Raw genomic sequence first — 111,822 nt, forward strand, 5'->3', positions numbered from 1 at the left:
CGTTCGGCGGGAACCCGCCGTTCCAGGACGAGGTGGCGGACGACCGCGTCGGTCATCACCGGCGGTCCCGCCACGTAGATCTCGTGCTCGGCCAGGGTCGGCAGGTCGTAGGCCGCGACGAGTTCGTGGACGAAGCCCCGCGACCCCGACCAGCCCGCGGTGGGCTCCTCGGAGATCGCCTCCGCCAGCGCGGCATGCCGCAGTCGCGCGGCCACCTCGTCGACGAATTCCCGGGCGCACAGGTCGATTTCCCGACGCCCGCCGTAGAAGAAGTGCAGGCGGCGATCGGCGGCGTCCGGGCGGGCGGCCAGCCCCCGCGCGATCGACACCATCGGCGCCAGCCCCGATCCGCCGGCGATGCAGACCACGTCGCGCTCGGTCGGCTGCAGGTGCGCGTGCCCGTACGGCCCGTCCAGGCTGATGCGGTCGCCCACGCCGAGCCGGTCCACCAGCTGCGGCGAGACCCGCCCGCCCGGCACCCGCTTGATCTGGAACTGCCAGAGCCCGTGCGGATTCGGCAGATTCGACATCGAGTAGGCCCGTTCCCGAGGTGCCCCCGCGCCGGCACCGGTCTCCGGGGCCAGCATGGCGAACTGCCCCGGCAGGAAATCGGCGGGATCGTCGGCCAGGAAGGTGATCTCGCGCAGGTCGTGGGTCAGCTCCCGCACCGCGGTCACCACGACGGTGCGCCGGCGCGGCCGCGCGTGCCCGGCGGGCCAGTCGCCGCGAGCGGGCAGGTCGACCACGCAGTCGGTGCGCGGCACGGACCGGCAGGCGAGCAACTTGCCCTTGCGGCGGTCGCGTTCGCTCAATCCGGGCGGGTTCGGGTCCAGCTGCTCGACCTCTCCGTCGCGGAGCACGAACTTGCAGGTGCCGCAGCCACCGCTGTTGCACTCGTAGCCGGCCGCGACGCCCGCCCGGAGCGCGGCACGCAGCACGGTGTCGCCCTCCGGGCACGGGAACTCCGCACCCGCGGCGGTACGCACGGTGACGGGCAGGCCGTCACCGGGCACGGCCGCCACGCCCGCGGTCTGCTCCGAACAGCGCATCTCAGCCCCCGAGCGGCAGCTGGTTGCGGAAGGCGCGGCAGGCGGCGATCGCGGTCGCGGTGGCCTCCGGGTTGTCCGGCAGCTCGCTGCAGAAGGCGTCGATGGCGGCATCGCCCAGCGGCACCCACCGGTCCAGCCACTTGTGCAGCACCGGAACGTTGTCCGGGTTCTCGGCCATGTGCCGGACCAGTTCGATCGACCAGCGCCGGGACCGCTCGCTGTCGCGCAGCGCCGCCTCGGCCAGCAGCGCGAACAGGGTGTCGCCGTGGCGGCGGGCGCTGATCGCCTGCTGCCGGTAGAACGCCTCGTCGATGGCGGGCTTGGTGACCAGGTTGAGCGCGACGAACGACTCCGCCCAGTCCCGGGTGGCGAGCACGCACTCGGTCAGCTCCCGGAACCGCTGCCAGGCGGGCAACTCCTCCCAGTGCGCCCGTTCGGCGGCGCCGAGCCCGAGCGAGGGATGCGACTGGGCCAGTTCGGCGGTGCGGTAGGCGGTGTGCGAGAGCCAGCGCAGCTGGTCGGCGGCCTGAAACGCCGCGCAGTTGCTGATCGTGCTGGCCGGGGCCATGTGCACCAGGTACGCGCTGGCCATCTGGACCGTGTGCAGCAGATACCGGCCCGGCGCGTACAGCTTGGCCAGGCACATCACCCACTCGGTGTCGAGGCTCTTGTCGTGTTCCTCCTTGTTGTGCTGGTCCAGCAGACCCTCGACGTAGTTCTCCTGGCCGTCCTGCAGGATGTTGTAGGAGCGGTAGACGAGCTCGTCCGGATCGCGGAAGGCGTCCCAGTCCGAGTGCTGGATCGGGCTGCCGTTGCGGTAGCGCCGGTACCACTCGGCCATGTGCCCTTCGTGCGCGACGTCCCAGGGCTGTTCCTTGTCGCGCAGGTGCCAGTGCAGCTTGGTGGAGACGATCTCGTATTCGCTGGGGCGCCGCCTGCGCGCGGCCAGATGGCTCCAGGTCTTCAGCGGGCGCATCGAGGTGGTCATGCGGATTCCTCCTTGCGGGCGGTGGCGTGGGTGGCGAGATAGAACCGGACCCGCTCGGTGCCGGTTTCGATACGTCCGACGAAGGACGGCATGCTCACTTCGAGCTCACGCATCTGGAACGGCCGCCCGAGCTGTTCCTCGATCGTGGCCCGGTGCAGCACGCACTCGCCGCCGTCGACCTCGACCCGCACATACGAGCCGCGGTTGCGGATGTCGACGCGTTTGCCCTCGTTGTCGATGCGGGCGGCCTCGGCGACGGCCTCGGCGATCTCGCCCGCCTGCACGACCGGGCCGACCGGGTCGGCGATGGGGCCCGCGGCGGTGGATTCGGTGGTCATCTAAACCTCGCTGAAGTAGAACTCGACGGTGTCGGTCGGTTCGAGCCCGGTCTCGGACAGCTTCATGTCCCGGGGAAACGGCTCGGTGGCGCCTTCGGCGCGGGCGCGGATGACCTTGCCCGGCTGGTCGGCGACGTGGATGCCCACCGAATGCTCGGCAGCGGCCGCGGCGACTTCGTCGATGGTGTTCTCGCTGTCCACGGCGACGAGCTTCAGCACGAAATCGCCGTCGAACTTCGAGGAAATGGGAAACAGGGCCATGGGTTCTCCTTGGGCGATCGGTCTGCTCAGCCGGCCGCGGGCAGGCTGGTGCGGTAGTGGTCGAGCCAGGCGTAGCCGTGGGCGTCCTCGCCGCCCTCGCTCACCACCCCGAGGCCCATGTACTCCAGGACGCCCTCGAGCGTGGCGGGCTGGATCTCGCCGCCGAGGAACCGGTCGATGAGGCTCTTGTGGTGCTTGTAGCGATTCGGGTCCTGCTCGAAGATCCACTTGTCCACCTCGGAGGCGAAGTGGTACTTGCGGCCCTCGTACACGATGCTGTGGTCGCGCAGGCTCTTGCCCGGGGTGCCCACGATCGGCAGCTGCGAGACGTTGCAGGTGATCGGCAACGTGCCGGGAATCGTCTTGTCCGTGCGGCCGCTGACGAAGTTGTCGATCATGACGTCCCAGACCTTGCCGAACGTGTCGTTCCAGCCGGGGTACTTCTCCTCCAGCCAGTCCCGCTCTTCCGGGCTCACCCCGGCGGCCGGATGCCACCACAGCGTGGGCCGCCACGAGTAGGTGCCCAGGTGCTGTCCGTGGTGGTGCTCGTCGAGATCGCGCAGGAAGATGTCCCAGTACCACGGCTTGCGCAGGCCGAGATCCTCGATCGACTTGATGAACTGGGTGACGATCCACTCCTGCATGAACTCCTTGAAGGAGCTCTCGCGCACGTCCAGCGGCACGTAGTAGTCCATCGGGATGCCCGACAGGATGGTGAACAGCCGGTAGGACCGCCAGAACGAGACGTCGATGTGGTTCTGCGCCTTCTCCACCTGGCCGTGCTCGATCAGCATCTGCAACAGCGGCGTGCCCAGCTGGGCATGCCTGGCCTCGTCGGACTGGATGCTCTGGATCAGCTTGGAGAAGGTGTAGTCGCCCGCGTTGGCCGCGTCACCGGACAGGCCGATGAACTGCAGGTTGGTGAAACCGGTCTCGAACGCGAAGTTGGCGTAGATCGAGGTCTCCACCGCGTCGCGGGTCATCATGATGTCGTCGAAGTAGTGCCGGGCGCCCAGGGCCACCCAGTTGTTGGTCCACATCGTCTGGTGCGACCAGTCGAACTGGCGATCCTTGTTGATGTACTCGTGCGGGAAGTACAGCTGGATCTGGCCGTGCCGCATCTCGTCCAACATCCCGAAGGTGGCCATGTTGCGCATGCCGGGCGCCTTCGACCAGCGCACGAACCGCGATTCCTGGAGTGCGGCACCGTATTCCACGAGCGCGACCGCCGCGTAATGCTCTTTGAGGATGGAGATCCAGCCCGCGTCGGCCTTGTTGTACAGGTCGTTGCGCTCGAGCGCCGCCTTCACCGAGTACGCCCCGGCGTCCTTCTGCCGCTGGACGTCGACGTACTCGCGGTAGGAGACCTTGTAGGGCTCGTCGTAGGTGGCCCAGGCCTCGTCCGGAATCCCCGCACCGCCGCTCATCTCCGGCGGGAACAGCTCCTCGGCCGAGATGTAGGTCGGGGTCCATTCCGTGGTCCTGGCCAGGTCGTACCAGGCGCTGCGATCGAGTAGTGCCATCGGGTTGTCCTCTCGAAATACTCGGGGGTGGAAACGGATTCGCGGTCTCAGCGGCCGTGCCTGCTACCCAGCGGACCTTCCCCGCCCGGGTAGCAGAAGGTGATGTCGGGCGAGTAGAAGCCGAATGTCACGGTCAGCGGATCAGCCGGACGCAACGCGTAGACGTCGTGGGTGGGGTCGAGGAACTCGAGCGATTCGACGGTGAAACCGGGCATCATCTCCGCGACGAACGGATACCGCCCGCTGACGAACCCCTCCGCATCGCGGGTGACGTAGCGCAACTGCCCCGTCGACCGGACCGTCGGACCCGCGTCGAACCGCGCGGTCGTGCGAATGGTCGGCGTGCCGTCCAGGAAGGTGGTGGCCACGACCCCCGTCTCGGTCACCGTCAGCTCGGTGTGCCCACCCGAGGCCGGCACGCCGCGTTCGGCGGCATAGCGGTTCATCGCCTCGGAGCTGTTGAAGTAGTGCGTCCACCAGCGCGCGGGCACACCCGCCTCGGTGTCGAGATCGGCCAGGTCGACCCCGAGATAGGTGAGCGAATAGGCCCCGAAGGAGTCGACCGCGGCCGCGCCGTTGGAGGTCTGCATCGGGTCGTCGACGACGTACTGGTTGAGATAGCAGGCCCGGTCCTCGCGCGGCGTCAGCCCGGCGGGCACCAGCTTCGCCACGGCCTCCGGGTCGGCCGGCAGCCACACCAGGTAGAGCATCCGGCTGTTCGCGATGAGCTGAGGAGCGTGCAGAGCACTGGTCGAACCAGCAGGTGAAGCGCTGTTCATGAACATTCCTGCCTGTGCGGTGGATCACGGTGGGCAAAGAATGTGTCACGAGCCACTGCGCCGTATGTGCGCATCGTGGACAACTTCACTGCACGACTTGGACAAGTCGGCGAAAGGGCAGGTCACGAGGCCCGCGAGGGATGGTGCGACGGCGGTTCCGGCCGCGTCGGTGCTCGGCTTGACCGCGGTGGCGTACGCCGGATACCGCCTGCTCGGCGGAGCCACGGAAGCCGCGGCGCACATCGCCGCGGGGTCGCGAGTTCCGCTGCGACCCGTACCGGTGGGTCGCACGGGAGCCCGTCCGTACCGGGGCGCGGATCGACGCCCCCGTCCGTCGGATCAGTGCAGAAGGAGCGGCGTTCGGATCGGCGCCGACGGGGAGTTCCGGGGGTCGGCTGCGGGGCGCTGGACGAACGCCCCGCAGCCACCGGGGAAGGAGGACCCCGCGATCGCGGGGGGAACCTACAGCGGATAGACCAGGTATCGCGCCGGCATACTGTCCAGGCGAACCGACCGCTCGGCGAAGAGCGGCCGGCCGGCCGACAGATCGATGACGTCCTCGTAATAGCCGGCGGCGAGCAGCCCCGCGAGAGCGTCGTTTTCGGTATAGCTCACCTGGAAGTTCGCCCGGACGCTCCACCTGTCGGCGTCGAGGCGGATCGCCCGGGTCCGCTGGGTGACGTGGCGGGTACGGTACGGCTCGATCGTCCCGGCCCAGACCTCGGTGATGAACTTCACCCGGTCGAGCACGCGAGCGCGGTTGTCGTCGTACATATACGCCAGTGGTAGTCCGCGACGCAGATTGTCGAGAGTGTGCACGGTGTAGGAGCATTCGGTGGCGAACAGGTCCGGCCACTGCTCCCAGTCCTGTTCGTCCAGCACGTCGTTGTACCGGCCGAGCAACTCGTCGACGGCCCGGATCTCCTGGTCGGTCTCAGTGATCAAAACCCATCACCTTCCGGTAGTAGGCCCAGCCGACGGTGTTGCCGATCTCGTCGTTCTGGGTGGCGTCCTCGGGGCGGCCGTCCACGCCTTTGACGAAACGCGCCAGCGTGCCGTCACGTGCCGTCCGCTGCTGTCGGTTGAAGACCGCGGCATCCTCGATGGTGATGAATCCGCTGGGCCCCAGGAGGTTCGAAGCCTGGCGAACCCGGTGCTCGCGATACTCCTCGGTGTCGTCGACATGGCCGAAGAACGCGTAGTCGACCTCGGTCCGATCGACGCCGCGTGGCCGCGCGAAACGCACATTGATGGTGTCGACGTGCTTGGTCATCACCGTGACCGGTCGTAGCGCGACGACTCTGGCGCGGTCGTCGTCGCCGCGGAACTGCACGACGCTGGGATCCGCGAGGTAGCCGTTGTCGACGTACGGCGTGCTCTGATACCCCACCGAGAAGTGTCCGACCGGCTGGGTGATCCGCACATCGCCTTTACCGCCCTGCCATCCGAGGATGCGGAACCCGGTGTGCAACAACGGCGCGTGGTAGAAGTCATTGTCGAAGTAGGTCTTCCAGTTCGCCTGGTAGACGACCTTCTGGTACCCCAGCAGGGTGAGGTTGCCGTCGTCGAGCAGGCAGTCGCGGACCGGCTCGGCGCACTCACCGAGGAATGCCTCCAGCAGCGGGGTGTCCGGGTGCCGGGTCACGAAGATCAGCCCCGCCAGTTCGGCGACCCGCAGTTCCGGCAGCCCGTAGTCCTTCCGGTCGAAATCCGACCGGAACTCCCGCTCGCCGGGCGCGCCGCAGAACTCGCCGTCGCTGTTGAACAGCCACCGGTGGTACGGGCACTGGAACTCGGTCGCCACGCCGGTCGCACGCTGCTCGAGCAGCGTGCCACGGTGGGTGCACGTGTTCACGAACGCCCTGATCCGGTCCTGAGCCCCGCGGCTGACGATCACGGGTATCTCACCGAGCCAGGTCGTCTTGAAGCTGTTGGCCTCGGGCAGTTCGGCGCGGTGGGCGACCGGGTGCCAGTAGGGACCGTAGAAGATCCGCTCCAACTCCTGCCGATAGACGAGTTCGTCGGAGAATATCTCTTTCGGCAGATCGAGCGGATTGGTGAATTTCGCGGCGATCGCCGCACGCACCCTTTCGTACTCGACTGCTTCTGCCATTTCGGTGACGTGCGCCATGCGTGGCCTCCACATCGATGTGCTGACGGGCGCCGCAGGTCGGGTGCGGAGACCACGAACGAAGCCGCCCTGATGATTCCGGCACACGGAACATTTCGGTGCCGATGCCGGAAATTCTATGGTTCTATTCCGTCCGGGTCAACCCCGAATGGTCCGAAATATATTGTGCCGCATGCCGGAAAGGTTCGATTGACATGAAATCCACGACTACTGGTTCACCCTTGGCGGGGCGCACCGCATTGATCACGGCCGCGGGCGCGGGAATCGGCAGCGCGATCGCCCTCGAATGGGCGGGCCGGGGCGGCACGGTGGTGGCGGTGGACCTCGACCCGGCGGCCGCCGAGGCGACGGCTCGGCGAGTCGGCCTGCTCGGTGGCCGAGCAGCCGCGGTCGGCGTCGACGTCACCGATCCGGATGCGATTCCCGCGATGCTCAGCACCGCCCTCGACGCGTTCGGGCGGGTGGATGCGCTGTTCAACGTGGCGGGCGGCAGTCTGCCCCGGCGCGTGGACGAGATGACCGACAGCGATTGGTACCGGATGATCGACCTCAACATGACCTCGGTGTATCGCTGTTCCAAGCTGGTCGTTCCCGAGCTCCGCCGGGCCGGCGGCGGCAGCATCGTCAACATCTCCTCCACCGCGGGCCTGCTCGCCGAGAACCGCTGCGCGGCCTACAGCGCGGCGAAAGGAGGGGTGCTGCTGCTCACGAAGAACATGGCGATGGACTACGCGGCGGACCGTATCCGCGTCAACGCCGTATGCCCCGGGAGCACGATGACGCCCCGCATACGCGACTACCTCGAACGGGTCCCCGGCCACGAGGCGATGATCGACGAACTCTGCCCCATGCGACGTTTCGCCGAACCCGAGGAAATCGCACGACCGGCGGTTTTCCTGGCCTCCGACGACGCGAGTTATATCACCGGCGCGGTTCTCGCAGTCGACGGCGGGCTCACCGCGGGAAAACACTTCGCGATATTCGAGGATGCCTGACAGCAGAATTCGCCTCGGCATCCGATTTCTCGGAGGCCGAGGCGATCTTCCGGGCCGGACCGCTATTCCGGATTCCCGATCGTGCCGGCTTCGGCGGTCGAATACGCGGCGCTCATGGCGCATACCTCTCGGCCGACCGTGCGCAGTTGGAAGGCGACAGGCTCCGCAGGCGGCTGCCCGTAGGTGATCCGGGTCGCCGCGGAATTGATCGCGGCACCCAATGGTGTGGGCCAGCCGCGCAGGGCATGCACGATGCTGCGCAACGTCTGGAGTGTGGTCACCGCCGCCTGCCAGCCGTACGCCGTGCTGACACAGCCGACCGCGCGACCCGACAGATACGGTTTACCGTCGTCCCGCAGTTCCTCGACGTAGTCCAGTGCGTTCTTCACGAGACCGGAGACCGAGCCGTGGTATCCGGGCGAGGCGATGATCACTCCGTCCGCCCTGCGCAACGCCTCGATCAACTGTCGCGCCTCGTCACCCGGCGGCCGGTCCGGGTCGTACATCGGCAGGCGCGCGAGCGCTCCGCCGCCGAACACGGCGGTGCGGGCGCCGTTGGCCTGCGCCGCGTCGAGAGCCAGGCGTAGCGCGGTTTCGGTCGACGACGCCGGCCGCAACGTTCCGCCGAGTCCGACGACGAACGGTGAGGTGGTCGGCATCGTCCTCACACCATCTTCATCAGGCCGTGATGACCCCAGGCGAAACCCGATCCGAGAACGTAGTTCTCGGTCGTCCACGTCTCGGGGTCGACCATCCGCGGTCCCCAGCCGTACTCGAAATGCCACCCCGAGGGGTTGCCGAAGTAGAACGAGAAGACGTGGTCGTTCTGATGACGCCCGGTCGAGGTCGAGGTGATGCCACGCTCGGCGCACAGGTCGTAGCTGACCCCGACGTCGTCGATGCTGACCGTCTCGAACATCACGTGCTGGATGCGGCGGGTAGCCGTGGGGATGTTCATGAACGCCAGCGAGTGGTGCCGCGCGTTGCAGTGCAGGAACACCGCGAACGGCCCGACCTCGGGAATGTGCGCGAAGTCGCTGACACCGAAACCCAGTACGTGCGAATAGAATTCGGCTGCACCAGCGATGTCGGAGGCATAGAGGACGACGTGCCCCATTCCCATGTCACCGGTGTTGAACCCGGCGATGTCGCGCGTGGGCCGGAATTTCGGCAGGAACAGTTTCTCGTGCCCGAGCACCAGCTCCATCCGCACCCCGGAATAGGGGCAGATGAAGTAGACGAACTCCATCACCCGACGGTCGGCCGCCTCAGCGGCCGAGCCCGCGGTGACCGCGACGCCCGCGGCATCCAGTCGTGCCGCCGCAGCGTCGAGAGCGCTCTTGGAAGCCACGTCCCAGCCCACGTAGGCGACATCGTCGTCATGGCCGGCCCGAACACCGAGTCGGTGGTGCCGGTCATCGGCTCGGATGTAGAGCAGGCTGTCAGAACTGTCGCGCGAAACCTCCAGTCCGAGCACCTCCGTCGCATATTGTTTCCATGCCGAGACATCGCTGGACGTCCCGACGACATAACTGAGTTGGCTGACAGCCGCCATGGATCCACTACTTTCCGGGAGACAAGGGTGATTCGAGGACGTGCCCGTCCTCAGTAGACGACCAGCTTCGGGTCGCGCTCCAGACCGAGCGCGATCCTGCCGTAGTGCTGGAAGTTCGCGCGGGTGAAGGAAACGTGGCTGGCCATCATGTGGATGTCGCGCCACTTCTGCTGCATCGGGCTGCTGTCCTTGAACCCGGACGTCCCGCTCAGCGCGAAGAGCCGGTCGACCGAGGCCGTCAGCAGTTCCGCGGCGCGGTTGTAGTCGCGCAGGATCTGGGCTCGGTCGGCCAGTTCCAACCGTCCGGGTGCCCGAGCGGCGTCCAAGACCTGCTGGATGGCAAGCTCAGCCAGTTCCAGGTCCGCGGAGGACCGCGCGACGGCCTCTTGGACGACCTCCGAACCGGCGGTCTGCGCCCGGCCGCGGGCCCAGGCCACGAAATGCTCGTAGGCGTCGCAGGCGGTGCCCATCATCGGGCCGAGGAAGGTGAGCCCGGCGTGCAGCGCCAGCGGCTGACTGTAGAGCGGACCCTGATTGATCTCGCTGCCCGGCCCTTCCCCGGCGACCAGGGCCGCGGCGGGCACTACAAATCCGTCGGGCACGAAGATGTCCTCGACGACGATCGTCTTGCTGCCCGTTCCCCGCATACCTGCCGCGTACCAGTCGTCCTCCACGAGGTAGTCGCCCGGGCGCACCAGGAAATGATGGTTCGACGCGCGCCCGCCGTCCTTGATGAGCCCGCTGACGATCACCCACGAGGCGTGATCGACACCGCTGGCGAAGCCGTGCCTGCCCGTGAGCCGGTACCCGCCGTCCACCTTCTGGACCTGAGCCGCGGGCGCGAGCGAGGCGGCGATACAGGTATCGGGCCCGTCCGCCCACACCGCTTCCTGGGCGACCCTGGGGAAGAAACCGACCATATGCGCGTCGTGCGGTAGCAACGCCGCACACCAGGCGGTCGAGGCGCACGCCCGCCCGATCTCGACGGCCACCGCGTACATGGTGTCGAGCGACAGTTCGTCCCCGCCGTAGCGGCGTGGTGCCAGGATGCGACCACCCAGCCCGGCCGTGATGATCTCCTCGATCGATTCGCGGGGGACCGCACGTTCGGCTTCGGTGCGAGCGGCCCGCTCACGGATCCTCGGTGCCAATTCGCGAGCGCGGTCGATCAGTACGTCATGCAGCGCCAGGTCGGCGGAGCGATCCGTATCGGTTGCTACCATGGCAATCCATCTCCCTCTCCGACGCGCTAGAACAGCACGCTCAGGTTCTTCGACTGCACGACGTTCTGATCCAGCAGGATCGTGCGCTTGGCAATCTTGAAACTCGTTCCGTCGACGCGTAGGACGTCACGCCGCTCGCCCGCCCAGATGTCGGTCTCGGTCTCGAGCCGGTTGCGGTAGAGCACGAAGTTGCACGAGACGTCGAGCTCCGCGGCCGACCGCGCCCCGTCGTCGGTGCGGGGGGTGACGATCACGTTGGTCACCAGGTGCCGGCATCGCGAGGGCGGATCCTCGGCCCAGTGGGTTCCCGAGTGCATCTGGTTCACCCGCATCCGCAGCGACTCGAAATCATCGTAGAAATGCGCCATTTCAATGCCTTCGGGCACCTCGTCCTGATCGCGCTGGCGGCGCAACCGGTTCTTGCGCACCGGCATCCAGTACAGGACGTCTTCGGTGAACAGTTCCAGCCAGCTGCTCCATCGCCACCGGTCCAGCAGCAGCGCCTCGTGGTAGAGGAACTGCTCGACGCGGTGTTGCAACAGCACCTTCTCGAGTTCCACGGCGGCGTCCGGCGCGAGGATCTGATCGACGGTCACCGTGCCACCCCCGCCTCGTTCACCGCGGCGGTGGCGGGCGTCTCGCCACTTCGCTCCTCCGGTGGAATCTCGGGCCACGCCTCGGTGGTCATGAATTCCAACCACCGCCGATAGAAGCCACGCTGGCCCGCTTCACCGAAGAACGAGTCGTAGTACTCGCCGGGGAAATCCGGGTGCTCGCGCCCGGTACCCAGTCCCATCTCGTAGTTCCACGCCATCTTGCGTGCCTGGTAACCCTGCTCGAGGACGCCACCGATCATGCCCCAGTTCTCCCCGTCGTCGGTCTCGACGACTCCGGCGGCGCCTTCGGTGAACGATGCCGAGATCTGTTGCGCGCGTTTCGCTTCCTCCGGCGCGTCCTTCTCGACCACCGTGAACGACCAGATCTCGAATTTGGTCGGCCCCTTCGGATGCCACACCCGCAGGTTGGCCGAGCCGGGCAGCCCGGCGAAGTTCGGGAAGGCGTTGAAATTGGCGACCATGTCGGCTCGGTCACCCACCCGCTCGCGTGCGATCCGGCGCTTTCGCTCGTTGTACTGGCCGAGGGGATCGTCGGCGAAACGGGTGTGCCGCTCGAACAGGAAGCTCTCACCGTGGCCCTCACGCAGGGACACGTGCGCGCCGTCCTTGGCGTCGAAGCCGGGACCGAACGACAACAGCGACGACAGGTGGCTCGTGGTGGCGTGGTAGGTGTCGCCCGCGAACTGCTCGGCGGCCAGCTTCCAGTTCGCGTTGATCGTCCACTTGATGGCGCCGGGCAGCACTTCGATTCCACCTTCGGCGTGATCGACCCACCCGTCGATGTAGAACTTCAGGGCTCCGAGATATTCGTGCAGCGGCGGTGCGGTCGGATCGAAGTTCCCGAAGATCAGGCCCTTGTAGGAGTCGACCTGCGCGACCTGGATCAGCCCGTTGTCGGCCAGCGACAGCTTGTCGTAGTAGGCGTCCTCCAGGTTCGGGACGCCCACCAGCCTGCCCGCGCTGTCGTAGGTCCAGCCGTGGTAGGTACACATGAACGAGCGGGTGTTGCCCTCCTCGGCCCGGCACACACGCATGCCCCGATGCCTGCAGACATTCAGGAAGGCGCGCACGCTGCCGTCGGGCTGCCGGACCACCAGGACCGGGTCGCCGCCCATGTAGGTCGCAAAGAAGTCGTGTGGGTCGGGAATCATGCTGTCGTGGGCGAGGAACAGCCAGCTGCGACCGAAGATTCGCTCCTGCTCCACCTTGTAGATCTCGTCGCTGACGAAGATCTCGGGACCGATTCTGCCTTCCTCCCAATTCACCAATGATCGCAGATAATCAGCGTCGACGGACACGATCATCTCCCTCCGTTTTTGCTCGAATTCTCGAAAGTTTTTGTGTATCCAGCTAAGCAGCGGGTCCGCGCACTGTCGACGCGGATGTTCTGTGCGTCGGAACGTGGATCAGCCGGTGACGGCGACGAACACCGCGCCGTCGACCACCCGCACAGCGTATTTGGCAAGCGGCTCGGTTGCCGGCGGCGCCGTCACCGCACCGGTCTTGATACAGAATTTCGCGAAATGCCAGCCGCATTCGATCTGGCCGTTCTCGATGAAACCTTCGTCCGCCAACGATGATTTGTCGTGCGAGCACCAGTCCGCTGTCGCGTAGAACTCGCCGTCGATGTTGTAGACCGCGATCGGCGGATTGGTGTCGACCCGGGTGACATTCCCCGGGGCCAGCTCGTCGACCGCACACACGCGGACCAGATTCTCCGACTGCTCTGTCGTTGTCATTCGTCTTTCCTCTCGATCGCTACGTGCCGTGCGCACGCGCCGCGGCCGCGCCGACGCCGCGCAGGTCCACCGACGTGTCGGCGAGCAACGCCGGATCGGCGCGTACCTGTTGGTCGATCAGGGTCATGGCCATGCGCACCTCGCGACGGCGATTCACGCCGATCACGCCGGTGAGCACGCCGTCGCGTAGGTGGAACGCCGTGAACTCCATCGATTCCGGGTCACCGCGCCACACCACCTCGTCGCCCGGGTCGGTGTGCCCGGCGACTTGGATGTTCGTCTCGCCCTGGTCGGACCAGAACCACGGCACCTCGTGATAGGGCTCCCGGTTGCCGAGCATCGCGCGGGCGGCGGCCATGCCCTGGTTCTGGGCGTTCTGCCAATGCTCGACCCGGACCGGACGACCGGCACGCTCGCCGACCCGACAGGCGACATCGCCCGCGGCGTAGACCTCGGGGATCGATGTCCGGCAGTACCCGTCGACGACGATTCCGTTGTCGATCCGGAGGCCGGAGTCGGCGACCGCGGCGACGGCGGGCACCACCCCGATGCCGATGACGACGAGATCGGCGGCGATGCTGTCACCGTCGGACGTGTGAACCCGGCGCACCCGGTCCCGGCCGGACAACTCGACCACCTCGGCGCCGGCGCGGATGTGCACCCCCCGTTCGGAGTGCCAGCGTGCCAGGCGATCTCCGATCCGCACACCGAGCACTCGGCGCAGCAGGCCGGACTCCCGTTCCAGCACCGTCACCTCGTTGCCCATCGCCACGGCGGACGCGGCGAGCTCCATGCCGATCAGGCCACCCCCGATGACGACGACCGATCCACCCACGCGCAGCCCCTCGCGGATGGCGAGCGCATCTCCGACGGTGCGCAGGAAATGGACGCCGTCGAGTTCGAGCCCAGGGATGTCCGGCCGGCGCGGTGTCGTGCCGGTGCACAGCAGCACCTTGTCGGCACGGATCGCGGCTCCGCCGTCCAACTCGACGCGGCGCTCCCCCGGGTCGAGTCGTGTCATCCGGACACCGAGCAGCAGCTCGATGTCGTTCTCGGAGTAGAACCCCGCGGGGTGAATGCGCGTGTCGTCCGCTTCCTTCCGGCCCAACAGCACCTCCTTCGACAGCGGCGGGCGGTCGTAGGGCAGGTGATGCTCACCGCCGACGAGGACGATCCGTCCGTCGAAGCCCTCGGACCGCAGCGTCTCGGCGGCGCGGGCGCCGGCCAGGCTCGCGCCGACCACCACATAGGTTTCGGTCATCGGACCGCCTCCGAGGGCGTGGCGAGCGGGATGCGGCGGGGCGGGTGGCGATCAATCACGATGGTGGCCCCACAGACTGGTCGCGTCGTAATTGGACACACGCCAGGTGGCGTCGTCGACGAGCCTGCCGTCGTATCCGTACTCGACCTCGGAACCGGACGGGTTCTTCATGAAGAACGAGATCGCCAGGTCGTTGGTGTGCCGACCGAGCGTCTCGGTCAGCGTGACCTCGTGGGCGTGCACCTCGTCCAGCGCCCGACCGACGTCGTCGATGTCGTCCACCTCGAGCATGAAATGCCCCAGGGCTGGGGCGAGGTCCGGGTTCTCCACGAAGGCGAGGCTGTGGTGACGGGGGTTGACGTGCAGGAAATGGACCTTCCTGCCGTGGAATTCGATGGTGTCGCTGAGACGGAACCCCAGCACGTCGAGATAGAACCGTTTGGCCGCGGCCAGATCGGTGACGAAGAAGAACACATGCCCCAGGCCGAGATCACCGGTGACGAAGCGGACTCCGCGCGGCGAGAGGAACGGGCGCTTCGGCACGCGCGCGCCGTAGAAGAACTCTAGCCGGTGGCCGTCGGGATCCGTACCGCGCAGCAGCCCCTCGACCCCACGCGCGGCGGCGCACCGGCTGTCCTCCTCGACGGCGACACCCGCCGCGGCCAATCGCGCCGCCAAGGCATCCAGCGCCCTTCGATCGGGAACCTCCCACCCGATGTAGGCCGCCCCGCCCGACTCCCCGCGGTGGATGGCGAACCGCCAACCGCGCTCGTCGGCCCGCAGCAGCACTGTCTCCTCATCGGCTCCCTCGACGCCGGAGACGTCCTGCAGGCCGAGGATCTCGGTGCCGTAGGTGCGCCACGCGTCCAGGTCCGTCGCGCGTAGGCCCACGTAGCCGAGCCCGACAACTTCAGTCATGTTCGGTGTTGCCTTCCTGGTGAATCGACCGGAGATCGAGATGCCGATTCCGGCAATGGTGTGAGCAGCTTGGCGGTCGTTCACGGCCCGGACAACGACGCCGATCCATCTGCCGGAACGTTGCCGGCCTCGTCGCCCAGGAACGCGCGCACCGCGGCGACGAACGCTCCCGGGCGCTCGAACGGCGGCCAATGTCCGCAGTTGTTCAGCACGACGAGGTCGGCGTCGGACAGCCGGCCCAACAACATCAGCGCCCCTTCGAGCGGAACCATCCGGTCGGAACGTCCATGCACGATCAACGTCGGAACGGTGATCGCGGCCAGCGCGGCGAGGTTGCTGCGCGGCACGATTGTCGACCGCGCCCACGTGTCCGCGTGCACGGGTTCGCGCAGCCGCCACCGGTACATCCGCTCGACGAGTGCCGCGTCGATGTGTCCGGGGTCGTGGACGATGGCGCGCAACAGCCGCGCGATGCGGTCCGGGTCGGCCGGTCCCGTCTGACATTCGTCGAACAGTCGACCGACCTCTGTCGGCGCCGGGGTGAGCAGGAACGGATCGCCGCCCGTCGACGCGCTGCATCCACCGACCACGAGCCGCTCGACGCGGTCGGGCGCGGTGATCGCCAGATCCAGTGCCACCGTGCCTCCGGTGGACACACCGACCACCGTCACCGCATCCAGCGCCAGCTCGTCCAGCAACGCAAGGGTGTTGCGGACGTAGAGGTCGTGCACCGGCTCGTGGAACTCCCGCGGCGCGCTCCGGCCGAAATTCGGATAGTCCACCAGGATGCAGCGGTGCCGGGCGGCAAGTGCCGGGAGCACCCGGTGGTAGGTGAGCCACGCCGTCGTACCGGGCAGTGGCCCGAACGCCGGCTGAAGGACCAGCGGCGGGCCGGACCCGAGGTCGTGGTAGTGGACAGTGGCCCCGTCTACCTCCACTGTCCGGCCGGTGGATTGCTCTGTCGGGATGGTCATATCGGTGTCCTCGGGATCAACTGATGGCACCACCGGCGACCGGGAGATCCGGCCCGCGATGGCCGACCGTGATCGCGATCGCCAGCCGCACCGCCTCCTCGAGATCGGCCGGTGACATCGACGGCGGCGGAGGCGTGCCGGCGACGGCCGCCCGCGCCGGGGTCGCGGGGATGTGCACCATGCCCGCGCGGGCGGCACACAGATGCCTGGCGAGGTAGAAGGTCTGGTTGCACAGGTAGGTGCCCGCCGTGTTCGAGACGTAGGAGGGGATGCCCGCCGCGCGCCAGCCGTCCACAATCGCCTTGATCGGCAGGGTGCTCAGGTACGCCTCCGGCCCGCCGGGTTCGACAGGCAGGTCGATCGGGGTGTGTCCGTTGATGTCCGGCACCGGGAAGTCGCGCACGTTGATCGCCACCCGCTCGACCGCGGGGCTCGGGCGCCCCGGCGCGACGCCGGTCACGAGCACGATCTCCGGCCCCACCTCGTCGATCGCCGCGACCAGCGCGGACCGAACACCTTCGGTATCGACCGGAAGCACACGTCCGGCGACCCGCGCGCCGTCCACCCGGATGCCATCGAGCCGCCGTGCGATCCAGCCGCTCGGGTTGTCGCGCTCCTCGCCGTACGCGCCGAAGCCGGTGAGCAGCACCCGGCTCATGCCGCGGCATCCACGGCGCACCGCTGTTGGAACGCCACGAACTCGGTGACAAACTGTTCGGCACGCTCGAGCATGACCGACGACTGTGTCAGCCCGGGCGCGATGAACAGCTGGGTGTGCGGCGCCTGCTTGTGCCAGACGAAGGCGTCATCCACGGGATGGATCTCGTCGTCGAGATCACCACGGCACACCAAGGTGGGCACGGTGATCTCGGACAACCGGGGGCGCAACGTGTAGAAATCCTGGAAGGCCGGGGTGCGGCGGGTCTCGGCATAGAAGTCCACGGCCGCCCGCCAATCCTCGCCGTGCAGTTCCCGCCATTCCCTCGCTTGCGCGCTCTCGGGGTCGACCGCGGTGAAAACCGTGTTGAGAGAAGCGTTCCCGCTACTGCTCAACCCGACGATGGGGGCATCCACGGTCAGGGTTCGGACCCGGGCCGGATGATCGAGTGCCAGGCGACCGGCGATACGCGACCCGAGTGAGACACCGCAGACGTGGACGCGGTCGAGCCCCAGCTCGTCGAGCAGCCGCCACATGTCCTCCACCCACACCTGCGGGCGTTCCAGTGGCGCGACCCGCTGACTACGCCCCAGTCCCCGGAGATCGGGCACGATCACACGGTATTCCGCGGCCAGTCGCGGGATCAGATCGCCGAACCAGCGCCCGGACGCCGCGGCGCCGTGGACCAGCAACACCTCCTCCCCCGTCCCGTGCTGCTCGTAGTAGACCTCGACACCATCGATCGTGAGTGTGGCCATGAACGGATTCCCTTTCCCTCGAGCTGTTCTCGGGAGAGCACATTCGGCGCTGCGACGCGAACACGGCAATCTCGTCGTTCCACTGGTCGGCAAACCGCCGCCCGGCACACGAGCGAACGGCCGGGCCGTTCCGCAGGCCGGACCGCGAACGTTCCTCCCGCGCCATGGGCGCGGTCAGGGTGAACACGACCGAGAACACAGGCGTGAGGAGCCGACAATGACCGGACAACCCGCGGTCGCCGACCGCAGCGACGACACCGCGTCGACGGTGGACACACTGGCGAGCCGACTGCTGCGCGCACAGGCCGAACGCACCGCGCTCAGTCCACTCGTCGACGAGTACCCGGCGCTGGACACCGCGATGGCCTACCGCGTCCAGGACGAGGCGCTCAGTCGACGGATCGAGCGCGGCGAATCCATCGTCGGCATCAAACTCGGACTCACCTCCGCGGCCAAACAACGTCAGATGGGGGTCTCCGCGCCGCTGACCGCCTGGCTCACCGACGCCATGGTGTTACCGACCGGCACGCCGCTCCCCCAGGACCTCTTGATCCACCCCCGCGTAGAACCCGAGATCACCTTCGTCATGGGCCGCAGGCTCGCCGGGCCGGGGGTCACGGCGGCCACGGCGCTGGCGGCCGTCGACCGTGTGTTCGCCAGTGTCGAGATCATCGACAGCAGGTACCGCGATTTCCGATTCACACTGCCGGAGGTGATCGCCGACAACGCGTCGGCCGCGTACTTCGTCACGGGGGCGGTCGGCGCGGACCCGACGGCGCTGAATCTGCCGCTGGAGGCGTGCCTGCTCGAGGTCGACGGCGGTGTGGTGGCGACCGGAGTCGGTGCGGCTGTCCAGGGGCACCCGGCCGAGGCGCTGGCCATGGCCGCGAACGTCCTGGCCGAGCGGGGTCACGCCATCGAGGCGGGCTGGATCGTGATGACCGGCGGGATGACCGACGCCGTCGCGGCGCCACGGGGATCCACCCTCGGCGCCCACTTCACCCATCTCGGCTCGGTCGGCCTGACGTGCTGACGCCGGGCCGACGTGCCGCGCGGTGTTCATCTGTTCGTGAATAGGTAGTCACTCGGTAGTTCTCCCGTGGTGACCCGGCACATACGGCCGATAGCGTCGTGCACGGGTCGCGATCCGCACCCCGCACACCCGGAGCACCGGTCTCCCGTGAACTGTCAGCCCAGTTCAGCCCCGCGGGACTCCGGAGTGGGTCGTGTTCCGCCGGGCGGCGCCCCCGGCGGGCACGGCGGTCTCCCGTGCGGCGACGACCCCGGTCCCCCTTCCGCCCACCGCGGGCCGCGTCGTGGCCCGCGTCGGTCATCGAGAGGTAACCATGACCATGAGCACCACGGGCGTATCGGCCCGCACCGGAGGCGCCGCCCACACCGGAACCCGCGTGCCCTCGATCGCAGTCCGTCACCAGCCCGAGCCGGACTCGTCCAGCTCGGCAGCCAAAGCACTGGCGCTGTTGAGCTGCTTCTCCCCACACCACCCCGCCATGGGGGTCTCGGAGATCGCACGGCGCGCCCAGCTGCTCAAATCCACCGCTCACCGCTTGCTGGCGGTGCTGGTCGACTGGGAAATGGTCACCAAACGCGGCACCGAGTACTCACCGGGTGCCCGGTTGACGGAACTCGCCGCGCTCACCGCCCAGCCCGACAGTCAAGATCTGCGCCGCATCGCGCTGCCCCATCTGCTGGATCTGTACGAGATGACCCACGAAACCGTGAACCTGTGCGTGCTCGTCGGCAACGACGTGCGGTATGTCGACCAGATCCACGGTCACCAGGCCGTCAGCTCGCCGGCCTGTGTGGGCGCCCGGCTGCCCGCGGCCAACACCGCGGTCGGCAAGGCGCTGCTGGCGTTCAGCGGGGACGAGGTGGTGGCCAGGGCCTCCGACCGGTTGCGCCCCGCCACCTCCTCCAGCGTCGCCTCGCCGACCCAGTTGGCCCGGGAACTCGCCGCGATCCGCCACACCGGCATCGCCTACGACCGGCAGGAGACCAAGCCCGGGCTCACCTGCGTCGCGGCCCCGATCCGGAGTTGGTCGGGAGGCGTGGTCGCGGCCCTGTCGATCTCCGGTCCTGTCCACCGTTTCCGGCCTGCCGATGCCGCTCCCGCCATCCGCGCGGTCGCCGCGAGCGTGGCCAAGCTGACCCAGGAAGCCCGGTGGCAACGGCATCTGCCCCGCTGACCGCCGGCATCGTCCACCAGAGTAAGGAACCTCAAACCCCATGTCTTCTTTGATCTTCGAGCTGCCCGACGGGCGACAGCGCACCGTCCCGGTTCGGACCCTGCTCAACGCCGGCTATGCCGGACGCAGCCAGGCCGACGTCGCCGCGCACATCGCCGAGCTCGCCGAACTCGGTGTGCCGGGCCCCAGCCGTACCCCCTGCTTCTTCCCCCTGGCCCCGTATCTGGCGATGCAGATCGATGAGGTGCCCGTGCAGCACGAGCGCACGTCCGGCGAGGCCGAATGGGCGCTGGTGGTGGCAGGCGACGAACCCGGTGACCTGCTGATCACCGCGGCCTGCGATCACACCGACCGGCTCCTGGAACAGCATGGCGTGGGCTGGAGCAAGCAGGCGGCGCCCGATGTACTCGCCCGCACGGCCTGGCATCTCGACGACGTCGCCGACCACATCGATGAGCTCACGCTCACGGGGTCGGTGCTGGTCGACGGGGAGCCGACCGTCATTCAACAGGGGACCCTCGCCGAGTTGCTGACGCCCCAGTACTGGATCGAGGACCTGCGTTCGCGTGGCTTGTTCGAACCCGGGACCGTGCTGATGTCCGGCACCATCCCGATGCGGCCCGAGGTCGACCAGTTCAGCGCCGGCTGGAGCGTGGAACTGGGCGATCCGCGGACAGGTCGATCGATCGCCCTGTCCTACGCGGTCCGCCCGACGCCAGCGCCGCTGGCCTGACCATCGTCTCGTCCCCCTACCCACAGGAGCTGTCACCGTGCGCGATCACCCAGACCCCTGGGCGCCCCTCCGCCTCCGATCCGGCGCGATACTGCGAAACAGATTCGTCCTCGCACCGATGACCACCAACGCCTCCAATCCCGACGGCTCGGTCACCGACGACGAATTGAGCTATCTGGCCCGGCGGGGCGCCACCGAGTTCGGTGCCGCCATCACCTCGTGCGCGTACATACACGAGGACGGCCGGGCGTGGCAGGGCATCGGCGCCACCGGCGCGGAACATCTCACCAGTCTCACCGCCGTCGCCCGCGCGATGCGGGGCACCGGCGGGCTCGGCATCCTGCAGATCTACGACGGCGGCCGCATCGCGATCCCGGATCTCGTCGGCTTCGCGGGAATCCGCGGCCCGTCGGCGGTTCCCTCCCTGCGCCCCGATGCCACGGTGCCGAGAGAACTGGCCGGCGACGAGATCCCCGAACTGCTCGAGGCATTCGGCCGCGCCGCAGCGCTCGGTGTGGCAGCAGGATTCGACGGCATCGAGATCCACGGCGCGAATCACTATCTGATCCACCAGTTCTTCTCCCCGCGCGCCAACCGGCGCACCGATCGGTGGGGCGGCGGGCTCGACGAGCGCATGCGCTTTCCGCTCGCGGTGGCTCGAACGGTGCGCGCGGCGATCGGGCGCGAAATCACCCTGGGTTTTCGGGTCACGCCGTTCGAGTCCGAACCCGGCGGGTACACGCTGGACGACGCCGCGCACCTGGCCCACCGCCTGGCCGAGGATGTGGACTACGTGCACATCTCCATGGACGACTTTCGCAGGAACTCCCCACAGCCGGAGGACCGGGACTGGACGAAGCCCCGAGCGGCGGTGGAATCCCGCAACCCGATTCCCGCCATCGCGGCGGCCGTCGGCGGACGGAGCGCCGTGGTCGCCAGCGGGGGGATACGGACTCTCGACGACGCCGAGGACGCGATGGCGGCGGGTGCGGATCTGGTCGCCGTCGGACGCGCCGCGCTCATCGACCCCGAATGGGTCGACAAGGTGAAATCCGGTGCACACCACAGCATCCGGACGCAGTTGCCGGCCGATCACGACGAGATCGCGGCTGCCTTGACGATTCCACCCCGCATGGTCCGCTACCTGCTCAGCCGGCCGGGCTGGATCCCACGCGCGGGCCAGGACGTCCGGTCGTGAGCGCCCGCCCGGACGTCGCACCGGCGTCCGGGCGGGAATGCTCCCGGGTCACCAGGGTGCCTCACCCTGCCCGCCGCAGCACGGCCTGCGCCGTCGTCGTCACCGTCCACGCTCTGACAGCAACAACGCCGCCTGCGTGCGCGAGTTCACCCCCAGCTTCGCGAAGATGTGTTCGACGTGGCTGTCCACGGTCCGCAGCGCGACCACCAACGCCTGCGCGATCTGCTTGTTGGTCATTCCCTCGGCGAGCAGCCTGCCGACTTCCAACTCGCGCGGAGTCAGCAGGGCCGTCACCGGATCCGCGGCGCGCGGCGCCCCGGGCTCGTCGCCCCGCGGCGGCACACCCAGGGCGAAATCGACCGCTCGCTCGGTTCCGAGCCGACGGCCGTCGGCGAAAGCCGCCTCGAATACCCTGTCCCCCAGCACCGCCCGGCATTCCCGCGCGGTGCGATCACTCCAGTTGCGCAACTCGAAACCTCCGGGGTACTCACCGAGCGGCTCCCACACCTGTCGGACCGCACCCATCAGCCCGGCCGCATGCTCTGCCCGTCCTTCGGCCGCGGCCACCCACGCCAGCACCTCCATCACCACCGCGATTCCCAACGCGTCGTGGAAGGCGCGCTTGTCGGTCAACGCCTCCCGCAGGTGGCTGTCGGCGAGCCCATACTCCCCGCGCATCCAGTGCGCCAGCCCGAGGAACGCGTTGATCCACGACAGCAGCCAGCGTTCACCACGCGCGGTCAAGGCCCGGCGACACTGCTCGAGCACTTCCAGCGCACGCTCGGGTTCGTGACGCAGGCAGTACGCCCAGCCCAATTGCTCCAACGCCAGAATGTGGAGCAGGCCGGGACCGCCCGCCTCCTCCATGGCCGAACCCTCCTCGATCAGCTTCATGCCCAAGGCGGTGTTCCCGAGGTTGTGTTCGGCGACGCCACGGAAATGCGTCGCGTGCGCGAGGTTCACGGTGTCGCCCAATTCGATCGCCAACTCCTGGCTCGCTCGCAGCAGGTCGAGCGCGACGACGGCCTTCCCCTCGGCCACCGCCAGGTATCCGTTGGACCAAAGCGCTGCCGCGCGTTCGGAACTGGGCGCCGTGTTCGAGGACAGCGCACGATCGAGCCAGTGCCTGCCCTCGCGCTGCTGTCCGCATCCCAGCCAGTACCAGAAGAGTGCGGCCGCCATGCCGAGACCGGCAGGCCCGCCCGCCGGGTCGGACAGCAGCGAATCGAGCACCGCCCGCAGGTTCGCGTGCTCGCCGCGCATCCGCTCCACCAGCCGCTCCTGGCCCGGCCCGAACCAGCTCGCGTCGAACTCCCGCGCCAGCCGCTGATAGTAGGCGCGATATCGCCCCACCACCGCGGCGTCGTCGGCGCGTGCGCGCAGCTTGCGCAGCCCGTATTCGCGCACTGTCTCCAACATCCGGTAGGTCGCGCGCCCGCCCGTCACATGTCGCACGACGATCGACTTGTCGACCAGGGCCGCCATCCCGTCCACGACGGCTTCGCACGGCAGCCCGGGGTCGCTGCACACCGATTCGGCGACCTGCAGGCACACGGGACCGTTGAAGACCGACAGCCGCTCCCAGAGCCGACGTTCCTGAGGTGAGCACAACCCGTAGCTCCAGTCCAGCGTGGCCCGTAGCGACTGGTGACGCGGGGATGCCGAACGGTCGCCGGCACTGAGCAGCCGGTGATGGTCGGCGAGCCGGTCGAGCAGTTCCCGGGGCGAGAGCGCCCGCATCCGTCCGGCAGCCAACTCGATCGCCAGCGGTAGGCCGTCCAGCCTGCGGCACAGTTCCTCGATCGTGGCGGCGTTCTCCGGGGTGATGCGGAAGCCCGGCGCCGCCGCGGCGGCTCTCTCGACGAACAACGTCACCGCGTCGGGCCTGATGTCGCCGGGCCCACCGGGACAGTGGGCCGGCAGCCCGACACCGAGCGGCCCGACTTCGAAGACGTGTTCACCAGCGACCCGCAACGGTTCGCGGCTGGTGACCAGAATCCGCAGCGCGGCGCAGGCCGACAGGAGATTCCGGACCAGCACCGCGCTCTCGTCGAGCAGGTGTTCGCAGTTGTCCAGCACCAGCAGCAGTTCGCGGCCGCGCAGGTAATCGATCAGCGTCGCCACCACATCCGGCAGGTGGGTCGACACACCGAGTCCCTGGGCGACCGTCAGCGGAACCAGTGCCGGGTCGGAGACCTCGGCCAGTTCCACCACGAGCGCGCCGTCGGCGAAACCGCGCCTGGCCTTCCGCGCCACCTGCAGCGCCAATCGCGTCTTGCCGACCCCGCCCATACCGGTGAGGGTGACCAGCCGCGCGTTCCCCAGCAGCCGCCGGATCTCCGCCGACTCCACCGTGCGGCCCACCAGGCTGGTCAGTTCCACCGGCAGGCCCGGCAGGGGCGCGGTATCGGCCATTACAGCACCTCGATCGTTCAGTGAATCCGCGGCTATCGACCATAGTCCGTCGGCGCGGCAGCCGACCGGAAATCGACTGTTCCAAGGCCGTTCCAGCATTCGGACCGATTCCGTTGCCGGGTGTTCGAGCCGCTCGTAGGTTACCCGAAAATACCGTGATTGCAGCGCGAGGAGAAAGCCACGTGTTCGACCGGAAAACCCTGCCCACGTCCGGTGGGCCCACCGAATCACCGAGCTCGACGGAAGAATTCTTCCGCCGGATGGACCGCGAGCTGGAACAGGGAATAGTCTCTCCACGGATATTCAGCGACCCCGACATCTACCGGTACGAGCTGGACCGGATATTCGCACGCTGCTGGTGCTTCGTCGCCCACGAGACGGAAATTCCGACACCGGGTGACTATGTGCTCCGGTACATCGGGCAGGACCAGTTCATCGTCGTTCGCGACGAGGACGGATGCATCAACGTCCTTTTCAACAAATGCACACACCGCGGCAGTCCGGTGTGCCGGGTGGAAAAAGGAAACAGCTCCCACTTCCGTTGTCCGTACCACTCGTGGGTCTTCAAGAACAACGGCGACTGGAGCGGAGCGCCGCACCGGAAGAAGGCATACCGAAAACTCGATGCCGAGCAGTGGGGCCTCGCCGCGGCGCCGCATGTCGATTCGGTCCACGGCCTGATCTTCGCCTCGCTCGATCCCGGTGCCCCCACCCTCGACGAATACCTCGGTGGGATGCGCTGGTACTTGGACGCGTTGCTCGGACTCAACGAGCAGGGCATGTCCGCTATCGGCGAGCCACACCGCTGGCGGGTACCAGCGAATTGGAAGTCAGGCGCAGAGAACTTCATGGCGGACGCCTACCACGTCCCCTCCCTGCATCGCTCTGCCGAGGAAGTCGGGATGTTCCCCGGCATCGAGACGGGTGGCGCAGGGCCGCAGGGCGTCTCGCGGCACGTGTTCTTCGACGAGGGCCACGGGATGATCGTCAACGACGGGTTCCTGCCCCCGCCCTGGCACCGCTCGGGGTTCCCGCCGGAGGTCGCCGAGACCTTCCAGTTGGACCGGCTCCCGGCCGACCAGCGACAATTCGTCGAAAACCACTCGGCGACCACATTTCTCATCTTCCCCAACCTCGGGCTGGTGCGGGTACCCGCAGCACCGCATCCGGACGCGCCGCCCGCGGTGTTCACCTATCTGCGCCAGTGGCAGCCGACCGGCCCGGACACGATCGTCAACTGGAACTGGACGTTGGGCTGGAACAGCGCACCCGCCGATTTCAACGAGGAGGCCTACGTCGCGGCGCTGAGCATGCACGGACCGGCCGGGATCCTGGAACAGGACGACACGGTGGTCTGGGGCGGCGCTCCGGTCGCGGGCAGGTCCGTCTTCGCCCGCAAGAACGGTATGCGATTCAACTTCCAGCTCGGTTTGAACGGTATGAGCGACTACGCCGAGGACCCCGAGTGGGCATTCCCCGGACGCGCGACGACGACCGCGCTGGGGGAAGCGCCACAGCGCGCCTTCTACCGGCGCTGGCTGCACGAGGTGTCCACCGCGGACGAGGTCGACGGCCAGGAGGTCCGACGATGACCGCCACCACGGTTTCCCGAGATATCACCGCGGCGTGCGCCGACTTCCTCTACCGCGAAGCGGAGTACCTCGACCATCGAGAGTTCGAACGCTGGCTGGATTGTCTGTCGGAGGATCTCGTCTACCGCATGCCCATCCGCGTCACGCGCGGGCCCGAGGCACGCAGCCTGGAATTCTCGCCCACCGGCTTCCACATGAAGGACACCTACGCCTCGATGAAGATGCGGGTCTCGCGGCTCGCCACCGAGCATGCGTACGCCGAGGATCCACCGTCGCGCACCCAGCGCCTGATCACCAACGTGCGCGTCGATGCACTCGACGCCGCGGACAAATACGACGTCCGCAGCAACTTCCTGTGCTTCCGGGCTCAGGGTGACGGCGTCGAGTCCGACCTGATCGTCGGCGAGCGGTTCGACATCCTGCACGACACCGCCGCCGGCTTCCGGCTGGCGGCACGGACGGTGCGCCTCGCTCACACCACGCTGATCACTCCCAACCTCGGGGTGTTCCTGTGACGACCCAACGACTGAGCAACGAGTTCGCCGACGTCGTCGTGCGGGTGGTGACGGAGGGCAACGGCGAGCGACTCGAGATCAGATCACCGCGGCGCGGCACGTGCGTGCGCCTGGATCCCGTCGAGCTCGAGGCCCTGACGTGGCAGCCGCCGGACGTGTTCACCCGAACGCTCGAGGGCTCGATCGGACCGACGGCATGACAAGAGACGTGAAAGGAACAACAGTGGCAGAAGGTTGGCTGGCCGGAAAGGTCGCGCTCATCACCGGAGGTGGCAGCGGAATCGGCCGTGCGGTGGTCGAGCGGTTCGTCGCCGAAGGCGCGCGAGTCGCCGTGCTCGATCGCGCCGCCGACGCCGTCGCGGAGCTGACGCGGACATACGGCGCGGACGTGGCCGCGATCCAGGGTGAGGTCCGCCGACTCGCGGACCACAAGCGAGCGGTGGCCGAGGCCGTCCAGCGGTTCGGCCGGCTGGACACGCTGGTGACCGTCGCGGGGATCTTCGACTACTTCGCCTCGCTGGACACCCTGCCGGAGGACCGGATCGATGCCGCCTTCACCGAGATGTTCGACATCAACGTCAAAGGCTCGCTGCTGGCGGTCAAGGCCGCGCTACCGGAGCTGGCCGCCGCGGAGGGCAACGTCGTGCTGACCATTTCGAACGCGGGTTACCTTCCCGGCGGTGGCGGTCCGCTCTACACCGGCTCGAAATTCGCGGTCCGCGGGTTGCTCTCTCAATTGTCGTTCGAACTCGCTCCGCACATCCGGGTGAATGCTGTCGCGCCAGGTGGCACCGTGACGCAGCTGCGCGGTGTGGAGGCGATGGACTTTGGCCGGCAACGCCTGATCGACCTGCCGGATCTGCCCGAGCTGATCCGCCGCACCAATCCGCTGCATGTCGCCTCCGAACCGGCTGATCACGCCTGGGCCTATCTCTTCCTGGCGTCGAAGGAGCGCACCAAGTCGGTGACCGGCTGCGTCATCCACTCCGACGGCGGCCTGCACAGCCGCGGCCTCGTTCCGCTGGGCGGTGAGCTGATCTCATGACCACGCCCACCCCCGAACCCGCCCGGATCGCGGTCTTCTCCGGGCCCACCGCCACCATCGGTAACAGCCCGGACCTCGTGACCTCAGGCAAGGCGCGCGTTCGCCACGGGCTGCCGCCGCTGACCACCCTCGACGGCACCGCACCGCGCTTCGATCTGCTCCGGCCGCAACGTCTCGCCGCACCGGTGACCGTTCTCGTCGAGGCATACTCCGCGCATCCGCTGGAGTACGACGCACGAGCACTCTACGCACCGCCGGACGGCTGGCTCGACGCCGAGGGCGTCCTCCACGCCACCGAAACAGCCGGCGCCACACCGGTGTACGAGGTCGAGCTGCGGCCCGAAGACGGGCTCTACCCACTTCCGTACATGGCTCGCCAAGCCGACGGCTCGGCCTGGGAAGCGGCGACCGCGTCGCCGCTGGCGCCCGCCACGCGCAGCAGACAGACCTTCTACCCCGACGCCGAGCGGCTCTACGAGGAGATCGAGCGGTTCGGGCTCGAAGACCACGGCCACCCGATCGGGCTGAGCGCGCACGCGGTCTTCGACTTCTTTCGGCCCGCGCCCAGCGCCGGCTACACCGGCGGCCAAGCCGACGGGGCGGCGGAGTCGCTGGGCGAGGACTACTTCGCCTACTACCCCTACCACCTGCACCGCGAACCGGATCTCCGCACGCTGGCGCGGGCCACCAACCTCGTCCAGCGGGTGCTCGGCTCCGGCGACTACATCGGTGCTCAGTGGCTCGAGGGCAGCCCCACCGCCGAGGAGACGCTGTACTGGCTCGGATTGCTCATCGATACGCCGGTGCCGATCGTCGGCCACACCGCGCAGCGCAGGCACCAGTCGGTCAGCGGCGACGGAGCGCGCAACATCGTCGACGGGGTCAAGTTCCTGCTGTCGTCAGCCGCGCTGGACGAGCAGGGCCGAAACCAGCTCGGCGCCACGCTGATCGTCGACGAGCTCGTGTACTCCGCGCGCGAGGTCACCAAGGTCGACGCGAGGCCGGGCGGGTACGCGACGACCGGTGGACACGGCGGCATCGTCGCCACCATGGGCGGATACGGACCGCCGCGGGTGACCTACACCCCCGCCTACCGCCACACCCACCGCTCCGACGTCCGTCTCGGGTGCCTGCCCGAGCAGGTGACCGGCGTGGCCGAGGCCGCCGACGGCCGCATCCGCACCGTCGATGTCACGGTGAAAGACGCAGCGGGCGAGTTGGTTCCGAGCGCGATGCCGTTGGTGACTATCGTCAAGTTCACCCGCTACGTGCCGGTCGCGGTCGGTCCGGACGCGCAACCGGACCACACCACCGCGGTCGAGGTATCGGCTCGCCGGCGCGCGAACCTGGCGGACGCGCCGCTGGCCGGTTTCGTCTGCGAGGGTATGTCGCCCTTCGGTTCCGCCGACCCGGCGACGAATTCCGCCCTCTCGCTCGCGATCTACTCGGGAATGCCGGTGGTGCGGGTGGGCCGGGGCAACACCGCCGGTCTCGCCTACCGCACCGATCCGACCGTGATCGCGGGCAGCAACCTCACGGCCACCAAGGCACGCATGCTGCTCATGGCGGCGTTGCTGAAACTGGGCGCGCTGCCGGTGGCCGCGGACCCCGAACACCCGACGGCGGACGAGCGGGCTGCCACCGAGCGCGCGGTAGCGGCCTACCAGCAGATATTCGACACGCATTGAGATGGAGCTGCGTCACCTGCACTATTTCCTCGCGGTCGCCGAGGAGGGGAACTTCACCCGCGCGGCCGAACGGGTCCACGTCGCGCAATCGGGGATCAGCACACACATCAAATCGCTGGAACGCGAACTGGGGCAGCAACTCTTCGTGCGCAAGCCGCGCGGCGTGACATTGACGGCCGCGGGTGCGGCGCTGCTGCCCCACGCGGTGCAGGTGCTCGACGCCGTCGCGGCGGGGCGCGCGTCCGTGGAGGCGCTGTCGGGCCTGCTGACCGGCCACGTCGCGATCGGCACCATCACCTCGATCTCGCCCCGCAGCATCGATCTGCCCGAACTCCTCGCGTCTTTCCATCGACGCCATCCGGGCGTGGGGATCTCCTTGGTCGAAGACACCGCGGCCATCCTGGCCCACCGCGTCTACGACAACGACCTCGACATCGCGTTCACCAGCCTGACCGACGAGCCGGTGGCCGGCATGCACAGCCGTCCGCTGCGCAGCGAACGCATGGTCGCGGCGTTGCCGCCCGGCGATCCGCTCGCGCGTCGGCGGCGGCTACCACTCTCCGCGTTGAGCGGTCGTTCGCTGATCGCCCTGCCGGAGGGATCGGGGCTTCGTCGTCGGCTCGACCAGACGCTGGCCCGCGAGGGAGTGCGAGCTCAGGTCGCCTTCGAAGCCAGCGACCCGGACGTACTGGTGGCACTGGCCGGGAAGGGGCTTGGCTTGGCCTTGGTCCCGGAGTCCGCGCTGGTCGGCGACGGCAGGGTGGTGGGCGTCGAGGTCGACGGGTTGCCCCGAGGGCACCTCGGCATGCTCTGGCGCGACGGCAGGGGCGGCGCCCCTGCCGCGCGGGCGTTCGTCGAGCACATCGCCCAGCTCGTCACACCGGCCGGCGCGGGGTAGCCGTCGGGACGCCCGACCCGGTCCGGCCATCCGATCGGTCCCGCCGCGTCGCGGCCAGGCCCGGCCACCGCCGCGCCTGCGGAGCATCGAGGTCGAACTGGTCCAGCACACGTGCCACGACGTGATCGATCAGGTCATCGATCGTCTCGGGGCGGTTGTAGAACGCGGGCATCGGCGGGACTATGCGCGCGCCCATCCGGCTCAACCTGAGCATGTTCTCCAGATGGAGATCACTCAGTGGTGTCTCCCGTGGCACGAGCACCAGCCGGCGCCGCTCCTTCAGAACGACGTCGGCGGCCCGGCAGAGGAGATTGTCCGCGATTCCGTGCCGGATCGCCGCGAGCGTGCGCATGCTGCACGGGACAACGATCATTCCGGCTGTCCGAAAGGACCCCGAGGATATGACGGCACCTTGATCACCCAGCTTGTAGGTGACGTCCGCCAACTCCGCCACCTCGCGCACGCTATAGGGCGTCTCGGTCTCGATGTTCGATCTCGCCCAACTGCTCATCACGAGATGTGTTTGCACACCTGGCATCTCGTGCAAGGTCTGTAGCAGCCGAACAGCGAACGGTGCGCCGCTGGCACCACTGATGCCGACGATAATGCGCTGCATGGGCGCCGTCATCGCAACGCCTCCTTCCGTAGCCTGGCGAACATCGCGGCACCGCGTCGCCAGTCCTCCACCTCGGCGAGCTCGCTCGTCGGGCGAAAGGACAGGGGCAGCATCGGAACACCGATGTCGTCACGTTTGTGCCCGGTGGTGATGAAGACGCCACCGAGCAGGTCCTTTTCGGTGACCGCGGCGACCAGTTCGAGCTTCAGGTGATGACAGACCGAGCCCGCCGTCGCCAGCAGCGCCGCCGTCCCGGTCCGGACCACGTTCGCCCGGGTGCGGGTACTCGCGATCACCGCGAGCAACGCGGCACCGTCCGGGGTCGGCTCGAGTTCTGCCCGGGACAGCAATGCGCTGTGCGGGAAGCCGTCGGCATCCACCGACAGGAACGGAAAAGCCTGCTCCCTCGCCCCGATCTCGGGCCGGCCGCGCACCAGCACGGCAACCTCCTCGGGAACACTCGACACGACACGACCGCTGCGTTCGATCCGGCTCGACAGTGCCATCGCGCGGCCTACAGCGGTAGCGTCGACTTCCATCGTTCCCGGATCTCGGCGCGGAATGCCTCGTCGAAGCGGTTGGCGCGCGGGTAGGAGTCCTTCCACGCGAAGGGCTTGCACGCGTCCACCAGAACGATTCCCATGGACATGTCGCCGGCCTCCCGCTTGGCCGGCGCCAACCGCGGGTCGATCGCCGTGGTCGGCGTCCGGAGCACATGAATGGACTCGGCGGGATCGACGCGGGTGAACATCGCCCACAGCACATGGTTGATATCGGTGATGTCGATGTCCTCGTCCACCACGACGAAGTACCGTTCCATGCCGCCGGTCCGTTTGCGGCCCGCCGCCGCCAGCAGCGCATGCATCGCATCACCCGCGCCGGTCTGCTCGATCGAGATCACCATCATCAACTGACGCGCGTAAGCCCAGACGCCGCGGATGTTCTGCACTCCCGACGCTTCGAGGTGATCCCAGGTCACCGATGCGGAGTACAGCGGTACCGCCTGGTCGCCGGCGGGGACGGTCGGAATCATCGGCGGAGCGCCCAGGATGATCGGATCGTCGCGGTGCATCACCCGCGTCACTCGCACGACGGTTTCGTGACCCGCGTGGGTGAAATAGCCCGTCCATTCCCCGAACGGCCCCTCGAGAACGGACTCCTCCTCCATCGGTGGCATCTCCCCCTGGATGACGATCTCGGCGTGCGCCGGAATCGGCAGATCGCTGCCGGGCGCGATGAGCACGTCGACCCCCTTGCCCCGCAGCCCGCCCGCGACGTCGTATTCGGAGACGCCTGCCGGTGCCGCGATCGCCGCCACGGTCGACAGAATCGGATCCGATCCGACCACGACAGCGATCGGGCACGAGAGGCCGCGCTGCCAGTACTTCTCCGCGATGGCCCGCGCGTGCCGGTTCCCCAGCATCCACAGCGACAGCCGGTCCCTGCCCTGGATGCAGCCGCGGTAAGTTCCGATATTCACCCAGCCCGTGTCGGGATCGCGGGTGATCACCATGCAGGCGGTCCCGATATACCGGCCGCCGTCCCCGTCGTGCCAACGCGGGGCCGGAAAGGCGGTCAGATCGACCTCATCGCCCTCCACCACGTTTTCGAGCACCGCACCCGTGGCGACTTCGACGGGCTGGATCGGTTCAATGCGCTTACCGATGTCTTTCCAGGCCCGGATGATGTCCATCTTCGGTGTGTCCGCGGGCAGCCCGAGTGCCACCGCACAACGTTCCGCAGTACCCATGAAATTCGTGAACACACGATACCCCGCCGGATAGCCCGGAATATTGTCGAACAGCAGCGCCGGGCCCTCCTTCTCGGCCGACAACTCCGTTATTCCGCCGATCTCGAGATCCCAGTGCGCGCCGTCGATCTGCCGTACCTCGTCCGGTCCCAGCTTCTCGGTCAGGTTGTCGATGTAGTGCCGCAGATCATGAAAAAGCGTCATGACGATATCGGGCCACGACCAGCAGGTCCGACCCTGTCCCCTTTCGGTGCCAGATTTGTGCGATCGGAAATTCGAGTTCGCGGCGAACCGTTTCTTCGCCGCCCTCTCGAGCCTGCGCCGCGCTCCCGCGAATGTCCAATATCGAATTCTGCTGCACGCCATCCGATTTCCGGATCGCTCGACCCTTCCAGAGCGCGTACGTCACCTCGGTGGTGACATCCGGAGGCGACGGCGTCCGCCTGGGAAATCACCGGTGCCGTCGGCGTGATGGTCCTGGGCAGCGCTTGAACTACCGATATGTCGCCGCCCGGTCGGCCCACGGACGATAAGGTCCACCCGGTGCCACGCGACCGTCGTGGGCAACGTCACACGACCTGAGCAGAGACTCGGCCCCGCGCGCCGACAACCACCCTCCCGCGTCACGGCGGCTGACGGGGCAATCGGATCCAGCTCGAACCCGGTCCGGCCACGAAAGAGGCCCTGACGAGGATTCTCCTGGTCAGGGCCTTCTCTTGATGGTGGTCCCAGCTGGGATCGAACCAGCGACCTTCCGCGTGTGAGGCGGACGCTCTCCCGCTGAGCTATGAGACCGAAGCGGGCGCTCGGGCGATTCGCACCGTCCGAACGAGATGGAACATTAGCACGGGTCACCCGCCGGTCACCAAATCGCCACTTGGACAGGGTCGCGGCGGGACGGAGGGGTGGAGCCGCGCCGTGCGTGAGCGGTGTACGACGCCCGGGATGCGGTCGCCGGACCGCCGCGGCAGTGTCGCCGCTGCGTCGCTCGCGTGCGCGGGCGACGCTTCGCCGCGTGCCGGGCCCCTCCCGCACCATCCATCACGTCCACCCCATGACACTTCGCGGTTTCCGGGCGTTCTACCAGCGGATTTGTACCTTTCACCGGGCGTCGGCTAATGTTCTGTCTCGCACCACGGAGGCCGGAAAGCCCCCGGAAGTGTGAATGCGGATGTAGCGCAGCTGGTAGCGCATCACCTTGCCAAGGTGAGGGTCGCGGGTTCGAATCCCGTCATCCGCTCGAGAGGTAGGGCCAGGCAGTAACAAGCCTTCCCCCTTTGCGCGGTGGAGTGGCCGAGTGGTGAGGCAACGGCCTGCAAAGCCGTGCACACGGGTTCGATTCCCGTCTCCACCTCGCGCGATTAGCTCAGCGGGAGAGCGCTTCCCTGACACGGAAGAGGTCACTGGTTCAATCCCAGTATCGCGCACCACCGAGAAAGACCCCGGGAAACCGGGGTCTTTCTGCTGTCCGGGCAGGTCACACACTCGCCGCATGATGGCAGGTCACACACTCGCCGCGATGATGGCGACGAGCGGCAGCACGCTGGAGCCGATCGTGCCGAGGACGCTGCCGCCGCGCGGGCGCCAGAAGCCGAGGAGGTCGGCCAGACCCATGGCCAGGCTGGCGAGCAGCATGTACCAGCAGGCGGTGAGGACGACGGCGTGACCGGCGGGCTCGTTGCCCGAGTGCAGGATGAGCAGGCCGATCAGGGCGCCCGCGCCGCCGAGCAGGTTGCGGACGCCGACGACGAACGCCCACATTCGCACGTCGGCGACGTCGGTGGTGTCGACGTGCAGCCAGCGGCGCACGGCGGGACGGTCGTAGAAGAACATCTCCAGCGGCGAGACCGCGACGTAGACGATGCCGCTGAGCAGCGCGGCGACCTGTGCGATGCCGTTCACCGGGCACCGCCGTGAGCGTGGTGGTCCATCGGGTCACCTCCGGAGCGGGATTCTCAGAATGATCCTGGTCGGGGCGGTTGTCCAGGGTGATCGTGCCCGGTGGTGTCGGCGGGCGTGGTTACGCTGCTTGCGTGACCGAGGTGGCGGTGTCGGGGGACGGGGTGGAGTCGGCGTTCGGCGACGACGTGGCCGGGGAGGTGGCGTTCGGGCTCGAAGAGGTCAACGAGGTGATCGCCGGGCTGGTGGCGGTGCATGCCGAGCGGCGGCGGCGCGACGCGGAGATCCTGGCCGCGCGGCTGGGGATCGGCGGGGAGCCACCGCAGACGCTGGCGGCAATCGGGGCGCGGTTCGATCTGGCGCGAGACCGGGTGCGGCAGTTGCACACCCGCACCGTCGGGTACATCCTGCGCGAGACGCACCTCGGCGGCGACGAGCGGGCGGCGTTCACCCGGCGCTACCCCCTCGAGGCCAGGGACTCCGCGCTGGTGCGGACGCTGCTCGCGGAGACCTACGCCACCGACAGCGACTTGGCGGCCAATGAACTCACCTATCTCAAGCTGCGGCTGGCCGGGCACGCGCCCGAGGACGCCAAACGGGTCGCCGGCTACGTGGTGCAGCGAATCATGGGGTGGCAGAAGAAGACCAACCGGCGGCTGGTGGCCTTGCGTGAGGAATCCGCGGCCGCCGCCGCGCTCACGGCGCTCTCGGACCAGATCGAGTGGCCGGCGCGGGCGAGCGACCCGGCGCCGCTGCCGAGCGCGTCGGCGCGCGTGGTCGACGGTGACGACGACCAGCGCGGCCGGTTCTACCTGGCGAAGGTGGGCCGCGACGTCGGCTTCGACTCCGCGTTGCGCGCCCGGCTGCTGCTCACCCTCAACGCCGCCGACCAGGTGCGCACCTTCCAGGAGGAACCGGCGGCGGTGCGCTACACCGTCGACGGGCAGACCGGGCTGCACCATCCCGACGTGGTCGCCCAGCTCGCCGACGGGCGGATCGTGCTCGTCGACGTGCAGCCGCTCGGGCAGGTCGGCATCCACGTCAATCGGGTGAAGGCCGCCGCGCTGCGCGAGCACGCGCACGCCAACGGGTGGGGCCTGCTGATCTGGACGGGCAGCCGAACCGGTGTCGCGCAGCTGCGCGACCGCCGGGTCGATGCCGAGCTGGAGCAGCGGCTCGGCGACTTGTTGGCCGCAGGCCCGGCGCCGATGACGGCGGTGCGCCGCCTGCACCGGGAGGCCGGGCTCGAGCTGCTTGACCTCGCGGCTCTCACCCTGCGCCACGGCTGGCGGTGGGACCGTGCCCCGTTCCGGCTGAGCGCGCCGCCGCCGACCGGGGACTGACCGAGCCGGTCAGCGGACGATCATCGCCGCGGCCAGGAACGTCACGATCAGCAGCATCGCGCAGATGGTGATCAGCTGCCAGTGTTCGATCGTGCGGTTGAGGCCCTTGATGGTGGCGCGCAGGCTGTCCTCGACCCGGTGCCGCTCGGCGAGGGTGCGATTGACCGCGGCGACCGCGTCGGCCTGTTCCTGGGCCTTCTGCTCGGCGCGGTCGAGCCGCCAGTGCAGTTTCGCGATCTGCTTCTGCTTGTCCCGCACCAGCGTGCGCGACACCGCCAGCGCCGTCCGCTGATTGACCAGCTCCTGACGTTGCCGGGCGATGATGGTTGCCTGCGACCTGGTGTGCTGCTCCCAGTCGATCACGCGCGCCCAACCTCCGGTGTTCTCGTCGCGATAACCCCAGACGATATCGCCGGACACCCACCCGCGCAGGAACTCCCGCAGCTCGAAGGGCGTGCGCCGGGGTGCGGCCAGCCCGCACTGGTCGGTGTCGAGCATGCCGGTGTCGATCAGGTAGTCGCAGGCGTCCGGGCCGAGGTCGGCGACACCGAGCGCGGGCAGATGCCGCACCCAGTAGCCCGGCGGGCACAACCACAGCACGCCCGCGCAGCCCGCGGCGCGCAACCGGTCGGTGTGCTCGCGGGCCAGGGTGCACTCCAGGGCGCCGCTGCGGACCTCGATGGCGTACCAGCGGTCGCCGCGCCGCCACCGGACGTCGACGAGGATGCCGCCGATGCGCTGATCCACCTCCGCCTCGTCGGCGCCGAACTCGACCAGCCGCGCGCACAGCCAGTATTTGAGCCGCTGCACATCCCATTGGGCGTCCGCGCATCCCGGGCAGCGGCAGCTGTACTGGGACCTGCCTATCGCGGTGCCGCGCGCCGCGTCGGCGGCCTCTCCGATGCCGAGTTCGGCGAGCACCGCCCGGCGCCCGCAACCCATCTCCGTCCGCTGCTTGGTCCGCACGCGATCACTCCCCTACCCGACACGCCGGTCTCGCGACCTACTCCATGGAATCCAGAGTGCTCCTAACTTTGCGCGCCCGCCAGCCCCCTTTACTCGCAGTCGGGGGCGTTACGGCGTGCCGCACGGCGCGTCTCGCGACACGCACTGCGTTCCAACGATTTCCGGTAGCGACACGCGAGATCTTCGGCACACCGGCGAGGGCGCCCGGGGTGGCCACTCGCGGCCGCGCGACGACGAGTAGCGTCGGCGGTTCCGCGGCGCCGGCACCGGTCCCGGTCGGTCCGGCTCGCGGTGCGCGCGCCTCGGTCAGCCCGTCAGGGCGGGGGCGCACGCCGGGCAACGGCAGGAACCGACGGATAGAATCGCCGGGCCACCCGCCCGGTTCGGGCACACGATCGCAGAAGAGGTAGCCACGGATGGAGCACGGCCAACAGGACGCCGAGCCGATCGGCGCGATCTTGTCGGGCATCGCGACGCTCCTTCGCGAGCTCGGTGACCAGCTCGATGCCGCCGCGACCAGACTGGACGACGAGACCGGTCTGGAGACCCGACTCAAGAAACTCGAATCGTGGGCTTTCCGCACCGGCCAGGACATTTCGAACCTGCAGGCCAGGATGGACAAGGTCGAGACGGGGACCGCCCGCCCGGCCGGGACGGCTCGGCCGACCCGCGCCGAACGGCGAGAAGCGGCCGAACGCGCCGAGCTGGCAGCCGCGGAACAGGGCGGGCCCTCGCACTCGGCGGCGACCGGTGACTCGTCGACCGCCGACGTGGTTCCGTTCATTGCGCGGCCCAATCTCGACGCCACGGGATCACCCGGCCGCCAGCCGTTCCCGCGCCCCGCGGGCGGGCAGGAGGCCGCGGACCTGTCACCCGACGAGAGTGACGGGGTTCGGCCCGGGCGAGGCGCGCAGGCGGGCCGGAACGGTCGCTCCTCGGCCACCGCGAGCGCGGCCTCGACGGAACTGCCCACGCGCGCGGCGACGAACTCCGGAGGCGCCGAGGCCGAAACGTCCCGGACCGAGACGCCACGACTCACCTCGTCCGGCGCAGCCGCGAGCGAGACGGATTCGACCGTGTCGCATGCCGATCCCGCACCCGAGAGCCGGCTGGATACGCCGCGGCAGCCCGGTCGCGCTGGTGCGCTCCCGCCGCGCCACGGAGACGGGGCAGCGGTGGAACCGGTCGCCGGGGTGAACGTTCACTCCGCGGCACCGGATGGCGCCGCCTCGACCGGACAGCGCGGCGGGGGCGCCACGGAAACGCACGGCGGTGATTCGGCCGGAGAACACGGCACCGGTTCGACCGGACAGCACAGCGCAGGCACTGCCGCACCACACGCCACCGGATCGACCGGCCAGCACAGCGCAGGCACCGCCGCACCACACGCCACCGATTCGGCCGCGCAGCACAGCGCAGGCACTGAGCCGCACGGCACCGGTTCGACCGGCCAGCACAGCGCGGCCTTCACCGGACAACACGGCATGGGTTCTCCCGGTGCGCGCTTCACCGCGGAACACGGCGGCGATCGGGCATCGCGACACGACGGGGATGCCGCCACACAGCTCGGGAGTCAGCCGACCGCACGCCACGGCGCCGACCCGTCCTCGCGGCACGGTCGAGCGACCGTCGAAGAGCAGGGCACCGACGGGGCGCGGCGCGACACCGATCCGGCCGGCACCGGCCCGGCGGCCCGGCAAGACCCGACCGTCGAGGTTCGGCAGGGCGCCGACTGGACAGCGCAGTCGGGCGCGGTCCCTTCGGCACAGCAGGGCGACACCCTCGCGGCCCGGCAAGGAATCGGCGCGGAGACGCAGCCGGGCGCAGGCACTACCGCACGGGACGGGGATGCGGCGCAACGGCAACGCATCGACCCGGCGGCCGACAGGGGAATGGGCCCGGCGCGCCGCCGCGCGGAATCGACGGGGCAGGGCGACGTCGACAGTGCCGGGCAGTCCGCGACGTGGGCAGGACCGGGCGGCTCGGAGCAGAACGAGCTGGACGCTGCCGGTCCGGCGGGCGGAGCCGGGCGCACCACGGACCGGTCGGCCGACCCCGGTCCCTGGACATCCGCGGACGCGGCGTCGGGCTTCCAACCGACCGGCCGCCGCGCCGCGGCCGAGAGCGCCGACGCACACGACACGGCAGCCGAAGGACACGCACGGACCGAGCCACCCCGGGGTGCGGTGACGGAACCCGCGCCGGGTGGCCGGCGCGCAGCAGGGCAGCGCGCTGACGCACACGGAACAGCGGGCGTGGCGCCCGGACACGGCGAGCCGTCCGAGGGCGGGTATTTTGCCGCCGAGGCGGAACTCTCGGCGGGCGGTCGGCGCGCAGCCGACAACACCCACGCGCCCGACGGAGAAGGACGCCCGCAGGCCGCGCACCCCGACAGTGGGCACCCGGCCGCGCCGACCACCCTCCCCTCGAGAGCCCGGCGCGCGGCGGGCCAGCACATCGAGGCACGGGAAGAGGCCGCCGCCGCACAGACCGAGCGGCCCGACGGCGCGGCGGTGGAGCTCCCGGCGCGCGGCCGGCGCGCGGGCGAGAGTGCCGACGGGCCAGGGGCGGCCGTGCCGCACGCCCAGGTCGAGCGCCCCGAGGGCGCGGCGGGGGCCCGGCCGCTGCCGCGGGCCGCGCGGGCACGCCAGGCCGACAGCGGGACCGCGTGGAGTGCGTCCGGAGGCGCGGGCGGTGCGGCCGAGAACCGCCCGCCCACACCGGAGTTCGGCGGCGCGGCGCCCTCGGGTGTCACACCGCGGCCGGACGCGGCGCTCGCTCCCCCGCCCGGCGGACCCGACCCGCACTCGGACGATGTTCGCCGTCCGGGACGGTTCCGTGCGGAATCGGCACCGCAGGCCGCCGCAGCGGCGCCGGACAGCGGCGCCACCCGGGCCGAATCGGCCGCACCGTCCGGCGAGGCAACCGGGTTCCCCGGCCCCTTCGCGCCGAGCGATGCCGTCACCGATGCGGGTTCCGTGCCCGCCGATACCGCGCACCCGGATGCGCCGGTGCGACTCCCGCAGCGCTCCCGCCCGGCCAGGGACACCGCCGCCGAGACCACCGGCCCGGACGTCGCGCGCGGTGGCCTGCCGCAGCGGGGCCGTGCGCCCGAACAGCCGGACGCGCCGCTCCCCCACCGTGACCCGCTCGCGGCGATCACCGGAGACACGAGATCTGGCTCGGACGACCGCACCCCGGGACGGCCGGGTAGCGAGCCCCGGCGCGACCCGCTGCCGGAGATCGCCGCGGATCGCGGTCCGCGCGTCGAATCACCGGCACCGTCGTTCCCGGAGTCGCGTTACGCCGACCTGGAGCGACTGGCCGCCGAGACTGCCTATATCGACGACGAGCCCACGCCGCCGGCCGGCGAATCCCCCTCGGGCACCGCCACCCCGCGGACGGGTTCCGAGATCGCCACCGAGCGGGTGGCGGCGCCGATGCGGACACCGCAGGTGCCGCCCGCCCTGCACGACTGGATGGATCCGCTGCCGTCGAACCCGGCGCCGCATCACGGCGGCCCGGGGGAGTCGAACGGCGGGGTCGAACCGGCCGGGATCACGCCGCGGCCCGGTCGACCGGAGGCGGCCAACCCGTTCGGGCCGCCGACCGCCGCGCTCACGCCGGAGCCGCCCGCCACCGGCCGGCCACCGAGCGGGGACATCCCGTTCCAGGTGGAACCCGTGGTGGACGACGCGGTGTCGCCGCCGCGGCGGCCGACCATCGAGGAGAACGCGCACGTCGACAAGCTCCAGGCCATGCTCGACGAACTCAAACGCAACCCCGCGGGCCCGTTCGGCCGCCACACCCCACCGGAGAACCCCGGCCACTAACTGGACAACCGAGCCCGCGCGGCCTTCGGGTGCACCTCCGAGGTTGCGCCGGGCGGTATTCACCCGGCCGTGTCCCGCCGGGTGTGACCGGCCAGTGCGGCCGCGCCGAACACCGTGACCATCGCGGCGAGCACCACGATCGCAGGAACCGGCGGCCCGGACTGCTCACCGAGCACGATGGCCGCCAGGTCGAGACCCGCGGTGAACGGCATCCAGTGCAGCACCGGGTCCAGCATCGGCACCATCGCCATCAGCTGTTCCAGCAGCAACATCCACACCAGCGGGCCCGCGACCGCCCCGGCGACGGAGCGGGTCAGCACGGCCAGTGCCGTCGCGACCACGGCCCAGGCCAGGATGATCAGCAGGTACACCCCGAGATAGGCCCAGCCGCGCCCGGTCATGGCGAGGCCGTCCGGGTAGCACCGCGCGGCGAGGAGCGCGAGCGCCATGCCGAGGACGTAGGACGCGACGAGGAATCCCGCCACCACGAGCAGGTGTGACAGCAGTGACGTCCACCGCCGATGCTGGGTCAGGAAGGCGACCGCGCTCGCCCCGTGGCGGATCTCGCCGGCCGCGGTGGCCCCGGCGAACACGACGGCGAGCACGTGGAAGATGCTCGCGCACTTGCCGAGGTCGCCCGCGTCGAGCGGGCCACGGTACTCGATGTCGTACAGCAGGGTCATCAGGACGATCGGGCCGACGCAGGCGCCGATCAGCAGCGCGGCGTACACCGGCGTGGTGCGCAGCGTCGTGAGGCGCACGAGGTCGGCGGTCAGTGCGGAGCGCATCGCGGTCACCGTTCGCCGCGGAATTCGGCGGTGCGGTCGGTGAGGTCGAGGAAGACGTCCTCGAGGGTGGGGGCCGCCTCCCCGAGCGCGGTGACGAGCAGCCCGAGGTCGCGACACAGCCGGGATACCGCAGGGGCATCGGGAATTCGGTGATCGAGCTCCACCCGCAGCCCGGCCGCGGTCCGTTCCGCGACGACGCCCAGTTCCCGCAGGCGGGCCGCGAGCAGCTCGTCGCCGTCGGTGCGGACGAGGACGTGGCCGTGGCGGTCCAGGAAAGCGGCGAGCGTGCCCTCGCCGAGGAGTCTGCCGCGGCCGAGGACCACCAGGCGGTCGGCGATCACCTGCATCTCGGCGAGCAGATGGGAGGAGACCAGCACGGCGCGACCGGCGTCCGCCCCCTGCCGCAGCACCGACCGCATCCAGTGCACGCCTTCCGGATCCAAGCCGTTGACCGGTTCGTCGAGAACGAGATTCCGCGGGTCGCCCAGCAGCGCCGCGGCCAGGCCGAGGCGCTGCCGCATGCCGAGGGAGTAGCCGCGGACGCGCCGGTCAGCGGCGGTGGTCAAGCCCACCGCCGCCAGCACCTCGTCCACCCGGGTCGACGGCAGCCCGGCGGAGGCGGCGACCACCCGCAGGTGGCCGCGGCCGGTCCGGCCGGGGTGATACCAGGCGGTGTCGAGGACCGCGCCGACGACCCGGGCGGGCCGGTGGTGGTCGCGCAGCCGGTGTCCGTCGACGAGCACCCGCCCCGCGTCGGGCAGGTCGAGACCGAGCAGGCAGCGCATGGTGGTGGACTTGCCCGCGCCGTTCGGGCCGAGGAAGCCGGTGACGGCGCCGTCGGGGACGGTGAACGCCAGATCGTCGACCGCGACGGCGGCGCCGAATGTCTTGGTGAGACCGGCGACCTCGATCATCGGTCACCGCCGAACCCGGCGAATCGACCGGCGAGCTGCTGGATCAACCGGTCGAGCGATGGACGGATCAGCGCGACCACGAGCGCGACCACGACCACGCCGAGCGCCAGCCCCGAGAGGACGTCGTGCACGTAGTGCACGCCCGCGCCCACCCTGGCGGCCGCGACGGCCAGCGCGACCGGGACGGCGAACCAGGCCACCCGCGGCGCGGCCAGGACGCAGGCGGTGGCGAAGGCGGCGGCCAGCACGGCGTGGTTGGACGGCCACGACCAGTCCCCCGCGGCCGGGCAGTCCAGCACGGTGGGCAGCCCGGCCGCCCGGCAGGGGCGTTCCTCGGTGACCAGCAGTTTGACGACCTCGCTGAGCAGGTACGCGCCGACCACGCCGACACCGGCGGCGGTGAGCGTCACCAGGGCGGGACGGTCGCGCCGCCACGACCGGACCGCCAGTACACCGGCGGTGGCGACGAGGACGAGCAGACCGGCACGGGCGGTGAGTCCGACCAGCGGTGCGGCGGGCGAACTCTCGGCCGTGCCCGCGATCCGGAGGTAGAGGGCCTCGCGGACCGGGAAGGCGGCGACCGCGAGCAGCGCGAGGACGGCGGTGACGAGGCCGACGAGGCGGGCGGTCCCCGTGCGACGGGTGGACCCGGGTGGGTGAGGAGCGATCATGCTGCTCGACGCTAGGAAGTTGCCGATCGCGCCGAATCTGCCCGACAACGGGAATCGGCTATGCCCGTGGTCATAGCCGCCCGCCGGGCGGATCGGCCGTACGGCTGATGAATCGCGGCGAGCGTCCCGGGAGAATCGTGGAATGCCCGATATTCGCTCTGCCGCGGCCCACCCCGTGGTCTCGGTCGTGTCCGTGGTGGCGCTCGCGGTGGTGACCGCAGTGCCCCAGACCGGGCTGGGGACGGCGCTGCTGGTCACGGTCGTGGCGTTCCTGGTCGGGCTCGGCCCCGACGGCGTGCGTCGGGGGGCGGCGGCGCTGGTGCTGTTCGCGCTGCTCACGGCGGCCGGTATCGCGGTCGGCGCGGTCGATTGGCAGGCCGGCGCCGCCGGTCTGCCGTCCGCGCTGGCGCGGGCCGGGGTGCCGTGGTTGATCGGCGTCGCGTTGCGGCTGCGCGCCGAGGTGAACCGGCAGGCCGCCGCACGCGCCGCCCAGGAGCGCCGGCAGCGACGCGCCCGGCTGCGTCAGGAGCGCGACGCCGAGCGGCTGGCCTTGGCCGAGGCGCTGCACGACGACCTGGGCCACGCGTTGAGCCTGGTCGCGCTCACGCTCGGGCGGCTGGAGGTCGATCCCACCCTGCCCGCACCCGCGCTCGCCGCGGTCGGCTCGGCCCGGCGCGACCTGTCCACGGCGGTGGCCCGGCTCGGCGCGTCGGTGGTGTCGTTGCGCGACGGCACCGCACCCGGGCTGCCGCGCCGCGACGACCTCGCCGACCTGGTCACGCAGGCCCGCCGCGCCGGCGTCCACCTCACCGGTGAACTGCCACCGGCCGCGCGGCTGGCCCGCTTCGATCACGCGCTCCTGACGCGGGTGCTACGGGAAGCGCTGACCAACGCGACCAAGCACGCGCCGGGCCAGCCGGTGCGCCTCGCGGTGATCGACGACGGCGACGAAGTGTGCCTGACCGTTCGGAATCCGGTGCCCACCCGGAGTCGGGCGGCGGGATCCGGCACCGGGCTCGCGGCGCTGCGCAGGCACGTGACGGCGGCGGGCGGGCAGGTGGACATACACGACGACGGCGCCGCGTTCGGCGTGCAGGTCCGGCTCCCGGCGCGCACCGGCCCCGCCGACGGTGCGGACGACGAGACCGTCCCCGGCCCCGCGGAATTCGCCGCCGACGATCCTGCCGACGACCTCGACGACGACACCGTGGAGGCGAGGCTGGCCGCCCAGGCCAGGCGGCGCGGCCGGCTGATCCTGGCCGCCGCGGCGGTGGCGGTCGTCGCCGCACTGGCCGTGGTCCAAGCGCTGACGACGGCGCAGGCCCGGCGGGCGCTGCTGCCCGCCGAGACCTTCGCGCAGATCCGGCCCGGCGACCCCCGCGCGCGGGTCGAACCGATGCTCCCCGAGCACGACCTGCCGCCCCGTCCGGCCGCCGACCCCGGCACCGACTGCCGTGACTACGCCGTCACCGCCGACATGTTCGACGACGCCGCCGGTGACGTCTACCGGGTGTGCTTCGCCGGTGCGGTGGTCGTGTCGACCCGGCACATCGTGGCCGGTGAGCGATGAGCCGACCCGCACCGATCCGGGTACTCGTCGCCGACGACGAACCTCTGGTGCGCGCGGGCGTGACCGGCATCCTCGGCACCGACCCGGGCATCGCCGTGGTCGCCGAGGCGGGCACCGGTCCCGACGCGCTGGCCGCCGCCCGCGCCCACGCGCTCGACGCCGTGGTGCTCGACATCAGGATGCCGGGCCTGTCCGGGCTGGAGGTGCTGCGCGAACTACGCGGCGAGGGGCACACGGTGGGGTGCCTGTTCGTCACGACCTTCGGCGAGGACGACTACATCGCCGAAGCGGTACGCCTGGCCGCCGACGGGTTCGTGCTCAAGTCCGGCGACCCGCGCGAGCTGATCCTGGGCGTGCATGCCGTCGCGTCGGGCGGGGCGTTCTTCTCCCCGGCCATCGCCCGCCGGCTCCTCGACGGTCGACCCGCCGCCCGCTTCGACCGGGCGGTGGCCGCGCGGCGCCGCTTCGCCGCGCTCACCCCGCGCGAGCAGGAGATCCTGCGGCTGGTCGGCCGCGGCTGGTCCAATGCCGAGATCGCCGCCGACCTGCACCTGGCGCCGGGCACCGTCAAGGTGCACGTGTCGTCGATCCTGCGCACCACCGGCGCCCGCAATCGGGTGGAGGCGGCACTCGTGGCCGTACACGCGGACGAGCTCGACACCCTCGGAGATCCGCCGCACCGCAATCGCTGAGCAATCGGCGCGGTCAGCGGCGTCGTCGGCCCGGACCCGGTGGCGCCAGTAGGGTTTCGACGAGTTCGCGCAGCCAGCGGTGGGCGGCGTCGGCGGTGTTGCGGGAGTGCCAGGTCAGGCCGACCGGGATCTCGGGGAGCGGGAGCGGGATCTCGAACGTGGCGAGGCCGAGCGCCGCCACCGCGTCGGCGGCCAGGTGCGCCGGTGCCGGGCAGACCAGCTCACCACCACGCACCGCGAGCAGCGCCGACGGCAGGTCGGGGACGGTGGCGACGACGCGGCGGGTGCGCCCGTGCAGGGCGAGCCGGTCGTCGATGGGGCCGCGCGGGCGGCCCTGCCGGGTCACCGCCAGATGGGCGGCGCCCGCGTAGGCGGCGACGGTGACGCGGTCGGCGTCCAGCGGATGACCGGGCGCGACCACGCCGACCAGCCGATCGCCGAAGACGCGATGGACGACGATCTCCGGATCGGCCGGTTCGAGCACGCCGACCGCCAGATCCGCCCGGCCGTCGCGCAGGTCGGCCGCCCCCTTCCCGGCGTCGGGCAGGAAGCGGATCGTGACGCCGGGCGCGTGGGCGCGCACCGCACGCACCAGCGGTCCGGCGAGCCGGGCGAGCACGAGGTCGTCGGCGCGCACGGCGAAACCGCGAGCGAGGGTGGCGGGGTCGACCCGCCCGCGCGGGGCGAGCACCGCGCGGCCGTGCTCGACCAGTGCCGCCACCTCCGGCCGCAGGGCCAGTGCGCGCGGGGTGGGCACCAGGTGGCGGCCCGACCGCACCAGCAGCGGATCGTCGAGCAGCCGCCGCAACCGGGCCAGCGTGCGGCTCATCGCCGACGGCGAGGTGTGCAGCCGGCGCGCCGCCTCGGTCACGCTGCCGGTGTCCAGCAGCGAATCGAGAGCAACCAGAAGGTTGAGGTCGAGGGGCGCCACTCCCGGATTATCACAGACGCAATCATCGATCCCCGGCATTGCGCTCGGCGCAATCGGCGGCGCCCTCCGGTTGCAGATGCGCCAACAGCAACTTGATCAGCAGAACCGGCACGAACCACGCCACCGCGGCGGGCACCGCTGCCGCCGCGAGCACGACCGCCAGCGTCAGCGTCGTCACCGTGAAACCCACCGGGCGCCGGTACCGCAGCGGTGTGGCGAGCACGATGCCCGCGGCGACGAGCGTCGCGAGGTACAGCCCCGCCGCGGTGATCCAGCCGAATCCGGGCACCACCCACGCCACCAGGAAGGGCTGCACGTGCACGGCCACGAACGCCAGGTGCCGGCCCGCGCCCTGGCCGGGCCGATGCCACCACCGCTTGGCCGCGTCCATAGCGTTGACCGTCGCGCCACCGAACAGGTCGAACGCGACGACGCCCAGCACGAGCACCGTCAGGATCGACCACCCGGCGCCGACACCGGCGAGGACGGCGACGAGCGCGCCCGCCGACGCCGCACCGTAACCGAGCAGCCGCTCCCCCGCGGACGCGTCGGGCGCCACGAGTGTGTCGTCCAGCCGCCGCAGCACCGCGCTCATGCCGGCACCTCCCGGCGCAGGCCGTGCACACAGAGATCGACGATGGTGTCGGCCAGGCCCTCGACCGGCAGCACCGGATCGATCAAGCACTGCAACAGGCACCCTTCGATCACGCCGACGACGGCGGTCGCGTGCCCCGGCCCCACGCCGGGCCGCAGGTCCCCCTCGGCGGCGGCCGCGGTGAGCAGGTCGGTGACGGCAGCCCGGTATTCGCCGTAGACGCGCGCCATGTCCAGCGGGGCGGCGCTGTCCCCTCCCCGGCCCACCGACCACAGGTCGAACAGGATGCGGGCCGTCTCGCGTTCTTCGGTGAGCAGCACGAAGGTCGAGCGGATCAGTTCGGCGAGCCGGTCGAGCGCGGGGCCCTCGGCCGTGCGGGCGCGGCGCATCCCGGCGGCGGTGCGCTCGGCGAAATCCTCGAAGATCGCGCGCAGTAGGTCCTCGCGACTGTCGAAGGCGAGATAAACGCTGCCCTTGGCGATCCCGGCGGCCGCCGCGATGTCCTCGACCCGGCTGGCGGCGAAGCCCTTCCTCGCGAAGACGCGGACGGCGGCATCGAGGATCTCGGCGCGGCGGGCAGTGGTGTCGACTCGGCGAGGGGACATGGACACTCCTATGACTGACTGGTCAGTCATTATTGCACGGCGGCCGGCCGGTGTCGACACCTGAGCGTTCGCCCGGCACACCGACGCGCCGGGCGGACCGACCGCCGGGTCAGGCCTGACTGTGGTGCGAGTGCCCCTGGACGACAGGCTCTTCCGCGAGCGGCGGGACCGGCGGGGCGGCCCGTTCCGCCGAGCGCTCGCCCAGGCCACGGTAGGCGCCCGGCCGCACCGGGCGGGCCCACTGCGCCAACCGGCTGCGCAGCGGCAGCCGGAACTTCAGGTCGGCCAGCATCTCGTCGATGTTGTGCAGGGTGAACGGGGTGATCGTGGTGCCGTGCGCGTGCCGACCCCCGGTGCCCGCCGTCATCCAGCGCAGCCGCTCGTCGATCTGCTCCTCGCGCTGTGCGGCGGCGGGGAGCCGGAGCTTGCCCGCCAGCAGTGCGGCGATCCAGTGCGCTCCCACCTCCGCACTCAACGGCGCGAGCACCGAGGAGTTGTAGCCCGCGAAGCTGATGTTGGGCACCTCGGTCGGCAGGATGTTGCGGTAGAGGCGGAAGTTGCCGTCCTCGTCGGTGAGCCTGCGCTGGATGTAGGGCGTCAGGAAGGGCACCCGCTGGTGGAAGCCGGTCGCGCAGACCACCAGATCGGCGGGCAGGGTCCGGCCGTCGGTGAGCTGTGCCGCGGGCGGGCCCGGCCGACCGGACAGCTCCGCGACCTCGACATCGCGCACCACCCGGATCGCGCCCGCCGCCACCTGCTCGTAGAACCCCTCGGTGGCGATGCCGACGGTGCTCTCCGCGATCACCTCGAACCGGCCCTCCGGCACCAGACCGAGCTCCCGCAGGCCCAGCTTCTTGACCGTCATCTCCTGGATCACGTCGAAATCGCTGTCGCGGAAGGTGTGCCCCGGCCCGTGCAGGAACCGCTCCGCGCCGCGCGGGGTGTGGTAGCGGAAATGCGCCTCGCCCAGACGGCTCAGGAAGAGCCGTTCGAAATCGATGCCGAGGCCGAGCTTGCGCGGCAGCTTCCACAGCAGCCTGCGCGCCACCACCGTGGTACTGGCGGCCACGTGGCTGACCGCCTCGGCGATATCGCACGCCGACTGGCCGTAGCCGACGATCACGACCGCCTTGCCCCGGGCGGCCTCCAGATCGAGGAAGCGCGACGAGTGCACCAGCGCGCCACCGGCCGCCTCGAACGCCTCCGCGCCGCGGTAGTCCGGCACGGCGGGATCGCTGAACACGCCGTTGGCGACCACCAGGTGGTCGCAGGTGCTGCGATGCACGCCGGTCTCGTCGCGGATCTCGAGCAGCCAGCCGCTGTCGACCGGGTCGGCCGCGGTCACCTCCGTTCCCAGGCGCAGGTGTGCACCGAGCCCGAAGTGCTGCACGTAGCTCTGCAGGTAGGCCTGCACCTGGGCACCGTCGGGCACCGCGGGATAGTCCTGCGGCATCGGGAAATCCGAGAAATGGTAGGTGTGCTTGGTGTTCTGCGGGCGCAGCCCCGGATAACGCCTGGTGGCGCTCCAGACGCCGCCGACGTCGGGGGTCCGGTCGAACACCTCGACCGCAAACCCCTCCCGGCCCAACACCTTCGCGCAGGCGAGGCCTGCAATGCCCGCACCTACGATCGCGATGCGGTTACCGCTCGTCATGGGCCCCGAGCCTACCCGCCCCGCCCGGGTGCGGCGGACCGCGGGCGCGGCCGCGGACCGGCTATCGTCCGGCATCACCACCCCGGCGTGTTGTACTGGACCGATGAGCAACATCCCAGTCACCGTCGACCGGGCCGGATTGTGGGACGCCGAGGCCCTCAGCGACGTTGCGGCGGCGACGTTTCCGCTGGCCTGCCCGCCCGGCGCGAGCGCCGACGACATCGAGATCTTCCTCGAGCAGGTGCTCTCCGGCGAACGGTTCGGCGAGTACCTCAACGATCCGGACCGCACCGTGCTCAAGGCCGTGGCGGGCGGTGAGATCGTCGGGTACGCGATGCTGGTCGCGGGCGACCCGGCGGACCCCGAGGTCGCCCGGGTGGTCGACCTGCACCCGGCGCTGGAGATCAGCAAGATGTACGTGCTGCCCGGCCACCACGGCACCGGCGTGTCCACCGCGCTGATGGGCGCGGCCCTGCGACACGCCCGCGAGGGTGGATACCCGGGCGTATGGCTGGGGGTCAACCAGGAGAACCACCGTGCCCAGCGGTTCTACGCCAAGCACGGGTTCGAGCAGGTCGGCACCAAGACCTTCACGGTGGGCCGCGAAGTGCACCACGACTACGTGCTGCGCCTGGTCTTCTGACCGGCGGACGGCCGGGTGGCGGCTAGGCGGTGGCCGCCTCGAAGCGCGAGAGCGCCAGCAGCCGGGAGATGGCGCGCAGGTACTTCTTGCGGTAGCCGCCCTCGAGCATCTCCGGGGAGAAGATCTCGTCGAGCTTGGCCCCGGACACCGTGACCGGCACGCTCGCGTCGTAGAGGCGGTCGGCCAGCACCACGATGCGCAGCGCGACGGCCTGGTCGGTGACCGGGTGCACGCCGGCGACGAACACCGCGCTCACCCCGGCGATCAGCGCGCCGTACTTGGACGGGTGCAGCGTGCTCAGGTGCGCCAGCAGGGCGTCGAACTCGTCGAGCGTGGAACCCGGTGTCGCCGCGGCGCGTTCGGCGAGCTCGGCGGGCGAGGTCGGTTCCGGGGCGGGCGGCAGGTCGCGGTGGCGGTAGTCGGGGCCGTCCACCCGCACGGCCTCGAAGATCGCGCCGAGCTTTTTGATCTCGCGCATGAAGTCCTGCGCCGCGAAGCGCCCCTCGCCGAGCTGGCCGGGCAGCGTGTTGGAGGTCGCGGCGATGGAGACCCCGCGCGCGGACAGCTCGGTGAGCAGCCGCGAGACCAGCATCGTGTCGCCCGGGTCGTCGAGTTCGAATTCGTCGATGCACAGCACGCTGTTGGCCGACAGGCGCTCGAGGGCGTTGGTGAAACCCAGTGCGCCGACCAGGTTGGTCAGCTCGCCGAAGGTCCCGAAGGACTTCGGGGCGGGCGCGCTGTGGAAGATCGAGGCGAGCAGGTGGGTCTTGCCGACGCCGAAGCCGCCGTCGAGGTACAGACCGGCGCCGGTGACCTGCTTCTTCTTGCCGAACAGGCTCTTCTTGCCCGCCGCCTTGTGGATCTTGGCGACCTCGCGGGCGAAGTCCTCGGCCTTGCGCACCGCGGCGGCCTGGCTGGGCTCGTTCGGGTCCGGGATGTAGGAGGAGAAGCTGACCTCGTCGAACATGGGCGGGGGCACCATCTGGGCGACGAGTTGGTCGGCCGGAACCTCCGGATGGCGATCGACGAGGCGCTCTTGCATGGACGAAGCCTAAAGACGTGGTGTGTGCTGGTTTCATGCAGCGTATGCCCAATGCGATCCAGCTCACAGACCTCGACCCCGACGGACTCGCCGACCTCTACGCCTACCCCATGGGTCTGGCCGACCCGTGGGTGCGCGTCAACTTCGTCGCCAGCATCGACGGGGCCGCGACCAGCGGCGATGTCACCGCCGCGCTCGGCACCCCGGCCGACAAGCGGGTCTTCAAGCTCCTGCGCGACCTCGCCGACGTGGTGCTGGTGGGCGCGGGCACGGTGCGCACCGAGAACTACGGCGGCGCCCGCACCGACGCGGCCCGCCGCCGCTCGCTGCACGACCGCAGCCGCGGCGGCCACCCCGACGGCGCCCCGCCGCCCATCGCCGTGGTCACCGCGAGCGCCGCGCTGGAGCCGACCTGCCGCCTGCTCACCGACACGACGGTGCCGCCGCTGATCATCACCGCCGCCGCCGCGCCCGCCGACCGCAAGGAGAAACTGGCCGCGGCGGGCGCGGAGGTGATCGAGGCCGGTGAGGTGGCCGTCACCCCGAAGGCGCTGCTGGCCGCGCTGGCCGAGCGCGGCCTGCACCGGGTGCTGTGCGAGGGCGGGCCGCACCTGTTCGGCCAGCTGATCGAGGCGGACCTCGTCGACGAGCTGTGCCTGACCACCGCGCCGGTGCTGGTCGGCGGGACCGCGGGCCGAATCTCGCTGTCCGCGCGGGAGTTCCATCAGCACATGCATCGCCGCCACATGATCCTCGACGACGACGGCACGGTGCTGACTCGCTGGGCCCGTCGATGAAACGACGGCCGCGACCTGGCAGGCTGTAGCGCATGCGCTGGACCCGAGCCGCCGTGCTGGCCTCGACACTGTCGATCGTGATCGCCGGATGCGGTGCGGGCCCCTCCGATCGTCCCGGGGTCGCGGTGGAGCGGCCCGGGGTCGGCGGCGGCCCCGCGCCCGAGGAGACGACGCAGGCCGAACCGCCGCGCGCGCAGGTGCCGACCGCGGATCTGAGCTGGCACGACTGCACCGCGCCGACGCTGAACCTGCTGGGACTCGGGCCCGCCCCGGCCGGACTGGTGCTCGAATGCGCGGAGTACTCCACGCCGATCGACGCCGCGGGCAGCGTGCTCGGCAACTTCCGCAACGGCGCCGTGCGCGCCCGGTTGCCGCAGACCCCCACCGACGTCCCGCCGCTGGTGCTGACCTCCGGCAACGACCGGTCCTCCAGCGCCACGCTGGCCGGGCTCGCCGTCGGCCCCGCCGCCCCGCTGCTGGCCACCCGCCCGATCGTGGCGGTGGACCGGCGCGGGATCGGCACCTCCCAGCCGATCGACTGCCTGCCGCCCGAGATCCGCACCGGCCTGGCCGAGCACGCCCGCGGCGCCGCCGATCCGATCGCGCGGATGGCGGAACTGAGCCAGGAGGCCACCATCTCCTGCCGCGATTTCCTCCAGCCCTACGAGAGCACGTTCGACGCCGCGCACGCCGCCGACGACATCGAGCAGCTGCGCAAGCAGTGGCAGGTCGAGCACATCGACCTGCTGGGCTCCGGCAACGGCGCCACGGTGGCGATCGCCTACGCCCGCAAGTACGGCGATCACCTCGCCCGCCTGGTGCTCGATTCCCCCGAGGCCGTCGGCACCGACGCGGTGACCAGGGAGGAACAGCGCCTGCAGGGCGCCGAGGCCGCACTGACCGCGTTCGCCCAGCGCTGCACGGCGCTCGGCTGCGCGCTGGGCGCCGATCCCCGCGCCGCCGTCGCCGACCTGGTCCGGCGGGCCGACGCCGGCGAGCTGGGCACGCTGTCGGCGGCCGGCCTGCTCACCGCGATCACCGGATTCCTCGGCGCGCCGCGCGCCGATCAGGCGACCCGGGTCGCCGAACTGGCCGACGCGCTGGCCGCCGCCGGTCGCGGCGACCGGACTGCGCTGGACAACCTGGTGCTGCGCGAATCGGCGGCCACCGCCTCCGACGGCCAGTTCGTCAACCGGTGTACCGACATCCAGCAGCCCCCGACCGCCGTGCAGGCCGCCGAGCTCGCCCAGGCGTGGGGGCAGAAGTATCCCGTGTTCGGCAGGCAGGCCGCCATCGGGTTGATGACCTGCTCGGCGTGGCCGGTGTCGGCCGCGCCGCCGCTGCCCGAGGAGCTGGATCTGCCGGTGCTGGTGCTCACGGGTGTCGCCGACCCGGTGGTCGGCACCGGCGGGCAGTCGTCGGTGACCGGCGCGCTGGGGTCGGCGGGCGCCCGGCACGCGTCGGTGAGCTGGCAGGGCTGGGGGCATCCGGTGCTGCCGCACTCCGGGTGCGCGCAACAGATGGTCGCCGACTACCTGGCCGAGGCGCGGCTGCCGCGCGACGGCAGCGCCTGCCCGGCATAGCTCGCGCAACCGGTACGGAATCGCGGTCTGACGGCGCGCCGAGACATATCCCGGCAACCATCGCGGCACCTGGCCGGTGTACCGTGCCCCAGTGTTCCTTCGACAGCTCGAGCCCCGCACAGCTCGCACCACCGCCGAGGTGATCAAGTTCGCCCTGTGGCCCATCGCGGTCATGACGGTGCTCAACAGGGTCTTCATCAAGGCTGTCAACGGTTTCATCACCGACGACTACAAGCCGGTCTACAACGCGTCGCTGGCGTTCCTGAACGGACGCCCGGTGTACACCGCGAACTTCGACTACGTCGATCCGCACTACCTGTACCCGCCCGGCGGCACGCTGCTGATCGCCCCGATCGCGCTGATCGATCCGGAGAAGTCGCGCTGGTGCTTCATCCTGCTCAACGCGGCGGCCATCATCCTGGCCTGGTACCTGCTGCTGCGGCTGTTCAAGTTCACGGTGAACTCGGTGGCCGCGCCCGCGCTGCTGCTGGCGATGTTCATGTCCGAGACGGTGATCAACACGCTGGTGTTCACCAACGTCAACGGCTGCATCCTGCTGGCGGAGATGGGGTTCCTGCACCTGCTGTTGCGTCGGCGCGATCTGTGGGCCGGTGCGATCCTCGGGTTGAGCATCACGGTCAAACCCACGCTCGCGCCGCTGTTGCTGATCGCGGCCGCGCGCAAGCAGTGGAACGTCTTCCTCACCGGCCTGGGTGTGCCGCTGGTACTGACGGCGATCTCCTGGCCACTGCTGAAGGACGCCGATCAGTTCTTCAGCCGCACGCTGCCGTACCTGTTCGAGACCAGGGACTACTTCAACAGCTCGATCGCGGGCAATGCCGCCTACTACGGCCTGCCGTTGTGGCTGACCTGGGGCATGCGCCTGGTGATGGGCGCGCTGGTGGCGATCTCGCTGTGGCTGCTGTACCGCTACTACCGCGAGGACGAACTGTTCTTCGTCACCACCTCGGCGGGTGTGCTGCTCACCGCGTCGTGGCTGCTGGCCGGGCTGGGCCAGATGTACTACTCGATGATGCTGTTCCCGTTCCTCATGAGCGTGGTGCTGCGCAACTCGGTGCTGCGCAACTGGCCCGCCTGGCTGGCGGTGTTCGGGTTCATGTCCTACGACAAGTGGTTGTCGGACCGCTGGCAGAGCATCGGGCGCAACCTCGAATACCTGCGCATCACCTTCGGCTGGACGCTGCTGCTGATCGTGGTGTTCTGCGTGCTCGGCGACCGCTACCTGGCCGCGCGCCGGGAGGGCAGGCTGGCCCTCGGCCTGGACCCCGCGTGGATGCGCCAGGCGCCGGACTCCCGCGACAGCGAGCCGGGCACCGCGCGCGGCGACCGCGCCGAGGACGAGGTCCCGGCCGAGCCGCCGCACGCGGAACTGACCCCCGCGACCCCGCGCAACGGCGCGTAGGAGCAGAACGTATTAGCGTGGAGCAATGAGTTCCGACGCAGACACGTCCCTTCCCGCGCCGCGGATCCAGCTGAGCCCGCAGGAGTGGCGGGCGAAACTGAATCCCGAGGAGTACGCGGTGCTGCGCGAGGCCGCGACCGAACGCCCCTTCACCGGGGAGTACACCGACACCAAGACCGAGGGCGTCTACAGCTGCCGCGCCTGCGGTGCCGAGCTGTTCCGCAGCACCGAGAAGTTCGACTCGCACTGCGGCTGGCCCTCGTTCTTCGATCCCGCGAAGTCCGACGCGGTGCTGCTGCGCCCCGACGACTCGCTGGGCATGCGCCGGGTCGAGGTGCTGTGCGCGAACTGCCACAGCCATCTCGGCCACGTCTTCGAGGGCGAGGGGTACAACACGCCCACGGACAAGCGCTACTGCATCAATTCCATCGCACTGCGGCTGCACCCCTCGGACAGCGCAGCGCGATGACGGCGGTCGCCGCACAGCGAACGCGCAGCGAAGTCTAGGAAAGCGACACCGCCCGGCGCATGCCCCTGGTTTCGGGGGCATGCGCCGGGCGGCGTGTTCGACGGTCAGGGCAGCGCGGGCACCAGCTGCTCGATCTCCACCCGCGGGCCGGTGAAGAACGGGGTCTCCTCGCGCACGTGCAGGCGCGCCTCGGTGGCGCGCAGATCGCGCATCAGGTCCACGATGCGGTGCAGTTCGGGCGCCTCGAAGGCCAGGATCCATTCGTAGTCGCCGAGCGCGAACGAGCTGACGGTGTTGGCGCGCACATCCGGGTAGCCGCGGGCGGCCTTGCCGTGGTCGGCCAGCATCTTGCGGCGCTCCTCGTCGGGCAGCAGGTACCACTCGTAGGACCGCACGAACGGGTACACGCAGATGTAGTTGCCCGGCTCCTCCCCGGCCAGGAACGCCGGGATGTGGCTCTTGTTGAACTCGGCGGGGCGGTGCAGCGCCACGTTGCTCCACACCGGGTCGCTGGCGCGGCCCAGTTCGGTGGTGCGGCGAAAATCGGCGTAGGCGGCCTGCAGGTCCTCGACCCGCTCGGCGTGCGTCCACACCATGAAATCGGCGTCGGCCCGCATGCCCGCGACGTCGTAGATGCCGCGCACCACCACGTCCTTCTCGGCGAGGCCGTCGAAGAAGGCCTTCGCCTCCTTGATGGCGGCCTCGCGGTCGTCACCCAGCACGCCCGGCTGCACCTGGTACACCGAGAACATCAGGTATCGGATGGTGGAGTTGAGAGCTTGATAATCGAGTCGCGCCATGGGTCCATCGTGCCACTGCGGGACCGGAGGTAACGCGTGTGCCCTCCCACTCAGGAGAGGAAGCCGGCGATGCGGCGGGCGGCGGCGTCGCCGGCGGCCACGCAGGCCGGGACGCCGACGCCGCGCAGGTAGGCGCCCGCGACGGCCAGGCCGTCCAACTCGGCCACCGCCCGGTCGATTTCGGCGACGCGGTCGGTGTGGCCCGGCGCGTACTGGGCCAGCCCGCCCGGCCAGCGCTGCACCACCGCCTCGACCGGGGTGATCGGGACACCGGTGACGGTGGCCAGGTCCTCGGTGGCCGCGGCGATCAGTTCCGCGTCGCTCCAGCGCAGCGGGGCGTCGTCACCGAACTTGCCGAACGAGGCCCGCACCAGCGCGGTCTTGCGCTCGGCCAGGTGCGGCCACTTGCGGCTGGACAGTGTGAACGCCTTGGCGCGCAGCGGCTCCCCGGTGGCGACGAGGATGCCCGAGTTGTCCGGCAACGCGGTGTCGGGCGGCAGCGACAGTGCCACCACCGCCGAGGAGGACAGTTCGATCCCCGCGGCGGCGTCGGCCGCGCCGGGCGCGACGTAGCGCAGCAGCCGCGCCGCCACCGGTGCGGGCGCGGCGACCACGACCGCGTCCACCAGGCCGAGCGGGTCGAGCACCCAGCGGCCGGTCGCGCGCGCGAGGCGGGTGGCCGCCGTGGCCGCGACGAAGCGCAGCCCCGACGCCGCCACCAGGGCGTCCAGCAGGACCCGGTACCCGTCGCGGATGCCGCCGAAGACCGGGGCGTCCGAGGGCGGCGGGAGTGCGGCGGCCACCGCGTGGGTGAGGCTGGGCGCGCCGGCGTCCAGCGCGGCGGCCAGCGTGGGCAGCGCGGCACGCACACCGATCGAGCGGGCGCTGCCCGCGTACACCCCGCCGAGCAGCGGGTCGACGCTGCGTTCGACCACCTGGGCGCCGAACCGGTCGGCGACGAGGCTGTGCACGTCGAGGTCGCTGTCCGGGTACCAGGCCAGCGGCCGAGCCGACTCGCTCGCGATCCGGTCCAGGGTGTCGTCGTCGACGAGCCCGCGCATCGACTCCGCGTCGGACGGGATGCCCATCAGGGTGCGGGGCGGCAGCGGGTGCGTGGCACCGCCCGCCCACAGCAGCGGCCGCTTGCCCGCCGGATACACCAGTTGGTCGGCCAGCCCCAGCTCGCGCAGCAGCGCGGGCACCTCGGGGCGGCGGCCGACGAACGCCTCCGCGCCCAGGTCGACGGGCTCGCCCTGGATGTCGGCGGTGTACAGGATGCCGCCCACCCGCTCGGCGCGGTCGACCAGGACGAGATCGGCCGACGGACCGAGCAGGGCGCGCAGCCGGTACGCCGCGACGAGCCCGCTGATCCCGCCGCCGACAATCGCGATCCTCATGGTTTCCGACCGTAGTCCGCGGCGGTCACCGCTCGGCCATCCGGTGCCGTAGCTGTCGCCGAAGTCACCGCGCGAGGGCGATATTCGCCTCCCCCGCCGGGGTTCGGGCCGGTCTCAGAGTTCGTGGACGAGCTCGACCAGCGCGGTCAGCACACCGGGGTCGGTGTCGGGCAGCACACCGTGGCCGAGGTTGAAGATGTGTCCGGTCGCGCCCAGCGCCAGCGCCCGGTCGGCCTCCTCGGCGATGCGGCGCGCGTGCGCCTCGACGGCCCGCGGACCGGCGAACAGGACCGCGGGATCGAGGTTGCCCTGCAACGCCTTTCCCGGACCGACCCGCCGGGCCGCCTCGGTGAGCGACACCCGCCAGTCCACGCCGACCACATCGGCGCCCGCCTCCCCCATCGCACCGAGCAGTTCGCCGGTACCGACACCGAAGTGGATGCGCGGCACGCCCGCGTCGGCGATCTCGGTGAACACCCGCTCCGAATGCGGCAGCACGAACGCGCGATAGTCGGCCGGCGACAGCGCGCCCGCCCACGAGTCGAACAGCTGCACCGCGTCCACGCCCGCGTCGAGCTGGGCGCGCAGGAAGGCGATGGTGATGTCGGTGAGCACGCCGAGCAGTTCGTGCCAGGTCTTCGGGTCGGCGTACATCATCGCCTTGGTGCGCTCGTGATGCTTGCTCGGACCGCCCTCGACCAGGTAGGAGGCGAGCGTGAACGGCGCGCCGGCGAAACCGATCAGCGGGGTCTGCCCGAGCGCGTCCACCAGCAGCCGCACGCCCTCCACGACGGCGCCGACCTCCTCGGGCCGCAGTCGCGGCAGCGCGCGCACGTCGGCCACCGAGCGCACCGGCGCGGCCACCACCGGCCCGACCCCGGCGACGATGTCGAGGTCGATACCGGCCGCCTTGAGCGGAACGACGATGTCGGAGAACAGGATCGCCGCGTCGACACCGTGGCGGCGGATCGGCTGCATGGTGATCTCGCAGACCAGCTCGGGGTCGAAGCAGGACTCCAGCATGCCGATGCCGGCCCGCAGCTCGCGGTACTCGGGCAGCGAGCGGCCCGCCTGGCGCATGAACCACACCGGGCGCCGACTGGGGGTGGCGCCCGTCGCGGCGGCCAGGAACGGAGCGTCGGTCAACCGACGGCGAGTGTGAGTGCTCATCCCGGCCATCGTATGCGGCGGCGCGCCTCCGACTGCGCCGGGTGCGCACGGTCTACCGTCAGCTGCGTGACACCGCTCGACTTCCGCGACGGCGCCGCACCGACCGAAGGACCCCAGGGCGAACCGGCCCAGTTCCGCGCCGCGGTCGAGGCGATGGGCACCGCGACATGCCATCCCCGGATCGAGCTCGCGCCCATCCGGCCGCCGCAGCGGCTGGCGCCGTATTCCTACGCCCTCGGTGCCGAGGTCACCCACCCCGACACCGGCACGGTCCCGGTCGACTCCGAGGGCGACGCGTTCGGCAGGCTGATCCTGCTGCACGATCCCGACGGCGACGACGCCTGGCACGGCACGTTCCGGCTGGTCGCCTACATCCAGGCCGACATCGACGCCGCCCTGGCCACCGACCCGCTGCTGCCCGAGGTGGCCTGGAGCTGGCTGGTGGACGCGCTCGAGACCCGCTCCGAGCCGTTCACCGCGCTCGGCGGCACCGTCACCTCCACCAGCTCGGTGCGCTACGGCGACATCGCCGGGCCGCCGCGCGCGCATCAGCTGGAGTTGCGCGCCTCCTGGACGGCGCTGACCACCGACATGCGTCCGCACGTCGAGGCGTTCTGCGAAGTGCTCGCCTACTCGGCCGGTCTGCCGCCCGCCGGGGTCACCCACCTGCGTCCGCACCCCTATACCACCAACGGTCCGGAGTGACGGCAACGTAGAGTTCAGGGCTATGCCGGAAGCAGAACAGCCCGCGCCGGGCATCGAAGATACACCGTCGGCCGAGCCGTTGCTCGCCCCGGTCGACGGCGTGCCACCGGTGCTCGCCACCGCCGCGGAGGTCGCCGCCGCCGCGGCCAGGATCGCGGCGGGCACCGGCCCGCTGGCCGTCGACGCCGAACGCGCCTCCGGCTTCCGGTACTCCGCGCGCGCCTACCTGATCCAGCTGCGCCGCGCGGGCGCGGGGACCTTCCTCGTCGACCCGATCCCGGTCGCCGACGCGCTGGGACCGCTCGCCGAGGCGATCAACGACCTCGAATGGGTGCTGCACTCGGCCGATCAGGATCTGCCCGGCCTGGCCGAACTCGGGTTGCGCCCGGCGCGGCTGTTCGACACCGAACTGGGCGGCAGGCTGGCCGGGTTCGAGCGGGTCGGCCTCGCGGCGATGGTGGAGCGACTACTCGGGCGCACTCTGCGCAAGGGGCACGGCGCGGCGGACTGGTCGACGCGGCCGCTGCCCGCGGAGTGGCTCAACTACGCCGCCCTGGACGTCGAACTGCTGCTCGAACTGCGCGACGCGGTGGCCGCCGAACTCCAGCGGCAGGGCAAGAGCGACTGGGCCGCACAGGAATTCGAGCACGTGCGCACCACCGAACCGCCCGCCCCCAAGGCCGACCGCTGGCGGCGCACCTCCGGCATCCACACCCTGCGAAAGCCCCGCCAGCTCGCCATCGTCCGCGAACTGTGGACCACCCGCGACACCCTGGCCCGCAGCCGCGACATCGCCCCCGCGCGGATCCTGCCCGACGGCGCGATCGTCGCCGCGGCCGCCGCCGACCCGCGCAGCATCGCCCAGCTGCGCGCGCTGCCGGTGTTCGGCGGGCCGCGCCAGCGCCGCTACTCCCGGGAATGGCTGGCGGCGGTGGACCGCGCCCGCGCCCTGCCCGACGACGCGCTGCCCCCGCTGACCCAGCCCTTCGACGGTCCGCCGCCGCCGAACCGCTGGGAGCGCCGCGATCCGGTGGCCGCGGCCCGGCTGACCCGGGCCCGCGCGGCGATGGCCGAGCTGTCCACCGAGCACGCGGTGCCGGTGGAGAACCTGCTCTCCCCCGATCTGGTCCGCCGCCTGTGCTGGGACGGGCTGCCCGACTACGACCGGGTCGGCGATCCGGGCGACCTGGCCGCCGCCATCGACGGCTTCCTCAAATCCGGCGGCGCCCGCCCCTGGCAGCGCGAACTGACCGTGCCACGGCTGACACTCGCGCTGACCCCGCCCGCCTCGGCCTGACGCCGGTCAGCGGGCGTCGAGCCAGCCCGCGATGCGCCGGGCGACGTCGGTGGGGGTGAGCCCGAGCTGCTCGAGCACCTGGTCGCGGGAAGCGTGGTCGAGGAACTGCTGCGGGACGCCGAGGTCACGGGTCGGCACGTCCAGGCCGACCGACCGCAGCCGCGCCGACACCGTGGACCCGATGCCGCCGTGCAGGCCGCTGTCCTCCAGGGTGACCACGAGCCGATAGTTCTCCGCGAGCTTGACCACGGTGTCGGAGACCGGCAGCACCCAGCGGGGATCGACGACGGTGACCGACACCCCTTCCGGAGCGAGCAGCTCGGCGGCCGCGAGCCCGATCCGGGCGAACGGGCCGACCGCGACGATCAGCACGTCACCGCGCTGGGTGCGCACCGCCGACTCGGGGTCGGCCGCGCGCAGCACGTCCACACCATCGATCCGCTCCACCGCGGTGAGGTCTTCGGCGACACTGCCTTTCGGGAACCGCAACACGGTCGGCCCGTCGGTGACGGCCAGCGCCTCCCCGAGTTCCTCGCGCAGGGTGGCGGCATCGCGCGGCGCGGCGACCCGGATGCCGGGGATGATGCCGAGCAGCGACAGATCCCACATGCCGTTGTGGCTGGCGCCGTCCGGGCCGGTGATGCCCGCGCGGTCCAGCACCACCGTCACCGGCTGCTTCAACAGCGCCACATCCATGAGCAGCTGGTCGAAGGCACGGTTGAGGAAGGTCGAGTAGATCGCGACCACCGGGTGCATACCGCCCAGCGCCAGCCCCGCCGCGGAGGCCATCGCGTGCTGTTCGGCGATGCCCACGTCGAACATGCGGTCCGGGAAACGCTCGCCGAAGGCGGACAACCCGGTCGGGCCGGGCATCGCGGCGGTGATGGCGACGATGTCGGAGCGGCGGCGCGCGTGCTCGATCAGTTCCTCGGAGAACACCGAGGTCCAGCCGCGCGCCTTGGCCCCGCCCAGCGGCCGCCCGGTGAGCGGGTCGATCGGGTCGCAGGCGTGCATCTGATCGGCGACGTGGTTCTCGGCGTGCTCGTAGCCGCGGCCCTTCTGGGTGACCGCGTGCACGACCACCGGTCCGCCGAAGTCCTTGGCGCGGCGCAGCGCCGACTCCATCGCCACCACGTCGTGCCCGTCGACCGGGCCCACGTACTTCAGGCCGAGATCGCTGAAGAGTTCCTGCGGGCTCACCGCGTCCTTGATGCCCGCCTTGACCGCGTGCACCATCGAATACGCCGACTCCCCCACCCGCGGAATGCTCTTGAGCAGCCGCTTGCCCGCGTCGAGCGCGTGCTCGTAGGCGGGCTGGGTGCGCAGTGCGGTCAGCCGATCGGCCAGCCCACCGATGGTGGGAGCGTAGGAGCGGCCGTTGTCGTTGACCACCACGACCACCGGGCGATCCGGGGCCGCGGCGATGTTGTTCAGCGCCTCCCAGCACATGCCGCCGGTGAGCGCGCCGTCGCCGACGACGGCGACCACGTGCCGGTCCTGCCCGCCCAGGGCGAACGCCTTGGCCAGGCCGTCGGCGTAGGACAGCGCCGCGGAGGCGTGCGAGGACTCGACCCAGTCGTGGGGGCTCTCGGCGCGGCTGGGGTAGCCGGACAGCCCGCCCTGCTTGCGCAGGTCGTCGAACCGGTCCTTGCGGCCGGTGAGGATCTTGTGGACGTAGGCCTGGTGGCCGGTGTCGAAGATCAACGGGTCGGCCGGAGAGTCGAACACCCGGTGCAGCGCGATGGTCAGCTCGACGACGCCGAGGTTCGGTCCGAGGTGACCGCCGGTCGCCGCGACCTTGCGCACCAGGAACTCGCGGATCTCCTCCGCGAGCTCCCGCAACTCGGCCACGTTCAGCCGGCGCACGTCTTCGGGTGTGTCGACCCGGGAAAGCACTCCCACCTGAACTCGCTCCCTCCGGATAGCGCATCTGATCCGCTCAGTCTACGGAGCTTCGGCGGGGCGCTCCGTCGACCAGGGTGCCCACCTCCGCGGACAACGCGGGCGCATTGTGAGCCCGCCCACCGGCCCGGCGCCACGACCTGGACGGCGGCACCGACGCGCCGCCCGCGCGCACGGGTCGGCCGGATCACACGTTACCCGCCCTACAGTGGTGCCCGTGAGCAAGAAGAAGGACCTGACGGCCACCGTGACGATGTTCGGGCAGGGCAGCGTCCGTGCCACCCCGGACCTGATCCGCGTCACCGTCTCGGTGGAGTCGCGGGCCGGGCAGGTGGGCGCCGCCTATACCCGTGCCGGGCAGCGGGTGGCCGCGGTCACCGACTCGCTGCGCGGCCACGGGGTGGCCGCCGCCGACATCGCCACGAGCGGGTTGTCGGTGCGCACCGAGACGGTGTGGGACGAGCGGCAGGGCAACCGGATCACCGGCTACCTGGCGAGTACCGACCTGGTCGTCGCGCTGCGCGACATCGGCGAGGACGCCGAGCCCGGACCCGCCGCGATCATCGCCGCCTGCGTGGACGCCGGCGGCGACGACGTGCGCCTGGGCGGCTTGGTGCGCACGGTGGCCGACCAGGCCGGTCTGCTGGCCCGGGCACGCGATGCCGCGTGGGACGACGCGCTCGCCAAGGCCGAACGCTATGCCGGGCGGGCCGGGCGCGCGCTGGGCGCGGTGCTCGAGATCACCGAGCACACCGGGGCGATGCCGCAGTACGCGCCGAAGCTGCGCGCGGTGTCGGCGCCGATGGGCGAGTCCTTCGCCGCGGCACCGGTGCCGGTGGAACTCGGTGAGTCGGAGATCACCGCGAGCGTGCGGGTGACCTGGCAGTTGGACTGAGCCGCTCAGGAGCGGTGGCCGAGCCCCCGCACCAGCAGCGACACGGTGTGCGCGCCCGCGTGCCGGTCCTCGGAGATCTCCAGGTACTCCGGGGACTGCGCCCACGCGGTGACGGCTGCCTCGTCGGGGAACGACATCAGCACCACCTTCTCCCGGTCGGTGTCGCCCTCGAGCACGGTCGGCTGCTCGTCGGCGGCGAGCAGGGTGCCCGAATACTTGGTGAACACGTCCATGAACCGCGCCTGGTACCGGTCGTAGGCGGCGCGGTCGGTGAACTTCAGCTGGGCGATCACATACACGGTCATGCCGTGGACTCTAAAGGCCTTGGCGCCGCGAGGGAATCGGGTCAGCGGGTCAACAGCGCCACGCACTCCATGTGGTGGGTGCCCGGGAACGCGTCGAAGACCCGCAGCCCGGCCAGCCGGTAGCCGCCGTGGTGGTACAGGCCGATGTCACGGGCGAACGAGGCCGGGTCGCACCCGATGTGCACGATGCGCTCGGGCCCGGCGGCGGTCACCGCGGCCACCACCTCCTTGCCCGCACCCGCCCGCGGCGGGTCGAGCACCACCACGCGCGGCGGCGCGGTGCGCGCGTGCTCGCCGGCCCAGCGTTCGACGCGGGCGGCGCGCAGGTCCACCCACGGCAGATCGCGCAGCGCGACCCGGCCGTCGGCGACCGCGGGCCGCGCCGACTCCACCGCGAGCACGGCGCCGTCCGGCCCGGCCTGTTCGGCCAGCCGCGCCGCGAACACTCCCGCGCCGCTGTAGAGATCCCAGGCGCGCTCCCCGGCGGCCAGCTCGGCCCACTCGGCGACGAGATCGGAATAGCACTGGGCCGCGAGCCGATGCGCCTGCCAGAACCCGGTCGCCGAGATCTCCCAGCGGCGCCCGGCCACGTACTCCACCGCCCGGCCCGACCCCGCCCGCACCTGTTCGAGGCGGGGAGCGTGCGCGGCGGCCCGGCGGGCGGCGGCGGTGCGGCGCCGCCCGGCCGGTCGGCGGCGGCCGTCGCGCCCGCCGCGCGCGGGTTCGGGCGGCGCGAGTTCCACGATGTGGCGGATGCCGTCGGCGTCGAGTGCGACGACCAGGTCCGCGCCCGGCGTCCACCGCCGCTCCGCGATGCCCGCGAGCGCGCCCTCGACGGGCTGCGGGCAGCGCAGGTCGGCGATCACCTCGTCGCTGCGGTAGCGGTGCGCGCCCGCGCGGCCCAGGGCGTCGACCGGCAGCCGGACCCGGGTGCGCCAGCCCCCGGTGGCGTCGGCGGGCCAGCCCGCCACCGGCTCGACGGTGACCTCCCGCTCCAGACCGGCGACGCGGCGCAGCAGTTCCGCCACCACCGCGGCCTTGAGCGCCCGCTGCGCGGCGGGCGTGGCATGGGTGTAGTCACAGCATCCGGCGCCACCGGGGCCCGAAACCGGGCAGGTCCGCGGCACCCGGTCGGCGGAGGCGTGCACGATCTCCACCGCGTCGGCCCGGCAGAACGTGCCGCCCTGGTCCTCGGTGACCCGCGCGAGCACCGTCTCCCCCGGCAGCCCGTGCCGCACGAACACCACCCGGCCCTCGTGCCTGCCCACGCAGAAGCCGCCGTGCCCGGGCGGCCCCAGCCGGATCTCGAAGCTGCGGCCCGACCAGCCGTTCATCCGATCACGGCCGATCGCCGTATCCGCGCCGCACCGCGCCCGGCGCGTTGACGTCGGCGGTCTGCTTGGCCCGGGTCGAGGAACTCAACTGCCACGGCACGCTGGTCACCATGACGCCCGGCTCGAACAGCAGCCTGCCCTTGAGCCGTAGCGCACTCTGGTTGTGCAGCACCTGCTCCCACCAGTGTCCGACCACGTACTCGGGGATGAACACGGTCACCACGTCGCGGGGGGCGTCCCGGCGCACCCGCTTGACGTAGTCCAGGACCGGTTTGGTGATCTCGCGGTAGGGCGATTCGACGACCTTGAGCGGCACCGTGATATCGCTGCGCTCCCACTCGCGGACCAGCTCTCGGGTATCGGCCTCGTCGACGTTGACCGTCACCGCCTCGAGGGTGTCGGGCCGGGTGGCGCGGGCGTAGGCGAGCGCCCGCCGGGTCGGCAGGTGCAGTTTGGAGACCAGCACGATCGCGTGCGAGCGGCTGGGCAGCACGCCGTCCCAGTCGTGCTCGTCGAGTTCCTTGGACACCGAATCGTAGTGGCGGCGGATCATTTTCATCAGCACGAAGATCGCCGCCATGGTCAGGATCGCGATCCACGCGCCGGCGAAGAACTTGGTGACGAGCACGATCACCAGCACCGTGCCGGTGGCCGTGAGACCGACGGCGTTGATCACCCGCGAACGCTGCATCCTGGCCCGCTGCGCGGGGTCGGTCTCGGTGCGCAGCAGCCGCGTCCAGTGCCGCAGCATGCCGGTCTGGCTCAACACGAAGGAGACGAACACGCCGACGATGTAGAGCTGGATCAGCTTGGTCACCTCGGCGCCGAACACCACGACGAAGGCGATCGCCGCGCCGGAGAGGAACAGGATGCCGTTGCTGAAGGCCAGCCGGTCGCCGCGGGTGTGCAGCTGGCGGGGCAGGTAACGGTCCTGGGCCAGGATCGAGCCGAGCACCGGGAAGCCGTTGAACGCGGTGTTGGCCGCCAGCACCAGGATCAGCGCGGTGACCGCGGTGACGAAGTAGAAGCCGACCGGGAAGTCGTGGAACACCGCCTCGGCGAGCTGGGCGATCAACGTCTTCTGGTGGTAGTCGTCGGGCGCGCCGACCAGGTTGTCGGTGTCGTGGGCGTAGACCACTCCCACCTTCTGCGCCAGCATGATGATGCCCATCAGCAGGGTGATCGCGATCATGCCGAGCAGCAGCAGGGTGGTGGCGGCGTTGCGCGATTTGGGCTTGCGGAAGGCGGGCACGCCGTTGCTGATCGCCTCCACACCGGTGAGCGCGGCACAGCCGGAGGAGAACGCGCGCGCGATGAGGAAGGCGAACGCCAGCCCGTACAGGTGCTCCTCCTCGGCGGTGAGCCCGAAACCGGCCGACTCGGCCCGCAGGTCCTCGCCGAAGACGTACACCTCGATCAGCCCCCAGCCGAGCATCAGGAACATGCCGAACATGAAGGCGTAGGTGGGAATCGCGAACGCGGTGCCGGACTCGCGGACACCGCGCAGGTTCACCGCGGTCAGCAACGCGATGGCGACCACCGCGAACAGCACCTTGTGGGTGGCCACGAACGGTATGGCCGAGCCGATGTTGGAGGCCGCCGAGGAGATCGAGACCGCGACGGTGAGCACGTAGTCGACCAGCAGGGCGCTGCCCACGGTGAGCCCGGCGTTCGGGCCGATGTTGGTGGTCGCCACCTCGTAGTCGCCGCCGCCGGACGGGTAGGCGTGCACGTTCTGCCGGTAACTGGCCACCACCACGGCCATCACGAACGCGACGGCCAAGCCCACCCAGGGTGCGTAGAGGTAGGCCGAGACACCGGCCACCGACAGCATGAGGAAGATCTCCTCCGGCGCGTACGCCACCGAGGACATGGCGTCGGAGGCGAAGACCGGAAGCGCGATCCGCTTCGGCAACAGGGTGTGCCCGAGCGAATCACTGCGAAAGGGCCTGCCCAGCAGCACGCGCTTGGCTGCCGTCGTCAACTTGGACACTGGAGCGAGCATAGATCCCCGGACGGTGGATCGCCCGGGGGGTCGGCGAACACGCCGCACACCCCCGGGTTTGCCGGTGTGGCGCAGGGGGAAACTGGGCCTTGGACGAGTCCGACGGGTACGTTATGGACGCACCGCGGCTCGCCCGGTCCGGCGCGAGACACCTGGCGGGCGCGGGGAGCGGGAGTGTTTTCCAGGAACGAGGTTGCACGGTGTTCGTAGTGATCATGGGGTGCGGGCGCGTCGGCTCGTCGCTGGCTCGCGCCCTGGTCCGGGTGGGCCACGAGGTCACCGTCATCGACCGGGACCAGAGCGCGTTCCTGCGACTGGGCCAGGACTTCACCGGCCAGCGGGTGGTGGGTGTCGGATTCGACCGGGACGTGCTCACCCGCGCCGGCATCGAGCGCGCCGACGCCTTCGCCGCGGTGTCCTCGGGGGACAACTCCAACATCATCTCCGCGCGCGTCGCGCGCGAGACCTTCGGTGTGGAACGGGTGGTCGCGCGCATCTACGACGCCAAGCGCGCCGCCGTCTACGAACGGCTCGGCATCCCCACCATCGCCACCGTGCCGTGGACCACCGACCGGTTCCTGCGCACCCTGATCGGCGACCCGAGCACCACCACCTGGCGTGATCCCACCGGCACCGTCGCGGTCACCCAGCTGACCCTGCACGAGGACTGGTACGGGCGCACCGTGCGGGATCTCGAGCAGGCGGTCGCGGGCCGGGTCGCCTTCGTCATCCGGTTCGGCCAGGCGCTGCTGCCCGACGCCAAGACCATCGTGCAGGCCGACGACATCGTCTATGTCGCGGCGCCGTCCGGCCGCGTCGGCGAGACCGTCGCGCTGGCGGGCAAGCCCCCCGTGAGCGAGGACTGATCATGAAGGTGGCCATCGCGGGAGCCGGCGCCGTCGGCCGCTCCATCGCCAGGGAACTGCTGCGCGCCGGGCATCGGGTGATGCTGCTCGAGCGCCAACTCGACCACATCGATCCCGAGGCCATCCCGGACGCGATCTGGGTGCACGCCGACGCCTGCGAACTCGCGCTGCTGGAGAACGCCGGGCTGGAGACTTACGAGGTGGTCATCGCGGCCACCGGCGACGACAAGGCCAACCTGGTGCACAGCCTGCTGGCCAAGACCGAGTTCGGGGTGCGGCGGGTGGTCGCCCGGGTCAACGACCCGCGCAACGAGTGGCTGTTCGACTCGGCGTGGGGGGTCGACGTCGCGGTCTCCACACCGCGGCTGCTCGCCTCGCTCGTCGAGGAGGCCGTCTCGGTGGGCGATCTGGTGCGGCTGATGACGCTGCGTCAGGGCCAGGCCAACCTGGTGGAGATCACCCTGCCCGCCGACACCGCGCTGGCCGGCAAACCGGTGCGCACCCTCACCCTGCCGCGCGACGCGGCCCTGGTGACGATCCTGCGCGGCGGCCGGGTGATCGTGCCGCAGCCCGACGACCCGTTCGAGGGTGAGGACGAGCTGCTGTTCGTGACCTCGGTGGAGGCCGAGGAGGATCTGCGGGTCGCGCTGGCCGACCACGGCATCAAGCCGTAACACCCCGATACGGCTGCTGCGCGCGGGCCGTCCGCGCTCACGCCGCGAGTTCGAGCTGGGCGCGCAGCTTGTTCAGCGCGCGATGCTGCATCACCCGCACCACGCCCGGGCTGGTGCCGATGGCCTCGGCGGTCTGTGCCGCCGACCAGCCGAGCACGATCCGCATCACCAGCACCTCGCGGTGCGCGGGCGCGAGCACCTTCATCAGTTCCCGGGTGGCGGCGCGACGCTCGAGCGCCAGCGCCCACTCCTCCGGGCCGGCCTCCGGGGACGCGGCGTCGGGCACCTCGGCCATCGGGTAGGCGGGGTGCACCTGCGAGCGGCGGAACGCGTCGGCGACCTTGTTGGCGGCGATGCCGTAGACGAAGGCCAGGAACGACTTGCCCTGATCGCGGTAGCGCGGGATGGCCTTGACGGTGGCCAGCAGCACCTCCTGCACCACGTCGTCGGCGGTGACCTGCAGGTGCGCGGTGTTGCCGAGGCGGGCGCCACAGTAGCGGCGCACCAGCGGGTGCACGGCCCGCAGGATGTCGGAGACCGCGCGCTGGTCACCGGCGGCGGCGGGGCCGATCAGCTGCTCCACCTCGGCGGCGACGCGACGGCTCTCGGTCAGCGCGGGGCTCGCGGAGCTGTGGGTGGCGGTCTGGTGTTCGGTAGCCATCTGTCCGGTCCAATCTCTGGCGATCGTTCACGTTTTCGGTGTCGAGAACGATCGTCTGATGAACCGGGTCGAGCGACCAGGCACCCCAGGGTGGGTCCCACCTCACCTTGGCGGTGGGTCCGGCCCACCTTCCGGTGCGGTAACCCGCTGGCGGCGCGGGGATCCGGTCAGGCGGCCGAGCGGGCGGGCAGGTGCCCGGCGCGGCGCACAGCCCAGATGGTGACGGCGAAGGCGACCGCCGTCAGCGGCCAGCCCATGCCGATGCGGGCGGCGGCCAGCCAGCCGGTGTGGTCGGAGTCGTACAGCTCGGACTGCACCAGGTAGCGGGCGCCGAACACCAGCGCCCAGGTGGCCGTCGCCAGGTCGTAGAGACGCACCAGCGTGCGATCGGTGCGCCAGACCGACCCGTGCCCGTTGAGCGCACCCCAGATCACGCCGACCAGCGGCCTGCGCACCAGGATCGAGGCGAGGAACACGCCCGCGTAGACCAGGCTCGTGTAGATCCCGAACAGGAAGAAGCCCTTGGCCTCGCCCATCCGCCAGGCGATGAACGCGCAGATGCCGACGCCGATGAAGCCGGACACCGCGGGCTGCAGCGGGTCGCGGCGGATCAGCCGCCAGACCAGGATCGCCGCGGCCGCGCCGAGCGCGGCCCAGATCGCGACCGTCAGGCCGGCGAAGGTGTTGACCGGGACGAAGACCACGACCGGCACCGTGGAGTAGATCAGGCCGCTGAAGCCACCCATCTGCTCCAGCAGGGTCTGCTCGGCGGCGCGCTCACGCTCGGCCTCGGCGGGCTCGGTCGGCGGCGCGGGTGCGTCGGTCGGCGTGTCGAGTTCGGCGCCGTGGTCGTGGCTGGATGGCATGCGTGTCAGCTGTTCCCGCGCAATTCGTAGTAGGGGTTGAAGATCACCTTGCGGCCGTCGCGTTCACCGACGCGACCCCGCACCAGGATGTTGCGTCCCGGTTCGATCCCGGGGATGCGGCGGCGGCCGATCCACACCAGGGTGATGGCGTCGGTGCCGTCGAAGAACTCCGCCTGCACGGCGGCGCCCGCGGACTTGGAGCATGCTTCCACGCTCCGGAGCCGGCCGAGCATCGTCGCCTCGTCGCCACGGCGACACTCCGAGACCCGGCACGCGCCCGACGCGTCGGCGGTCTCGGCGAGCTCCTCGGCATCGAGCTGATCGATGTCCTCGGTCAGCCGGCGACTCAGGCGCCGGAAATAACTCGAGGCTGCGGATGGCATGACACGCTCTCCTGCTAGAGCAGATGGCGTGGATCGCACGCCATCGTGGTTGATCGGTGACGACCGGCTGTTGGCCGTACACCGCCACTGTAGATCCCCCGGGGCACCCCCGCTACGCTCGACCCGATGTTCGCCTCCCCACACCGCGTCACCGCAGGTCGGCCGCCCCGCCCCTGCGTCGTCGCGCTGCCCGGTACCGGATCCGACGCCGATTTCGCGCGCCGCGCCTTCGGGCCCGCCGCGGCGGCGCGCGGACTGGCGCTGCACGCGGTCGAGCCCGATCCGCGCGCGGTGGTCGCGAGCTTCCTGGCGGCCCTCGACGCCGCCGCCGCGCGCGGGCCCGTGCTGGCCGCGGGGATCTCCCTCGGCGCTGCGGTCGCCGTGACGTGGGCCGCCGAACGGCGCGCGGACGCGGTGGGCGTGGTGGCGGCGCTGCCCGCCTGGACCGGGCCGGACACCGCCGACTGCCCGGCGGCGCTGAGCGCCGCGTTCACCGCCGAGCGATTGCGCGCCGACGGGCTGGAGGCCGTCGTGGCGCAGATGCGCGCGAGCAGCCCGGCCTGGCTCGGTGCGGCACTGGAGCAGTCCTGGCGCGCGCAGTGGCCGGATCTGCCCGCCGCGCTCGAGGAAGCCGCCGCCTACAAGTGGCCCGAACCGCAGCTGCTGACCGAACTGCGCGTGCCCACGGTGGTGGTGGCCGCCGTCGACGATCCGGTGCATCCGCTGGCCGTCGGCGAGGAGTGGGCCGCCCGCATCCCGGACTCCGCCCTGCACCGCATCACCCTCGCCGAACTGGGCGCCGACCCCGGCGTGCTCGGCCACCGGGCGCTGCCCGATCTCCTCGACGAACGCGGCATCGGCTGAGGACGCCGCCCGCGCCCGGCAGCGCTCGACCTGCCGCACCGCGGGCGACACCGCACCGCCCATCGCGTCGGCGGCTTCGCGCCCACCGCCGAGACGCCGACAGCGCCGCCGGGTATCCGGCGACGCTGTCGCGGGGGTCGTGCTCAGTTCAGGCCGAGCTGCTGCATCGCCGACCCACCGACACCACGGCGGGGCTCCTGCGGCACCGGCTTCGGGGTCGGGGCGGGAGTGGGCGGTGGCGCGGCCTGCGCGGCCATCTGCTGCTGCTGGGCCTGCATCTGCGCCTGATGGGCGGCGGCGAGCTGTTCGGCCAGCTGCTGGGGCAGCACCACCGGCAGCGGATCGCGCACCGGCAGCGGATCGCTGCCGCGCCGCACCACGGTCTCGGACATGATCGCGCGCGCCGCGGTCACCAGCGGCATGCCGTCGGCGGCCGCGCCCGCCGGGCCCGCCGCGACCAGGCGCACCATCCAGCGGTAGCCGTCGACGCCGATGAAACGCAGATCCGCACTCGGCGTCACCGCGTGCAGCTCGCGGCCCCACGGACCGGTCTCCACCGACACCTGGGCACCGTCCTTGCGCAGCGAATCGGCCAGGTCCGCGGCGACGGTGCGCCACTGCCCCGGCGATTTCGGCGCCGCGTAGGCCGCCACGGTGATGCGACCGTGCTCGGTGGCCAGATGCACGGCCTGCGGCGCGCCGTCGGGGGTCATCTCCACCTGGAGCTGCCCGCCCGGCGGCACCGGCAGGATCACCGACCCCAGATCGAGCCGCTGATCGGCGACGTCGGCGAGCAGTTCGGCGACCTCGTCGTAGTCGTAGGGACCGCGCCGTTCGGGCTCGGGGGCGGCGTGCAGCGGCCCGGACGAGTACTCGCCGTGGCCGGCCACCTCGTCGTAGGCGTCGTCTTCGTAGGCGTCGTCTCCGTAGGTGTCGTCTCCGTAAGTGTCGTCGTAAGCCTCGTCGTACCCCTGATCCGCGTAGTCCTCGTCGTAGGCGTCGGACTCGAATCTCTTGGTGTCGCGCTTCTTCCTGCCGAACATTCCCGTCTCACCCCTCCTGGGCCACCCGGGCCGCGCTCCGCGCGCCCGGGGTCAAGCTCGCATGACCGCCGCTGGACCCGTGGCCACCCGCGCCGCGGGAGGTCTCGTCGAGCTGCTCCACCTCGACGAAGTCCACCAGTTCCACCCGCTGCACGAGCAGCTGCGCGATGCGGTCGCCACGGCGCAGCTCGATCGGCGTACGCGGGTCGTGATTGATCAGGCACACCTTGATCTCGCCCCGGTAGCCCGCGTCCACGGTGCCGGGGGTGTTCACCACCGACAGGCCGGTCTTGGCGGCCAAGCCGGAGCGGGGATGGATCAGGCCGACGGTGCCCACCGGCAGCGCCACCGCGATGCCGGTGCCGACCAGCGCCCGCTCCCCCGGCGCCAGCACGACGTCCTCGGTGGTGCACAGGTCGACGCCCGCGTCGCCGGGATGGGCGCGCGTCGGCACGGGGATGCCGGGATCCAGCCGCCGCAGCGGTATCGGTGAAAGTGCGCTCACGGTGGTCGAGCCTACGCGTACCTGGACGGCGCGCCGCCGTGACGGTGACTTACTGTGGAAACGTGTCGGACCAGCCCAACCCGTCGGTGACCGAGCGTCGTGACCCGACCGTGCACACCTATCGCGAGCGCCTCTGGGTGCCCTGGTGGTGGTGGCCGATCGGCCTCGGCGTGGCCGGTCTGCTCGCCGCCGAGATCCACATGGGCGCGCCGGGTCTGCGGGCCTGGTTGCCCTATGCCCTGTTGTTCCCGGTGCCGGTGTGGGTATTGCTGTGGATGAGCAGGCATCGGCTGGAAGTCGCTCCCGACGCCTCGGGGACGCCGGAGCTGCGGGTCGACCGCGCGCACCTGCCGGTGAATTTCGTCGCGCGGGCCGCGGTGGTGGCGCCCTCGGCCAAGAGTGCGGCGCTGGGCCGCCAGCTCGACCCGGCCGCGTATGTGCAGCACCGGCCCTGGGTGGGCCCGATGGTGCTGCTGGTGTTGAACGACCCGGACGATCCGACGCCGTACTGGTTGGTCAGCGCACGTCGGCCCGACCGGGTCCTGGCCGCACTCGGTCTGCCGAGCGCGAGCTGACTGCTCGCGGCGCGCTCGGCGGACACCGATCGTCCGGCCTCGATGTCGATCTCGCCGGCGATCAGGCGGCGCAGTCCATGCAGATCATCTGTCCACCCGCTTCGCTGGCGAGCCTGCTGCGATGGTGCACCAGGAAACAGCTCGAACAGGTGAACTCGTCGGCCTGCTTGGGGATCACCCGAACCGAAAGCACTTCCTCGGACAGGTCCGCGCCGGGAAGCTCGAACGACTCCGCGGTATCGGATTCGTCGATATCCACGACGGCGGACTGTGCCTCGTTACGACGAGCCTTCAGCTCCTCCAGCGAATCCTCCGACACGTCGTCGGTTTCGGTGCGCCTCGGTGCGTCATAGTCGGTTGCCATGTCGTCTTCCCCTCGTCCTTACTCCGTATATCCCGGACCGGCAGCGTCCACGCGGCCGATTCCTGCCGGGAATCGAACGTGAACCCGCACCGCCCCGCCGGTGGTGCACATCACACGTGCGCCGCCCGCGTATCAGGGGTGGATCAGCCTGATCCATACCCGATTGCGCTCGGTAAACGCAGGACATGCCCTACTTGTTCCCGCGACCGACCACCGTTTTCGCCGCTGGTGATTCGATCTGGGCCGCCAGACAATAGCGGACGCGCCGGAAAAAGTCGCAATCAAAACACAGCCGTGGCGAAACCGATCGGGAATCGACATCGGGGCGGCGACTCGTCGAGACCTTGCGCACCGCCGTGCCGCCGTTTTCGTAGAGTGTGCTGGTGGTTTCACTGATCACCGAAGGCAGCGCGACCGATCCGCAGGGTCGCCCCTATCCTCGGCGCCGCCCGCGGCCCTGGCTCATCATGCTCGGCGTCCTCGCGCTGATCTGCTCGATCGTGTGGATCAAGGCGCTGACGACCGAGGATGCCGACACCGCGGCGATGGCCTGCAACTCCCCCAGCCCGGCAGCCGAGCCCGGTGCCGAGCCCGCCCCCGCCCTCGGGCAGCGAGTCGGTGCGTCCCGGCTCGAGGAGGTCGAGCCCGCGCCGCTGGCCGAGAGCAAGGTGCGCGTGCTCAACGCCAACAACCAGCGCGGCCAGGCCGCCGATGTCGCCTCCCGGCTCGGTGATCTCGGCTTCGGGAGCGCGCCGGGGACGCAGTACGGCAACGATCCGATATACGTCAACGGCGACCTGGAATGCATGGGCCAGATCCGGTTCGGCGTGAACGGCAGGCCCGCCGCCGCGACCGTGCAACTGGTCGTGCCGTGCGCGGAACTCATCGAGGACCAGCGCACCGACGAGACCGTCGACCTGGTGCTCGGCTCGCTGTTCCGCGGCATCCAGCCCAGCAACGACGCCGAGGAGGTGCTGCGGTCGCTGAAGAACCCGGCCCCCGGCGACAGCCCGAAGATCGATATCGATCTGCTGGAGGCCGCGCGCACCGCGCGCTGCTGACACCCCGATTCCCGAGGCCGCGCTCCCGCCGGGGGCGCGGCCTCGGCGCTGTCAGCGGTCCGGGATCGGATCGGTGGCGCCCGCCGCGCGCAGCACCCCGGCGAGTTCGTCGGCGATACCGGGGGCGGCGGCCACCACGAGGTCGCCCTCGGCGCCGGACCGGTGGGCGGCCGGCAGCGTCAGCACCGCACCGGCTTCGGCGGCGATCAGCGCGCCCGCGCCCCAGTCCCAGGCGTTGAGCCCGTGCTCGAAGTAGGCGTCGACCCGGCCCGCGGCCACGTGGCACAGGTCGAGCGCGGCGGCGCCGAAGCGGCGGATGTCGCGCACCTGCGGCAGCACCCGGGCGATGATCTCGGCCTGCCGCGTCCGCCGGTGTCTGCCGTAGGCGAAACCGGTGGCGACCAGCGCCAGGTCCAGCGAGGCCGCGGCCGAGCAGTGCAACCGTTCGGCCGGGCCGCCGGCGGTGTGCGCGTGCGCGCCCGCCCCGAGCCCGGCGCTGTAGGTGACCTGCCGGGCGACGTCGACGACCGCGCCCGCGACGGACCGGCCACCCCGCATCGCCGCCACCGAGACGGCGTAGCCGGGGATGTCGTAGAGGAAATTGACGGTGCCGTCGATCGGGTCGACGACCCAGTGCACCGCGCCGTCGTCGGCGCCCAGGCTGCCGCCGCCTTCCTCGCCCAGCACGGCTTCGCCGGGGCGATGCCGGGCCAGCAGGCCGCGGATCAATTCCTCGGTCTCGGTGTCGACCACGGTGACCGGGTCGGTGGCGTGGCCCTTGGTCCGCACCGCGTCGGCGGCCTCGGCGTCCGGGCCGAACACCTCGGGGCGGCGGGCGCGCACATGGTCGGCGGCGCGTTCGGCGAGTTCGACGGCCGTGCGGCGCAGCTCGGCGACGGCTGCGGGGGATGCGGCGGTGGGTTCGGCTGCTGACATTCTCGAGTGCGGCACGTCTCCATGGCATCACAGATCGTCCCCGGCAGCACAGGTCCCGCCGCCGCGGTCGCCACGGCGCACGCTTACCCTTGTGCGGCACGACACCGGACGCGGCGATCGGCCATAATCGCCTGTCATCACTCGGCCAGCAACCAGAACGAGGGGTTAAGTCATGTCCGCTCGGGGGCACGCATTCGGGATCGATATCGGTGGCAGCGGCGTGAAGGGCGCCGCCGTCGACCTGGCCACCGGCGAGCTGGTGCACGACCGGATCAAGATCGCGACACCGCAGCCGTCGACCCCGCACGCCGTCGCCGACGCGGTCGCCGAACTGGTCGCCAAGGCCGACTGGGACGGCCCGGTCGGCATCACCCTGCCCGCGGTCGTGCTCGACGGCATCACCCGCACCGCCGCCAACATCGACAAGAGCTGGATCGGCACCGACGCCCGCGCCCTGTTCTCCGCGGCGCTGGGCGGGCGCCCGGTGACGGTGCTCAACGACGCCGACGCGGCGGGGCTGGCCGAGGACCGCTACGGCGCGGCAAAGGATTTCACCGGCCTGGTGCTGCTGCTCACCTTCGGCACCGGCATCGGCTCGGCCCTGCTCTACCACGGCACCCTGGTGCCCAACACGGAGCTGGGCCACCTCGAGATCGGCGGCATGGAGACCGAGCACCGTGCCGCGGCCTCGGTGAAGGACCGGCTCGGCCTGAGCTACCCGCAGTGGGCGGCCGAGGTCAGCACCGTCCTGGTGGGGCTGGAGAATCTGTTCTGGCCGACGGTGATCGTCGCGGGCGGTGGCATCAGCCGCGACGCCGATCAGTGGATTCCCTTGTTGACCAATCGCACTCCGGTGGTGGCCGCGCATCTGAAGAACACCGCGGGTATCGTCGGTGCGGCGATGGCGATCGAGTCCGGCCTGGTGCCCTGAGCCGGGCTCGGCACGGTGCCGATCGCGCGTGGCCGTCCGGTGGCGCGAATCCGCAGGACCGGCGCGCGGGTAGTCGGCATCGTGCCATGGGTACCCTGGTCGGATAGTTACAATGGAACATGCCCGGCGGAGAGCCGGCGCCCGACCGGCCCTCCGCCGGTGAACCCGACAGACCGCTCCGCCGGAACACCACTCTGGCGTGACGCCGCACGAGACCGTCACGAAAGGGCGTACGTGGTAGCCACGACCCGTCAGACCGCCGGTTCGGCCGACGCCGACTCCGAAGAACCCACCGCAGCACGGCCGGTCCGCAAGGCTGCCGCCAAGAAGGCCCCGGCCAAGAAGGCCGCAGCGAAGAAGGCACCCGCCAAGAAGGCCGCGGCCAAGAAGGCGCCTGCGAAGAAGGCCACCACCAAGAAGGCCGGCCCCGACGGCGAGCCCGGCGCGGACGAGCCCATCGACGAGGAGGCCATCGACCTCGAGGATCTCGACGATCTCGAGGTGGACGAGGGCGACCTCGCCGACGACCCGGAGATCGCCGAGGCCGCCGAGGAGCCCGCCGAGGACGAGGAGGCCGAGGAGGAGCCCTCGGCCGCCGACAAGGCCTCCGGCGACTTCGTCTGGGACGAGGAGGAATCCGAGGCGCTGCGGCAGGCCCGCAAGGACGCCGAACTCACCGCCTCGGCCGACTCGGTGCGCGCCTACCTCAAGCAGATCGGCAAGGTGGCGCTGCTCAACGCCGAAGAGGAGGTCGAGCTCGCCAAGCGGATCGAGGCCGGCCTGTACGCGGCCGAGAAGATGCGCGAGTTCGCCGAGTCCGGCGAGAAGCTGCCGGTGGCCATGCGCCGCGATTACAACTGGATCGTGCGCGACGGCAACCGCGCCAAGAACCACCTGCTCGAGGCGAACCTGCGCCTGGTCGTCTCGCTGGCCAAGCGCTACACCGGCCGCGGCATGGCGTTCCTGGACCTGATCCAGGAGGGCAACCTCGGCCTGATCCGCGCGGTGGAGAAGTTCGACTACACCAAGGGCTACAAGTTCTCGACCTATGCCACCTGGTGGATCCGCCAGGCCATCACCCGCGCGATGGCCGACCAGGCCCGCACCATCCGCATCCCGGTGCACATGGTCGAGGTCATCAACAAGCTCGGCCGCATCCAGCGCGAGCTGCTCCAGGACCTCGGCCGTGAGCCGACGCCGGAGGAGCTGGCCAAGGAAATGGACATCACGCCGGAGAAGGTTCTCGAGATCCAGCAGTACGCGCGCGAGCCGATCTCGCTGGACCAGACCATCGGCGACGAGGGCGACAGCCAGCTCGGCGACTTCATCGAGGACTCCGAGGCCGTGGTCGCGGTCGACGCGGTGAGCTTCACCCTGCTGCAGGATCAGCTGCAGTCGGTGCTGGAGACGCTGTCCGAGCGCGAGGCGGGCGTGGTGCGGCTGCGCTTCGGCCTCACCGACGGCCAGCCGCGCACCCTCGACGAGATCGGCCAGGTCTACGGAGTCACCCGGGAGCGCATCCGGCAGATCGAGTCGAAGACGATGAGCAAGCTGCGCCACCCCAGCCGCTCCCAGGTGCTGCGCGACTACCTGGACTGAACGCGGACCGCGATCGATCGGCGCCCGGCGGGAATCCCCGCCGGGCGCCGTCGTCGCCTCCGGGACGGACGTGATCGAGACCACTTTTCGGGGCGGCACTTTCGGCGTCCCCCGCGAGCTGGTCTGCCGTACAGTCTGTCGCAATTCAGTTCGTCATCGCCGGGGGTCTCGGCCCGGCTCTGGGGTAACACGTGCTCGACATTCACCACTTCACCTACGGGTGGTTGACACCCCTGCTCGCCTACGTCATGTCCTTCACCGGTTCCCTGCTGGGGTTGCAGTGCGCGGTGCGCGCACGCTCGGGCGAGGGCCGGATCGGCTGGCTCGTGCTGGCCGCGTTCGCGATCGGCGGCACCGGCATCTGGGTCATGCATTTCATTGCCATGCTGGGCTTTTCGATCGACGGTGCGCAGATCCGCTACGACGTGCCGCTGACTCTGCTCAGCGCGGTCACCGCGATCGTGGTGACCGGAGCCGGCCTGTTCCTGGTGGTCCGGCCCACACCGTCGCGGGCGGCGCTGTGCGGCGGCGGCGCGGTCACCGGCCTCGGTGTGGCGGCCATGCACTACTCGGGCATGTTCGCGCTGCGCACGGATGCCACGATCGGCTATCACGCCGGGCCGGTCGTCCTCTCCCTGCTCGTCGCGGTCGGCGCGGCGACGGCGGCACTGTGGTTCACGCTGCGGGTCAACGGGTTTCTGAGCACCGCGGGCGCCGCGGCGATCATGGCGCTGGCGGTGTCGAGCATGCACTACACCGGGATGGCGGCGGTCCACGTGGAGCCGGGCCACCGGCACGGGCCGCCGAGTGGCGCGGGCGCGATGCAACTGCTGGCGCCGCTGATCGTCGGCATCAGCATCGTCACGATGTTGCTGCTCATCGCGGTGAGCCTCACCTCGATCGAGCGGACCGTCGAGCTGCCGCCGCTGCGGCCGGTGGCGGTGCGGCCCGCCGCCGACGATTTCGCGACCGGGCCGCTGCCGGTGGTGCGAACGCAACCCGCACCCGAGCCGGTACCCGCCCCACCGGTCGCGGCGGTCGCGCCGCCGTCGAGCACGCCGTACTGGCCGACGACCGACGACATCCGCCGCGCCCGCCGCTGACGCTCACAGCGCGGGGGCGCGCCGCCGTTGCGCGAACCCGGCCACCGGCTCCACCACCCGGGCCGCGACCGGCCCCAGCACCGCCATCAACAGCACGTACGCCGAGGCCAGCGCCGCGAGCCTGCCGTCGACCGCGCCCATCGTGACCGCGAGTCCGGCGATGACGATGGAGAATTCGCCGCGCGCCACCAGTGCCGCACCCGCCCTGGCCCGGCCCATCCGGCGGATGCCCTGCCGCCGCGCCGCCCACCACCCGGTGCCGATCTTGGTCAGCGTGGTCAGCACCGCCAACGCCACCGCCCACCCCAGCACCGGCGGGATCGCACGCGGGTCGGTGTTGAGGCCGAAGGCGACGAAGAAGATCGCCGCGAACAGATCGCGCAGCGGTTCGAGCAGCTTCACCGCCTGATGGGCGGTGGAGCCGGAGATCGCGATGCCGAGCAGGAACGCGCCCACCGCCGCGGAGACGTTGAGCGCCGAGGCGGCCCCGGCCACCAGCAGCGCGGCGCCGAGCAGCTTCAGCAGGAACACCTCGTTGTCGGGGCTGTTGACCAGGGCCGACACGTAGCGGCCGTAGCGCAGCGCGACCACCAGCACCAGCGTCACCGTCACCAGCGCGATGCCCAGCGCCTTCATGCCGCTGAAGAAGCTCAGCCCGGCCAGGATGGTGGTGAGGATCGGCAGGTACACCGCCATCGCCAGATCCTCGAACACCAGGATCGACAGGATCACCGGTGTCTCGCGGTTACCGAGCCTGCCAAGATCGTTGAGCACCTTGGCGACGATCCCGGAGGAGGAGATGTAGGTGACCCCGGCCATGGTGATCGCGCCGGTGAATCCCCAGCCGAGCAGCAGGGCCACCAGCGCACCCGGGGTGGCGTTGGCGACCAGGTCGAACAGACCCGCCGCCCACGATCGGCGCAGCCCGGTCACCAACTCGGCCGCGGTGTATTCGAGACCGAGCAGCAACAGCAGCAGCACCACACCGATCTCACCGGCGAGGTGACTGAACTCGCCCGCCGAATGCAGTTCGGTGAAACCGCCGGAACCGAAGGCGAGCCCGCCGAGCAGATACAACGGGATCGGCGACATGCCGATCCGCATCGCCACCCGCCCGAGCAGCCCCAGAGCGAACAGGACAGCGCCGAGCTCGAGCAGCCCGAGCGCGGTACCGCTCACCGGGTCATCCGTGGGTGAGAATCTTCGCGGCGGCGTCCAAGCCGTCGGGTGTGCCGACGACGACCAGGATGTCGTCGGCGGCGAAGGTGAAGTCGGGACCGGGCGAGGCGTGCAGCTGACCCGAGCGCATCGCCGCGACGATCGAGACCTTGGTGCGGGTGCGCATCTGGGTCTCGCCGAGGGTGCGTCCGGCGTAGGGGGAATCCTCGCCGATCGGTAGCTGACGGGTGGTGATGCCGGGCAGGTCCCGGTGGTCGGCGCGCAGTTTCTCCACCAGCTGGGGCGCGCCGAGCAGATTGGCCAGCACCGCCGCCTCGTCGGTGGTCAGCGGGACCTGGGCGGCGCAGGCGTCGGGGTCGTCGGCCTTGGAGACGATGAGGTCGATGCCACCGTCCCGGTGGTCGACCACGCCGATCCGGCGACCGGACCGCGCCTCGAAGTCCTTGCGTACCCCGATCCCGGGCAGTGCGGTGACATCGACGTTCACACCCACCAGCCTAATCCGCGCCGTCGAGCGGAGCGAATGTCCCGTCCGCAGCGGGTCGCAACTGGTGTACCGCGGTGACCGCGGCCACCGGCAGCGGGCCGTAGAGGTGCGGGAACAGCATGCCCGCCGGGTCGTCGGGCAGCCCGGGTTCCCAGCGGATGGGCGCGGTCACGCGGCGGGTGTCGATGTGCAGCACGACCAGATCCTCGCGACCGGCGAACAGACGGTTTGCCGGCAGGTGCGCCTGGGCGGGTGCGGACAGGTGCACGAAGCCGATCTCGTCGAGCGAGGCGGGCCGGTACTCGCCGGCCGCACGCGCCCGTGTCCACTCCGCGGAACTACAGAGGTGAACGAGAGTGTGAGTGTCGTAGCGCACGGGTAGTCTCCCATCAGACCAACTGGACAGGCGTCAATCACGGGGTGATCGAGGGTGTTTCGATCGGGGACCGGGTGTGTTCGCCCTGGGCGGAAATCCCAGGTCGTGTTAGAGAAAACACACTGAATCCCACTCGGGAACAATCCCCGCGGCGCGAACGTCTGACAGAGTAGTCATACCACTGCTGGGAAGTAGCGGTAGCGAGCTCGTGGTGAGTGACCACGAGCCCCACACCAGGTGAACGGACTGTAGTGCCGGGAGCCAGGACGGAGGAGTCATGCCAGGAACCCTGACTAGCACCCCACTGACCGCGGTCGATCGTTGCGACCGTTGCGGGGCGGCTGCCCGTGTGCGCGCAGTGCTGCCCGCAGGTGGCGAGTTGCTCTTCTGCCAGCATCACGCGAACGAACACATGGATCGGCTGCGTGAGCTCGACGCCGTGATCGATACGGAATCGGCTCCCGCTCTCTGAGTTCTCGCGTCCCGACACAACAGCATCGAACAACAGAAGATCGTCTTCCCCGACAGCGGGCGACTCCGGTCGCCCGCTGTCGTGGCTTCCGGGCCAGGCGGTTTCCGACGGCCGCACGAAATGTGATGCGCGTCACCATATCCGGTGGGCGGCTATCACTCCAGATCGGCGAGGATGCCGTCGACGAGCTTGGCCAGGCCGAACGCGTAGGCCCCGTCCGGGTCGGCGGGCACCTGATACTGCTCGCCGACAGCCGCGCCCACCCGCGCCGAGAGCGGGAACTCCGCGACGGGCATCACCCGCGTCAGCTCCGGGCCGAAGCGCTGCCACCACTGCTCGTCGCTGAGTTCGCTGGTCTCCCGGGCCGCGGCGACCGCGAGGCGCGCGTTGCCGGTGGCGAAATCGGTGAGCACCGCGATCACCCGATCCATCTCCGTATCCGACAGTCCGATCCCGTCGATGGCGGCGAGCTGGCGTTCGTAGCGCCGCAGCCGCCCCGGGCCGAGCACCAGCCGCCACGGCGGCACCTCGAGCAGCCACGGGTGCGCGAGGATCTCCGCGCGCACCAGATCGGCGATCGCGGCCATCCTGGCCCGCACCGGCAGCTCGGCCGGAATGGGTGGATCCTGTGCGGCGACGGCGTCGACCATGAGGACGGTCAGCGCCTCCTTGCTCGGCACGTAGGTGTACACGCTCATCGGCCGGAGCCCGAGATCGGCGGCGATGGCGCGGATGGAGACCTTGTCGTAGCCCTCGCGGTCGGCCAGGGCGACGGCGGCGGCGATCACCTCGTCGACGGTGACCGTGGGCTTGGGGCCGCGGGTGGTGGGGCGGCCGGGCATGCGGTGCCGCCACAGCAGGGCCAGCAGCTGCCGGGCCTCGTCGGGGCTGTCCTGACGCACGGGTCTCCTCGGGAGCGGTTCGGGAACAAAAGCCGTACGGTGTACGTTGTCCAGGGTACCCGCTGCTCCGACGATCCCTCCGGGAGGCTGTTCTGCCCGCGACACAGGCCACCTATCTCCCCGACCGGCACATGTTCGCGCTGTGGACCTGGTCCGGGCGCGTGCCCGGCGCCGCACCGGCCCGGACGGGCGACCGCGAACGGCTGCCGCTGGCCGTACCCGACCCGGCCCGGCGCCACCTCACCGTCACCGAGGTGGACTGCGCCCTGGTGACCCCCGCCGAACTCGCCGCCCTGCCGTCCCGGAGCGTCGCGGCGTCCGCCGCCGCGTGGCAGCGCGTCCTGCGCGGCGAGGAGCCGCCGCTGCCGGTCGCCGCGCACGCGGTGCCCGACGCCGTCGGCGAGGCGGTGATCGCACCGGAGCGGGCACTGCGGGTGCTGCGCGAGACCGAGGCGCGCACCGCGGAACTGGCGACGGCGCTGCGTGCGGACCTGCGCACCTACCAGGCCCGCGGGGTCAGCTGGTTGCACGAGACGGTCGCCGCGCACGGCGGCGCCGTGCTGGCCGACGAGATGGGGTTGGGAAAGACGGTGCAGGCCATCGGTTTCCTGCTCGGTCGTGCCGACGGCCCGCAGCTGGTGGTGTGCCCCACGTCGCTGGTCGGCAACTGGGTGCACGAGATCGAGCGTTTCGCCCCCGGCCTGCGCGCCCGGAGCTGGCGCGGCGGCGCCCCGGCGGCCGAACCCGGCACCGTACTGGTTGCGGGCTACCCGACGCTGCGGCTGCACGGCGCACAGTTGTCCGGGATCTCTTGGCGCAGCGTCGTTTTCGACGAGGCGCAGGCGTTGAAGAATCCGCGCACCCAGGTGTCCAAGGCGGCCCGCGCGCTCACCGCCGCGGCGAAGGTGGCGCTGACCGGCACACCGGTGGAGAACCACCTCGACGAACTGTGGGCACTGCTCAACCTGGTGACCCCGCGACTGTTCGCCCATCGCACCCAGTTCCGCCGTCGCTACGTACGGCCGATCGAAGAGGGTTCGGTGACGGCGGCCGCGCGCCTGCGGGCGGCCGTCGAACCGGTGGTGCTCGCGCGCAGGAAGAGCCAGGTCGCCGCCGCGCTGCCCGCCAAGATCCACACCGACCTGCTGTGTGATCTCACCGAGGAACAGCAGCGCCTCTACGACACGCTGCTGCAACGCGCCGTCGACGACGGGTTCGGCGCGGGCCCGCAGCGCCAGAGCCGCGTGCTCGCCGCGCTCACCGCGCTCAAGCAGGTGTGCAACCACCCGGGCCTGGTCACCGGCGAAATCGATGAACTGGCCGGACGCTCCGGCAAGCTCGACCTGTGCACCGACATCGTCGCGGCCAACCTCGACAACGCGGCCCCCACCCTGATCTTCACGCAGTACCGCGGCACCGGCGAGCTGCTGGTGCGGCATCTGCGTGAGCAGTTCGGCCTGGCCGCGCCGTTCTTCCACGGCGGACTGAACCAGACCGAGCGCGCCCGCATCGTGCGCGACTTCCAGTCACCGGACGGGCCACCGGTACTCGTGCTGAGCCTGCGCGCCGCGGGTACCGGGCTGACCCTGACGCGGGCCGCCGACGTCATCCATTTCGATCGCTGGTGGAATCCGGCGGTGGAGGCGCAGGCCTCCGATCGCGCGCACCGCATCGGACAGACTCGCACCGTCACGGTGACCACCCTGACCTCGGGCACCACGGTCGAGGAGCACATCGCGGGCATGCACGACCGCAAATCCGCGCTCACCGACCTGTCGGACACCTCCGGCCTGGCCGCGCTGGCCGCTCTCGACGACGAGCAGCTGATCGAGATCCTCCGACGGAAGCGGGAGAACTGATGGCGGACAACGAATTCGGCTACACCCGGTGGGGTATGGACTGGGTCCGGCTCGCCGAACCGCTGCGGCAGACCCGGCCCGACTCGCTGCTGCCGCGCGCCCGCAGCATCGCCCGCAACCACGGGGTGACCGCGGAGATCGAGGGCCGTATCGTGCGCGCCCACATCCATCGCGGCGGCCGGGCCTCGGTCACCCACGTGGAGGTGGCGCCGATGGCGCGGGCGACGGTCACCGCACTGGCCGGTCTGTGCCCCGACCCGGCGATGCTCACCGACGACACCCACCGCGTGGTGCTCGAGGCGGGCGGTGACCCGGCTCCGGTCCTGGCGAGCACGGACTGTTCGTGTTCGGCACGCAACCCGCGCTGCGTGCACCTGCTGGCGGTGCTGTACGACATCGCGCGGCGCGTCGACGAGAATCCCGGCCTGGCCGTGGCCTTGCAGGGCTATTTCGACGCCGAGCGCGGCGCCGAGGCGGAAGCCCCTGCGCCACGCTGGATTCCGCTGCACACACTGGACCCCGCCGGGTACTTCGAACCGGCCTGAACCCGGTCGCCCCCGCTCAAGCGTTGGTGCCCCCGTCGACGGTCAGCACGGCGCCGGTGATACTGCGCCCGGATTCCCCGGCCAGGTAGGCGACCGCCGCGGCGATGTCGTCGGCGGCGCCGAACCGGCCGAGCGCGGTGAGACCGACCTGGGCCGCCGCGTGATCACCGTCGGCGGGATTCATGTCGGTGTCGGTCGAACCCGGCTGGACCAGGTTCACCGTGATGCCGCGCGGGCCGAGTTCCCGGGCCAGCGCGCGGGTGAAGCCGTTGAGCGCCGACTTGCTGAGGTTGTAGAGCGTGATCCCGCCGAACGGGGCCCGCTCGGTGAGGTTGGTGCCGATGCCGATGATCCGGCCACCGGCGCCCATGTACCGCACCGCCGCCTGCGCGGCGAGGAAGGCCGCCCGGGCGTGCACGTGCAGCGCCTGGTCGACCTCGTCGAGGGTGAACTCCTCGAAGGGCTTGCTCGGGAAGATGCCCGCATTGTTGACCAGGATGTCGAGGCCGCCGTGGGCCTCCGCGGCACGGTGCACGGCCTCGGTGACGGCGTCGGGATCGGCGCTGTCGGCGTGGATCGCCAACGCGTTGCGACCTGTCGTCTCGATGTCGGTCACCACCTGCGCGGCGGCCGATCGCGCGGTGCGGTAGGTCAGCGCGACGTCGGCGCCCTCGGCCGCCAGCCGGCGCGCGATCGCCGCCCCTATCCCCCGGCTACCTCCGGTGACCAGTGCCTTCTTGCCTGCCAGACCCGTCATCGGGACCCCTCACTATTTCTGTGTCGATCAATACATAAATAGCTGACCACGCCGTCGCCCCGTCGTCAAGAGGTATATTTAACGGTCGATACAGAAAGGAGGGCACGGGTGGCCGATCGCGGACGTCCCCGCAGTTTCGACCGGGTCGAGGCATTGCACGCGGCGATGAAGGTGTTCTGGGAACACGGCTACGAGGGCACCTCGATGAGCGACCTGACCGCCGCGATGGGCATCAATTCGCCCAGCCTGTACGCCGCCTTCGGCGACAAGGAGTCGCTGTTCCGCGCGGCGATCGAGTTGTACGGCACCACCTTCGGCAACTACACCGCCCGGGCGCTGCGCGAGGAGCCGACCGCCCGCGCCGCCGTCGAGGCCATGCTGCGCGACAACGCCGCCGCCTACACCCGCGACGATCTGCCGCACGGCTGCATGGTCGTGCTCGCCGGGTCGACCTACACCACCCGCAACACCGCTGTGCGGGACTTCCTCGTCGAGAAGCGCCGCGAGACCACCGAGGACATCCGCCGCAGGCTCGAACGCGGTGTCGCCGAAGGGGATCTGGCCCCCTGCACCGACACCGCCGCGCTCGCGGTGTTCTACACGACCGTCCTGTACGGGCTGTCCGTCCAGGCGCGCGACGGCGCCACGGCGGCGGAACTGAACGAGGCGATCGACCGCGCCATGGCCGCCTGGCCCTGATTCACTTGCGGCGCAGGGCGGCGATGCGTTCGTGCAATTGCTCGGCGGTCGCCAACGCCGTGGGCGGCCCGCCGCATTCGCGGCGCAACTCGCCGTGGATCACCCCGTGCGGCTTGCCCGTGCGGTGGTGGTGCATGGCGACGAGGCTGTTGAGTTCGCGGCGCAGCTCCCCCAGCCGATCGGCGGTGGCCACGCGCTCGGCCGCGGCCGCGACCTTCGGGCCCGCGGGCTCGGGAGCCTTCGCCGACCGCTCCGCGACCTGGCGGGATTGCCGCTCGCGCAGCAGCGCCCGCATCTGCTCGGCATCGAGCAGGCCGGGGATCCCGAGGTAGTCGGCCTCCTCGTCGCTGCCGGCGAAGGTCGCTGTGCCGAACGAGGATCCGTCGTAGATCACCTGGTCGAGTTCGGCGTCGGCGGCCAGCGCGACGAACTTGCGCTCCTCCTCGCCCGGCTCGTCCTTCTGCTTGGCGGCATCGGTGAGCAGATCGTCGTCCAGGCCGGTCTTCTCGCGGTGCGGCTTGCCGATGACGTGGTCGCGCTGCACCTCGAGCTGGGCCGCCAGATCCAGCAGCACCGGCACCGAGGGCAGGAACACCGAGGCCGTCTCGCCGGGCCTGCGTGCACGCACGAACCGGCCGATCGCCTGCGCGAAGTACAGCGGGGTCGCCGCGCTGGTCGCGTAGACGCCCACCGCGAGCCGCGGCACGTCGACGCCCTCGGACACCATGCGCACCGCGACCATCCACGGCTCGGTGTTCGCGCTGAACTCGGCGATGCGCTTCGAGGAGGTGGGGTCGTCCGACAGCACCAGCGCGGGCTTGCGGCCCGAGATGTGTTCGAGCAGTTCGGCGTAGTCGCGCGCGCGTTCCTGGTCGGTGGCGATCACCAGGCCGCCGGCGTCGGGCATCCCGGACTCGCGCTTCTGGCGCAGCCGGATGTCGGCGGCGCGCAGCACCGCCGAGATCCAGTCACCGGCCGGGTCCAGCGCGGTGCGCCAGGCACGGGCGGTCTGCTCGGGGCTCAGCGGCTCGCCCAGGCGCGCCGAATGCTCCTCGCCCGCGCTGTCGCGCCAGTGCGCGTCACCGGAGTAGGCCAGGAACACCACCGGGCGCACGACGCCGTCGGCGAGCGCCTCGGCGTAGCCGTAGGTGTGATCGGCGCGCGACTTCGGGAAGCCGGATTCGTCGGGTTCGTAGGTGACGAACGGGATCTGGCTGTCGTCGGAGCGGAAGGGCGTACCCGTCAACGCGAGTCTGCGAGTGGCGTCGCCGAATGCCTCGGCGACGGCGTCGCCCCAGCTCTTGGCGTCACCGGCGTGGTGGATCTCGTCCAGGATCACCAGCGTGCGACGGTTCTCGGTGCGCACCCGGTGCCGGGTGGGATGTGCGGCCACCTGGGCGTAGGTGACCACGACGCCGTGGTAATCACCGGAGGTGCCGCCGGTGGAGTTGGAGAAACGGGAGTCGAGCTGGATACCGCTGCGCGCCGCCGAGGCGGCCCACTGGTGCTTGAGATGCTCGGTGGGCGCGACGACGGTGATCTGGTCGACCGTGCGGTCCGCCAGCAACTCCGCGGCGACCCGCAGCGCGAAGGTCGTCTTACCGGCTCCCGGGGTGGCCACCGCCAGGAAGTCGCGCGGCTTGGTGGCCAGGTACTTCGTCAGGGCGCGTCGCTGCCACGCGCGGAGCGATCCGCCCCCGGCAGCCTTCGCCGCATCGCCATCCGAACCGGTCACGGACCAAACAGTAGCGGCACGCGGCGGCGTGTCGCCAAACCGACGCGGCCCTGCGACTCGCGTCACAGGACAGCCGCCGTTCCCATCCCAGCCACCGACACGACAGGCCGGTGGCCCTGTGCGGCGCGGGTGAGTGCGGGATGCTGGAGGCACCATGACCCAGGACAGCCCGCCCGCGAGCGACCCCGCCGCCGACGCCGAGATGCACGGCGGCGGCGCGGGCGCGCCGACGCATCCGCCGGGCGCGCTCGGCCCCCGGCTGCGGCACGCGGGACGGCAGACCCGCCGGGTGGTGGTGCGGGTGGCGAGCAAGGCGTGGGCCGATTCGATCTTCGCCAAGTCGGCGACCGCGGCGTTCTGGCAGACGCTTTCGCTTGCTCCGCTGTTGCTGGGTCTGCTCGGCAGCCTCGGCTATGTGGGCGGCTGGTTCGGACCCGACACCGTCGGGATCGTCGAATCGAAGATCCTCACCTTCAGCCGGGACCTGTTCAGCGAGGCGGTGGTGAGCGAACTCATCCAACCCACCGTCACCGATGTGCTCGGCCGGGGGCGCGGCGCGGTCGTGTCGGTGGGATTCGTGCTCTCGCTGTGGGCCGGATCCTCGGCGATGGCCACCTTCGTCGACGCGATCGTGGAGGCGCACGACCAGCAGGACGCCCGGCATCCGGTGTGGCAGCGGGTGTTCGCGCTGCTGCTGTATGTGCAGTTCCTCGTCGCGGCGGTGTTCATCCTGCCGCTGGTGGCGCTGGGACCGAGCCTGATCGGGCGCATCCTGCCTGGCGCGTGGCGCGAGCCGGGACTGCGGCTGGTCGACTCGTTCTACTACCCGGCGGTCGGCCTGCTGCTCATCGTCGGGCTGACCACCCTGTACAAGGCGGCGCTGCACCGCTCGCTGCCGTGGCACCGGCTCTTCGGCGGCGCCCTCGTGGCCGGGGTGTTCTTCATGGCGGCCAGCGAAGGGCTGCGCCGGTATCTGTCCTGGGTGACCGCGACCGGCGTCAGCTACGGCGCGCTGGCCACCCCGATCGCCTTCCTGCTGTTCACGTTCTTCCTCGGCTTCGCGGTGATCCTCGGCGCCGAGTTCAACGCCACCGTCCAGGAGTTCTGGCCGGCCCGCGCCACCCGCATCGAGCAGATGCGCGAGTGGCTGGCCAACCAGGTGCGCGGCGAGACAGCACCGGAACCGGAGGAGCCCACCGACGACGACGCGGACGCGCGGCCCGCGGGACTACCCGCGCCGGGCGGCGAAGCCACCTCGCCACTGCACAGCGCGGGCTGAGATCGCCGGGTCAGTCGCCCTTGCGCAGGGTCTCGTAGACCTTCTTGCATTCCGGGCAGACCGGCGAGCCGGGCTTCGGCGAGCGGGTCACCGGGAACACCTCGCCACACAGCGCGACCACCATCGTGCCCATCACGGCGCTCTCGGCGATCTTGTCCTTCTTCACGTAGTGGAAGAACTTCGGGGTGTCGTCGCCCGTCGTCTCGTCGGTCGTCGTATCCGGGCGAACCAGGGTGTCGGTACTCACGCCTTCCATGATGCCGCATCACCGCCGCCCCGGCCGACCTCGGTGTATGCGCCCGGCCCCGGAGAGTGCAAGACTCGTGGGTATGCAGCAGCACGGCGACGCCCCCGACGCCGACGCCGGCGGCCGCGGCGATCGCCACGGCCCCGCGGCGCCCACCGCCCGCTCCCGCGGCTTCTTCCCGGGCAGACAGGCCGACCATCCGGTGCTCATCACCGAGGCGGCGCCCTCGCTCGAGGATCAGCATCGAGCCCGGGTGCGGCGCTACACGATCCTCATGGCGTTCCGCATCCCGGCGCTGGTGCTGGCCGCGATCGCCTACAGCGTGTGGGGCAACGCCCTGATCTCGCTGCTGATCATCGGCGCCTCGATCCCGCTGCCGTGGATCGCCGTGCTCATCGCCAACGATCGCCCGCCGCGGACCAAGGACGAGCCGAGCCGCTGGGACCGGCCGCGGCCCGCGATCGAGTCGCGCCCGCACAACGCCATCGACGGCTGAGCACCACCCCGGTCGGCTCGACACCCGCGGGTCCGGTTTCCTACTGTGGCCGGGACCACGGGCGCGCGGCGCGCGCCCTCGGACAGGGAGAGACCATGATTCGCTGGGTCTGGGCGTTCCTGGACCGTCCCGCGGCACGCTTCGACGCCTGCGTGCGGTTCTGGTCCACGATCACCGGCACCACCCCCTCGGCGCGGCGCGGCGAGCACGAGGAATTCCTCACGCTGCTGCCCGATCCCGCCCATTTCGCCGCCGCGGGCATCAAGATGCAGTCGGTGTCCGGTCTGGGCGGCACGCACCTGGACTTCGACGTCGACGACATTTCCGCCGAGGTGCGCCGCGCACTCGGCCTGGGCGCCGAACTCGTCGCGAACCACCCCGACTACGCGGTGCTGCGCTCGCCGCGCGGCCAGACGTTCTGCCTCACCCCCGCCGGGCGCGCCCAGGGCAGGCCCGCCCCGGCCTTCACCGCACCGGACGGCACGCGTTCCCGGTTGGACCAGGTCTGCCTGGACATCGGCGCCGACGACCATCCGCGCGAGACCCGGTTCTGGCGGGAACTGACCGGCTGGGAGTTCAGCCACGGCCGGTTGCCGGAGTTCTCCCGGCTGCGCCCGCCTGCGCCGATGCCGGTGCAGCTGCTGCTGCAGCGCCTCGGCGAGAACCGCGCCACCCGGGCGCACATCGACCTGGCCTCCGCCGACATCGCGGCCACCGCCGCCTGGCACGAAACCCTCGGCGCCACGGTGGTCGAACGCTTCGAGCACTGGATCGTGCTGCTCGACCCGGCCGACGTCGCCTACTGCGTCACCGGGCGCGACCCCGACGGGGTGTGATCGGCGGGCCCGCCCCGGTGGCAGCGCTCCCCGGTGGCAGAGTTACCGCCGTGCACACCGACCGAACCACCACCGGATCCCTGCTCACCGCGCTGTGCCCGGATCTGCGCACCGCGCTGACCCGGGTCGGCTACGACGCCGACACCCTGCTCGAGGTGCTCGGCGCCGACGTGCACGCCGCACTGGGTCGCTCCGAGCCGGTGCCGGTGCGCCGGGCCGCCCGCCGGGCCGGTGACCTCGGCACCGTGATCCGGTTGCTGCTGCTCGGTGACGCGCTGCCCGAACGCGAGGTCGCCGCCGCGCTCGCGCCGGTCGACATCGACCGGGCGGTCGCCGCGGGCCTGCTCGCCCGCGACGGCGACGAGGTGCGCGCCGCGCTCGATCTGCGCCCGCTCGACGTCGGGGCGGGCAATCGCTGGGTGCTGTCCGACCTGGACGACTCGATGCGCCGGCGCACGCTCACCGAGGACCACGTGCTCGGCGTCGGCCACGCCTCGCTGTCGCTGCTGCGCGCCACCCCCACCCGCCGGGTCGGTTCGGTGCTCGACCTCGGCACCGGCTGCGGCGTCCAGGCCGTGCACGCCGCCTCCTACGCCGACCACGTCACCGGCACCGACGTCAACCCGCGCGCGCTGTGGCTGGCCGAGGCGACCGCGGCCCTCAACGAGCTCGACATCGAGCTGGTGGCGGGCTCGTGGTTCGAGCCGGTGGCGGGGCGGCGGTTCGACCAGGTGGTGGCCAATCCGCCGTTCGTGGTGGGTCCGGCGCGCGTCGAACACACCTACCGCGACTCCGGCCTGGCGCTGGACGGGGCGAGCGAACTGGTGGTCGGGCAAGCGCCCGGCCTCCTGAACCCCGGCGGTACCGCGGCGATGCTCGCGGCCTGGGTGCACGTCGACGGGGAGGACTGGCGCGCGCGGGTCTCCTCCTGGCTGCCCGCCGAGGGCGTGGACGCCTGGGTCGTGCAGCGCGACGTCGCCGACCCGGCCCTGTACGTGGGCACCTGGCTGCGCGACGCCGGCCTCGACCCGCGCGACGCCGCCGCGCAGGCCCGCGCCGAGCAGTGGCTGGATGCCTTCGCCGCGGCCGACGTGTCGGGCATCGGCTTCGGATTCGTCTATCTGCGGGCGATCGACGGGCCCACCGAAGTGCTGGCCGAGGATCTGACCCACGGCTTCGACGATCCGCTCGGCGACGAGGCGACCCGGTACTTCGAACGCTCGGCCTGGTTGCGCGACGTCGCCGCCGATCCCACCCGCGCCTGGTCGACCCGGTTCGAGGTGGACCCCAACACCGCGCTGGAACGGGTCTTCCTGCCCGGTGCGGACGGCTGGCGCGAGCACGTGGCCCGCCTGCACCGCGGCGACGGGCCCCGCTGGCAGCACGAGGTGGACGAGGCGACGATCGCGCTGGTCGCGGGAATGCGGCCGGACGGCCTGGCGTTGTACGACCTGATCGAGCTGCTGGCGCTCGGCCGCGGTGCCGAGGTGAGCCCGCAGTTCGCAGCCGATGCGCTCGCCGTGGTGAGCGGACTCGTGCGGCACGGTCTGGTCCGCCCGGTCCGGTAACCGACCCCCTCCGGTTCGGGCGGGACGCACAGCGATCGGCGGCCGTCGCGCATGAGCCGGGACCACTCGGGTATGCGTCGGCGGAGGCATCGGGCAGGGAGCGTTCCCCCGGGTGGGGGTTCTCAGGAACTTCTCAGACGCTGGTGACGAAAGCCGCAGCTCAGCGCGGTTTATCACGGTGTGCACGGGGAACTTTCTCCCTGTCGGGTCCGTTGTTCGGAGTGAGACACCACCGACAGGAGGCAAGTCATGACCAGCCCCGCCACCACTCGAGTGCGCGCCAGCGATTCGGACCTCGACGCCCAGAGCCCTGCCGCCGACCTGGTACGTGTGTACCTGAACGGGATCGGTCGCACCGCGCTGCTGACGGCTGCCGACGAGGTCGAGCTGGCCAAGCGCATCGAGGCGGGCCTCTATGCCCAGCACCTGCTGGAGACGAGCAAACGGCTGTCGGCCGCGAAGAAGAAGGACCTCGCGATGATCGTGCGCGACGGTCAGGCCGCCCGTTCCCACCTGCTCGAAGCCAACCTGCGGCTCGTGGTTTCGCTCGCCAAGCGCTACACCGGGCGCGGCATGCCGCTGCTCGACCTGATCCAGGAAGGCAACCTCGGCCTGATCCGGGCCATGGAGAAGTTCGACTACACCAAGGGCTTCAAGTTCTCGACCTACGCCACCTGGTGGATCCGGCAGGCCATCACCCGCGGCATGGCCGATCAGAGCCGGACGATCCGGCTCCCGGTCCATCTGGTCGAGCAGGTGAACAAGCTCGCTCGCATCAAGCGCGAACTGCACCAGCAGCTGGGCCGTGAGGCCACCGACGAAGAACTGGCCGCCGAATCCGGCATCCCGGTGGAGAAGATCGCCGATCTGCTCGACCACAGCCGCGACCCGGTGAGCCTGGACATGCCGGTCGGCAACGACGAGGAGGCGCCGCTGGGCGACTTCATCGAGGACTCCGAGGCCACCTCGGCCGAGTCCGCGGTGATCGCCGGCCTGCTGCACCATGACGTGCGCAGTGTGCTCGCCACCCTCGACGAGCGCGAGCAGCAGGTCATCCGGTTGCGTTTCGGCCTCGACGACGGCCAGCCGCGCACCCTGGACCAGATCGGCAAGCTGTTCGGCCTGTCCCGGGAGCGGGTCCGCCAGATCGAACGCGAGGTGATGGCGAAGCTGCGCAAGGGTGAGCGGGCCGATCGCCTACGGGCCTACGCCAGCTGATCCTTACTCTCCCCCACGACCAGGCGCCGGACGTGTGCGCACACGTCCGGCGTTCTATCGTCTCGGGCCACGTCTCGGTCTCGGGGCCACGTCTCAGGCGGGATCGACCTGGACGTCGTAGTTGACGGTCTCGTCCTGCACCGAGGTGACCGTGACGGTGAGGCCCAGGGTGTCGCCGCCCGCGGTGAGCGTGCAGCGCATGGTGTTGCCGACCTCGCCCTCGAGATCGCCCGGGCAGTCGATGGTGTCCGGTTCCTGGCCCACCTGCTGGGTGAGGGTTTCCTTGACCGAGCGCTCCAGGTCGGCTTCGGCGACGGAGGGGGTGTCGTTCCCGATCTGAACCGCGCAGCCCGCCGCCGAGAGGCAGGCGAAGGCGATCAGTCCGGCGACGCGGCTGGCTTTCATGGGGCACGACCTTCCTTTCGGGCGTCTCCCGGTGCGGGGACGCGTTCACAGACCTACCCCAGATCGAGGCCCGCGCGGGCGCTGTTGACGCACGTCGTTGCCGCGTCGAGTCCCGCTCGTGATCAAGCCAGTCGCCGCGGACCGGTGTCGAAGCGGCTCGGCTCGGGACCGATCCGGCCCCGCGCGTACAGGATCTCGGCCGACGTCGGCGAGGCGAGCACGGGATCGAAGGCCAGTTCGCGCATCTCCGGCAGGTCGTCGAAGAGCGCCGAGATCCGCTGGGCCAGCTCGACCAGGGCCGCCTTGTCCACCTGCGGGCTGGCCGGCGTGCCCGACAGCAGCGGCGCCGCACGGGGCGCATCGATCAGGGCCACCGCCTCCGACTCGGTCAGCGGCAGCGCCCGGTAGGCGCGGTCGCCGAGCAGCTCGATGATCAGCCCGGACAACCCGAACTCGATCACCGATCCGAACGAGGGATCGTCCTGTACCCGCAGGATGCAGCCCACCCCCTTGGTCGCCATCCGCTGGATGTGCAGCACCGGATCACCGCACATCGCCACCAGGTCGGTGTAGGCCTGCCGTACCGCCTCCGGCCGCCACAGATCCAGGCGCACACCGCTGAGGTCCGGCCTGCGCCGCCACGTCTCCCCGGTCGCCTTGGCCGCCACCGGGTAACCCAGCGCCTCGGCCGCCGCCACCGCCTCGTCGGCGTTGCGCACCTCCTGGAACTCGACCACCCGGATGCCGTAGCAGGCCAGCAGGTCGACCACCTCGAGGTCGCTGAGCCAGCGCCCGCCCGATTCGGCCATCCAGCCCGCGACCAGCGCGGCGGCCCGCTCGGCGTCGATGCCCTCGGGTCGCACGACCGACGTCGCCGGGGTGTCCCGCCAGCGCGCGTAGCGATGCACCCGGGCCAGCGCCCGTGCGGCCCGCTCCGGATCGGGATAGGACGGGATGGAGCCGCGCACGGCCATCCCGTTACGGCCACGCACCGCCAGCAGATTCGGTATCCCCTGTTCGGCGATGAAGGTGGTCAGGATCGGCTTCTCCGCCTCCGGCACCGCCGCCGCGGCGGAGCGGATGGCGTCGGCGAAGCCGGCCATCGGCACCGGCACCGGTGGCGCGAACACGATGATCAGGGCGTCCACCTCGTCGCTGCGCAACGCCTCGACCACCGCGTCGAGGTAGGCGCCCGGTGTCGCCTGCGGGCCGAGGTTCACCGGCTCGGCGGCGACCATCCCCTCCCCGCGCGCGGCGTCGACGGCCAGCCAGCTCAGCGCGGTGCTGTTGCTCACCACGGCCAGGCGCGGTCCGCGCGGCAGCGGCTGATAGCCGAGCAGCGCCGCGCAGTCGAACAGCTCCGAGATCGAGTCCACCTGCACGATGCCCGCCTGGGCGAACAGGTCCCGCACGATCGAGCGGTCCATGTCGGCGCCGGGCCGGGTGCGCACCGAACGGCCACTGCTCACCGCGACGATCGGCTTGGTGCGCGCCACGCGCCGGGCGATCCGGGAGAACTTGCGCGGATTGCCGAAACTCTCCAGGTACAGCAGCACCAGGTCGGTGGCCGCGTCCGTGTCCCAGTACTGCAGCAGATCGTTACCGGAGACGTCGGCGCGGTTGCCCGCCGAGACGAAGGTGGACAGCCCGAGGTTGCGCGCGGCGGCCTCGCCCAGGATCGCCGCACCCAGCGGCCCGGACTGGCAGAAGAAGCCGATCCGGCCGCGCGGGGGCAGCACGGGGGCCAACGTCGCGTTCATCGCCACCTCGGGATCGGTGTTGGCGATGCCGAGCGCGCTCGGCCCCACCACCCGCATGCCGTGCCCGCGCGCGGCGGCCACCAGTTCGCGTTCGGCGGCCATGCCCTCCGGACCCGTCTCGCCGAAGCCCGCCGTCAGCACCACCAAGCCCTTGACGCCCTTGGCCATACAGTCGTCGAGCACCGAATCGATGGCCGCCGCGGGCACCGCGACCACCGCGAGATCGACCTCGTCGGGGATCTCGCGCACGGTGGCGTAGGCGCGCACGCCGCGCACGAACCGCCGATTCGGGTTGACCGGGAACACCGGCCCCTGGAACACCCCGGACAGCAGGTTCGCCAATACCGCGCCGCCGACGCGCCCGGTGCCCGGCGTGGCCCCGATCACCGCGATGCTGCGCGGCGCGAGCAGGTTGCCCACGCTGCGGGCCTCGGAGGCACGCTCCCGTGAATCACGCACCGTGACAAGGGCTTCGGTGGGGTCGATGGCGAATTCCAGGTGGAGCACGGTGCCGTCGCGGCTGCGCTCGACCTGGTAGCCCGCGTCCCGGAACACCGTGACCATCGCGGTGTTCTCGGCCAGTACCTCGGCGACGAAGGTCTGGATCTTGTTCTCCGCGGCCGCGCCCGCCAGATGCTCGAGCAGGATCGAACCGAGTCCGCGGCCCTGGTGCTCGTCGGCGACGACGAAGGCGACCTCGGCCGCGCGCGGCCCGGTGCGGTCGAGCAGTTCGTAGCGGCCCACCGCGATGATGGCGTCGCCGAGCTCGACCACGAGCCCCACCCGGTCCTGGTAGTCGACGTGGGTGGTGCGGTACAGGTCCTTCGGCGAGATTCGCGGGTAGGGACCGAAATAGCGCAGGTAGCGGGTGCGGTCGGAGAGCGCGGCGTGGAAGGTCTGCAACGGCTCGGCGTCGTCGGGGGTGATCGGGCGCAGCCGCACCACTCCCCCGTCGGCGGCGAGCACGTCGGCGAACCAGTGCTGCGGCGGAGGCGGCGGAACGGCCGGGGTGGCGGGGCTGTCGGGCAGCAGGGGTTGGTCAGTCACGAGGATCCTCCGGATCGAGACCCAGTAGTCCGAAACTCGCACGGCGGGTGGCCAGTACGGCGGTGTCGACGGCCCGTTGCGCGCGGTCCACGCGCGGATCGCCGGTCTCGACGGTGCCGCCCGGGCCGTCCCACGGCCGGAACGCCACGTCGCCACCGTCACCCATGGTGGTGGGCGGATCGACCGCGGGGGCGGCGGCGCGCACCAGGTCGCACCAGTCGGCGGGCACCGGGGTGGCCGGGTCGACGGTGCGGTCCAGCGCCGTGGCCAGCAGATGCGTCCACGCCCGCGGGACCACCCGGACGAGCCCGTATCCGCCACCGCCCACGGCGAGCCAACGCCCCTCGGCGTAGCGGTCGGCCAGCTCGCGCATGGCCAGGTAGGACGCGCGCTGACCGTCGACGGTGAGCGCGAGGTCGGCCAACGGATCCTCGCGATGGGTGTCGGCGCCGCACTGGCTGACGACGATCTGCGGCCGGAAGGCCGCGACCGCGCCCGGGACGACGGCGTGGAAGCCGCGCAGCCACTGGGCGTCCCGCGTGCCGGGCAGCACCCCGAGGTTGATCGCCGTGCCCTCGCCCGCGCCGAGGCCGGTCTCGTCGGGCCAGCCGGTGTTGGGCCACAATGTCGCCGGGTGCTGATGGATGGAGATGGTCAGCACCCGCGGGTCGGTGTAGAAGGCGCGTTGCACGCCGTCGCCGTGGTGCACGTCGACGTCGATGTAGGCGATCCGGTCGAAGCCGTGGTCCAGCAGCCACGAGATGGCGACCGCCGCGTCGTTGTAGATGCAGAAGCCCGCGGCCGAGGACGGCATGGCGTGGTGCATGCCGCCGCCGATGCTCACCGCCCGGCGGGTGCGGCCCTCGGCGATCTCGCGGGCGGCGGCCAGTGTGCCGCCGACGATCACCGACGCGGCCTGGTGCATGCGGGGGAACACCGGGTTGTCGGCCGAGCCGAGCCCATAGGGCGGTGCGGCGGGTTGCCCGGGCGGCTGCACCGCGTGTTCGACCGCCTCGATGTAGTCGGCGGTGTGGATCCGCAGCAGTTCGGCGCGATCGCAGGCGGCGGGCTCGAGTGTCTCCACGCCGTCGAGCACTCCGAGGCTCTCGGCCAGCGCCATCGTGAACTTCAGCCGGGCCGGTTTCATCGGATGCTCGGGCGTCCAGGTGTAGTCCAGGAACCGCTCGGACCAGACGACGGTGCCCGGGCGTCCGGGCGGTGCCGGGTCGCGCGGCGTCGCCGAGGGTGCAGTGGCCATGATCGCAACGGTACGCGGGAAGGGACGGCCCCCGTCCACCGTTGTCATGCAGTAGAAATAAGACACGAGCGCAACCGGTCGCGGGCCGCGCGCCGACAGGGTTCCCGTTGCGGGGTGATCGATCGATCCGGCAACCGGGTGTACCGCCGTGCCTGGGTAGAATTCGTGCCGACGAAGGGGTAACAGGTGAAGGATCTGGTCGACACCACGGAGATGTATCTCCGCACCATCTACGACCTCGAGGAGGAGGGCGTGGTGCCCCTGCGCGCACGCATCGCCGAGCGCCTCGAGCAGAGCGGGCCCACCGTCAGCCAGACCGTCGCCCGGATGGAGCGCGACGGCCTGCTGCTCGTCGCCGGTGATCGCCACCTGGAGCTGACCGAGAAGGGCCGCAGCATGGCTGTCGCGGTCATGCGCAAGCACCGGCTCGCCGAGCGGCTGCTGGTCGACATCATCGGCCTGGACTGGCAGAACGTGCACGCCGAGGCGTGTCGCTGGGAACACGTGATGAGCGAGGACGTCGAACGTCGCCTCGTCGAGGTCCTCAACCACCCCACCACCTCCCCCTACGGCAACCCCATCCCCGGCCTCGACGAGCTCGGCATCGCCGCGCCGCCCTCGGACGAGGAGCAGCTGGTCCGGCTGTCGGATCTGCCCCAGGGCCAGGGTCAGGCGGTGGTGATCCGCAGGCTGGCCGAGCACATCCAGAACGACCCGGAGGTGATCGGGCGGCTGCGCGAGGCGGGCGTGGTGCCCGACGCGCGGGTGACCGTGGAGTGCAAACCCGGTGCGGTGGTGATCACCGTGCCCGGCCACGAGGGCTTCGAACTGCCCGACGAGATGGCGCACGCCGTCCAGGTGAAGCCGGTCTGATCCGTGAAACTTCTTGTGACGGGCGGCGCGGGCTACGTCGGCGGGGTCTGTGCCCTGGTACTGCTGGAACAGGGCCACGAGGTCGTGGTGGTCGACGACCTCACGACCGGTAACGCCGACGGCGTGCCCGCGGGGGCCCGATTCGTCGAGGGCGATGTCGCCGAGGTCGCGCCCGCCCTGCTGCGCGCCGAGACCTTCGACGGTGTCCTGCATTTCGCCGCGCAGTCGCTGGTCGGCGAATCGGTGGAGCGGCCGGAGAAGTACTGGCACGGCAATGTCGTCAAGACCCTCGAGCTGCTCGAGGCCATGCGGCACACCGGCACCGGACGGCTGGTGTTCTCCTCGACCGCCGCGGTGTACGGCGAGCCGGAGCAGGTGCCGATCACCGAGGACGCGCCGACGCGGCCCACCAACCCCTACGGGGCCAGCAAACTCGCCATCGATCACGCGATCACCTCGTACGCGATCGCGCACGGGTTGGCGGCGACCAGCCTGCGGTACTTCAATGTGGCGGGCGCCTACGGCGGCCTCGGCGAGAACCGGGTGGTGGAAACGCATCTCATCCCCCTGGTGTTGCAGGTGGCGCTGGGCCACCGTGAGTCCATCTCGGTCTACGGCACCGACTGGCCCACCCCGGACGGCACCGCGATCCGTGACTACATCCACATCCGCGATCTCGCCGACGCGCACCTGTTGGCCCTGACGTCCGCCGAGCCGGGCTCGCACCGGATCTACAACCTCGGCAGCGGCACCGGATTCTCGGTGCGCGAGGTCATCTCGGCCTGTGAGCGGGTCACGGGGCTGCCGATCGCCGCGCAGGACGCGCCGCGCCGGGCCGGTGATCCCGCGGTGCTGATCGCCTCGAGCGAACGCGCCGTCGCCGAGCTCGGCTGGCGCCCGCAACACACCGCGCTGGACGAGATCGTCGCCGACGCCTGGGAGTTCCTGCGCTCGCTCGGCTCGCGCGCGCACAGCGCCCGCTGACCGCACCTCACACCGCCATCGGACCGAGATCGACCCCGAGACACGCGGCGGTGTCGTATCCGGCGCGGGCCAGCTTCCGGATCCGGCCGGGCCGCATGCCCGCCCGCAACGCGGCGTCGAGCAAGGTGGCCATCCCGTGCGACGGTTCGGCCATGAGCGCCGCTTCCAGCGCCACGCCGGCGAGTGGCCCGTCGCCGCGCACGTACGCGCAGTAGGCCAGCAGGGCCGCCGCGTCCGCGCGATCGGCACCGGTACCGGCGCGCACAAGCAGCACCCAGAGTTGCTCGGCGGCGATGGCGTGATCGCCCACCGCCAGTCCGAACGCGGCGTCCCGCACGCTGCGTTCGCGCAGGGCGGTGGCGACCGCGGCCAGCTCGTGCGCCGTCGGCGACGCCCCGGAGGCCATCGACGCGATCTGCCACAGCACGAATTCCAGCGCCCGCCTGCGGTATCGGCGCACATCACCGTCGCGCGGCGCCCGCGCGAACTCCGGTCCGGAGCCGGCGGCGATCGCGGCCAGCCGCTGGGCCACCTGCTCGCGTAGCTCGGGGTCGGGGGCGATGGAGGCGACGAGCTGCTCGCGCGAGCGCAGGATCGTGCCGCCGTCGAGCACGTGCGCCAGCGACGCCGCGGAGGCGGTCGGGTCGGGCACCCGGCCACGGCGCCGGATCCCGCGCAGGCTCCACCACGGCTGTCCCGTGGCCACGACCGTGGTGGCCCAGGCCCCGCCGACCGGGACACCGTGCCCGCCGAGCCGCTCGGCCAGCGCGGCCGCGAAGGTGGTGGGCGAGAAGCCCGCGCCGGGCACACCGCCGGGTGGGTCGAGCCGGTCGTCGACGAGCACCAGCAGGGCGGTGCGGGCGTCGTCGGCTCCGGCGATCCGCGCCACACAGGCGGCATAGTCCGGCACCAGGCCCATCGCGGCCCGCGGGTCGAGGTCGAGACGGACGGCAGCACCCACCCGGGCCGTCTCGACGCCGTTCGGGTCGGGTCCGAGCAGGATCACCACCAGCGACCGATCCGGATAGAACCTCAGGAGCGCGGGCAGCGCCGCGATCAGCGCTCCCGGGTCCCCGATGCGCACCCGATAGCGCCCTCCGGCGCCGGGATAGGCGGGCGGCGCCTCGGCGCACTCGGCCGGGGCCTGGACGGTGACCGGCGGCGGTGCGATCGGTCGACGCCGCCGCGGCCGGAGCTCCGGCCGGGGGCAGCGCCCGGCCGCGTCGCCGCCGGGTGCGGGGCCGGCTACGGGGCCGGACGCCGCCGCCTCCCCGGTGCCGTCGTCGGGTGGGGCGGGGGCAGCGTCGCGGGGAGAGTTCGCCGAAGTGGTCATGCCCCGAGCCTGTCCGAGGCCGGCGGCCACTCCGCGGCGGCGACCTGGGCTCTCGGCCGCCCTGTGGACAACGGCCGCCCTGGGGATGGCCGGGTGCCGGGTTACGCCTTCCGCACCTTCAGCACCGCGGTGGTGAACAGCTCGTCCAGCGCGGCGGTGTCGGCGGGCCCGTCGCCGAAGGTCATGTAGGTCACCAGGATTCGCACGTCACCGATCTGCGCGGCGAGGGTACGCATCGTCTGGGTCAGCCCCACCCCGCCCACATCCGGCGCCACCGTGCGCCGCAGCGCCACCGTGTCGTCGGCGTCGACGGGCGGCGCGGGATCGAGGGTGGTCCGCACCGTGGTGGTCGGCCCGGCCCCGGTCACCCGGATCTCCCCACAGCGCCGCAGCTGTTCGCCCAGAGCGGACAGCGGGATCCGCGTGCGGACGAGTTCGACGGTGAGCGTGGCGCGCGCGGCGTCGTCGGTGCCGACCGCGACGGCGGTGTGGTCGGGTCCGTACTGCTGTTCGGGCGGGGTGCAGTCCTTCGGCTGCACCGTGGCGCCGCGGGCCACCCCGTCCAGATCGCCCGCCGCCTGGGCCGCCGCTTCGGCGGGCAGCACCACCGCCGGATAGCGCGGCGGGAACTGCCCCGGGTCGGGCAGCAGGGTGGCCAGCTGGGCATCGACGTGCCTGGTCACCGCGGTCTGCTGCACCGCGACCGGCTGTCCGGTGACGGTGCCGCCGCAGGCGGCGAGCATCGCCGCGCAGCCGGTGAGCAGCAGGCCGCGCCGCACCCGCGAGTGTCTCGGCTCGACCATGATCACACCGCCCACTGTGCCGTACCGGCCTGTCGTGCCCGCGGTGCCACGCCGACCGGCGCCGAGCGCGGGATTGCGCGCGGGCGCCGGTTTCCGGTATTTACGCGTACCGACGCACCGCCGGGAATGTCCACTCCCGCGGTGACGTTGGCTCGTCGTATGGGTCGGTGTCCCCATCGTGTGCGGTGCCCGGCGCCGTCATGAGGGACAATGGACATCGGTTCGCCACCGCGGCGCCCGGATGAGGCCGGACGGCCCGGGTATCCCGAGGTGGTGGAACGCGCAGGAAGGAGTACGCGATGGACTACGAGTCGCGAATGTACGAACTGGAGTTCCCCGCTCCGCAGCTGTCGTCCGCCGACGGCTCGGGCCCGGTCCTGGTGCACGGACTGGAGGGCTTCACCGACGCCGGGCACGCCGTGCGCCTGGCGACCACGCACCTGCGCGAGAGCCTGGAGAGCGAACTTGTCGCCTCGTTCGATGTCGACGAGCTGCTGGACTACCGTTCGCGCCGTCCGCTGATGACGTTCAAGACCGATCACTTCTCCGACTATGCCGAACCGGAGCTGAACCTGTGGGCGCTGCGCGACACCGCGGGCACGCCGTTCCTGCTCCTGGCCGGTCTGGAACCGGATCTGCGGTGGGAGAAGTTCACCACGGCGGTGCGGCTGCTCGCCGAGCAGCTGGGGGTGCGCCGCAGCATCGGGCTCAGCGCGATTCCGATGGCGATTCCGCACACGCGCCCGCTGGGCATCACCGCGCATTCCTCCGACCGCAGCCTGATCGCCGATCATCAGCGCTGGCCGGGTGAGTTGCAGGTGCCCGGCAGCGCGTCGTCACTGCTCGAGTACCGGATTGCCCAGCACGGGCACGAGTCGCTCGGCTTCTCGGTGCACGTGCCGCACTACCTGGCCCAGACCGCCTACCCGGAGGCCGCGCAGACCCTGCTCGAGCACGTCGCCGACAACGCCGGTCTGGAACTGCCGCTGGCCGCGCTGGGCGAGGCCGCCGCGCGGGTGCGCGAACAGGTCAACGAGCACATCGCCGGCAATCCCGAGGTGGAGACGGTGGTGCACGCGCTGGAGCGCCAATACGACAGCTTCGTCACCGCCCAGGAACGCCAGTCCAGTCTGCTCGCCGCCGACGGCGATCTGCCCAGCGGTGAGGAACTGGGCGCGGAGTTCGAGCGGTTCCTGGCCGAGCAGGGCGGTTACGACGGCGACAAGGACTGATCCGTAAGCTGGTCGGAGTGGATCTGACCGAGCTGCTCGACATTCCCGGTACCGACGCCGACGCGCTCTACGAGTCGTTCGGCATGTGGGCCGCCGAGCAGGGCACGCCGCTGTACCCGGCGCAGGACGAGGCGCTGCTGGAACTGGCCTCGGGATCCAACGTCATCCTCGCGACACCGACCGGCTCGGGGAAGTCCCTGGTCGCGGTCGGCGCGCACCTGTTGGCCCTCACCCGGGGGCAGCGCACGTACTACACCGCGCCCATCAAGGCGCTGGTGAGTGAGAAGTTCTTCGCGCTGTGCGAACTGTTCGGCGCCGACAAGGTGGGCATGGTCACCGGCGACGCCGCGGTCAACGCCGACGCGCCGATCATCTGCGCCACCGCGGAGATCCTGGCCAATCTGGCGCTGCGCCAGGGCGCCGAGGCCGACGTCGGCCAGGTGGTGATGGACGAGTTCCATTTCTACGCCGACCCGGACCGTGGCTGGGCCTGGCAGGTGCCGCTGCTGGAACTACCGCGCGCGCAGTTCCTGCTGATGTCGGCCACGCTCGGCGACGTCGGCTTCTTCGCCGAGGATCTGCGCCGCCGCACCGGGCGCGCCACCGAGGTGGTGGCCGGGGCGGAGCGGCCGGTGCCGCTGCACTTCTCCTATGTGCGCACGCCGATCACCGAGACGCTCGAGGAACTGGTCACCACTCATCAGGCGCCGGTGTATGTCGTGCACTTCACCCAGGCCGCCGCGCTGGAGCGGGCCCAGGCTCTGACCAGCGTCAACTTCGCCTCCCGTGCGGAGAAGGACGCGATCGCCGCGGCGCTCGGCGACTTCCGGTTCGCGCCGGGGTTCGGCAAGACCCTCTCGCGGCTGATCCGGCACGGCATCGGGGTGCACCACGCGGGCATGCTGCCCAAGTACCGCAGGCTGGTGGAGAAGCTGGCCCAGGACGGCCTGCTGAAGGTGGTGTGCGGCACCGACACGCTCGGCGTCGGTATCAACGTGCCGATCCGGACCGTGCTGCTCACCGGCCTGACCAAGTTCGACGGCGTGCGCACCCGCCGCCTCAACGCCCGCGAGTTCCATCAGATCGCCGGACGGGCGGGCCGCGCGGGCTACGACACCGTCGGCACCGTGGTGGTGCAGGCGCCCGAGCACGAGGTGGAGAACGCGCGCCTGCTCGCCAAGGCGGGTGACGACCCGAAGAAACAGCGCAAGGTACAGCGGCGCAAGCCGCCGGAAGGGTTCGTGTCCTGGAGCGAGGAGACCTTCCAGCGCCTGGTGGCGGCCAAGCCGGAACCGATGGTCTCGCGGTTCAAGGTCACCAACGCGATGCTGCTCAACGTGATCGCCCGCCCCGGCAACTGCTTCCAGGCGATGCGTCACCTGCTCGAGGACAACCACGAGCCGCGTCCCGCCCAGCGCAAGCACATCCTGCGCGCCGTGCGGCTGTACCGGGCGCTGCGCGACGCGGGCGTCGTGCAGCAACTCGACGAACCCGACGCCCAGGGCCGGCACGCCCGGCTGACGGTGGACCTGCAGCGCGACTTCGCCCTGGACCAACCGCTGTCGCCGTTCGCGTTGGCGGCGCTGGACCTGCTCGACGCGGACTCGCCGAGCTACACCCTGGATGTGATCTCGCTCATCGAGTCGACCCTGGAGGATCCGCGCCAGCTGCTCATGGCCCAGCAGCACAAGGCCCGCGGCGAGGCGGTCGCGCAGATGAAGGCCGAGGGCATCGAGTACGACGAGCGCATGGAACTGCTCGAGGAGGTGAGCTGGCCCAAGCCGCTGGCCGAGCTGATCGAGCCCGCCTACGAGACCTACCGCGCCGGGCATCCGTGGGTCTCGGAGTTCGCGCCCTCCCCCAAGTCGGTCGTGCGCGACATGATCGAGCGGGCGATGACCTTCCCGGAGCTGATCTCCTACTACGAGCTGGCCCGCTCGGAGGGCGTGGTGCTGCGCTACCTGGCCGACGCCTACCGCGCGCTGCGCCGCACCGTGCCCGACTCGGCCCGCACCGAGGAACTCGACGACGTCACCGAGTGGCTGGGCGAGCTTGTCCGCCAAGTGGATTCGAGCCTGCTCGACGAGTGGGAGCAGCTCACCAACCCGGGGGCGGAGATCGACGCCGAGCAGGTGGCCTTCGGTGCGGAGACGATCCGTCCCGTCACCGCCAACGAACGCGCCTTCAAGGTGATGGTGCGCAACGCCATGTTCCGCAGGGTGGAGTTGGCCGCGCGCCGGCGCTGGGACGAACTGGCCGAGCTGGGGCCGGGCCCGGACTGGGCGACCGCCTTGGCGCCCTACTTCGCCGAGTACGACAGCATCGGCACCGACCAGAACGCGCGCGGCCCGCAGCTGTTCCAGGTGGAGCAGCGGCCGGGCTTCTGGGATGTGCGGCAGGTGCTCGACGACCCGGCGGGCGACCACGGCTGGGCGGTGCGCGCGGTGGTGGATCTCGAGGCGTCGGACGCGGCAGGTGAGGTCGTGTTCGACGAGGTCACGGTGTCGGAAGGGTGAACGGCGCGGGGCCGCCGCCGCGGATTCGTTTCCCGGTCGGGCCCGCTGATACTCTCTCCGCTGCCGCCCACGCGAAAGATCAACTATGCCCGAATCTCCGTACCTTGTCATCCACCCGGAGCGAGTTCGCGACAATTATCGTGCGCTCGCCGCCGCCGTCTCCGGTCGTGGGCTCCGCGGTACCCGCATCCGGTACGCCGTCAAGGCCAGCCCGGTGCCCGAGCTGATCCGGCTGCTCGACACCGAGGGCGCCGAGTTCGACGTGGCGAGCATCGGTGAGATCGACCTGTGCCGCGCCCAGGGTGTGGCACCGCACAAGCTCTGCTACGGCAACACCGTCAAGAAGGCCGCCGACATCGCCCGCGCCCACGCCGTCGGCGTGCGCCGGTTCGCCTTCGACACCGAGGACGACCTGCTGCGCATCGCCGAACACGCGCCGGGCGCGCAGGTGGAGTGCCGCTTCCTGGCCTCGGCGCCGCAGTCGCGCACCCCGTTCGGCACCAAGTTCGGCTGCGCGCCCCAGGAGGCGGCGCGGCTGCTGGTGCGGGCCCGCGATCTGGGCCTGGAGGTGGCCGGACCGTACTTCCACGTCGGCTCACAACAACTGGACCCCGACGCCTGGCGGATCGGCATCGAGCAGGCCGGTCACATCGCGAACGCCTTGTCCGACAAAGAGATTCCTGTCACGTCGGTGAACATCGGCGGCGGGCTGCCGATCGCCTACGCCGACGCCGCGCCCGCGCTCGACCGGATCGCCGCCGTCATCGAGGAGGCCGCCGCCCGCCACCTGCCGCCCACGGCCACGCTGGTGGTCGAGCCGGGCCGCGCGCTGGTCGGCAACGCGGGAACCATTCACGCCGAGGTCGTCGCCGTGCGCATCGCGCCGGACGGACGGCGCTGGGTGTATCTCGACATCGGCCGTTACAACGGCATGGCCGAGACCGAGAACGAGTACATCGCCTACCGCTTCGTCACCGAACGCGACGGAGACCCCGTCGACGAGGCGGTGGTCGCCGGTCCTACCTGCGACGGCGACGATGTACTGTATCAACGCACGCGGGTCCTTCTGCCGACCACGTTGCGAGCCGGTGATCGCGTCCAGATCCTCGACACCGGCGCCTATACCGCGAGCTATTCGTCGGTGTCCTTCAATGGTTTTCCGCCCCTGACCGTTCATGTCTCGGGCGCTGAGCGAGAGTGAGTTTGCCTATGACGGCGGAATTCACCGGTTGGCATGTGCTGGCCGAGTTCGGTGGTGTCGACGCAGCTCTCTGCGACGATCTCGAACGACTCGAATCGGCGTTGCGTGAGTCTCTGATCGCGGCGGGCGTCACCATCTGCGATGTCGTACACAAGAAGTTCGAACCGCAGGGGGTGACCGTCCTCGCGCTGTTGTCGGAGTCCCACGCCTCGATTCACACTTATCCGGAGTCCGGCGACATCTTCGTCGACGTGTTCACCTGCGGCAGCATCGGCGCCGGTGCCACCAAAGCGGTCGAACTCCTGCGGGATGCCTTGGCGCCCGCCAACGTTCGCATGCAGGTCATCCAGCGCGGGCACGGCGCGCAGCGGATCGAGGAGCCGGTGGGCGCGGGCCTGACCAGGATCTGGGATCTGCAGGACGTGATCGTCGACACCCACACCCCCTTCCAGCACATGGTCATCGCGCGCACCGAGCAGGGCATCAGCCTGTTCTCCGACGACGATCGCCAGTCCACCGAGTTCTCCCAGCTCACCTACCACGAGGCGATGATGGTGCCCGCCTTCGTGCTGGCCGAGAAGCTCGACACCGTGCTCATCATCGGGTCGGGCGAGGGGGTGGCCAGTCAGATGTCGGTCGCGGCGGGGGCGACCCACGTCGATCACGTCGACATCGACCAGCTCGAGGTGGAGCTGTGCGCGCAGCACCTGCCCTACGGCTACACCAGCGAGGAGCTGGCGGCGGCGGTGCGCGGCGAGGGCCCGATCACCGTGCACTACGCCGACGGCTGGGACTTCCTGGAGCAGGCGCAGCAGGCGGGCACCCGCTACGACGTCATCGTCATCGACCTGCCCGACGAGCGGGTCGAGGACGCCCAGCACAACCGGCTCTACGAGGCGGAGTTCCTGTCCCGATGTCGGGCGCTGCTCGCCCCCGGCGGCGTGCTCAGCGCGCAGGCCGGGTGCGCGACGATGTGGCGCAACGAGACCCTCAAGCGGTCCTGGCAGCGCTTCCACGAGCAGTTCGGCACGGTCGTGCACTACGGCAGCGACGAGCACGAGTGGTCGTTCCTGTTCGGCCTGGTCGACGAGATCGCCGACCCGGTGCCCGGCATGGTCGACCGGTTGGCCACCCTGCCCTACCGGCCGGAGACGATCGACGGCCGCGCCCTGGTGCGCGGCGCGATCGAACCGCACGCGCTGCGCACGAGCCGCTAGCGCCGCCCCCGAGGACGCCGGACGGTCCCCCGCCGTCCGGCGTCCTCGGTGTCTCGGGCTCGTTCACTCCCACCGCGCGAGGTAGTCCGCCAGGTGCCGCGCGGCGAATTCCTCGGCCGACCAGTCCGCGTCCTCGGCCGTGCCCGTCCAGATGTAGACCCACGCCCGTGTGGTCCCGAATTCGACTGTGTCGAGCCGGTATTCGTCACCCTCGTAGGCGTCGAGCAGCACCCGCTCCGCCACGCTGAGGCCGGTGAGCAGTACGCCGGGCGCGCACCCGCCGGGCGCGCGAACCAGCCCCGGATACACCCGGCCGGGCAACCGCGCCGCCCGCCAGCCGGGCAGTGTCACCGGCGTCGTCGCCGGACACCGGCCGAGCAACCGGTCCAGCACCGGCGCGAAGCGCAGCGTGCCGTAGGCGAACAGCGAATCCGGCTCGCCCGCAGCGTGTTCGCCCGGTCCCGGCAGGGCGCTCATGACGGCCGGTTGGCGCGGATGATCGCGGCCAGGTATTCGTAATCCTGCGCCCGCGCACTCGACGAACGGAACACCAGGCCGATGGTGCGCCCCGGTGCGGGTGCGGAGAACCGCGCGACATCCAGTGTGCCGCGCGCGGTTTCGGCCTCGACCGCCATCTCGGGGATGAGCGTGACGCCCAGCCCGCCCGCCACGCACTGCACCACCGTCGCCAGCGAGGCCGCCCGGGTGTCGCCGACGGCGAGCGGGTCGACCTCCACCGAGCGGCACAGCTCGAGGGTCTGGTCGCGCAGGCAGTGCCCCTCGTCGAGCAGCAGCAGCGGCAGCGACGCCAGCACGCCGGGCGCGATGTCGGTGCGCCCGGCGAGCTCGTGCCCGCGCGGGGTGACCAACACGAACTCCTCGGTGAACAGAGGGATCTCGGTCAGCCCCTGATTGTCGGCGGGCAACGCGAGCAGCGCGGCGTCGAGCACCCCGGTGCGCAGTCCCTCGAGCAGCCGCGCCGTCTGGTCCTCGATGATCTGCGGCACCAGCGTCGGCAGCCGTTCGCGCAGCGGCGGCAGCAGGCCGGGCAGGATGTAGGGCGCGACGGTGGGGATGATGCCCAGCCGCAGCATGCCCCCGAGGCCGTCGCCGGTCGCGGAGGCGACGAACCGATCGGCGGCCTCGAGCGTGGCGATCGCCTGCGGCAGCAACCGGGTGCCCGCGGCGGTGACGAGCACCCGGCGGGTGCTGCGTTCGATCAGCTGCAGACCGAGCCCGTTTTCCAGCGCGGCGAGCGCCTGCGACAACGTGGGTTGGCTCACACCCAGACGCGCTGCGGCCGTGCCGAAATGGCGGTATTCCGCGATCGCCACGAACGCACGCAGCTGCGACAGTGTCGGCTGATAAGTCTGATCGCTCACGCCTATCAGTCTAGTGCCACCCATCACGTTTGCCTTTCAGCAAATAGTGGGCAAGATCATCTGTGAGGTACCGACCCACACCAACCAGGACGAGGAGAACAGCATGGCTCTGCTGACCATCGGCGACCAGTTCCCGGCGTACAACCTCACCGCGGTGATCGGCGGTGACTTGTCGAAGGTCGACGCGCAGCAGCCCGACGATTACTTCACCCAGGTCACCAGCGACGACCACGCCGGCAAGTGGCGCATCGTCTTCTTCTGGCCGAAGGACTTCACCTTCGTCTGCCCGACCGAGATCGCCGCGTTCGGCAAGCTGAACGACGAGTTCGCCGACCGCGACGCGCAGGTGCTCGGCGTCTCGGTCGACAACGAGTTCGTGCACTTCCAGTGGCGGGCCCAGCACGAGGACCTGAAGACCCTCCCGTTCCCGATGCTCTCGGACCTCAAGCGTGAGCTGTCCACCGCCACCGGTGTGCTCAACGCCGACGGCGTCGCCGACCGCGCCACCTTCATCGTCGACCCGAACAACGAGATCCAGTTCGTCTCGGTGACCGCCGGTTCGGTCGGCCGCAACGTCGACGAGGTGCTGCGGGTGCTCGACGCCCTGCAGTCCGACGAGCTGTGCGCCTGCAACTGGAAGAAGGGCGATCCGACCATCAACGCCGGCGAGCTGCTGGCCGCCAGCGTCTGATCCGACCGACCCACTCCGCCCCACCCGCTCCCGGCCGGGAGCGACCCATCTCATCGCCCCATCCGGGCCCGATCGCGAAAGAGGACATCACCGATGAGCATTGAGAACCTGAAGAACTCCCTGCCCGAGTACGCCAAGGACCTCAAGCTCAACCTGTCATCGATCGCACGGAGCACCGTGCTGAACGAACAGCAGCTGTGGGGCACGCTGCTGGCGTCCGCGGCCGCGACCCGGTCGGCGACGACGCTGCGGGAGATCGCCGAGGAAGCCGCCGACGTGCTGTCGGCGGAGGCCTACAACGCCGCCCTCGGCGCGGCCTCGATCATGGGCATGAACAATGTGTTCTACCGGGGCAAGGCGTTCCTGGGCGGGCGCTACGACGACCTGCGGGCCGGGCTGCGCATGCAGATCATCGGCAACCCGGGTGTGGACAAGGCCGATTTCGAGCTGTGGTCGTTCGCGGTCTCCTCGATCAACGGCTGCGCCCACTGCCTCGAGGCGCACGAGCACACGCTCCGCGAGGCGGGCGTGTCGCGCGAGGTGATCTTCGAATCGCTGCGCGTGGCCGCGATCGTGGCCGGTGTCGGCCAGGCGGTGCAGTCCACCGAGGCACTCGCGGCCGCGGCGGTCTGATCCGCTCCCGCCCGGTTCCGTCCTCGGCGAAGGCCCGCTCCCCCGGGGGAGCGGGCCTTCGCGCGTCGCCGGTACCTGGGCAGATTGCTGATCGGTTGCCCCGTCGGTCGGGGCCGGTAGGCTCGCGCACATGGGCACACACAGTGAACCGGAAGCCGACTCCACCCGGGTCGAGGTCGTTCGCGTGTTCACCGATTCCTGCGGACGGCTGGGCAATGCGCTGGGCATCGCCCGCGCGGGCGATGTGGCCGAGGCCGACCACCAGGCGCTGGCGGCGCGCGCCGGCTTCAGCGAGACGGTGGTCGTGGCCGATCCGGTCGCCGAGGTCGCGCGGCTGCGGATCTACACCCCGGCGATGGAACTCCCCTTCGCCGGGCATCCCTCGGTGGGCACGGCGTGGTGGCTGGCCGAGCAGGGCACCCCGGTGCGGGTGCTCGACGTGCCCGCCGGGCCGGTCGAGGTCCAGCTGGGCGAGGGCCTGACCTGGATCCGTGCCCGCGCCAACTGGGCGCCGGACTTCACCTTCCATCAGCTGGAGGACCCGGCCGAGCTCGACGAGCTGCGGCCCGACGACTTCACCGGCGGCCCGCACTACCTGTGGGCCTGGGCGGACGAGATGCGCGGGTCGGTGCGCTCGCGGATGTTCGCTCCCACCATGGGAATCGCCGAGGACGCCGCGACCGGCGCCGCCGCGGTCGCCCTCACCGCGCTGTTGCGTCAGGGCCTCAAGATCACCCAGGGTGCCGGTT

The 111,822-nt window shown here is 70.8% G+C and carries 111 protein-coding genes and 4 tRNA genes (3 of these 115 cut by a window edge); 52 read left to right on the forward strand and 63 right to left on the reverse strand.

Annotated features, from left to right (window positions below):
• From CRM89_RS12685 to CRM89_RS12720, 8 genes are all read right to left on the reverse strand, one after another.
• A protein-coding gene (locus tag CRM89_RS12685) for a 2Fe-2S iron-sulfur cluster-binding protein (RefSeq protein WP_098084079.1) crosses the window boundary here: on the reverse strand, positions 1-1,049 show its 5' portion. It extends 25 nt beyond the left edge of the window; the window shows 1,049 of its 1,074 coding nt (coding positions 1-1,049); it begins with the start codon at positions 1,047-1,049; its stop codon lies beyond the left edge, outside the window.
• Position 1,050: 1 nt separating this feature from the next.
• A complete protein-coding gene (locus tag CRM89_RS12690) occupies positions 1,051-2,037 on the reverse strand; it encodes a toluene monooxygenase (RefSeq protein WP_060590016.1) in 987 nt (328 codons plus the stop codon).
• The gene (locus CRM89_RS12695) at positions 2,034-2,375 is read right to left on the reverse strand and encodes an MmoB/DmpM family protein (RefSeq protein ID WP_060590014.1); all 342 of its coding nucleotides are present in this window, start codon (positions 2,373-2,375) and stop codon (positions 2,034-2,036) included. The genes CRM89_RS12690 and CRM89_RS12695 overlap by 4 nt, the downstream gene beginning before the upstream one ends.
• The gene (locus CRM89_RS12700; protein WP_060590012.1) at positions 2,376-2,636 is read right to left on the reverse strand and encodes a toluene-4-monooxygenase system B family protein; all 261 of its coding nucleotides are present in this window, start codon (positions 2,634-2,636) and stop codon (positions 2,376-2,378) included. It lies immediately after the preceding gene.
• A 26-nt stretch (positions 2,637-2,662) separates the two neighbouring features.
• The gene (locus CRM89_RS12705; RefSeq protein ID WP_060590011.1) at positions 2,663-4,159 is read right to left on the reverse strand and encodes a YHS domain-containing protein; all 1,497 of its coding nucleotides are present in this window, start codon (positions 4,157-4,159) and stop codon (positions 2,663-2,665) included.
• Positions 4,160-4,206: 47 nt separating this feature from the next.
• Positions 4,207-4,938, reverse strand: a complete 732-nt coding sequence (locus tag CRM89_RS12710) for a hypothetical protein (protein WP_098086975.1) — start codon at positions 4,936-4,938, stop codon at positions 4,207-4,209.
• 462 nt (positions 4,939-5,400) lie between these two features.
• Complete coding sequence (locus CRM89_RS12715; RefSeq protein WP_098084080.1) at positions 5,401-5,883, reverse strand: aromatic-ring-hydroxylating dioxygenase subunit beta; 483 nt, start codon at positions 5,881-5,883, stop codon at positions 5,401-5,403.
• Entirely contained in the window at positions 5,873-7,051 is a 1,179-nt protein-coding gene (locus CRM89_RS12720) for an aromatic ring-hydroxylating dioxygenase subunit alpha (RefSeq protein ID WP_098086976.1), read from the reverse strand. The genes CRM89_RS12715 and CRM89_RS12720 overlap by 11 nt, the downstream gene beginning before the upstream one ends.
• Before the next feature lie 122 nt (positions 7,052-7,173).
• Here CRM89_RS12720 and CRM89_RS12725 point away from each other — a divergent pair, with 122 nt between their 5' ends.
• A complete protein-coding gene (locus CRM89_RS12725) occupies positions 7,174-8,064 on the forward strand; it encodes an SDR family NAD(P)-dependent oxidoreductase (RefSeq protein WP_228821955.1) in 891 nt (296 codons plus the stop codon).
• 62 nt (positions 8,065-8,126) lie between these two features.
• On the opposite strand, the gene CRM89_RS12730 is transcribed toward CRM89_RS12725, so the two are convergent.
• The 11 genes from CRM89_RS12730 to CRM89_RS12780 all read right to left on the reverse strand — a co-directional run bounded on the left by CRM89_RS12730 (position 8,127) and on the right by CRM89_RS12780 (position 17,767).
• Positions 8,127-8,723, reverse strand: coding sequence for an NADPH-dependent FMN reductase (locus tag CRM89_RS12730; RefSeq protein ID WP_060590004.1), 597 nt, complete (start codon positions 8,721-8,723; stop codon positions 8,127-8,129).
• Between the two features lie 5 nt (positions 8,724-8,728).
• Positions 8,729-9,619: a VOC family protein gene (locus CRM89_RS12735; RefSeq protein ID WP_060590002.1), complete on the reverse strand. Its 891-nt coding sequence runs from the start codon at positions 9,617-9,619 to the stop codon at positions 8,729-8,731.
• 50 nt (positions 9,620-9,669) lie between these two features.
• Positions 9,670-10,842 carry an acyl-CoA dehydrogenase family protein gene (locus CRM89_RS12740; RefSeq protein ID WP_060589999.1) on the reverse strand — a complete coding sequence of 391 codons (1,173 nt, stop codon included), beginning with the start codon at positions 10,840-10,842 and terminating at the stop codon, positions 9,670-9,672.
• Positions 10,843-10,868: 26 nt separating this feature from the next.
• Positions 10,869-11,438, reverse strand: a complete 570-nt coding sequence (locus CRM89_RS12745; RefSeq protein WP_076573855.1) for a 3-phenylpropionate/cinnamic acid dioxygenase subunit beta — start codon at positions 11,436-11,438, stop codon at positions 10,869-10,871.
• Entirely contained in the window at positions 11,435-12,763 is a 1,329-nt protein-coding gene (locus CRM89_RS12750) for an aromatic ring-hydroxylating dioxygenase subunit alpha (protein WP_098084081.1), read from the reverse strand. The genes CRM89_RS12745 and CRM89_RS12750 overlap by 4 nt, the downstream gene beginning before the upstream one ends.
• 102 nt (positions 12,764-12,865) lie before the next feature.
• Entirely contained in the window at positions 12,866-13,162 is a 297-nt protein-coding gene (locus CRM89_RS12755) for a non-heme iron oxygenase ferredoxin subunit (RefSeq protein ID WP_229434708.1), read from the reverse strand.
• A 55-nt stretch (positions 13,163-13,217) separates the two neighbouring features.
• Entirely contained in the window at positions 13,218-14,459 is a 1,242-nt protein-coding gene (locus tag CRM89_RS12760) for an NAD(P)/FAD-dependent oxidoreductase (protein ID WP_060589994.1), read from the reverse strand.
• A gap of 51 nt (positions 14,460-14,510) precedes the next feature.
• Positions 14,511-15,377 (reverse strand): VOC family protein, encoded by an 867-nt coding sequence (locus CRM89_RS12765; protein ID WP_098084082.1) that lies wholly within the window; start codon positions 15,375-15,377, stop codon positions 14,511-14,513.
• Positions 15,378-15,457: 80 nt separating this feature from the next.
• Positions 15,458-16,351 (reverse strand): alpha/beta fold hydrolase, encoded by an 894-nt coding sequence (locus CRM89_RS12770; RefSeq protein ID WP_098084083.1) that lies wholly within the window; start codon positions 16,349-16,351, stop codon positions 15,458-15,460.
• 16 nt (positions 16,352-16,367) lie between these two features.
• Positions 16,368-17,009 (reverse strand): peptidase C15, encoded by a 642-nt coding sequence (locus CRM89_RS12775; protein ID WP_060589990.1) that lies wholly within the window; start codon positions 17,007-17,009, stop codon positions 16,368-16,370.
• Positions 17,006-17,767, reverse strand: a complete 762-nt coding sequence (locus tag CRM89_RS12780) for an alpha/beta fold hydrolase (RefSeq protein WP_060589989.1) — start codon at positions 17,765-17,767, stop codon at positions 17,006-17,008. Before CRM89_RS12780 ends, CRM89_RS12775 begins: the two co-directional genes overlap by 4 nt.
• Before the next feature lie 217 nt (positions 17,768-17,984).
• Here CRM89_RS12780 and CRM89_RS12785 point away from each other — a divergent pair, with 217 nt between their 5' ends.
• The 4 genes from CRM89_RS12785 (at position 17,985) to CRM89_RS12800 (ending at position 21,905) form a co-directional block, all read left to right on the forward strand.
• On the forward strand, positions 17,985-18,800 hold the full coding sequence (locus CRM89_RS12785; RefSeq protein WP_212734980.1) for a 2-keto-4-pentenoate hydratase: 816 nt from the start codon (positions 17,985-17,987) through the stop codon (positions 18,798-18,800).
• Between the two features lie 319 nt (positions 18,801-19,119).
• Entirely contained in the window at positions 19,120-19,974 is an 855-nt protein-coding gene (locus CRM89_RS12790; protein WP_253805091.1) for an IclR family transcriptional regulator, read from the forward strand.
• A 40-nt stretch (positions 19,975-20,014) separates the two neighbouring features.
• Positions 20,015-20,707 carry a DUF2848 domain-containing protein gene (locus tag CRM89_RS12795; RefSeq protein ID WP_098084085.1) on the forward strand — a complete coding sequence of 231 codons (693 nt, stop codon included), beginning with the start codon at positions 20,015-20,017 and terminating at the stop codon, positions 20,705-20,707.
• Positions 20,708-20,744: 37 nt separating this feature from the next.
• Positions 20,745-21,905, forward strand: a complete 1,161-nt coding sequence (locus tag CRM89_RS12800; RefSeq protein WP_098084086.1) for an alpha-hydroxy-acid oxidizing protein — start codon at positions 20,745-20,747, stop codon at positions 21,903-21,905.
• A 99-nt stretch (positions 21,906-22,004) separates the two neighbouring features.
• Here the strand turns inward: CRM89_RS12800 and CRM89_RS12805 are convergent, their stop codons facing one another.
• On the reverse strand, positions 22,005-24,320 hold the full coding sequence (locus tag CRM89_RS12805) for a LuxR C-terminal-related transcriptional regulator (protein ID WP_098084087.1): 2,316 nt from the start codon (positions 24,318-24,320) through the stop codon (positions 22,005-22,007).
• A gap of 20 nt (positions 24,321-24,340) precedes the next feature.
• On the opposite strand from CRM89_RS12805, the gene CRM89_RS12810 reads away from it, so the two are divergent.
• Genes CRM89_RS12810 through CRM89_RS12835 form a run of 6 tightly spaced genes read left to right on the forward strand, consistent with a single transcriptional unit; the run spans position 24,341 to position 30,058 of the window.
• Positions 24,341-25,912, forward strand: a complete 1,572-nt coding sequence (locus tag CRM89_RS12810; RefSeq protein WP_229434709.1) for a Rieske 2Fe-2S domain-containing protein — start codon at positions 24,341-24,343, stop codon at positions 25,910-25,912.
• The gene (locus tag CRM89_RS12815) at positions 25,909-26,427 is read left to right on the forward strand and encodes a 3-phenylpropionate/cinnamic acid dioxygenase subunit beta (protein WP_098084089.1); all 519 of its coding nucleotides are present in this window, start codon (positions 25,909-25,911) and stop codon (positions 26,425-26,427) included. Before CRM89_RS12810 ends, CRM89_RS12815 begins: the two co-directional genes overlap by 4 nt.
• Positions 26,424-26,627 carry a dihydrodiol dehydrogenase gene (locus tag CRM89_RS12820; protein WP_098084090.1) on the forward strand — a complete coding sequence of 68 codons (204 nt, stop codon included), beginning with the start codon at positions 26,424-26,426 and terminating at the stop codon, positions 26,625-26,627. The genes CRM89_RS12815 and CRM89_RS12820 overlap by 4 nt, the downstream gene beginning before the upstream one ends.
• Before the next feature lie 23 nt (positions 26,628-26,650).
• A complete protein-coding gene (hcaB, locus tag CRM89_RS12825; protein ID WP_098084091.1) occupies positions 26,651-27,472 on the forward strand; it encodes a 3-(cis-5,6-dihydroxycyclohexa-1,3-dien-1-yl)propanoate dehydrogenase in 822 nt (273 codons plus the stop codon).
• On the forward strand, positions 27,469-29,160 hold the full coding sequence (locus CRM89_RS12830; protein ID WP_098084092.1) for an asparaginase domain-containing protein: 1,692 nt from the start codon (positions 27,469-27,471) through the stop codon (positions 29,158-29,160). Before hcaB ends, CRM89_RS12830 begins: the two co-directional genes overlap by 4 nt.
• A 1-nt stretch (position 29,161) precedes the next feature.
• Positions 29,162-30,058: a LysR family transcriptional regulator gene (locus CRM89_RS12835; RefSeq protein ID WP_098084093.1), complete on the forward strand. Its 897-nt coding sequence runs from the start codon at positions 29,162-29,164 to the stop codon at positions 30,056-30,058.
• Here the strand turns inward: CRM89_RS12835 and CRM89_RS12840 are convergent.
• The 4 genes from CRM89_RS12840 to CRM89_RS12855 all read right to left on the reverse strand — a co-directional run bounded on the left by CRM89_RS12840 (position 30,036) and on the right by CRM89_RS12855 (position 33,219).
• Positions 30,036-30,686, reverse strand: a complete 651-nt coding sequence (locus CRM89_RS12840) for a non-oxidative hydroxyarylic acid decarboxylases subunit B (protein ID WP_098084094.1) — start codon at positions 30,684-30,686, stop codon at positions 30,036-30,038. The two genes, CRM89_RS12835 and CRM89_RS12840, sit on opposite strands and share 23 nt — an antisense overlap.
• On the reverse strand, positions 30,683-31,180 hold the full coding sequence (locus CRM89_RS12845) for a hypothetical protein (RefSeq protein WP_060589967.1): 498 nt from the start codon (positions 31,178-31,180) through the stop codon (positions 30,683-30,685). The genes CRM89_RS12840 and CRM89_RS12845 overlap by 4 nt, the downstream gene beginning before the upstream one ends.
• A gap of 8 nt (positions 31,181-31,188) precedes the next feature.
• Positions 31,189-32,610, reverse strand: a complete 1,422-nt coding sequence (locus tag CRM89_RS12850) for a UbiD family decarboxylase (protein ID WP_060593227.1) — start codon at positions 32,608-32,610, stop codon at positions 31,189-31,191.
• Between the two features lie 534 nt (positions 32,611-33,144).
• Positions 33,145-33,219, reverse strand: a tRNA-Val gene (locus CRM89_RS12855).
• Positions 33,220-33,591: 372 nt separating this feature from the next.
• Here CRM89_RS12855 and CRM89_RS12860 point away from each other — a divergent pair.
• From CRM89_RS12860 to CRM89_RS12870, 3 genes are all read left to right on the forward strand, one after another.
• Positions 33,592-33,664: transfer RNA gene (locus CRM89_RS12860), tRNA-Gly, on the forward strand.
• Between the two features lie 43 nt (positions 33,665-33,707).
• A tRNA-Cys gene (locus CRM89_RS12865) sits at positions 33,708-33,778 on the forward strand.
• Position 33,779: 1 nt separating this feature from the next.
• A tRNA-Val gene (locus CRM89_RS12870) sits at positions 33,780-33,854 on the forward strand.
• A 73-nt stretch (positions 33,855-33,927) separates the two neighbouring features.
• Here the strand turns inward: CRM89_RS12870 and CRM89_RS12875 are convergent.
• A complete protein-coding gene (locus CRM89_RS12875) occupies positions 33,928-34,326 on the reverse strand; it encodes a DUF1304 family protein (protein ID WP_060589828.1) in 399 nt (132 codons plus the stop codon).
• Positions 34,327-34,457: 131 nt separating this feature from the next.
• Here CRM89_RS12875 and CRM89_RS12880 point away from each other — a divergent pair, with 131 nt between their 5' ends.
• Positions 34,458-35,666 (forward strand): hypothetical protein, encoded by a 1,209-nt coding sequence (locus CRM89_RS12880; RefSeq protein WP_229434757.1) that lies wholly within the window; start codon positions 34,458-34,460, stop codon positions 35,664-35,666.
• Between the two features lie 9 nt (positions 35,667-35,675).
• Here the strand turns inward: CRM89_RS12880 and CRM89_RS12885 are convergent, their stop codons facing one another.
• The gene (locus CRM89_RS12885; RefSeq protein ID WP_229434758.1) at positions 35,676-36,632 is read right to left on the reverse strand and encodes a hypothetical protein; all 957 of its coding nucleotides are present in this window, start codon (positions 36,630-36,632) and stop codon (positions 35,676-35,678) included.
• 416 nt (positions 36,633-37,048) lie between these two features.
• On the opposite strand from CRM89_RS12885, the gene CRM89_RS12890 reads away from it, so the two are divergent.
• Positions 37,049-40,465, forward strand: coding sequence for a hypothetical protein (locus CRM89_RS12890; protein WP_098084096.1), 3,417 nt, complete (start codon positions 37,049-37,051; stop codon positions 40,463-40,465).
• Positions 40,466-40,524: 59 nt separating this feature from the next.
• Here the strand turns inward: CRM89_RS12890 and CRM89_RS12895 are convergent, their stop codons facing one another.
• The 3 genes from CRM89_RS12895 to CRM89_RS12905 are packed head-to-tail and all read right to left on the reverse strand — an operon-like array spanning position 40,525 to position 42,838.
• Positions 40,525-41,253, reverse strand: coding sequence for an ABC transporter permease (locus tag CRM89_RS12895; RefSeq protein ID WP_228821873.1), 729 nt, complete (start codon positions 41,251-41,253; stop codon positions 40,525-40,527).
• A 5-nt stretch (positions 41,254-41,258) separates the two neighbouring features.
• The gene (locus CRM89_RS12900) at positions 41,259-42,167 is read right to left on the reverse strand and encodes an ATP-binding cassette domain-containing protein (protein ID WP_098084098.1); all 909 of its coding nucleotides are present in this window, start codon (positions 42,165-42,167) and stop codon (positions 41,259-41,261) included.
• Positions 42,164-42,838 (reverse strand): phosphatase PAP2 family protein, encoded by a 675-nt coding sequence (locus CRM89_RS12905; protein ID WP_098084099.1) that lies wholly within the window; start codon positions 42,836-42,838, stop codon positions 42,164-42,166. Before CRM89_RS12905 ends, CRM89_RS12900 begins: the two co-directional genes overlap by 4 nt.
• Positions 42,839-42,980: 142 nt before the next feature.
• Between CRM89_RS12905 and CRM89_RS12910 the strand changes: the two genes are divergently transcribed.
• Complete coding sequence (locus CRM89_RS12910; RefSeq protein ID WP_107646869.1) at positions 42,981-44,408, forward strand: sensor histidine kinase; 1,428 nt, start codon at positions 42,981-42,983, stop codon at positions 44,406-44,408.
• The gene (locus CRM89_RS12915; protein WP_098084105.1) at positions 44,405-45,100 is read left to right on the forward strand and encodes a response regulator transcription factor; all 696 of its coding nucleotides are present in this window, start codon (positions 44,405-44,407) and stop codon (positions 45,098-45,100) included. The genes CRM89_RS12910 and CRM89_RS12915 overlap by 4 nt, the downstream gene beginning before the upstream one ends.
• 13 nt (positions 45,101-45,113) lie before the next feature.
• Here the strand turns inward: CRM89_RS12915 and CRM89_RS12920 are convergent, their stop codons facing one another.
• The 4 genes from CRM89_RS12920 to CRM89_RS12935 all read right to left on the reverse strand — a co-directional run bounded on the left by CRM89_RS12920 (position 45,114) and on the right by CRM89_RS12935 (position 48,885).
• Positions 45,114-46,031, reverse strand: coding sequence for a LysR substrate-binding domain-containing protein (locus CRM89_RS12920; RefSeq protein ID WP_086840826.1), 918 nt, complete (start codon positions 46,029-46,031; stop codon positions 45,114-45,116).
• A 22-nt stretch (positions 46,032-46,053) separates the two neighbouring features.
• Positions 46,054-46,626: a hypothetical protein gene (locus CRM89_RS12925; protein WP_060589814.1), complete on the reverse strand. Its 573-nt coding sequence runs from the start codon at positions 46,624-46,626 to the stop codon at positions 46,054-46,056.
• The gene (locus CRM89_RS12930; RefSeq protein WP_060589812.1) at positions 46,623-47,231 is read right to left on the reverse strand and encodes a TetR/AcrR family transcriptional regulator; all 609 of its coding nucleotides are present in this window, start codon (positions 47,229-47,231) and stop codon (positions 46,623-46,625) included. The genes CRM89_RS12925 and CRM89_RS12930 overlap by 4 nt, the downstream gene beginning before the upstream one ends.
• Positions 47,232-47,340: 109 nt before the next feature.
• Entirely contained in the window at positions 47,341-48,885 is a 1,545-nt protein-coding gene (locus CRM89_RS12935; protein ID WP_060589810.1) for an NAD(P)/FAD-dependent oxidoreductase, read from the reverse strand.
• A 103-nt stretch (positions 48,886-48,988) separates the two neighbouring features.
• On the opposite strand from CRM89_RS12935, the gene CRM89_RS12940 reads away from it, so the two are divergent.
• Entirely contained in the window at positions 48,989-49,528 is a 540-nt protein-coding gene (locus CRM89_RS12940) for a GNAT family N-acetyltransferase (protein WP_220276479.1), read from the forward strand.
• 22 nt (positions 49,529-49,550) lie between these two features.
• Here the strand turns inward: CRM89_RS12940 and zapE are convergent, their stop codons facing one another.
• Positions 49,551-50,570 carry a cell division protein ZapE gene (gene zapE / locus CRM89_RS12945; protein ID WP_041560250.1) on the reverse strand — a complete coding sequence of 340 codons (1,020 nt, stop codon included), beginning with the start codon at positions 50,568-50,570 and terminating at the stop codon, positions 49,551-49,553.
• 35 nt (positions 50,571-50,605) lie between these two features.
• On the opposite strand from zapE, the gene CRM89_RS12950 reads away from it, so the two are divergent.
• From CRM89_RS12950 to msrB, 4 genes are all read left to right on the forward strand, one after another.
• Positions 50,606-51,367: a pyrimidine reductase family protein gene (locus CRM89_RS12950; RefSeq protein WP_098086979.1), complete on the forward strand. Its 762-nt coding sequence runs from the start codon at positions 50,606-50,608 to the stop codon at positions 51,365-51,367.
• Positions 51,368-51,399: 32 nt separating this feature from the next.
• Entirely contained in the window at positions 51,400-52,950 is a 1,551-nt protein-coding gene (locus tag CRM89_RS12955) for an alpha/beta hydrolase (RefSeq protein WP_098084107.1), read from the forward strand.
• 91 nt (positions 52,951-53,041) lie between these two features.
• Entirely contained in the window at positions 53,042-54,373 is a 1,332-nt protein-coding gene (locus CRM89_RS12960) for a glycosyltransferase family 87 protein (RefSeq protein ID WP_229434759.1), read from the forward strand.
• A 25-nt stretch (positions 54,374-54,398) separates the two neighbouring features.
• A complete protein-coding gene (msrB, locus tag CRM89_RS12965) occupies positions 54,399-54,842 on the forward strand; it encodes a peptide-methionine (R)-S-oxide reductase MsrB (RefSeq protein WP_098084111.1) in 444 nt (147 codons plus the stop codon).
• A 104-nt stretch (positions 54,843-54,946) separates the two neighbouring features.
• On the opposite strand, the gene hemQ is transcribed toward msrB, so the two are convergent.
• From hemQ to hemE, 3 genes are all read right to left on the reverse strand, one after another.
• Entirely contained in the window at positions 54,947-55,642 is a 696-nt protein-coding gene (hemQ, locus tag CRM89_RS12970; RefSeq protein WP_011210269.1) for a hydrogen peroxide-dependent heme synthase, read from the reverse strand.
• A gap of 50 nt (positions 55,643-55,692) precedes the next feature.
• Complete coding sequence (locus tag CRM89_RS12975; protein WP_098084113.1) at positions 55,693-57,039, reverse strand: protoporphyrinogen oxidase; 1,347 nt, start codon at positions 57,037-57,039, stop codon at positions 55,693-55,695.
• 114 nt (positions 57,040-57,153) lie between these two features.
• On the reverse strand, positions 57,154-58,218 hold the full coding sequence (gene hemE / locus CRM89_RS12980; RefSeq protein ID WP_060589797.1) for a uroporphyrinogen decarboxylase: 1,065 nt from the start codon (positions 58,216-58,218) through the stop codon (positions 57,154-57,156).
• A 144-nt stretch (positions 58,219-58,362) separates the two neighbouring features.
• Here hemE and CRM89_RS12985 point away from each other — a divergent pair, with 144 nt between their 5' ends.
• Entirely contained in the window at positions 58,363-58,914 is a 552-nt protein-coding gene (locus CRM89_RS12985; protein WP_011210272.1) for a DUF3000 domain-containing protein, read from the forward strand.
• Positions 58,915-58,936: 22 nt separating this feature from the next.
• Entirely contained in the window at positions 58,937-60,211 is a 1,275-nt protein-coding gene (locus tag CRM89_RS12990; RefSeq protein WP_011210273.1) for a ribonuclease D, read from the forward strand.
• Between the two features lie 6 nt (positions 60,212-60,217).
• Here CRM89_RS12990 and dxs read toward each other — a convergent pair whose 3' ends face one another.
• Positions 60,218-62,113 carry a 1-deoxy-D-xylulose-5-phosphate synthase gene (dxs, locus tag CRM89_RS12995; protein WP_011210274.1) on the reverse strand — a complete coding sequence of 632 codons (1,896 nt, stop codon included), beginning with the start codon at positions 62,111-62,113 and terminating at the stop codon, positions 60,218-60,220.
• Between the two features lie 217 nt (positions 62,114-62,330).
• Between dxs and CRM89_RS13000 the strand changes: the two genes are divergently transcribed.
• On the forward strand, positions 62,331-63,008 hold the full coding sequence (locus CRM89_RS13000; protein WP_308646211.1) for an SIMPL domain-containing protein: 678 nt from the start codon (positions 62,331-62,333) through the stop codon (positions 63,006-63,008).
• A 5-nt stretch (positions 63,009-63,013) separates the two neighbouring features.
• Here CRM89_RS13000 and CRM89_RS13005 read toward each other — a convergent pair whose 3' ends face one another.
• The 3 genes from CRM89_RS13005 to CRM89_RS13015 are packed head-to-tail and all read right to left on the reverse strand — an operon-like array spanning position 63,014 to position 66,640.
• Complete coding sequence (locus CRM89_RS13005) at positions 63,014-63,313, reverse strand: DUF1330 domain-containing protein (protein ID WP_060589794.1); 300 nt, start codon at positions 63,311-63,313, stop codon at positions 63,014-63,016.
• Positions 63,314-63,354: 41 nt separating this feature from the next.
• Positions 63,355-64,647: a class I SAM-dependent RNA methyltransferase gene (locus CRM89_RS13010; RefSeq protein ID WP_098084120.1), complete on the reverse strand. Its 1,293-nt coding sequence runs from the start codon at positions 64,645-64,647 to the stop codon at positions 63,355-63,357.
• 4 nt (positions 64,648-64,651) lie between these two features.
• The gene (locus CRM89_RS13015) at positions 64,652-66,640 is read right to left on the reverse strand and encodes an APC family permease (protein WP_041560253.1); all 1,989 of its coding nucleotides are present in this window, start codon (positions 66,638-66,640) and stop codon (positions 64,652-64,654) included.
• A gap of 212 nt (positions 66,641-66,852) precedes the next feature.
• On the opposite strand from CRM89_RS13015, the gene CRM89_RS13020 reads away from it, so the two are divergent.
• Complete coding sequence (locus CRM89_RS13020; protein WP_011210279.1) at positions 66,853-67,518, forward strand: TrkA family potassium uptake protein; 666 nt, start codon at positions 66,853-66,855, stop codon at positions 67,516-67,518.
• A 2-nt stretch (positions 67,519-67,520) separates the two neighbouring features.
• A complete protein-coding gene (locus CRM89_RS13025; protein ID WP_011210280.1) occupies positions 67,521-68,192 on the forward strand; it encodes a TrkA family potassium uptake protein in 672 nt (223 codons plus the stop codon).
• 37 nt (positions 68,193-68,229) lie between these two features.
• On the opposite strand, the gene CRM89_RS13030 is transcribed toward CRM89_RS13025, so the two are convergent.
• The 3 genes from CRM89_RS13030 to CRM89_RS13040 form a co-directional block, all read right to left on the reverse strand.
• Positions 68,230-68,853, reverse strand: a complete 624-nt coding sequence (locus tag CRM89_RS13030) for a sigma-70 family RNA polymerase sigma factor (RefSeq protein WP_011210281.1) — start codon at positions 68,851-68,853, stop codon at positions 68,230-68,232.
• A gap of 167 nt (positions 68,854-69,020) precedes the next feature.
• Positions 69,021-69,719, reverse strand: a complete 699-nt coding sequence (locus CRM89_RS13035) for a DUF3159 domain-containing protein (protein ID WP_081433217.1) — start codon at positions 69,717-69,719, stop codon at positions 69,021-69,023.
• A 5-nt stretch (positions 69,720-69,724) separates the two neighbouring features.
• Entirely contained in the window at positions 69,725-70,102 is a 378-nt protein-coding gene (locus tag CRM89_RS13040) for an OB-fold nucleic acid binding domain-containing protein (RefSeq protein WP_011210283.1), read from the reverse strand.
• 126 nt (positions 70,103-70,228) lie between these two features.
• On the opposite strand from CRM89_RS13040, the gene CRM89_RS13045 reads away from it, so the two are divergent.
• Positions 70,229-70,966: a hypothetical protein gene (locus CRM89_RS13045; protein WP_098084123.1), complete on the forward strand. Its 738-nt coding sequence runs from the start codon at positions 70,229-70,231 to the stop codon at positions 70,964-70,966.
• Positions 70,967-71,109: 143 nt separating this feature from the next.
• Here CRM89_RS13045 and CRM89_RS13050 read toward each other — a convergent pair whose 3' ends face one another.
• Together CRM89_RS13050 and dut are read right to left on the reverse strand one after the other, a co-directional pair.
• Entirely contained in the window at positions 71,110-72,009 is a 900-nt protein-coding gene (locus tag CRM89_RS13050; protein ID WP_098084126.1) for a DUF3710 domain-containing protein, read from the reverse strand.
• A gap of 7 nt (positions 72,010-72,016) precedes the next feature.
• Positions 72,017-72,514 carry a dUTP diphosphatase gene (dut, locus tag CRM89_RS13055; protein ID WP_060589788.1) on the reverse strand — a complete coding sequence of 166 codons (498 nt, stop codon included), beginning with the start codon at positions 72,512-72,514 and terminating at the stop codon, positions 72,017-72,019.
• Between the two features lie 62 nt (positions 72,515-72,576).
• Here dut and CRM89_RS13060 point away from each other — a divergent pair, with 62 nt between their 5' ends.
• Positions 72,577-73,089, forward strand: a complete 513-nt coding sequence (locus tag CRM89_RS13060) for a DUF3093 domain-containing protein (protein ID WP_050768101.1) — start codon at positions 72,577-72,579, stop codon at positions 73,087-73,089.
• A 61-nt stretch (positions 73,090-73,150) separates the two neighbouring features.
• On the opposite strand, the gene CRM89_RS13065 is transcribed toward CRM89_RS13060, so the two are convergent.
• Complete coding sequence (locus CRM89_RS13065) at positions 73,151-73,453, reverse strand: DUF4193 domain-containing protein (RefSeq protein ID WP_011210288.1); 303 nt, start codon at positions 73,451-73,453, stop codon at positions 73,151-73,153.
• A gap of 383 nt (positions 73,454-73,836) precedes the next feature.
• Between CRM89_RS13065 and cei the strand changes: the two genes are divergently transcribed.
• Positions 73,837-74,514 carry an envelope integrity protein Cei gene (gene cei / locus CRM89_RS13070; RefSeq protein ID WP_041561177.1) on the forward strand — a complete coding sequence of 226 codons (678 nt, stop codon included), beginning with the start codon at positions 73,837-73,839 and terminating at the stop codon, positions 74,512-74,514.
• Positions 74,515-74,565: 51 nt separating this feature from the next.
• Here the strand turns inward: cei and CRM89_RS13075 are convergent, their stop codons facing one another.
• Positions 74,566-75,450, reverse strand: coding sequence for an inositol monophosphatase family protein (locus CRM89_RS13075; protein WP_098084128.1), 885 nt, complete (start codon positions 75,448-75,450; stop codon positions 74,566-74,568).
• A gap of 172 nt (positions 75,451-75,622) precedes the next feature.
• Between CRM89_RS13075 and ppgK the strand changes: the two genes are divergently transcribed.
• The 3 genes from ppgK (at position 75,623) to CRM89_RS13090 (ending at position 79,083) form a co-directional block, all read left to right on the forward strand.
• The gene (gene ppgK, locus CRM89_RS13080) at positions 75,623-76,381 is read left to right on the forward strand and encodes a polyphosphate--glucose phosphotransferase (protein ID WP_011210291.1); all 759 of its coding nucleotides are present in this window, start codon (positions 75,623-75,625) and stop codon (positions 76,379-76,381) included.
• 234 nt (positions 76,382-76,615) lie between these two features.
• Positions 76,616-77,980, forward strand: coding sequence for an RNA polymerase sigma factor (locus CRM89_RS13085; protein ID WP_011210292.1), 1,365 nt, complete (start codon positions 76,616-76,618; stop codon positions 77,978-77,980).
• Positions 77,981-78,171: 191 nt separating this feature from the next.
• Complete coding sequence (locus CRM89_RS13090) at positions 78,172-79,083, forward strand: MHYT domain-containing protein (RefSeq protein ID WP_098084131.1); 912 nt, start codon at positions 78,172-78,174, stop codon at positions 79,081-79,083.
• Positions 79,084-79,086: 3 nt separating this feature from the next.
• Here the strand turns inward: CRM89_RS13090 and CRM89_RS13095 are convergent, their stop codons facing one another.
• From CRM89_RS13095 to CRM89_RS13105, 3 genes are read right to left on the reverse strand one after another with little or no spacing between them, the layout of a single operon-like run.
• Positions 79,087-80,262, reverse strand: coding sequence for a cation:proton antiporter (locus CRM89_RS13095; RefSeq protein ID WP_011210294.1), 1,176 nt, complete (start codon positions 80,260-80,262; stop codon positions 79,087-79,089).
• A 4-nt stretch (positions 80,263-80,266) separates the two neighbouring features.
• On the reverse strand, positions 80,267-80,749 hold the full coding sequence (locus tag CRM89_RS13100) for a cation:proton antiporter regulatory subunit (RefSeq protein WP_041561178.1): 483 nt from the start codon (positions 80,747-80,749) through the stop codon (positions 80,267-80,269).
• Positions 80,750-80,759: 10 nt separating this feature from the next.
• Positions 80,760-81,125 (reverse strand): DUF952 domain-containing protein, encoded by a 366-nt coding sequence (locus CRM89_RS13105; protein WP_011210296.1) that lies wholly within the window; start codon positions 81,123-81,125, stop codon positions 80,760-80,762.
• Between the two features lie 277 nt (positions 81,126-81,402).
• Between CRM89_RS13105 and CRM89_RS31720 the strand changes: the two genes are divergently transcribed.
• Positions 81,403-81,597 (forward strand): hypothetical protein, encoded by a 195-nt coding sequence (locus tag CRM89_RS31720; RefSeq protein ID WP_036538000.1) that lies wholly within the window; start codon positions 81,403-81,405, stop codon positions 81,595-81,597.
• A gap of 155 nt (positions 81,598-81,752) precedes the next feature.
• Here CRM89_RS31720 and CRM89_RS13115 read toward each other — a convergent pair whose 3' ends face one another.
• On the reverse strand, positions 81,753-82,499 hold the full coding sequence (locus CRM89_RS13115; protein ID WP_098084133.1) for a TetR/AcrR family transcriptional regulator: 747 nt from the start codon (positions 82,497-82,499) through the stop codon (positions 81,753-81,755).
• Between the two features lie 131 nt (positions 82,500-82,630).
• Here CRM89_RS13115 and CRM89_RS13120 point away from each other — a divergent pair, with 131 nt between their 5' ends.
• Both CRM89_RS13120 and CRM89_RS13125 read left to right on the forward strand, forming a co-directional pair.
• Positions 82,631-84,358 (forward strand): DEAD/DEAH box helicase, encoded by a 1,728-nt coding sequence (locus CRM89_RS13120; RefSeq protein WP_098084135.1) that lies wholly within the window; start codon positions 82,631-82,633, stop codon positions 84,356-84,358.
• Complete coding sequence (locus tag CRM89_RS13125) at positions 84,358-84,903, forward strand: SWIM zinc finger family protein (RefSeq protein ID WP_098084138.1); 546 nt, start codon at positions 84,358-84,360, stop codon at positions 84,901-84,903. Before CRM89_RS13120 ends, CRM89_RS13125 begins: the two co-directional genes overlap by 1 nt.
• Before the next feature lie 16 nt (positions 84,904-84,919).
• Here CRM89_RS13125 and CRM89_RS13130 read toward each other — a convergent pair whose 3' ends face one another.
• Positions 84,920-85,660 (reverse strand): SDR family NAD(P)-dependent oxidoreductase, encoded by a 741-nt coding sequence (locus CRM89_RS13130; RefSeq protein ID WP_060589779.1) that lies wholly within the window; start codon positions 85,658-85,660, stop codon positions 84,920-84,922.
• Positions 85,661-85,768: 108 nt separating this feature from the next.
• Here CRM89_RS13130 and CRM89_RS13135 point away from each other — a divergent pair, with 108 nt between their 5' ends.
• Positions 85,769-86,359 (forward strand): TetR/AcrR family transcriptional regulator, encoded by a 591-nt coding sequence (locus CRM89_RS13135; RefSeq protein ID WP_098084141.1) that lies wholly within the window; start codon positions 85,769-85,771, stop codon positions 86,357-86,359.
• 1 nt (position 86,360) lies between these two features.
• On the opposite strand, the gene CRM89_RS13140 is transcribed toward CRM89_RS13135, so the two are convergent.
• Complete coding sequence (locus CRM89_RS13140; RefSeq protein ID WP_011210302.1) at positions 86,361-88,094, reverse strand: DEAD/DEAH box helicase; 1,734 nt, start codon at positions 88,092-88,094, stop codon at positions 86,361-86,363.
• A gap of 289 nt (positions 88,095-88,383) precedes the next feature.
• Here CRM89_RS13140 and CRM89_RS13145 point away from each other — a divergent pair, with 289 nt between their 5' ends.
• Entirely contained in the window at positions 88,384-89,373 is a 990-nt protein-coding gene (locus CRM89_RS13145) for a YihY/virulence factor BrkB family protein (protein ID WP_371392061.1), read from the forward strand.
• 10 nt (positions 89,374-89,383) lie between these two features.
• Here the strand turns inward: CRM89_RS13145 and CRM89_RS13150 are convergent, their stop codons facing one another.
• Positions 89,384-89,620, reverse strand: a complete 237-nt coding sequence (locus CRM89_RS13150; protein WP_039825726.1) for a DUF3039 domain-containing protein — start codon at positions 89,618-89,620, stop codon at positions 89,384-89,386.
• Positions 89,621-89,702: 82 nt separating this feature from the next.
• Between CRM89_RS13150 and CRM89_RS13155 the strand changes: the two genes are divergently transcribed.
• The 4 genes from CRM89_RS13155 (at position 89,703) to CRM89_RS13170 (ending at position 93,738) form a co-directional block, all read left to right on the forward strand.
• A complete protein-coding gene (locus CRM89_RS13155; protein ID WP_011210305.1) occupies positions 89,703-90,116 on the forward strand; it encodes a DUF3099 domain-containing protein in 414 nt (137 codons plus the stop codon).
• Positions 90,117-90,211: 95 nt separating this feature from the next.
• Positions 90,212-90,952 carry a VOC family protein gene (locus CRM89_RS13160; protein WP_098084145.1) on the forward strand — a complete coding sequence of 247 codons (741 nt, stop codon included), beginning with the start codon at positions 90,212-90,214 and terminating at the stop codon, positions 90,950-90,952.
• A gap of 50 nt (positions 90,953-91,002) precedes the next feature.
• A complete protein-coding gene (locus CRM89_RS13165) occupies positions 91,003-92,520 on the forward strand; it encodes a methyltransferase (protein ID WP_098084147.1) in 1,518 nt (505 codons plus the stop codon).
• 249 nt (positions 92,521-92,769) lie between these two features.
• Entirely contained in the window at positions 92,770-93,738 is a 969-nt protein-coding gene (locus CRM89_RS13170; RefSeq protein ID WP_011210308.1) for a sigma-70 family RNA polymerase sigma factor, read from the forward strand.
• A 93-nt stretch (positions 93,739-93,831) separates the two neighbouring features.
• Here the strand turns inward: CRM89_RS13170 and CRM89_RS13175 are convergent, their stop codons facing one another.
• From CRM89_RS13175 to CRM89_RS13185, 3 genes are all read right to left on the reverse strand, one after another.
• Entirely contained in the window at positions 93,832-94,143 is a 312-nt protein-coding gene (locus CRM89_RS13175; protein WP_041561181.1) for a DUF4333 domain-containing protein, read from the reverse strand.
• Positions 94,144-94,265: 122 nt separating this feature from the next.
• On the reverse strand, positions 94,266-96,950 hold the full coding sequence (locus CRM89_RS13180; protein ID WP_011210310.1) for a bifunctional GNAT family N-acetyltransferase/acetate--CoA ligase family protein: 2,685 nt from the start codon (positions 96,948-96,950) through the stop codon (positions 94,266-94,268).
• Positions 96,943-98,208 carry an acetoin utilization protein AcuC gene (locus CRM89_RS13185; RefSeq protein ID WP_011210311.1) on the reverse strand — a complete coding sequence of 422 codons (1,266 nt, stop codon included), beginning with the start codon at positions 98,206-98,208 and terminating at the stop codon, positions 96,943-96,945. Before CRM89_RS13185 ends, CRM89_RS13180 begins: the two co-directional genes overlap by 8 nt.
• 186 nt (positions 98,209-98,394) lie before the next feature.
• Here CRM89_RS13185 and CRM89_RS13190 point away from each other — a divergent pair, with 186 nt between their 5' ends.
• Both CRM89_RS13190 and galE read left to right on the forward strand, forming a co-directional pair.
• Positions 98,395-99,081, forward strand: coding sequence for a metal-dependent transcriptional regulator (locus tag CRM89_RS13190; RefSeq protein ID WP_011210312.1), 687 nt, complete (start codon positions 98,395-98,397; stop codon positions 99,079-99,081).
• A 3-nt stretch (positions 99,082-99,084) separates the two neighbouring features.
• The gene (gene galE / locus CRM89_RS13195; protein WP_060589770.1) at positions 99,085-100,065 is read left to right on the forward strand and encodes a UDP-glucose 4-epimerase GalE; all 981 of its coding nucleotides are present in this window, start codon (positions 99,085-99,087) and stop codon (positions 100,063-100,065) included.
• A gap of 7 nt (positions 100,066-100,072) precedes the next feature.
• Here the strand turns inward: galE and CRM89_RS13200 are convergent, their stop codons facing one another.
• Both CRM89_RS13200 and CRM89_RS13205 read right to left on the reverse strand, forming a co-directional pair.
• Positions 100,073-101,398, reverse strand: coding sequence for a DUF4192 domain-containing protein (locus CRM89_RS13200; RefSeq protein ID WP_098084150.1), 1,326 nt, complete (start codon positions 101,396-101,398; stop codon positions 100,073-100,075).
• Between the two features lie 101 nt (positions 101,399-101,499).
• Complete coding sequence (locus CRM89_RS13205) at positions 101,500-102,201, reverse strand: DUF5642 family protein (RefSeq protein WP_098086980.1); 702 nt, start codon at positions 102,199-102,201, stop codon at positions 101,500-101,502.
• 299 nt (positions 102,202-102,500) lie between these two features.
• Between CRM89_RS13205 and CRM89_RS13210 the strand changes: the two genes are divergently transcribed.
• The 4 genes from CRM89_RS13210 (at position 102,501) to speD (ending at position 108,367) form a co-directional block, all read left to right on the forward strand.
• Complete coding sequence (locus CRM89_RS13210; RefSeq protein ID WP_098084152.1) at positions 102,501-103,433, forward strand: PAC2 family protein; 933 nt, start codon at positions 102,501-102,503, stop codon at positions 103,431-103,433.
• A 17-nt stretch (positions 103,434-103,450) separates the two neighbouring features.
• Positions 103,451-105,949 carry an RNA helicase gene (locus CRM89_RS13215; RefSeq protein ID WP_098084155.1) on the forward strand — a complete coding sequence of 833 codons (2,499 nt, stop codon included), beginning with the start codon at positions 103,451-103,453 and terminating at the stop codon, positions 105,947-105,949.
• A gap of 85 nt (positions 105,950-106,034) precedes the next feature.
• On the forward strand, positions 106,035-107,150 hold the full coding sequence (locus tag CRM89_RS13220) for a type III PLP-dependent enzyme (protein WP_011210318.1): 1,116 nt from the start codon (positions 106,035-106,037) through the stop codon (positions 107,148-107,150).
• 8 nt (positions 107,151-107,158) lie between these two features.
• A complete protein-coding gene (speD, locus tag CRM89_RS13225) occupies positions 107,159-108,367 on the forward strand; it encodes an adenosylmethionine decarboxylase (protein WP_098084158.1) in 1,209 nt (402 codons plus the stop codon).
• 63 nt (positions 108,368-108,430) lie between these two features.
• On the opposite strand, the gene CRM89_RS13230 is transcribed toward speD, so the two are convergent.
• Both CRM89_RS13230 and CRM89_RS13235 read right to left on the reverse strand, forming a co-directional pair.
• On the reverse strand, positions 108,431-108,844 hold the full coding sequence (locus tag CRM89_RS13230; RefSeq protein WP_098084160.1) for a gamma-glutamylcyclotransferase family protein: 414 nt from the start codon (positions 108,842-108,844) through the stop codon (positions 108,431-108,433).
• Positions 108,841-109,749, reverse strand: coding sequence for a hydrogen peroxide-inducible genes activator (locus CRM89_RS13235; RefSeq protein WP_011210321.1), 909 nt, complete (start codon positions 109,747-109,749; stop codon positions 108,841-108,843). Before CRM89_RS13235 ends, CRM89_RS13230 begins: the two co-directional genes overlap by 4 nt.
• Before the next feature lie 103 nt (positions 109,750-109,852).
• On the opposite strand from CRM89_RS13235, the gene CRM89_RS13240 reads away from it, so the two are divergent.
• The 3 genes from CRM89_RS13240 to CRM89_RS13250 all read left to right on the forward strand — a co-directional run.
• Positions 109,853-110,440, forward strand: a complete 588-nt coding sequence (locus CRM89_RS13240) for a peroxiredoxin (RefSeq protein ID WP_011210322.1) — start codon at positions 109,853-109,855, stop codon at positions 110,438-110,440.
• Between the two features lie 93 nt (positions 110,441-110,533).
• Positions 110,534-111,073, forward strand: a complete 540-nt coding sequence (locus CRM89_RS13245) for a carboxymuconolactone decarboxylase family protein (RefSeq protein ID WP_011210323.1) — start codon at positions 110,534-110,536, stop codon at positions 111,071-111,073.
• Between the two features lie 130 nt (positions 111,074-111,203).
• Positions 111,204-111,822, forward strand: the 5' portion of a protein-coding gene (locus tag CRM89_RS13250) for a PhzF family phenazine biosynthesis protein (RefSeq protein WP_050768108.1). 83 nt of this gene lie beyond the right edge of the window; 619 of the gene's 702 nt are visible here — the first part of the coding sequence; the start codon lies at positions 111,204-111,206; its stop codon lies off the right edge, out of view.
• On the reverse strand, positions 111,791-111,822 hold the 3' end of the coding sequence (locus CRM89_RS13255; RefSeq protein ID WP_106427544.1) for an AraC family transcriptional regulator. Its footprint extends 1,120 nt past the window's final position; only the last 32 of its 1,152 coding nucleotides appear in the window; its start codon lies off the right edge, out of view; the stop codon is at positions 111,791-111,793. The genes CRM89_RS13250 and CRM89_RS13255 overlap by 115 nt on opposite strands.

The organism is Nocardia sp. FDAARGOS_372, from assembly GCF_002554515.1.
In the GTDB taxonomy this organism is placed as follows: domain Bacteria; phylum Actinomycetota; class Actinomycetes; order Mycobacteriales; family Mycobacteriaceae; genus Nocardia; species Nocardia farcinica.

Excerpts from the sequence above, each read along its gene's own strand:
- CRM89_RS12895 (WP_228821873.1), bottom strand. The coding sequence starts at position 41,253 with ATGCGCTCCGCACTGACCGCCGACCTCGTGCGCCTCACGACGCTGCGC.
- CRM89_RS12950 (WP_098086979.1), top strand. The coding sequence starts at position 50,606 with ATGCAGCGTATGCCCAATGCGATCCAGCTCACAGACCTCGACCCCGAC.
- CRM89_RS13065 (WP_011210288.1), bottom strand. The coding sequence starts at position 73,453 with ATGGCAACCGACTATGACGCACCGAGGCGCACCGAAACCGACGACGTG.
- CRM89_RS12710 (WP_098086975.1), bottom strand. The coding sequence starts at position 4,938 with ATGAACAGCGCTTCACCTGCTGGTTCGACCAGTGCTCTGCACGCTCCT.
- hemQ (WP_011210269.1), bottom strand. The coding sequence starts at position 55,642 with ATGGCGCGACTCGATTATCAAGCTCTCAACTCCACCATCCGATACCTG.
- CRM89_RS12830 (WP_098084092.1), top strand. The coding sequence starts at position 27,469 with ATGACCACGCCCACCCCCGAACCCGCCCGGATCGCGGTCTTCTCCGGG.
- CRM89_RS12975 (WP_098084113.1), bottom strand. The coding sequence starts at position 57,039 with ATGAGGATCGCGATTGTCGGCGGCGGGATCAGCGGGCTCGTCGCGGCG.
- CRM89_RS12905 (WP_098084099.1), bottom strand. The coding sequence starts at position 42,838 with ATGATCGCTCCTCACCCACCCGGGTCCACCCGTCGCACGGGGACCGCC.
- CRM89_RS12720 (WP_098086976.1), bottom strand. The coding sequence starts at position 7,051 with ATGGCAGAAGCAGTCGAGTACGAAAGGGTGCGTGCGGCGATCGCCGCG.
- CRM89_RS31720 (WP_036538000.1), top strand. The coding sequence starts at position 81,403 with ATGCCAGGAACCCTGACTAGCACCCCACTGACCGCGGTCGATCGTTGC.
- CRM89_RS12700 (WP_060590012.1), bottom strand. The coding sequence starts at position 2,636 with ATGGCCCTGTTTCCCATTTCCTCGAAGTTCGACGGCGATTTCGTGCTG.
- CRM89_RS12940 (WP_220276479.1), top strand. The coding sequence starts at position 48,989 with ATGAGCAACATCCCAGTCACCGTCGACCGGGCCGGATTGTGGGACGCC.
- CRM89_RS13230 (WP_098084160.1), bottom strand. The coding sequence starts at position 108,844 with ATGAGCGCCCTGCCGGGACCGGGCGAACACGCTGCGGGCGAGCCGGAT.
- CRM89_RS13220 (WP_011210318.1), top strand. The coding sequence starts at position 106,035 with ATGCCCGAATCTCCGTACCTTGTCATCCACCCGGAGCGAGTTCGCGAC.
- CRM89_RS13010 (WP_098084120.1), bottom strand. The coding sequence starts at position 64,647 with ATGAACGGCTGGTCGGGCCGCAGCTTCGAGATCCGGCTGGGGCCGCCC.
- CRM89_RS12890 (WP_098084096.1), top strand. The coding sequence starts at position 37,049 with ATGGAGCACGGCCAACAGGACGCCGAGCCGATCGGCGCGATCTTGTCG.
- CRM89_RS13005 (WP_060589794.1), bottom strand. The coding sequence starts at position 63,313 with ATGACCGTGTATGTGATCGCCCAGCTGAAGTTCACCGACCGCGCCGCC.
- CRM89_RS13035 (WP_081433217.1), bottom strand. The coding sequence starts at position 69,719 with ATGCCATCCAGCCACGACCACGGCGCCGAACTCGACACGCCGACCGAC.
- CRM89_RS13160 (WP_098084145.1), top strand. The coding sequence starts at position 90,212 with ATGATTCGCTGGGTCTGGGCGTTCCTGGACCGTCCCGCGGCACGCTTC.
- CRM89_RS12925 (WP_060589814.1), bottom strand. The coding sequence starts at position 46,626 with ATGAGCGCGGTGCTGCGGCGGCTGGACGACACACTCGTGGCGCCCGAC.
- speD (WP_098084158.1), top strand. The coding sequence starts at position 107,159 with ATGACGGCGGAATTCACCGGTTGGCATGTGCTGGCCGAGTTCGGTGGT.
- CRM89_RS13200 (WP_098084150.1), bottom strand. The coding sequence starts at position 101,398 with ATGACCACTTCGGCGAACTCTCCCCGCGACGCTGCCCCCGCCCCACCC.
- CRM89_RS12955 (WP_098084107.1), top strand. The coding sequence starts at position 51,400 with ATGCGCTGGACCCGAGCCGCCGTGCTGGCCTCGACACTGTCGATCGTG.
- CRM89_RS12910 (WP_107646869.1), top strand. The coding sequence starts at position 42,981 with ATGCCCGATATTCGCTCTGCCGCGGCCCACCCCGTGGTCTCGGTCGTG.
- CRM89_RS12775 (WP_060589990.1), bottom strand. The coding sequence starts at position 17,009 with ATGAGCCGGGTGCTGCTCACCGGCTTCGGCGCGTACGGCGAGGAGCGC.
- CRM89_RS12795 (WP_098084085.1), top strand. The coding sequence starts at position 20,015 with ATGTCTTCTTTGATCTTCGAGCTGCCCGACGGGCGACAGCGCACCGTC.
- CRM89_RS13205 (WP_098086980.1), bottom strand. The coding sequence starts at position 102,201 with ATGGTCGAGCCGAGACACTCGCGGGTGCGGCGCGGCCTGCTGCTCACC.
- CRM89_RS12990 (WP_011210273.1), top strand. The coding sequence starts at position 58,937 with ATGCCGGAAGCAGAACAGCCCGCGCCGGGCATCGAAGATACACCGTCG.
- CRM89_RS12690 (WP_060590016.1), bottom strand. The coding sequence starts at position 2,037 with ATGACCACCTCGATGCGCCCGCTGAAGACCTGGAGCCATCTGGCCGCG.
- CRM89_RS12735 (WP_060590002.1), bottom strand. The coding sequence starts at position 9,619 with ATGGCGGCTGTCAGCCAACTCAGTTATGTCGTCGGGACGTCCAGCGAT.
- CRM89_RS12915 (WP_098084105.1), top strand. The coding sequence starts at position 44,405 with ATGAGCCGACCCGCACCGATCCGGGTACTCGTCGCCGACGACGAACCT.
- CRM89_RS12840 (WP_098084094.1), bottom strand. The coding sequence starts at position 30,686 with ATGACGGCGCCCATGCAGCGCATTATCGTCGGCATCAGTGGTGCCAGC.
- CRM89_RS12985 (WP_011210272.1), top strand. The coding sequence starts at position 58,363 with ATGGGCACCGCGACATGCCATCCCCGGATCGAGCTCGCGCCCATCCGG.
- CRM89_RS13030 (WP_011210281.1), bottom strand. The coding sequence starts at position 68,853 with ATGGCTACCGAACACCAGACCGCCACCCACAGCTCCGCGAGCCCCGCG.
- CRM89_RS12750 (WP_098084081.1), bottom strand. The coding sequence starts at position 12,763 with ATGATCGTGTCCGTCGACGCTGATTATCTGCGATCATTGGTGAATTGG.
- CRM89_RS12900 (WP_098084098.1), bottom strand. The coding sequence starts at position 42,167 with ATGATCGAGGTCGCCGGTCTCACCAAGACATTCGGCGCCGCCGTCGCG.
- CRM89_RS12760 (WP_060589994.1), bottom strand. The coding sequence starts at position 14,459 with ATGACCGAAACCTATGTGGTGGTCGGCGCGAGCCTGGCCGGCGCCCGC.
- CRM89_RS13120 (WP_098084135.1), top strand. The coding sequence starts at position 82,631 with ATGTTCGCGCTGTGGACCTGGTCCGGGCGCGTGCCCGGCGCCGCACCG.
- CRM89_RS13155 (WP_011210305.1), top strand. The coding sequence starts at position 89,703 with ATGCAGCAGCACGGCGACGCCCCCGACGCCGACGCCGGCGGCCGCGGC.
- CRM89_RS12935 (WP_060589810.1), bottom strand. The coding sequence starts at position 48,885 with ATGACGAGCGGTAACCGCATCGCGATCGTAGGTGCGGGCATTGCAGGC.
- CRM89_RS13125 (WP_098084138.1), top strand. The coding sequence starts at position 84,358 with ATGGCGGACAACGAATTCGGCTACACCCGGTGGGGTATGGACTGGGTC.
- hemE (WP_060589797.1), bottom strand. The coding sequence starts at position 58,218 with ATGGCCGGGATGAGCACTCACACTCGCCGTCGGTTGACCGACGCTCCG.
- CRM89_RS12845 (WP_060589967.1), bottom strand. The coding sequence starts at position 31,180 with ATGGCACTGTCGAGCCGGATCGAACGCAGCGGTCGTGTCGTGTCGAGT.
- CRM89_RS13170 (WP_011210308.1), top strand. The coding sequence starts at position 92,770 with ATGACCAGCCCCGCCACCACTCGAGTGCGCGCCAGCGATTCGGACCTC.
- CRM89_RS13075 (WP_098084128.1), bottom strand. The coding sequence starts at position 75,450 with ATGTCAGCAGCCGAACCCACCGCCGCATCCCCCGCAGCCGTCGCCGAG.
- CRM89_RS12835 (WP_098084093.1), top strand. The coding sequence starts at position 29,162 with ATGGAGCTGCGTCACCTGCACTATTTCCTCGCGGTCGCCGAGGAGGGG.
- CRM89_RS12765 (WP_098084082.1), bottom strand. The coding sequence starts at position 15,377 with ATGACTGAAGTTGTCGGGCTCGGCTACGTGGGCCTACGCGCGACGGAC.
- CRM89_RS12740 (WP_060589999.1), bottom strand. The coding sequence starts at position 10,842 with ATGGTAGCAACCGATACGGATCGCTCCGCCGACCTGGCGCTGCATGAC.
- CRM89_RS12780 (WP_060589989.1), bottom strand. The coding sequence starts at position 17,767 with ATGGCCACACTCACGATCGATGGTGTCGAGGTCTACTACGAGCAGCAC.
- CRM89_RS12790 (WP_253805091.1), top strand. The coding sequence starts at position 19,120 with ATGAGCACCACGGGCGTATCGGCCCGCACCGGAGGCGCCGCCCACACC.
- CRM89_RS13045 (WP_098084123.1), top strand. The coding sequence starts at position 70,229 with ATGTTCGCCTCCCCACACCGCGTCACCGCAGGTCGGCCGCCCCGCCCC.
- CRM89_RS13210 (WP_098084152.1), top strand. The coding sequence starts at position 102,501 with ATGGACTACGAGTCGCGAATGTACGAACTGGAGTTCCCCGCTCCGCAG.
- ppgK (WP_011210291.1), top strand. The coding sequence starts at position 75,623 with ATGTCCGCTCGGGGGCACGCATTCGGGATCGATATCGGTGGCAGCGGC.
- CRM89_RS12705 (WP_060590011.1), bottom strand. The coding sequence starts at position 4,159 with ATGGCACTACTCGATCGCAGCGCCTGGTACGACCTGGCCAGGACCACG.
- CRM89_RS13040 (WP_011210283.1), bottom strand. The coding sequence starts at position 70,102 with ATGCCATCCGCAGCCTCGAGTTATTTCCGGCGCCTGAGTCGCCGGCTG.
- CRM89_RS13025 (WP_011210280.1), top strand. The coding sequence starts at position 67,521 with ATGAAGGTGGCCATCGCGGGAGCCGGCGCCGTCGGCCGCTCCATCGCC.
- CRM89_RS12695 (WP_060590014.1), bottom strand. The coding sequence starts at position 2,375 with ATGACCACCGAATCCACCGCCGCGGGCCCCATCGCCGACCCGGTCGGC.
- CRM89_RS12805 (WP_098084087.1), bottom strand. The coding sequence starts at position 24,320 with ATGGCCGATACCGCGCCCCTGCCGGGCCTGCCGGTGGAACTGACCAGC.
- CRM89_RS13185 (WP_011210311.1), bottom strand. The coding sequence starts at position 98,208 with ATGGCCACTGCACCCTCGGCGACGCCGCGCGACCCGGCACCGCCCGGA.
- CRM89_RS13130 (WP_060589779.1), bottom strand. The coding sequence starts at position 85,660 with ATGACGGGTCTGGCAGGCAAGAAGGCACTGGTCACCGGAGGTAGCCGG.
- CRM89_RS12730 (WP_060590004.1), bottom strand. The coding sequence starts at position 8,723 with ATGCCGACCACCTCACCGTTCGTCGTCGGACTCGGCGGAACGTTGCGG.
- msrB (WP_098084111.1), top strand. The coding sequence starts at position 54,399 with ATGAGTTCCGACGCAGACACGTCCCTTCCCGCGCCGCGGATCCAGCTG.
- CRM89_RS13240 (WP_011210322.1), top strand. The coding sequence starts at position 109,853 with ATGGCTCTGCTGACCATCGGCGACCAGTTCCCGGCGTACAACCTCACC.
- CRM89_RS13245 (WP_011210323.1), top strand. The coding sequence starts at position 110,534 with ATGAGCATTGAGAACCTGAAGAACTCCCTGCCCGAGTACGCCAAGGAC.
- CRM89_RS13175 (WP_041561181.1), bottom strand. The coding sequence starts at position 94,143 with ATGAAAGCCAGCCGCGTCGCCGGACTGATCGCCTTCGCCTGCCTCTCG.
- CRM89_RS12770 (WP_098084083.1), bottom strand. The coding sequence starts at position 16,351 with ATGACCATCCCGACAGAGCAATCCACCGGCCGGACAGTGGAGGTAGAC.
- zapE (WP_041560250.1), bottom strand. The coding sequence starts at position 50,570 with ATGCAAGAGCGCCTCGTCGATCGCCATCCGGAGGTTCCGGCCGACCAA.
- CRM89_RS12725 (WP_228821955.1), top strand. The coding sequence starts at position 7,174 with ATGCCGGAAATTCTATGGTTCTATTCCGTCCGGGTCAACCCCGAATGG.
- CRM89_RS13050 (WP_098084126.1), bottom strand. The coding sequence starts at position 72,009 with ATGTTCGGCAGGAAGAAGCGCGACACCAAGAGATTCGAGTCCGACGCC.
- CRM89_RS12815 (WP_098084089.1), top strand. The coding sequence starts at position 25,909 with ATGACCGCCACCACGGTTTCCCGAGATATCACCGCGGCGTGCGCCGAC.
- CRM89_RS12930 (WP_060589812.1), bottom strand. The coding sequence starts at position 47,231 with ATGTCCCCTCGCCGAGTCGACACCACTGCCCGCCGCGCCGAGATCCTC.
- CRM89_RS12785 (WP_212734980.1), top strand. The coding sequence starts at position 17,985 with ATGACCGGACAACCCGCGGTCGCCGACCGCAGCGACGACACCGCGTCG.